Annotated in this window: 79 protein-coding genes (1 of these 79 running past the window's edge); 31 read left to right on the top strand and 48 right to left on the bottom strand. The window is 51.1% G+C overall.

Translation table 11 applies throughout. The features are described 5' to 3' along the window. The 3 genes from HZB62_09450 to HZB62_09460 form a co-directional block, all read right to left on the bottom strand. On the bottom strand, nucleotides 1–78 hold the start of the coding sequence (locus tag HZB62_09450) for an LL-diaminopimelate aminotransferase (GenBank protein ID MBI5075369.1). 1,086 nt of this gene lie to the left of the window's left edge; 78 of the gene's 1,164 nt are visible here — the first part of the coding sequence; its start codon is at nucleotides 76–78; its stop codon lies beyond the left edge, outside the window. A gap of 748 nt (nucleotides 79–826) precedes the next feature. Further along, the gene (locus HZB62_09455) at nucleotides 827–1,048 is read right to left on the bottom strand and encodes an addiction module protein (GenBank protein ID MBI5075370.1); all 222 of its coding nucleotides are present in this window, start codon (nucleotides 1,046–1,048) and stop codon (nucleotides 827–829) included. Between the two features lie 226 nt (nucleotides 1,049–1,274). After that, nucleotides 1,275–4,712, bottom strand: coding sequence for a DEAD/DEAH box helicase (locus HZB62_09460; GenBank protein ID MBI5075371.1), 3,438 nt, complete (start codon nucleotides 4,710–4,712; stop codon nucleotides 1,275–1,277). A gap of 132 nt (nucleotides 4,713–4,844) precedes the next feature. On the opposite strand from HZB62_09460, the gene HZB62_09465 reads away from it, so the two are divergent. From HZB62_09465 to HZB62_09510, 10 genes are all read left to right on the top strand, one after another. Continuing rightward, nucleotides 4,845–6,161, top strand: a complete 1,317-nt coding sequence (locus HZB62_09465) for a cyclic nucleotide-binding domain-containing protein (protein MBI5075372.1) — start codon at nucleotides 4,845–4,847, stop codon at nucleotides 6,159–6,161. A 67-nt stretch (nucleotides 6,162–6,228) separates the two neighbouring features. Continuing rightward, nucleotides 6,229–7,131 carry a branched-chain amino acid ABC transporter permease gene (locus HZB62_09470; GenBank protein ID MBI5075373.1) on the top strand — a complete coding sequence of 301 codons (903 nt, stop codon included), beginning with the start codon at nucleotides 6,229–6,231 and terminating at the stop codon, nucleotides 7,129–7,131. Further along, nucleotides 7,128–8,258, top strand: a complete 1,131-nt coding sequence (locus tag HZB62_09475) for a branched-chain amino acid ABC transporter permease (protein MBI5075374.1) — start codon at nucleotides 7,128–7,130, stop codon at nucleotides 8,256–8,258. Before HZB62_09470 ends, HZB62_09475 begins: the two co-directional genes overlap by 4 nt. Beyond that, nucleotides 8,242–9,003, top strand: coding sequence for an ABC transporter ATP-binding protein (locus HZB62_09480; protein MBI5075375.1), 762 nt, complete (start codon nucleotides 8,242–8,244; stop codon nucleotides 9,001–9,003). Before HZB62_09475 ends, HZB62_09480 begins: the two co-directional genes overlap by 17 nt. A 5-nt stretch (nucleotides 9,004–9,008) precedes the next feature. Next, on the top strand, nucleotides 9,009–9,707 hold the full coding sequence (locus HZB62_09485) for an ABC transporter ATP-binding protein (protein MBI5075376.1): 699 nt from the start codon (nucleotides 9,009–9,011) through the stop codon (nucleotides 9,705–9,707). 131 nt (nucleotides 9,708–9,838) lie between these two features. Beyond that, nucleotides 9,839–10,111, top strand: a complete 273-nt coding sequence (locus tag HZB62_09490; GenBank protein ID MBI5075377.1) for an acylphosphatase — start codon at nucleotides 9,839–9,841, stop codon at nucleotides 10,109–10,111. A 15-nt stretch (nucleotides 10,112–10,126) separates the two neighbouring features. After that, on the top strand, nucleotides 10,127–10,807 hold the full coding sequence (locus HZB62_09495; protein ID MBI5075378.1) for a hypothetical protein: 681 nt from the start codon (nucleotides 10,127–10,129) through the stop codon (nucleotides 10,805–10,807). Between the two features lie 37 nt (nucleotides 10,808–10,844). Further along, the gene (bioB, locus tag HZB62_09500; GenBank protein ID MBI5075379.1) at nucleotides 10,845–11,819 is read left to right on the top strand and encodes a biotin synthase BioB; all 975 of its coding nucleotides are present in this window, start codon (nucleotides 10,845–10,847) and stop codon (nucleotides 11,817–11,819) included. Further along, complete coding sequence (locus HZB62_09505) at nucleotides 11,770–12,714, top strand: 6-carboxyhexanoate--CoA ligase (GenBank protein MBI5075380.1); 945 nt, start codon at nucleotides 11,770–11,772, stop codon at nucleotides 12,712–12,714. Before bioB ends, HZB62_09505 begins: the two co-directional genes overlap by 50 nt. Then, a complete protein-coding gene (locus HZB62_09510; protein MBI5075381.1) occupies nucleotides 12,686–13,570 on the top strand; it encodes a diacylglycerol kinase family lipid kinase in 885 nt (294 codons plus the stop codon). The genes HZB62_09505 and HZB62_09510 overlap by 29 nt, the downstream gene beginning before the upstream one ends. 46 nt (nucleotides 13,571–13,616) lie before the next feature. Here HZB62_09510 and mnmA read toward each other — a convergent pair whose 3' ends face one another. Continuing rightward, nucleotides 13,617–14,723, bottom strand: a complete 1,107-nt coding sequence (gene mnmA, locus HZB62_09515) for a tRNA 2-thiouridine(34) synthase MnmA (GenBank protein ID MBI5075382.1) — start codon at nucleotides 14,721–14,723, stop codon at nucleotides 13,617–13,619. A gap of 141 nt (nucleotides 14,724–14,864) precedes the next feature. Here mnmA and argJ point away from each other — a divergent pair, with 141 nt between their 5' ends. Continuing rightward, nucleotides 14,865–16,040, top strand: a complete 1,176-nt coding sequence (gene argJ, locus HZB62_09520; protein MBI5075383.1) for a bifunctional glutamate N-acetyltransferase/amino-acid acetyltransferase ArgJ — start codon at nucleotides 14,865–14,867, stop codon at nucleotides 16,038–16,040. Between the two features lie 64 nt (nucleotides 16,041–16,104). Here the strand turns inward: argJ and HZB62_09525 are convergent, their stop codons facing one another. The 3 genes from HZB62_09525 to HZB62_09535 all read right to left on the bottom strand — a co-directional run bounded on the left by HZB62_09525 (nucleotide 16,105) and on the right by HZB62_09535 (nucleotide 18,701). Beyond that, a complete protein-coding gene (locus HZB62_09525) occupies nucleotides 16,105–17,115 on the bottom strand; it encodes a serine hydrolase (GenBank protein ID MBI5075384.1) in 1,011 nt (336 codons plus the stop codon). An 8-nt stretch (nucleotides 17,116–17,123) separates the two neighbouring features. Next, nucleotides 17,124–17,891, bottom strand: coding sequence for an AAA family ATPase (locus tag HZB62_09530; protein ID MBI5075385.1), 768 nt, complete (start codon nucleotides 17,889–17,891; stop codon nucleotides 17,124–17,126). 81 nt (nucleotides 17,892–17,972) lie between these two features. Further along, nucleotides 17,973–18,701: an FAD-dependent thymidylate synthase gene (locus HZB62_09535; GenBank protein ID MBI5075386.1), complete on the bottom strand. Its 729-nt coding sequence runs from the start codon at nucleotides 18,699–18,701 to the stop codon at nucleotides 17,973–17,975. A 248-nt stretch (nucleotides 18,702–18,949) separates the two neighbouring features. Between HZB62_09535 and HZB62_09540 the strand changes: the two genes are divergently transcribed. Then, nucleotides 18,950–20,275 (top strand): HlyC/CorC family transporter, encoded by a 1,326-nt coding sequence (locus tag HZB62_09540; GenBank protein MBI5075387.1) that lies wholly within the window; start codon nucleotides 18,950–18,952, stop codon nucleotides 20,273–20,275. On the opposite strand, the gene HZB62_09545 is transcribed toward HZB62_09540, so the two are convergent. The 5 genes from HZB62_09545 to aroF form a co-directional block, all read right to left on the bottom strand. Further along, nucleotides 20,263–21,870 (bottom strand): response regulator, encoded by a 1,608-nt coding sequence (locus HZB62_09545; GenBank protein MBI5075388.1) that lies wholly within the window; start codon nucleotides 21,868–21,870, stop codon nucleotides 20,263–20,265. The two genes, HZB62_09540 and HZB62_09545, sit on opposite strands and share 13 nt — an antisense overlap. Further along, nucleotides 21,870–22,310 (bottom strand): response regulator, encoded by a 441-nt coding sequence (locus HZB62_09550; protein MBI5075389.1) that lies wholly within the window; start codon nucleotides 22,308–22,310, stop codon nucleotides 21,870–21,872. The genes HZB62_09545 and HZB62_09550 overlap by 1 nt, the downstream gene beginning before the upstream one ends. Nucleotides 22,311–22,320: 10 nt before the next feature. Then, nucleotides 22,321–23,829, bottom strand: a complete 1,509-nt coding sequence (locus tag HZB62_09555; protein MBI5075390.1) for a GHKL domain-containing protein — start codon at nucleotides 23,827–23,829, stop codon at nucleotides 22,321–22,323. A 60-nt stretch (nucleotides 23,830–23,889) separates the two neighbouring features. Next, complete coding sequence (panB, locus tag HZB62_09560; GenBank protein MBI5075391.1) at nucleotides 23,890–24,690, bottom strand: 3-methyl-2-oxobutanoate hydroxymethyltransferase; 801 nt, start codon at nucleotides 24,688–24,690, stop codon at nucleotides 23,890–23,892. A gap of 82 nt (nucleotides 24,691–24,772) precedes the next feature. Next, nucleotides 24,773–25,798 carry a 3-deoxy-7-phosphoheptulonate synthase gene (aroF, locus tag HZB62_09565; protein ID MBI5075392.1) on the bottom strand — a complete coding sequence of 342 codons (1,026 nt, stop codon included), beginning with the start codon at nucleotides 25,796–25,798 and terminating at the stop codon, nucleotides 24,773–24,775. A 96-nt stretch (nucleotides 25,799–25,894) separates the two neighbouring features. Between aroF and HZB62_09570 the strand changes: the two genes are divergently transcribed. Further along, nucleotides 25,895–27,925, top strand: a complete 2,031-nt coding sequence (locus tag HZB62_09570; protein MBI5075393.1) for a tetratricopeptide repeat protein — start codon at nucleotides 25,895–25,897, stop codon at nucleotides 27,923–27,925. Between the two features lie 76 nt (nucleotides 27,926–28,001). On the opposite strand, the gene HZB62_09575 is transcribed toward HZB62_09570, so the two are convergent. Further along, nucleotides 28,002–28,439, bottom strand: a complete 438-nt coding sequence (locus HZB62_09575) for a hypothetical protein (protein ID MBI5075394.1) — start codon at nucleotides 28,437–28,439, stop codon at nucleotides 28,002–28,004. Nucleotides 28,440–28,475: 36 nt separating this feature from the next. Further along, nucleotides 28,476–28,928 (bottom strand): hypothetical protein, encoded by a 453-nt coding sequence (locus HZB62_09580; protein MBI5075395.1) that lies wholly within the window; start codon nucleotides 28,926–28,928, stop codon nucleotides 28,476–28,478. Between the two features lie 105 nt (nucleotides 28,929–29,033). On the opposite strand from HZB62_09580, the gene HZB62_09585 reads away from it, so the two are divergent. Then, nucleotides 29,034–29,819 (top strand): DUF3786 domain-containing protein, encoded by a 786-nt coding sequence (locus HZB62_09585; protein MBI5075396.1) that lies wholly within the window; start codon nucleotides 29,034–29,036, stop codon nucleotides 29,817–29,819. A gap of 40 nt (nucleotides 29,820–29,859) precedes the next feature. Further along, the gene (locus HZB62_09590) at nucleotides 29,860–30,672 is read left to right on the top strand and encodes a DUF1189 family protein (GenBank protein ID MBI5075397.1); all 813 of its coding nucleotides are present in this window, start codon (nucleotides 29,860–29,862) and stop codon (nucleotides 30,670–30,672) included. Between the two features lie 8 nt (nucleotides 30,673–30,680). On the opposite strand, the gene HZB62_09595 is transcribed toward HZB62_09590, so the two are convergent. From HZB62_09595 to HZB62_09620, 6 genes are all read right to left on the bottom strand, one after another. Further along, nucleotides 30,681–30,893, bottom strand: a complete 213-nt coding sequence (locus HZB62_09595; GenBank protein ID MBI5075398.1) for an RND transporter — start codon at nucleotides 30,891–30,893, stop codon at nucleotides 30,681–30,683. A 14-nt stretch (nucleotides 30,894–30,907) separates the two neighbouring features. Then, on the bottom strand, nucleotides 30,908–31,312 hold the full coding sequence (locus tag HZB62_09600; GenBank protein MBI5075399.1) for a DoxX family protein: 405 nt from the start codon (nucleotides 31,310–31,312) through the stop codon (nucleotides 30,908–30,910). Nucleotides 31,313–31,393: 81 nt separating this feature from the next. Further along, nucleotides 31,394–32,536, bottom strand: a complete 1,143-nt coding sequence (locus HZB62_09605) for an MFS transporter (GenBank protein ID MBI5075400.1) — start codon at nucleotides 32,534–32,536, stop codon at nucleotides 31,394–31,396. Then, on the bottom strand, nucleotides 32,537–33,073 hold the full coding sequence (locus HZB62_09610; GenBank protein ID MBI5075401.1) for a class I SAM-dependent methyltransferase: 537 nt from the start codon (nucleotides 33,071–33,073) through the stop codon (nucleotides 32,537–32,539). It abuts the gene before it with no gap. A 219-nt stretch (nucleotides 33,074–33,292) separates the two neighbouring features. After that, the gene (locus tag HZB62_09615) at nucleotides 33,293–33,910 is read right to left on the bottom strand and encodes a hypothetical protein (GenBank protein MBI5075402.1); all 618 of its coding nucleotides are present in this window, start codon (nucleotides 33,908–33,910) and stop codon (nucleotides 33,293–33,295) included. 259 nt (nucleotides 33,911–34,169) lie between these two features. Continuing rightward, nucleotides 34,170–36,902, bottom strand: coding sequence for a pyruvate, phosphate dikinase (locus HZB62_09620; GenBank protein ID MBI5075403.1), 2,733 nt, complete (start codon nucleotides 36,900–36,902; stop codon nucleotides 34,170–34,172). Between the two features lie 207 nt (nucleotides 36,903–37,109). On the opposite strand from HZB62_09620, the gene HZB62_09625 reads away from it, so the two are divergent. After that, on the top strand, nucleotides 37,110–37,670 hold the full coding sequence (locus tag HZB62_09625) for a Slp family lipoprotein (GenBank protein ID MBI5075404.1): 561 nt from the start codon (nucleotides 37,110–37,112) through the stop codon (nucleotides 37,668–37,670). Between the two features lie 87 nt (nucleotides 37,671–37,757). Here HZB62_09625 and HZB62_09630 read toward each other — a convergent pair whose 3' ends face one another. The 3 genes from HZB62_09630 to HZB62_09640 are packed head-to-tail and all read right to left on the bottom strand — an operon-like array spanning nucleotide 37,758 to nucleotide 40,016. After that, nucleotides 37,758–38,144 (bottom strand): polymer-forming cytoskeletal protein, encoded by a 387-nt coding sequence (locus HZB62_09630; protein ID MBI5075405.1) that lies wholly within the window; start codon nucleotides 38,142–38,144, stop codon nucleotides 37,758–37,760. Further along, on the bottom strand, nucleotides 38,144–38,983 hold the full coding sequence (locus HZB62_09635; protein ID MBI5075406.1) for a M23 family metallopeptidase: 840 nt from the start codon (nucleotides 38,981–38,983) through the stop codon (nucleotides 38,144–38,146). Before HZB62_09635 ends, HZB62_09630 begins: the two co-directional genes overlap by 1 nt. Then, complete coding sequence (locus HZB62_09640) at nucleotides 38,976–40,016, bottom strand: phosphoribosylformylglycinamidine cyclo-ligase (protein ID MBI5075407.1); 1,041 nt, start codon at nucleotides 40,014–40,016, stop codon at nucleotides 38,976–38,978. The genes HZB62_09635 and HZB62_09640 overlap by 8 nt, the downstream gene beginning before the upstream one ends. 288 nt (nucleotides 40,017–40,304) lie before the next feature. Here HZB62_09640 and nifU point away from each other — a divergent pair, with 288 nt between their 5' ends. Beyond that, entirely contained in the window at nucleotides 40,305–40,880 is a 576-nt protein-coding gene (nifU, locus tag HZB62_09645) for a Fe-S cluster assembly protein NifU (GenBank protein MBI5075408.1), read from the top strand. Next, nucleotides 40,877–42,067: a cysteine desulfurase NifS gene (nifS, locus tag HZB62_09650; GenBank protein ID MBI5075409.1), complete on the top strand. Its 1,191-nt coding sequence runs from the start codon at nucleotides 40,877–40,879 to the stop codon at nucleotides 42,065–42,067. The genes nifU and nifS overlap by 4 nt, the downstream gene beginning before the upstream one ends. Here the strand turns inward: nifS and HZB62_09655 are convergent. From HZB62_09655 to HZB62_09680, 6 genes are read right to left on the bottom strand one after another with little or no spacing between them, the layout of a single operon-like run. Continuing rightward, nucleotides 42,052–43,569, bottom strand: a complete 1,518-nt coding sequence (locus tag HZB62_09655; protein ID MBI5075410.1) for a sensor domain-containing diguanylate cyclase — start codon at nucleotides 43,567–43,569, stop codon at nucleotides 42,052–42,054. The two genes, nifS and HZB62_09655, sit on opposite strands and share 16 nt — an antisense overlap. Nucleotides 43,570–43,621: 52 nt before the next feature. Further along, the gene (mtgA, locus tag HZB62_09660) at nucleotides 43,622–44,428 is read right to left on the bottom strand and encodes a monofunctional biosynthetic peptidoglycan transglycosylase (GenBank protein MBI5075411.1); all 807 of its coding nucleotides are present in this window, start codon (nucleotides 44,426–44,428) and stop codon (nucleotides 43,622–43,624) included. 19 nt (nucleotides 44,429–44,447) lie between these two features. Beyond that, nucleotides 44,448–45,767, bottom strand: coding sequence for a DNA recombination protein RmuC (rmuC, locus tag HZB62_09665; protein MBI5075412.1), 1,320 nt, complete (start codon nucleotides 45,765–45,767; stop codon nucleotides 44,448–44,450). Then, nucleotides 45,764–46,132, bottom strand: a complete 369-nt coding sequence (locus HZB62_09670) for a co-chaperone GroES (protein ID MBI5075413.1) — start codon at nucleotides 46,130–46,132, stop codon at nucleotides 45,764–45,766. Before HZB62_09670 ends, rmuC begins: the two co-directional genes overlap by 4 nt. 23 nt (nucleotides 46,133–46,155) lie before the next feature. Further along, nucleotides 46,156–47,040, bottom strand: coding sequence for an acetylglutamate kinase (argB, locus tag HZB62_09675; protein ID MBI5075414.1), 885 nt, complete (start codon nucleotides 47,038–47,040; stop codon nucleotides 46,156–46,158). Beyond that, a complete protein-coding gene (locus HZB62_09680) occupies nucleotides 47,037–47,609 on the bottom strand; it encodes a TraR/DksA C4-type zinc finger protein (protein MBI5075415.1) in 573 nt (190 codons plus the stop codon). The genes argB and HZB62_09680 overlap by 4 nt, the downstream gene beginning before the upstream one ends. 322 nt (nucleotides 47,610–47,931) lie before the next feature. On the opposite strand from HZB62_09680, the gene HZB62_09685 reads away from it, so the two are divergent. Both HZB62_09685 and nspC read left to right on the top strand, forming a co-directional pair. Then, nucleotides 47,932–49,170, top strand: coding sequence for a saccharopine dehydrogenase family protein (locus HZB62_09685; protein ID MBI5075416.1), 1,239 nt, complete (start codon nucleotides 47,932–47,934; stop codon nucleotides 49,168–49,170). An 8-nt stretch (nucleotides 49,171–49,178) separates the two neighbouring features. Next, entirely contained in the window at nucleotides 49,179–50,345 is a 1,167-nt protein-coding gene (gene nspC, locus HZB62_09690; protein ID MBI5075417.1) for a carboxynorspermidine decarboxylase, read from the top strand. Nucleotides 50,346–50,513: 168 nt separating this feature from the next. Here the strand turns inward: nspC and HZB62_09695 are convergent, their stop codons facing one another. From HZB62_09695 to HZB62_09720, 6 genes are all read right to left on the bottom strand, one after another. Beyond that, entirely contained in the window at nucleotides 50,514–50,795 is a 282-nt protein-coding gene (locus HZB62_09695; protein MBI5075418.1) for a helix-turn-helix domain-containing protein, read from the bottom strand. Nucleotides 50,796–50,887: 92 nt separating this feature from the next. Continuing rightward, nucleotides 50,888–51,445, bottom strand: coding sequence for a membrane integrity-associated transporter subunit PqiC (locus tag HZB62_09700; GenBank protein ID MBI5075419.1), 558 nt, complete (start codon nucleotides 51,443–51,445; stop codon nucleotides 50,888–50,890). A gap of 1 nt (nucleotide 51,446) precedes the next feature. Beyond that, entirely contained in the window at nucleotides 51,447–52,322 is an 876-nt protein-coding gene (locus HZB62_09705) for an MCE family protein (protein MBI5075420.1), read from the bottom strand. 95 nt (nucleotides 52,323–52,417) lie between these two features. Then, the gene (locus HZB62_09710; GenBank protein MBI5075421.1) at nucleotides 52,418–53,206 is read right to left on the bottom strand and encodes an ABC transporter ATP-binding protein; all 789 of its coding nucleotides are present in this window, start codon (nucleotides 53,204–53,206) and stop codon (nucleotides 52,418–52,420) included. 94 nt (nucleotides 53,207–53,300) lie between these two features. Next, nucleotides 53,301–54,368: a PilT/PilU family type 4a pilus ATPase gene (locus HZB62_09715; GenBank protein MBI5075422.1), complete on the bottom strand. Its 1,068-nt coding sequence runs from the start codon at nucleotides 54,366–54,368 to the stop codon at nucleotides 53,301–53,303. A gap of 43 nt (nucleotides 54,369–54,411) precedes the next feature. Further along, nucleotides 54,412–56,223, bottom strand: coding sequence for a DUF4388 domain-containing protein (locus tag HZB62_09720; protein ID MBI5075423.1), 1,812 nt, complete (start codon nucleotides 56,221–56,223; stop codon nucleotides 54,412–54,414). A 248-nt stretch (nucleotides 56,224–56,471) separates the two neighbouring features. On the opposite strand from HZB62_09720, the gene HZB62_09725 reads away from it, so the two are divergent. Then, entirely contained in the window at nucleotides 56,472–59,831 is a 3,360-nt protein-coding gene (locus HZB62_09725) for a CxxxxCH/CxxCH domain-containing protein (GenBank protein ID MBI5075424.1), read from the top strand. 113 nt (nucleotides 59,832–59,944) lie between these two features. Here HZB62_09725 and HZB62_09730 read toward each other — a convergent pair whose 3' ends face one another. The 4 genes from HZB62_09730 to HZB62_09745 are packed head-to-tail and all read right to left on the bottom strand — an operon-like array spanning nucleotide 59,945 to nucleotide 62,771. Then, nucleotides 59,945–60,709, bottom strand: a complete 765-nt coding sequence (locus tag HZB62_09730) for an ABC transporter permease (GenBank protein ID MBI5075425.1) — start codon at nucleotides 60,707–60,709, stop codon at nucleotides 59,945–59,947. A 19-nt stretch (nucleotides 60,710–60,728) separates the two neighbouring features. Continuing rightward, nucleotides 60,729–61,058 carry an STAS domain-containing protein gene (locus tag HZB62_09735; GenBank protein MBI5075426.1) on the bottom strand — a complete coding sequence of 110 codons (330 nt, stop codon included), beginning with the start codon at nucleotides 61,056–61,058 and terminating at the stop codon, nucleotides 60,729–60,731. Beyond that, on the bottom strand, nucleotides 61,048–61,470 hold the full coding sequence (locus HZB62_09740; protein ID MBI5075427.1) for an ATP-binding protein: 423 nt from the start codon (nucleotides 61,468–61,470) through the stop codon (nucleotides 61,048–61,050). The genes HZB62_09735 and HZB62_09740 overlap by 11 nt, the downstream gene beginning before the upstream one ends. Continuing rightward, nucleotides 61,467–62,771, bottom strand: a complete 1,305-nt coding sequence (locus HZB62_09745; GenBank protein ID MBI5075428.1) for a SpoIIE family protein phosphatase — start codon at nucleotides 62,769–62,771, stop codon at nucleotides 61,467–61,469. The genes HZB62_09740 and HZB62_09745 overlap by 4 nt, the downstream gene beginning before the upstream one ends. 104 nt (nucleotides 62,772–62,875) lie before the next feature. Here HZB62_09745 and HZB62_09750 point away from each other — a divergent pair, with 104 nt between their 5' ends. The 6 genes from HZB62_09750 to HZB62_09775 all read left to right on the top strand — a co-directional run bounded on the left by HZB62_09750 (nucleotide 62,876) and on the right by HZB62_09775 (nucleotide 67,874). Then, nucleotides 62,876–63,352 (top strand): cyclic nucleotide-binding domain-containing protein, encoded by a 477-nt coding sequence (locus HZB62_09750; GenBank protein MBI5075429.1) that lies wholly within the window; start codon nucleotides 62,876–62,878, stop codon nucleotides 63,350–63,352. After that, nucleotides 63,336–64,442, top strand: coding sequence for an AI-2E family transporter (locus tag HZB62_09755; GenBank protein ID MBI5075430.1), 1,107 nt, complete (start codon nucleotides 63,336–63,338; stop codon nucleotides 64,440–64,442). The genes HZB62_09750 and HZB62_09755 overlap by 17 nt, the downstream gene beginning before the upstream one ends. Before the next feature lie 9 nt (nucleotides 64,443–64,451). Next, entirely contained in the window at nucleotides 64,452–65,474 is a 1,023-nt protein-coding gene (locus tag HZB62_09760; protein ID MBI5075431.1) for a potassium channel protein, read from the top strand. A gap of 29 nt (nucleotides 65,475–65,503) precedes the next feature. Next, nucleotides 65,504–66,094, top strand: coding sequence for a LemA family protein (locus HZB62_09765; GenBank protein MBI5075432.1), 591 nt, complete (start codon nucleotides 65,504–65,506; stop codon nucleotides 66,092–66,094). 239 nt (nucleotides 66,095–66,333) lie between these two features. Continuing rightward, a complete protein-coding gene (locus HZB62_09770) occupies nucleotides 66,334–67,194 on the top strand; it encodes a TPM domain-containing protein (protein ID MBI5075433.1) in 861 nt (286 codons plus the stop codon). A 47-nt stretch (nucleotides 67,195–67,241) separates the two neighbouring features. Then, on the top strand, nucleotides 67,242–67,874 hold the full coding sequence (locus HZB62_09775; GenBank protein MBI5075434.1) for a hypothetical protein: 633 nt from the start codon (nucleotides 67,242–67,244) through the stop codon (nucleotides 67,872–67,874). Nucleotides 67,875–67,925: 51 nt separating this feature from the next. Here HZB62_09775 and HZB62_09780 read toward each other — a convergent pair whose 3' ends face one another. Together HZB62_09780 and HZB62_09785 are read right to left on the bottom strand one after the other, a co-directional pair. Continuing rightward, on the bottom strand, nucleotides 67,926–68,813 hold the full coding sequence (locus HZB62_09780) for a hypothetical protein (protein MBI5075435.1): 888 nt from the start codon (nucleotides 68,811–68,813) through the stop codon (nucleotides 67,926–67,928). 53 nt (nucleotides 68,814–68,866) lie between these two features. Continuing rightward, entirely contained in the window at nucleotides 68,867–69,127 is a 261-nt protein-coding gene (locus HZB62_09785; GenBank protein ID MBI5075436.1) for a hypothetical protein, read from the bottom strand. A 107-nt stretch (nucleotides 69,128–69,234) separates the two neighbouring features. Here HZB62_09785 and HZB62_09790 point away from each other — a divergent pair, with 107 nt between their 5' ends. From HZB62_09790 to HZB62_09805, 4 genes are all read left to right on the top strand, one after another. Then, nucleotides 69,235–70,140 carry a pirin family protein gene (locus HZB62_09790; GenBank protein MBI5075437.1) on the top strand — a complete coding sequence of 302 codons (906 nt, stop codon included), beginning with the start codon at nucleotides 69,235–69,237 and terminating at the stop codon, nucleotides 70,138–70,140. 63 nt (nucleotides 70,141–70,203) lie between these two features. Further along, nucleotides 70,204–70,701, top strand: a complete 498-nt coding sequence (locus tag HZB62_09795) for a hypothetical protein (GenBank protein MBI5075438.1) — start codon at nucleotides 70,204–70,206, stop codon at nucleotides 70,699–70,701. Then, on the top strand, nucleotides 70,698–70,874 hold the full coding sequence (locus HZB62_09800; protein ID MBI5075439.1) for a hypothetical protein: 177 nt from the start codon (nucleotides 70,698–70,700) through the stop codon (nucleotides 70,872–70,874). Before HZB62_09795 ends, HZB62_09800 begins: the two co-directional genes overlap by 4 nt. Before the next feature lie 256 nt (nucleotides 70,875–71,130). Continuing rightward, on the top strand, nucleotides 71,131–71,802 hold the full coding sequence (locus HZB62_09805; GenBank protein MBI5075440.1) for a phosphoribosyltransferase: 672 nt from the start codon (nucleotides 71,131–71,133) through the stop codon (nucleotides 71,800–71,802). A gap of 21 nt (nucleotides 71,803–71,823) precedes the next feature. On the opposite strand, the gene HZB62_09810 is transcribed toward HZB62_09805, so the two are convergent. The 7 genes from HZB62_09810 to HZB62_09840 form a co-directional block, all read right to left on the bottom strand. Then, the gene (locus HZB62_09810) at nucleotides 71,824–73,035 is read right to left on the bottom strand and encodes an efflux RND transporter periplasmic adaptor subunit (GenBank protein MBI5075441.1); all 1,212 of its coding nucleotides are present in this window, start codon (nucleotides 73,033–73,035) and stop codon (nucleotides 71,824–71,826) included. 2 nt (nucleotides 73,036–73,037) lie between these two features. Further along, on the bottom strand, nucleotides 73,038–75,401 hold the full coding sequence (locus HZB62_09815) for an ABC transporter permease (GenBank protein ID MBI5075442.1): 2,364 nt from the start codon (nucleotides 75,399–75,401) through the stop codon (nucleotides 73,038–73,040). Nucleotides 75,402–75,467: 66 nt separating this feature from the next. Continuing rightward, the gene (locus HZB62_09820) at nucleotides 75,468–76,196 is read right to left on the bottom strand and encodes an ABC transporter ATP-binding protein (GenBank protein ID MBI5075443.1); all 729 of its coding nucleotides are present in this window, start codon (nucleotides 76,194–76,196) and stop codon (nucleotides 75,468–75,470) included. Between the two features lie 523 nt (nucleotides 76,197–76,719). After that, nucleotides 76,720–77,925: an ABC transporter permease gene (locus HZB62_09825; GenBank protein MBI5075444.1), complete on the bottom strand. Its 1,206-nt coding sequence runs from the start codon at nucleotides 77,923–77,925 to the stop codon at nucleotides 76,720–76,722. Next, nucleotides 77,925–78,662, bottom strand: coding sequence for an ABC transporter ATP-binding protein (locus HZB62_09830; GenBank protein MBI5075445.1), 738 nt, complete (start codon nucleotides 78,660–78,662; stop codon nucleotides 77,925–77,927). Before HZB62_09830 ends, HZB62_09825 begins: the two co-directional genes overlap by 1 nt. Further along, on the bottom strand, nucleotides 78,659–79,945 hold the full coding sequence (locus tag HZB62_09835) for an efflux RND transporter periplasmic adaptor subunit (protein MBI5075446.1): 1,287 nt from the start codon (nucleotides 79,943–79,945) through the stop codon (nucleotides 78,659–78,661). The genes HZB62_09830 and HZB62_09835 overlap by 4 nt, the downstream gene beginning before the upstream one ends. 33 nt (nucleotides 79,946–79,978) lie before the next feature. Then, nucleotides 79,979–81,442, bottom strand: coding sequence for an efflux transporter outer membrane subunit (locus tag HZB62_09840; protein MBI5075447.1), 1,464 nt, complete (start codon nucleotides 81,440–81,442; stop codon nucleotides 79,979–79,981). Nucleotides 81,443–81,613: the final 171 nt, after the last annotated feature.

The following is an 81,613-nucleotide window of genomic DNA, read 5'->3' on the forward strand; positions in this document are numbered from 1 at the left end:
CTCCTGCTTCATCTTGTCTATGGTCGCAAAAAGATAGGGGGGGAGATTTTTCACTCGTGATGCAAGCTCAACAGTAATGCTCGGTTTCAAGGGTCCCTCCGGTATATATAAAGTCTGATTTTTCGGTATAAGATTATAGCAGAAACCGGCGTACAAGTGATGTATAGTGGCCTTGGCCAACTATCTTGGGGAAACAAGCGCTAAGCATGAAATATACGACATGTAAATAAGCAGGTCTATTCCGACAGTCCCTAATATATCAAAGAAACCACCTAACATTTCTTTAAATCCACCACAAGTTGAGGCTCAATCAATGCCTGCACGAGCAACTTTTTGATAGCCTTGATGAGAAAATATCATACATGAAAGCATCTATGGTCAATACAATGTCAGTAATGTTAGATGCAAATTGCAAATTATTGCCTCGTATTTACTTTTCATTGTTCTACGTTAGCGTTAGTATCCCCTTAAAAAAGCTGGGGGCTACCTATCCTCGACCACCCGATTACCGGGTTTCTATTTTTCTCTATTTTCGAGTTCTGCATCTATAGTTTGCGGGTTGCGCGCGCAATGAAAGAGCCCGAATACAATAATCTGCTCGTTTTCTATCGAAAAGTAGATAGCAAAGGGAAATCTTCTAAGCAGACGACGCCGAAAGTCTTGATACACTTTTGGATAAAGCAGGGGATTCAATGGAATTTCATTAACATAGGCATAGAACATACGAAGGAAATCTTCACCGAGACCTCTATAGATTTTGTTTCATACCACATATAACCGTTGATTAGATCCTCTTCAATTTCAGGAAGAAACCGCAGGGTATATGTCATTTCCTTGATTCTATTCTTATCCTAAGTTCATCCAAAGATAAAAGGGCTCCCGGATAAGATTTGTACCTTGCAAACCTTCTATTCAGTTCTTTTATATGACTCTGGGGGGCAGGGATGGCAGATTCTTCAGCAGATATACTATCCCATAGATCCTCGATCAGAAGAATTTTTTCTGCTACACCCAATTTTTCAATTTGTGGAATGTCTATTACTCGCATAGCTTTCCTCCTTATTGATAAGAGATTTAATAATAACATTTTTGCCCTCATTTCTCCCCTTAGCAATAATCCCCCATCCGTAGATAGATGAGTGGAGCAGATTACCTGCTCCTGCGCTGAAACTGCATCGAAGCTCTGCCTGTCATAAATTTTTGGAGGAGCTCCAGAAAAAACGACTTTAAAGAAGCAGAATTTTGAATGAAGCATCTGAAGGTCGCGACACATATTAGCCAAGCAGAAAATTAAAATCAGCCCTTGTCACGAAGAAGCCTTTCTTCCCTGACCCTGATTCATCCATCACCGCCTTGTAGAGTTCGAGCTTCTTTTTTTTGAGCGCCATCATCTTTTCCTCTATGGTATGACGCATCAGGATACGGGTGATGGTGACATTCTTCTTCTGGCCTATGCGGTGAGCCCTGTCAGATGCCTGGTTTTCCACAGCAGGGTTCCACCACGGATCGAGATGAAATACATACGAAGCCCTGGTAAGGTTCAGCCCCTGTCCCCCTGCCTTCAGGCTCAGGAGGAAGACTGACGGGCCGTCTCCATTTTGGAAAGATTCGATCAGCTTTTTTCTTTTCTTCACCTGCGTCGAGCCGTCGAGCCTCAAAAAATCTATCTTATGTTTCACAAGATCCTGCTCAAGAACATCCAGAAAGGACGTGAACTGCGAAAAGACCAGTGCGCTGTGATTCTCTTCCACAAGTTCTCTGAGACTTTCGATCAAAAATACGATCTTCGGGGATGGCTCCTTTATCTCAGGGGAGAGGAGTTGCGGTGACACGCAGAGCTGCCTGAGCTTCAGTATGGCGGTCAGGGCAATGATCTGGGCCTGCTGTCCGGTCTTTGTGCGGTAAGCCTCATCAATGGTCTGTCTGACCTGTGCGACGGTCCTCTTATAGAGCGCCTTCTGTTTTTCGGTGAGATCGAGATAGATATCGGTCTCTGTCTTGGGCGGCAGCTCTTTCAGTATCTTCTCCTTGGTCCTTCTAAGCACAAACGGCCTCGTCCGCATTATGATCCTGTTGAGCGAAGGAGAAACCTCCTGCCTGATCAGCGGTCTGAATTCCTCATATTCGCCAAGCAGTCCGGGGACGGCAAGGTCAACGATCGAAAAGTATTCTCCTATATGATTTTCAACCGGTGTTCCGGTCATGGCGAGCTTGAAATTCCCCTTTAACTGTCTCACCGCTCCGGTAACATCGGCATATATATTCTTGATCGCCTGGGCCTCGTCAAAGATAATGACATCGAATTTGATCTCCTTGAGCTTTTCGATATCCCTCCTCACAAGGCCATAGGTGGTAAGCACAACATCAAAGCCCTCAAAGGAGGTGTTCCGTTCCTTGCCTGTGTAAAAGACAATCTTGAGGCCGGGGTAGAACCTTGATATTTCATTCTCCCAGTTAAAGAGAAGGCTTGGCGGCAATACAACGAGATGAGGATATTGCTCATCTCGTCCCCTGCAGCTGATACGCCCTTCCCTGATGCCTCCAAGCAGGCTTATGGCCTGAACCGTCTTTCCGAGCCCCATGTCGTCTGCCAGGCAGGCACCGAACCTGTTTTCATAAAGGAAGGCAAGCCATGTATATCCGGTCTTCTGATAGGCCCTCAGTTTTGCCTTCAGCCCTGACGGCAGGGGACGGGCATCAATCTTATCGAAAGTGGTGAGGCGGTTGATGATCTCTTCATCTTCCTGGGGAAGCCTGATCCTTACACCGTTGTTCCTGAGCATGATCCAGTCCAGGATACGGAGACGCGGCACCTGCACCACTTCCCTGCGGCCTCCTTTCTTTTTCCCGTCTGTCTTACAGAAGTCGGAGATCATGGACAGCACCCTCTGGGAATTTGCATCAAGGATCCGGATGCAGCCGTCCTGTTCACTCATCCCCCGGCCTGCAAGTATCTTCTGCCACGTTTTCTCGTCGATCAATTTTCCGTCGCACCGTATCTCAGGCCTGATCTCGAACCAGTCAAGGTTTGAGGGTCTTGCAGCATCGAAGGCAAAATCCCATGAGGTTGTCTTTACCGGCTTCTGTTCATAATAAAGCTCAATCTCCTGCTCTTTTAACCGCTCATACAGGAGGGGCAGGTTCCTGCTCATTTCTTCCGCCGAAACGATCATAAGGTCGTGCTGCTGCATATCCTTGAAGATCTCCCAGCCAAATATCTCATAGGCGATTCTGTAAAGGGAGAGCTCTCTCTTTTTATTCAGATCAACGGACAGCCATCTATTGTTCTGAAGAAGCAGCTGCCGCTCGTCATGGCTGAAGATGGCGAGATGCGCCTTCAGGACTTCTCGTGCCTCCCTTTTTATACGGTAACGTCGAAAGTCCCCATTGGCCAAAGCCTTCTTAATGACACTATCGGCGCCTGTTTTTGCCTCTTCCATGAGCATGTCGAAGAATGCCTGGCAGAGCACCTTTCTCCTCTTATGAATGCGCAGTTTAGAAGAAAAGCCGCTTCTTGTGGAGGTCAGCATCCTGAAGAGCTTAAAGGTAGGGGATGCCGGCATACTCTCAATGATACATTCGGCCCGCAAGGTGAATAAATCTGCTTCCGGAACCTGGCTGATCATCATCCGGTATGAGGGAACAGACTTCAAAACCTTGGCAGGTCTGCCTTCTGTCTTCAGAATGAGGCCAAGGGGTACATCTCCTTCAGAAGAGGAAAATATGAGTTGAGACATCCGGAACATCCCGACCGGGAGGGGAAAAGAGGTATTGTCATAATCCGGTGCTCCCTCGTATGCGTCAGAGGTATGCAAAATGTCGTTTGCTTCATTCCAGAACTGCCAGCCGCGCCTGTCATTGATAAGACTGAATGTTCCGGCATCAAGGTCAAAAATATAATCACCGGAAATACCTGTCGCTCCGATCTCTCTGTCCTCATGCATGCTGAGCTTGCTGATTTCCACGTGTTCGGGGTACGCGTCAAACAAGGTGCATGTCCTGTACTGCTTGACGTCCTCGAACTGTATACCTGTTTCTCCGCTTTCAGTTTTAAGGATGATCGAATGTTTATTGCCGTATCGACGAAGAAACTGCTCAAAATCAAGCAGCCTGCCCCTATACAGGTACGACGGCAGGGGATGCACAAACTGTCTCAGTTCATGGGGACAGGTATGGTGGTATTGCCGTAATCTCCTGTCATCAAGCCTGATATATATCTCGTTTATCTGTTTCCCTTTGTTGATGATAAGGGAATACCCTCTGACTTTAGGGGCAGGCTCTTCAGTCTTGTCGTTGTTCATGACAGTATCATCAGCAGGTAATTGGTCATCGAAGAGTTCCCTGAGAAGGCCTTGCCTGCGAAATTCATCTCTATTGATGATTTTGAATGCAGTAGGATCGAGCAGGTTCTTGATCGTGAGCAAACTGCATATGACATGTTTACAGTTGGAATGAAAGGACCATGCCGGGCAGCCACAGCCAAAGGAAAGATGACTGCCTGAGGCCTTAAGCGCGACCTGATAGGTCTTTGTCCCTTTTACGGTTGCTATAATCGCGGATTGGTCGGGTGTCCATTCAACTTCGAGCAGCTTGCCCTGCCTGTAATAGTCAAAGCCCCTTACCACATATTGCTTGGGGGCAACCGAGTAGATATCTCCCGGGGAGAAGGCCTGCAGAAGCCCTAAGAGTTCAGCCTTTGTCGAATCAGACATCAGGTATTGTAGCAGATGAAATTTACTGACGGGAAATTCAGAAATTAATGCTGGAGCCCTAGGATTGACAAAACAGCTGGTTTGTATTTTAATGAGAGCAGACAACCAGGGGGAATTTCAGAGATACCACACATGGCAAAAGAACAATGGGAAACATACTTCGACGCGGTCAAAAAAGAAGACTGGAAAACCGCAAAAAATATCCTTCAGCTCATCTCGAAGCAGGAAAAGCACAACCCGCAAACATTCGTAAAGATCGGTGACGTCTGCCAGCGGACAGGCGATAAAACTGAGGCGATAGCCGCATACACCCATGCAGCACAGCTCCTCCGCATGCAGGGCTTTGCCCAGAAAGCACTTGCAACGTATAAGATAGCCCTGAGGCTCGACCCCCACAATCCCGAGATCATCCAGCGTGCCGAGATGCTGATGGACGAGTTCGAGGCCGCCAAGACAGCGCCTCACATACCGATCCAGACCTCCTCATCCATAGAAGCGTCGGGGGCAGTTGAAGAATTGCCTCTCATTTCCGAGGAAACAGTACCTGCAGTCGTTGAAGTTCCCGAGACCTCCGACTGGCTCGAAAGGACTGCTGTTTCGCCGGATACGGCAGAAGACAAAATAATTACTTCTGACATACTTCCCCCGGACATGACAGACATGTTGGAAAGCACCTCACTGACAACAGAACCTCCCCGGCCACAGGAAGACCTTCCCCCGCAGGTTCAGGAGCCTGCGACCCCTGAACCGGGCCCATCTGTTGAGGCAATACCGTTTCATACGCTCGGCTCGCAGCAGGCAGAGTCGCCTGCTCCGGAGCAGACCGAAGTTCCTGACGAAAGCGGGGATTGGCTTGAGTCTGCATACGAAGCGCTGGATACAAAAATGTTCAGACCTGGGGCCGGAAAACCCTCGGGGGAACAGACTTCCCGTGATGATGAGGCCATTAATCTCATCTACGGCCAGAAGCCTGCCGTATCGAATGAGGATATCACCGAGGCCATGAAAGAGCTGCTCACGCCCCTCTCAGAACGCCGGGAGAGATGCATACCGGAGATTTTTCGGGACCTGCCTGAAGAAAAAGTCATCAGCTTCATGAATGACCTGACCGTCAGGAAATATCAGGACAAGCAGCATGTTATAGAAGAAGGCGATTCCGGTGACTCCATGTTCATTATCCGGTCCGGCAGAACACGGGTCGTCGCGCATATGCTCGGCAGGGAACTGGAGCTTGCCGTGCTCGGCGAGGGCGATATCTTCGGTGAGGTCGGCTTTCTGACCGGCAGACCACGGACCGCTGCGGTGATCGCGGACGGAGCGGTCGAGGTGCATGAGATCAGCAGGCTGGACATCGAAAAGCTGATCGAGTCAAATCCTGAGATCATTGCCAAAATCGAAGACTTTTACGAAACGCGCGTCAGGGATACTATCAGAAAAATAAAAAGCTGATCTGTTTTTACGTCACCCCTTCTGCCCTGCCGTTTCCCTCGGTGCGTTCTTTCTGGTAATATTCCCTGTGTTCTTTCAGCAGATCATTAATGGCCTGACGCTTGGCAGTGTTTATGCCCTCATTGCCCTTGGATATACCATGGTCTATGGCATCCTTGAACTGATCAATTTTGCGCATGGCGAGATCTATATGCTCGGCGCCTACCTCGGCATCATCATCCTCGGCTTTTTTACCGCGATCGGCTTGACCGCATACAGCATGCCCTTGACACTCGTGCTCACCTTCATACTCACAGTCTTCTTCTGTGCATCCTACGGTTTTACCATGGAGAAAGTGGCATATAAGCCTCTCAGGCGGGCCCCGAAGCTCAGCCCGCTGATCAGCGCAATCGGCGTTTCGATCTTCCTTCAGAACTACGTAATGATCACCCAGGGCGCCACAGATAAGGTATTCCCTTCAGTCCTGGGTAATGCAGGCTTCACCGTTGCAGCGACTCAGGTCAGTTATATGCAGGCTGCCATAATCAGTATCTCCGGTCTGATCATGCTGCTCCTTCACGCCTTTATCAGCAGGACAAAGACCGGCAAGGCAATGCGTGCTGTTGCCCAGGACAAGAACATGGCAGCTCTCGTCGGTATCAATACAGACAACATCATATCGATCACGTTCATCATCGGTTCAGGTCTGGCAGCCGTGGCAGGCATGATGGTTTCCGTTTACTACGGACTGGTGAACTATTCGATCGGTTATTCTGCCGGCATCAAGGCCTTCACTGCAGCTGTTTTAGGCGGTATCGGCAATATTCCGGGCGCCATGTTCGGCGGGATCCTTCTTGGCCTGATCGAGAGTCTCGGCGCAGCCTATATTTCGAGCGAGTACAAAGATGCCTATGCCTTCATCATCCTGATCATTATCCTTCTGGTCAAGCCTGCAGGGCTTCTCGGAAAGGCATCTGAAGAGAAGATATGAACAATGCCTTCATAAAGACACTGCTCAGGGCAGGCGGCATAAGCCTCTGGTCAGCCCTGCTTTTCCTGCCTTTCAAGGGTCTTCAGGCCGCAGGCGTACTATGCATCCTTATGTTTCTTGCCCTCCTGGTCGTGACCATGGCATCCAGGCTGTCAGACCCTTTTTCCCGGGCAGCAGAAATTGTCCGGAAGAATGTTGCGGGGCTCATGCCCGGAGATCCACGCTATCTTCTGCTTCTGATCCTTCCGGCACTGACCGTGCCGTTCTTCTCCCGGAACTACGTCCTTGATGTTGCGGTCCTCGCGGGCATTTATATGATCCTTGCCTTGGCACTCAATGTCGTCGTCGGCTTCACCGGCCTTCTGAATCTCGGGTTCGTGGCATACTATGCGATCGGCGCATACAGTTTCGCGCTGCTGAATACCAGGCTCGGCCTCGGCTTCTGGTCAGCACTGCCCCTGTCCGTGGTGATCACTACGGCAGCCGGTTTTTTATTTGCCGCGCCTGCGCTCAGACTGAAGGGGGACTACCTTGCGCTGGTTACACTCGGCTTTGGTGAGATCGTGCGGATAACGCTCAACAACTGGGACAGCTTCACCAAAGGGCCGAACGGTATCAGCGGCATTGCAGCACCTTTTTTCTTCGGTACGTCCCTTGCGCCGCTTTCATCCTTTTACTATCTTGTCCTCTTCTTTGTTGTCCTTTCGGTCATTGTCATCAGAAGAGTCCACGCCTCAAAAATAGGCAGGGCCTGGATCGCCTTGCGCGAGGATGAGATCGCAGCATCTGCCATGGGCATCAGGATTACACGGTATAAGCTTTATTCTGTTTCCTTCGGTGCGTTCTGGGCAGGTCTTGCAGGCTGTCTTTTTGCAGCAAAGATGCAGTTCATCTCACCTGAAAGCTTCACTTTCATGGAGTCAGTGCTGATCCTGAGCATGGTCATTCTCGGCGGGCTTGGGAGCATTGCAGGCGTCATCGTCGGCGCAGTCATCCTTGTTGCTCTTCCCGAGGCGCTGAGAGATATCCAGATGTACCGCATGCTCGCTCTCGGTGCCGGTGTTGTGCTCCTGATGATCTTCAGACCTCAGGGGCTTTTCGGAGGACACAGTGCTCCTCGAAGTTAGGGCAGTCTCGAAACGCTTCGGCGGCATCAGGGCCGTTGAAGATGTCACTTTTTCCGTTAAACAGGGCATGATCCTGAGTATTATCGGCCCGAACGGCGCGGGCAAGACCACACTTTTCAACTGTCTGACCGGGTTCATGAGGCCGACCAAAGGGAGCATCATCTTTTCGGACAATACTATTTCAAACCTTTCAGCGGACAGGATCAGCCGTCTCGGCATCTCCCGCACGTTTCAGAACATCAGGCTTTTTAAGGCCATGTCCGTGATCGAGAACGTCATGGTGGCGCAGCATGCAAAGATAAGATCAGGCCTGCTGCCGATCATTGCGCATGCGCCGTCGTTTCTTCATGAAGAAGCATCCGTTCGCCAGACAGCCTTTGAATATCTTGCGTTTCTCGGCCTTGAAGCATTCGCTGATCAGGCAGCAGGAAACCTTCCTTACGGGGCGCAGCGCCGGCTGGAGATAGCCCGGGCAATGGCGTCAGAACCTCAGCTCATTCTTCTGGACGAGCCGACAGCAGGCATGAACCCCCTCGAAACTGATGAGATGATGGCAACGATCAGGAAGATGCAGGAGATGGGCAAAACGATCATTCTCATCGAGCATGATATGAAGTTTGTGATGGGCATATCGGACAGGATCATCGTGCTGGACCACGGGGTAAAGATCGCAGAAGGCAGCCCGCATGAAGTAAAGAATAACCCCCTGGTCATCGAGGCATATCTCGGCAAGGAACTGCACTGACTGCCATGCTGAGACTTGAAAATATCCATGCCGGATATGGGCCGGTCAAAGCGCTCAAGGGTATTGATATGGAAGTCAACCGGGGAGAGATCGTTTCACTTATCGGGAGCAATGGCGCCGGAAAATCCACCTGCCTCATGACCATATCGGGCATTCTCAAATCCAGGTCCGGCACTATCCTGCTGGGAGATACGGACATTGCAGGACTGCCGCCTCACAGGATCGTTCAGATGGGCGTCAGTCAGGTGCCTGAGGGCAGGAGGATATTTCCCCGGCTGACCGTTTTCGAAAATCTCCAGATGGGCGCATTCCTCGGCCGGGGAGATTTCAGAGCATCCCTTGAAAAGATCTGCCGGCTCTTTCCGATCCTCGATGAACGTAAGGATCAGCCCGGCGGCACCCTGAGCGGAGGAGAACAGCAGATGCTTGCTATCGGAAGGGCGCTCATGTCAAATCCTGACATCCTCCTGCTTGACGAGCCCTCGCTCGGTCTCGCACCGATCATGGTGAGCAAGATCTTCAAGACCATACAGGAGATCAGCAGCGAAGGAATAACGATCCTTCTTGTTGAGCAAAATGCCAGGGCAGCGCTCAAGCTCTCGCACAGAGGCTATGTTCTTGAGAACGGCAGCATCACCCTTGCAGGCAAAAGCTCAGACCTGCTCGTCAATGAAAAAGTGCAGCATGCATATCTGGGAGAGTAAAAAGACAGGTCAAGGCCAAGAGAGAATCAGGCTGAGGTTCAGAATAGAGAAATGCAGAGATGCATTTTTCCCGCCTTAGCCTCAACAATGACCTTGGCTGAGATCTGCTTTTTTTCTGTTATAATGTTCGCATGATCTCACGCGCTCATCTTCTCATATTCGGAAGAGTTCAGGGCGTATTCTACCGTGCGTTCGCGCAGGATCAGGCAATTAAACTCGGGCTGAGCGGATGGGTCAGAAACATGCATGACGGCCGCGTTGAAGCAGTGCTTGAGGGAGAGAAAGAGCATATTGAACGGGCGATCCTTGCCTGTAAAAGAGGGCCTTCCGGAGCCCGCGTGACCGATGTTGCTATCACCTGGGAAGATCCCCGGGGAGAACAGGTATTCGAAATACGGTATTAGACGGGAGGAACAAAAATGGCTGTAATTAGAAAAAAACTCGGTGAGCTTCTCATGGAAGCGGGTCTGATAGATGAGATGCAGCTCAAAGCGGCGCTCTCCCACCAGAAAGAATGGGGAGGCAGACTCGGCGGCGTTCTTATCCGGAAAGGCTTTGTAAATGAATCAGCGATGATATCTGTCATCGAAAATCAGATGGGTATGAAATGCATGCCGCTGGAACGATTCGAAAAACCGTCTGAAGAAGTCATGCGCCTTGTAAAAGAAGATACAGCCAGAAAGTTCGGTATACTGCCACAGAAATTCGACGGCAAAACCCTGATAGCCGCGACCTCAGACCCGACGGACCTTAAGATCCTTGACGATCTCGGATTTCTCCTTGGGGTCCGCGTGAAGCCGGTTCTGGCGCTTGAGTCGGATATCCATACGGCACTCGACCATTTCTATGACCCCATGACCGCTTCCACCACGCTTGAAAGAAAAACACATGTTGTGGACATGACCTTTTCTCCTTCCGGATCACAGTATGAGCTCGTGCAGGATATTCACACGCGGCAAGAACCTGCGCAGGATCAGAAGGAACTCATCGCGGGAGATATTGAGCATGCCGTGGTCGCCAGCATAGTTGACCTGCTTGTCGAAAAGGGTATTTTCACGCGCGATGAGCTTGCAGAGAAGATCAATTTCAGAAATGGATAGCCTGTCCCGGTAATCCCGTGCATTCATGACATATCGCATGAACGCTGACAGACTGAGAAGGATTGAGGTCAAAACCCTTTCTCGGAAAAGATTGTCTGCAGCAGACGCGGAATTTCTCGCGGCGACTTCCGGACAGGACCTCTTCGAACTCTTTGCCGCTGCAAACAGGATACGGGATCATTTTCAGGGAAACCACGTTGATCTCTGCTCTATCATAAATGCAAAATCAGGGAAATGCCCTGAGGACTGTTCATACTGTGCCCAGTCAGCAGGAAGCAGGGCTCAGGTAACAGCTTACCCGCTTCTCGACAAAAAACAGGTTCTCGCCAGGGCAGCAGAGGCAAAAAAAGGCGGGGCAAAGAGGTTCTGCATTGTCACCAGCGGCAAGAGGGTCTCCGGCAGAGAGCTCCTGAAGATCGCAGATATGGTGACCGGCGTAAAGAACCTCGGCCTTCTGCCCTGCGCAACGCTCGGACTTCTCACCAGCGATGACCTGAAACTTCTGAAAAAGGCAGGGCTCAAACGCTACCACAACAACCTTGAGACATCCGAGCATTTTTTCCCGAATATATGCACGACCCATTCATACGACGAAAAGAAGGAGACTATCCGCAATGCCCGGGAAGCGGGTCTCTCTGTCTGCTCAGGCGGCATCTTCGGACTTGGCGAGACCTGGAAGGACAGGATAGAAATGGCCTTTGCGCTCCGGGACCTCGGCCCTGATTCCGTGCCGATCAATTTTCTTGCCCCTATCAGGGGGACAGCGCTCAGCAGGCAAAAACCCCTCGAACCGCTGGAAGCCTTGAAGATCATCGGTCTTTATCGCTTTATCCTTCCTGACAAGCAGATACGCGTATGCGGCGGCCGCCTTCAGACCCTCAATGAACTAAACTCCTATATCTTTCTGGCCGGCGCAAGCGGCCTTCTGATCGGCAACTATCTCACAACGCTCGGCAGAGGCTATGAAGATGATCTCAGGTTCATCAGAGATCTCGGGTTCTCGGTCAGATGACTCTTTCCCCCTGCCCGATAATGCGATGACCTCGCCTATGTGGAACATACGTATGAGGGCGTCGAAGCAGGCGGCAAAAAGCAAAGCGCATAGGGCAAAGAGCTGCCTGCCAATCCCGGGCCTCCAGCCCCAAACATCTGAAATCCATATCTCCGGAGCGGAAACGATCTGTTCCAGGGGAGAGATACAAAAGATGGTCCGGGAATATGTTGACCGTGCGATAGCGCATCCGCGCGGAAAGCCGGACAGTATTGTCGTCACCATCGAAAGACTGAATAAGCCCTTGAGGTCCATAACAGCCCTGCCGCTCATGACCGTGAAATGCGGTTCTTCTGCTGGCGCAATAGCCATCATCAACATACTGCTGAGAAGATCAGGCGTTTCAATCGAGGCGATAACCTCAGCACTATCTATCCTGAGGAATAAAGAGTCTATGCGCGGGGCCAGCCTGGTGCGGGCCTCATCAGGCAGACGCGTAGAACCTGACATGCAGCGGGGCGTAAGAGCTTCACGGTTCGGCATTGCAAGGCCAGCAGACAAAGCACTCTCCTCAGGACTTAGTAAACTCAACATCAACACACAGACAGTCAGGGAGGCACTTGTTCTGGCTTCAAAGGTCGCATCGTGCAGGGATATCGTTGCAGAGGTCTGCATATCTGACGACCCTGATTACACAACCGGATATGTTGCATCAGCATCTCTGGGGTATATACGTATTCCCCATATCAAGAAAAAGCGGGACAGAAGGGGCGGCAGGATATTCTTTATCAAGGAAGATGCAGACGTCCAGCCTGTCATGCAGTATCTCGAAAGGACACCTGCCATGATACAACGTATAAAACCATGCTCAGGGGAAAAGACCATCGATGAAATCCTCGATCGTTATCATAAGTAATCCGACAGCGCGCACCTCATCCTTTGAAAAGGTAAAACGGGCAACCGCATATCTGCAGAAAAGAGGTTTTGAAACAAAACTTCTCTTCTCGGAAAGAAGGGGTCACGCCGAGGAGCTTGCCCGCGAGGCTGCAAGAACAGGGCCACGCCTTATTATTGCAGCAGGCGGGGATGGAACCATAAACGAAGTGCTGAACGGCATGGTCATGTCAGATACGCCGCTGGCGATCCTGCCGCTCGGAACGACCAATGTACTGGCCAGGGAACTCTCCATCCCCGACTCTGTCGAAGGGGCCATGGAGCGTGCAATCGACGGACAGGTCAGAACAGCCTGTCTGGGCAGGATCGAGGCTTCTGCTGACCACGCCCCTGTTGTCCGTCATTTCTGCCTCATGGCAGGTGTCGGCTTTGATGCAAAAGCGGTGTATGATGTGAACAGCACACTGAAAAAGGTCTCCGGCGAAGGCGCATACATCTGGAGCGGCATCAGCAATCTCATCCATTATTATCCGACAGAGCTGATCTTCAGCATTGACGGAAAACAGCATACCGGCTACGCAGGGATCATAGGGAAGGCAAGCAGGTATGGCGGCAGCTTTAAAATAACTCCTGACGCCGATATCCTCGATCCGTATTTTTATGTCTGTATCTTCAAAGGCAAGAACCGGGCGGATCTGCTTCGGTATGCAGCAGGTGTCATCAAGGGCTCACATCTGAGACAAAAGGATGTCCTGTATCTCAAGGCCTCATCCATAGCGATCACGGGCAATGCTCATATCCAGATCGACGGGGACCACCTTGGCACAACACCAGCGGCGATCACATCAGTAAAGAATGCTATAACATTGGTCTATTAGCGCTGCCGCACGGCATGGGAATATCTTTACCGGTCAGCCATCGTCTTTATCCGGAAGGTTCTCTCGAAATGATCCCTCCTCCTATCACCACATCGCCATCGTAAAAGACCGCGCTCTGACCGGGAGCAGGCGCCCACTGGGGTTCATCGAACAGGACGGCCGCAGTATTTTCATCTGCCTGAATCGAGGCATTTCTCGCCCCCATCATAGACCTTACCTTCACTGCTGCGGTGAACGAAGATGACTCGGGCCGGAGCAGCCAGTTCAACTCCCTGACACTGATCTGCTGTGCCATGGCCTCCTCGCGCGAACCCGCCTGGATGGTGTTGCTGAGGGGATCGATGCGCGTTACATAATGGGGCTCAAGGGAGGCGATATTGAGCCCTTTTCTCTGGCCGATCGTATAGGAGAAGATGCCTTTGTGCGTTCCGACGATCTTGCCATCCGTTCCTAAAATAGGTCCTGGCTTTATTGTTTCTGGCGCAAGCCTCATGATAAAACCGCTGTAGTCATTATCATCGACAAAACAGATCTCCTGACTTTCAGGTCTGTCTGCCGCCGGAAGATGCAATGATCTGGCTATATTCCTGACCTCTTCCTTGGCGAGGTCACCAAGCGGAAGCAGGAGCCGATCAAGCTGTTCCCTGCTCAACACATAGAGGACATACGATTGATCTTTCTTCAGATCAATCCCCTTCTTTAGGCACTTTGCTGACTGCTGACCGCTGACCGCTGAATAGCTGAGATCTTCCACCCGCGCATAATGTCCTGTTGCGATGAACTCTGCCCCTGCCTCATCCGCAGCCCTGAGAAGATACGGGAACTTTATGTGCTTATTGCAGAGTATGCAGGGATTAGGAGTCATGCCGTTCTTATAAGACTCCACAAAAGGATCGACAACGTTATCAATAAAGGCAGCACGAACGTCTATGGCCCTGTGTTTAATGCCCAATGCTGCTGCTGTGTCTGCAGCACTGTCCCGCGCCTCAAGCGAGCAGCAGACAGCAGGCCCTGAACGTTGTCTCGCCTCGTACAGAACTAAACTGACGCCTTCAACATCATACCCCTGCTGTTTAAGAAGGTATGCAGAAACGCTTGAATCAACGCCTCCGCTCATACCGACAATCACCTTTGCCATGTAGTAGAGTAACACAACAAGGCAGCACATGCTAAAACAGGTGGACCGGCAGATCCGGAAACAATGTGCAAAAAACAGCACCGTTCATTATCACGTCAGTTGAAAACAGGGGCCGAATCCATATATTCTATTCACATGAAAAAATCATCTGACAATATGATCCCGCAAGGATTCTTCTTCTCCGTAACAGAGGCCGCGATCAAGAAACCGGGGCGCAAAGATCTGGCGCTGATCTTCTCCGAGGTTGAATCAGCGATTGCCGGCACCTTTACGACAAACACGGTCAAGGCAGCTCCGGTCCAGCTCTGCATGCAGAAAACAGCATCAGGCAGGGGCCAGGCGATCATGGTCAACAGCGGCAATGCGAATGCCTGCACCGGCAAGCAGGGCATGAAGGATGCCCGTGATATGGCCGCATCAGCCTCAAAGCAGCTTGGCATCAATGTTGACCTGATATATATATGCTCGACCGGCGTCATCGGCACCCCTATGCCGATGCAGAGGATCTTGCCCTCGATCGGTCCGCTGACAGGAGGTCTGGGCAATGCATCTTTTGATGACATTGCAGGGGCGATCATGACGACCGATACCTTCCCCAAGATAACCTCGACACAGATAAAGGTTGAGGGAAAACGGGGGATCATTGCGGGCATCTGCAAGGGTGCGGGCATGATCGCGCCGAATATGGCTACCATGCTCTGCTTCATCCTCACCGATATCGCAGTCGAGAAGAAGACACTTCACGCTGCGTTGAAAAGTGCGGTAGGCAAGTCCTTTAACCGGATCACCATAGACGGCGACACGTCAACCAACGACACAGCTCTGATCATGGCAAATGGGGTGCTCGGCAACAAACCCATTACCAGAAATTCTTCTGAGTTCCCTGCATTCCAGAAAGCGCTCGATGATCTGACCTATGAACTTTCACGGCTTATCGTAAAGGACGGCGAAGGTGCAACTAAACTTGTGGAAGTCGTCGTAAAGAATGCAAAGAAGGAAAAGGATGCACAGCAGGCTGCGATGACAATTGCCAACTCAAGCCTGGTAAAGACCGCCATCTACGGCAATGATGCCAACTGGGGCAGGATCATGGCCGCAGTGGGGTATTCCGGGATCATATTCAATCAGGAAAAGACGGACGTTTATTTCAACAGGGTAAAGGTTGTCAAAAAAGGGATCATGAACAACAAGGACAGGGAAGCGACCGAAGAGATGAAGAAAAAAGAACTGAAGATAACGGTCGATCTCCACGCAGGCAAGGCTTCAGTCAAGATCCTCACCTGCGACCTGACCGAGGACTATATCAGGATCAACGCAGAATACCGGACGTAACCGCAGCAACTCTGAGCGGCCATGAGCACCGATATGATGGCGCTCAGTCCATTTACCATCCGTTTTATTTGACGGCGCCGGCATCTACCTCGGCATAGATCATTCGGGAAATCTCCCTTATGATCCCAGTCTGAATGCCAAAGTCATTTCCCCTTGTCATGATCCCAATAATATATGGGTGCTTCGGATGGTACACAATGCCGAATTCGTGCAGCTGTTTGATCTCTCCCTTCATCCCCTGCACGTTCTCTCCATACTTGGCCGCAATCTCGGTGCCTTGGGGCACCCCTGCAGAAAGACCCTGTGAAAAGTCCTCCATGGTCAGCAGCTGAAGCGCCTTTTCAGACATTTCGCGATTCAAAAATGAAGCATTAAAAAGGATCCGAAAAAATCCCGAGTATCCGTGGACTGACACGGAATTCTCATCATCATTCGGCCTGTTGTCAATATCCATGCCATCCAGCACTGCGCTTAATTCTCTCGGGTTCAAGTCATTATAGAGCACTGCAGTGGCATTGTTATCGGAATAACTTATCATATATCGCAAGAGCTCTTCTATGGTGTAGGGACGGTGCGGTGTAATCGTATGCCGAGGCCTAAAGTTCTGCGTTGTGCTCATGTCTGACTTGCCGTCATATGCAAGTGTTCGCCTGAGAAGATAGGGGTCCCTCTCCGCCCTTTTTAGAATTGCGATCATCACCGGCACCTTCATCATGCTGGCCGGATTAAACTGCATGTCTTCATTAATGCCGAACCATGGGCCATCGTGCAGATCACGATAATAGACCGCAATATCTGTCGCCTGTCTTCTTCTGATCTGATCTCTTACGAAGGACTCGATTTTGTATTTAAACGGGATAGGCTCATTCGAAATATCTACGCCTTCGGGAAGTTCGACGTCGAGGAGAGGATTGGTATAGCGAAAACCCTTCAGAGCAACCCATCGGTGCTTATGGCTGTAATAGCGTTGATTAATGATATGGGAAGCCCACCCCGCGCCGAACATAAGAGCTGCCACGACCAGATAGATTATCGCCTGCCGGTAATTCAAACGTACATTCACTGAACTGGCCAAGCGGGTTCTTACGGTATCTGGAACGTATCAAAGATCGAGAAGGCTGCCTGGACTGCCGGCGAGCTCTCCGGCAGGTCACAGATAGCTTTGCCTGCGAGGTCGTGCTCAAAGACCCCTCTGTCCTGCGGCACAAGGCCGGCAACGGTCAGGCCGAGACTCTCTGCAAAGGCCTTAAGCTCTGCACCTTCTTCACCGGAAACGCGGTTTATAATCAGGGCATACTTCTCAATCTCAAGGTTCAGCTCCTTCACGAGATCAGCTATCCTGCGCGCAGTCTTAATGCCGCGCACCGTGGGGTCGCTCACGATCATAAGCATGTCAACCTTATGGGTCGTCCGTCTGCTCAGATGCTCCATGCCCGCCTCGTTGTCGATCACAACATAGGGATAGGTCTCCGAGAGCTTGTCCGTATATTTCCTGATGATATTGTTCGCAGCGCAGTAGCAGCCAGGCCCCTCAGGCCGTCCCATGACCATCAGGTCAAATCCTTTGGCTTCGATAACTGACTGCTGAACCTGATAGTCGAAAAGCTGTTCCATGGCCATGCCGCCCGGCCGCTCGCCGCCGCTTCTGATCTTTTCAAGTGATTCCTCGCGCAGTGATCCGATCGTCGCATGCACCGGCACACCCAGCGCTTCATTCAGGCAGGCATTGCTGTCGGCATCAACAGCCAGCACCGGCTTTTTTCTTTTCTCGACAATATACCGGACCGTAAGACCGGCAATACTCGTTTTCCCTGTTCCGCCCTTCCCTGCCAATGCTATTACATATGCCATATCAATATCTCCTTCAAGTTCTTTGCAGGGCTTTTTAACGGATTTGCCCGAACCGGCAGCACACGAACAGCAGCGATAACGCTAACGTAACCTCTTAAACCTCTCTCTCACCTCAATCGCTTTGCCGCAGGTATATTCACCCTCCGGACATGGCCCGCTCACACAGCCTGGACCGCTGCCTGAAAAGACCGTCGGGGCAATACTCTTAACCAGCTTCAGCATCTCCACTGCCATTGCCCTGATTTCCCACTGGGCACGGTTGCAGCAGCGCTGCCTGAAAAAGTGCAGAAGCTCACGGGCGTTCATGGTTATCATGATCTTCGTTTCAGCAGCATTCGGCAGCACAAAGCGGGCATCCTGGTTGGCTGCCTCGCCCTTCATGCCTTTTTTATTCAATTTTTTTACGATCTGATTGTACGCCTTCTGGGCCTTAGCCATGCTCTCAATAAAATAGCGTTCAAGATCAGCATCACCCTTAATTGTTGGGGGTATCACATAATCAAATCCGGCCTCTTCGCCCACATACCGCTGCGACTGCTGCGAATAGCTTGCCAGACGATGACGCACAAGCTGATGCGAACATGCACGCGATATACCCTCAACCGCAAAAGTGAATGACGCATGCTCAATAGGACTCATATGACCCATCTTCATGAGCTTCTCAACAAAGCCCTTCTGGTCTTTGGCCGCGGTCTTTTCTTTCAGGGATGCAATGTCCGAGGGACTATAGCAGAGCTTTGCTGCCATGGCAATGGTAGCCTCGGGATTCGGGGTATGACTGAGCAGGATCACCTTTACTGTTATTTCCAAAGCACTCTCCCTGGATACGTTCTCAGTAGCTTCTATTGGGTAGACAGTCTGCAGGTATTTAGGAAGATAGCTTACCTAACAGACTACAGCCTGAACAACCTGCGACGTTACGTTATCTTATGATAGATGTCTTCTTTTATTTAGTCAATTTAAGAATCTTGCAGTATAATGAACTCGTATGTTGAGATCACTAGCAGACAGATTACGGTCTTTTTTTGCAAATCGTGTATAATATTCCTACGTAACGCATGGCAATCGATATATTATTCATCTTCATTTTTCTTATTCTGAACGGTTTTTTTGCTGCATCCGAGATTGCGGTGGTCACATCCCGCAAGTCCTATATAAGGAAACTTGCCGAAAAAGGCAATCGGCGTGCAGCGAAGCTACTCAAACTCCAGGCTGAACCGGACAGGTTTCTTGCAACCGTCCAGATCGGCGTTACCGTTGCCGGCGCACTTGCCTCAACACTCGGCGGTGCTGCTTCAGTCACGACAATTGAACCTCTTATTGCAAGCGTACCGATACCATTCATTGCAAAGGCCGCAGGCGTTATATCGATCGGGTTCGTCGTTATCATTATTTCTTACCTTTCACTCATTTTGGGCGAACTTGTTCCAAAATCGATTGCCCTCAGAAACCCGGAAAAAGTGGGGCTGTTCGTGGCCAGACCCATCGCCTTCATTTCAAAGATCGCGTCGATATTCGTTACAGTCCTGACAACGAGCACCAACATCTTCCTTAGACCTTTCGGCGGAAAGGCTTTTTCCGAGCGTTCGTTCATAAGCGAGGAAGAGATCAAGCTCCTCATTGAAGAGGGCAGGGACCGTGGCATCTTTGAGACTGCAGAGCATGAACTCATCCATAGTGTTTTCAATTTCACGGACATATCGGTCAAAGGCGTTATGGTGCCGGTCGCAAATATGGTCGCATTCAATGTTAATGAACCTCCGGAGAACATTATCAAGACCATCTCTACGGAAAATTTCTCGCGGTATCCGGTCTATGGAAATGATTTTTCAGATATCAAGGGCATTCTCTTCAACAAAGACATTTTTAACGAGATGGCCCAGGGAAGAGAGATCTCCATTGCAAAGATCCTTCACCCTGCAATCTTTGTCCCTGAACCGATGAAGATCAGCGCACTGATGAAAGAGATGCAGAAGAAGCGCCAGCACATGGCAATTGTTGTGGATGAATACGGAGCAGTAACAGGACTGGTCACGATCGAGGATCTCATCGAGGAGATCGTAGGCGAAATTCAGGACGAGTATGATACGGAAACGCCTGTCCTGTCTCTCAGGGACGGGGCAAAACTGATCGATGCGTCCCTCGCCATACGCGACCTGAATGAAGACCACGGTTTTGATATACCGGAGTCAAACGAATACGACACGATCAGCGGCTTTCTTATTTCCCACCTTCAGAGGATCCCTACGGTCGGGGACAGCTATGAGTCAGAGGCCACGAAGTTCACGATCGTGAACATGAAAGGCAGGCGCATTCTGAAGATCAAGGCAGAACAGGTTGCACCACCTGCACAGGCGGAAGACGTTCAACCTCAGGAAGACTGAGCGTCAAAGATATCTCTTATCAAGGTTACCAGCTGCATCGGCGTATAGGGCTTTGTCACAATAGCGGTCATCTGCCCAAGAACGCTCTCATCGACATCGGCAAGACTGTACCCGGTGACCAGAAGGAATTTCACCTGCGGCCGTGCAGCTCTGACCTCCTTGAACAGTTCAATGCCGTTCTTGTTCGGCATCATCATATCGGATATGATGAGATCATATCTTCCGGGCTCGCTTTCAAAGACAGTAAGCGCTTCATCGCCGTCCCGTGCCGTAACCACCACATATCCCAGAGAACGCATGAAGGTTGAAAGAAGATCCCTCAGAACTTCCTCATCTTCAACAATAAGGATCGTCTCCTTGCCGCTTATACGGCTGCCCTCCTGAACAGGCAGTTTTTCGTAAAAAGGTGATTCGTCACCGGATGAGACCTCCTGAGGGACAGGAAGAGAGATGGTAAACGTGGTCCCCTCACCTTTTTTGCTCGAGACCTTCACTGAACCGCCGTGGGCCTGCACAACCGTGTACACGATAGAGAGGCCGAGACCTGTTCCCTTGCCGACCTCTTTGGTCGTAAAGAAGGGATCAAAGATTGTCTGCAGGTGATGCTCATCAATGCCACTACCGGTATCAGTAACTGAAATGCAGACGCACCGGCGCCGACCCATCCGGGATTTTGGCCCGGCCACCGGCTCTTTCATGATGCATGTGCCGGTTTTTATCGTGATCACTCCCCTGCCATGCATCGCATCCCGGGCATTCAAAATGAGGTTCATCATCACCTGGGTGAACTGATTCGTGTCGCAGGGGATCAGAGGAAGATGGTCATGCAGGTCAAGACGGATCTCGATCGATTCTTCCACGATCCTCTTAAAGAAATGTGCCGTCTCGGCAAGAAAGGCGTTCATATTTATTGTTTTGAACTCCATTACCAGCTTATTGCTGAATATCAGCAGCTGCTTGACAAGATCCGCGCCCTTCTGTGACAGGGAGATGATCGATTCGAGTTTGCTGCGGATCTCGGAATCCCGGGGAATGTCGACCAGGCAGATCTCGGAAAAACCCATTACACCGGTCAGGATGTTGTTGAAGTCATGGGCAATGCCTCCCGCAAGTCTCCCGATAGCCTCCATCTTCTGGTTCTCGAACAGGAGCTGCTGCAGCCTCATTTCCTCCGATTCGGCACGCTCCTTTGCCCTGCGGTCCGACCAGATCTCAAGGGATCGCTTAACTCGCGCAGCCAGGCCTGTTATGTTCTTTTTGAGAATATAATCGACCGCTCCCTGCCGGAGACTGTCAACAGCAATCGTCTCATTACCGTCACCGGTTATAAGAATTACGGGAGCATCGACACCCATATCCTTCGCCATCCTGATCGCCTCAATGCCGGTAATATCAGGGAGTGCATAGTCGGCAAGTATTATGTCAGGCGAGAAACCGGCAACCCTTTCCAGGAACTCCTTCCTGTTCCGCGCGACATCATATTCGACATGAAGCCGCGCCTTGCGCATTTCATGGAGCTCGAGTTCGACATCGTCAAGGTTATCTTCAAGGAGAAAGACCCTGATATTCTGCTGGGGCATGCTTCTGTCGCTCATTATTTCGGTGCCTGCTCATTGATCAACAGCCAGTAGAAGCCGATCTGCTTTACCGTGTCGACAAATTGGTCAAAATCAACAGGTTTGCGTATATAACTGTTCACGCCGAGATCATAGCTCTTAAGCACATCGTTGTCCTCCTTCGAAGAGGTAAGCACAACAACAGGAATGAGCTTCAGTTTCCGGTCAGCCTTGATCTTGTTCAGCACCTCAATGCCGTCAACCTTCGGCAGTTTCAGATCTAGCAGTACAAGGTTCGGCAAGACATGATCAGCACCTTCGTATTTTCCCTTATAGAAAAGGTAATCAAGCGCTTCCTGTCCGTCCCGCACCACGGTCACGGGGTTGGCGATGTTATTTTTCTCCAGAGCGAGAAGGGTAAGCTCAACATCATCGGGATTGTCCTCGACCAGCAAAATATTGATGAACCTGTTCAACATCAGTCACCTCCTAAAATGTAGGCAGATCAATAAAGAACGTTGCACCCCTGCCGGGCTCTGACTCTGCCCAGACCCTGCCGTGATGGCGTTCAGCTATTCTCTTTACAATGGAAAGGCCGATCCCTGTGCCTTCATACTCTTCCGGCAGATGAAGGCGCTGAAATATCTGAAATATTTTATCACGGTACTGCATATCAAACCCCAGACCGTTGTCTTTAACAAAAATGAGTTTCCTCTGGCGATCAAAACCGACAATGATCTCTGGATGTTCAATATTCCTCGTGTACTTTAGCGCATTCGAAAGCAGATTTGAAAAAAGGCTCTGCATGAGCACCAGATCGCAGTTGATCTCGGGGAGGTCCTGGATCGTGACAGAGACATTCCGCTTTTCGATTTCGCCGGTAAATTGCTCAATCACACTCTGTATGATCGCTGCAGCAGGCATCTTTCGATAATTGAGTTCGGCCCTGCCTATCTTCGAAAAGGCCAGGATATCGTCTATGAGCATCGACATTCTGTTCGTTCCGTTCCGAACTCTCTTAAGGTAGTGCTTCGCCTTCTCCGGAAGGGAATCAGCGTAATCATCCATCAGGATCTTCGAAAAACCGTCAATATTCCTGAGCGGCGCACGCAGGTCGTGCGAAACGGAATAGGCGAACGACTCAAGCTCCCTGTTGGCATTCGCAAGGTCTGCATTTGATTTATGCAGTGCGTGACTTTTTTCATAGAGATCAATAGCCATATTGTGGAAGGTCTTCTGAAGATCGCCGATCTCGTCATCGCGAGTGATCTCAGCCCTGCCGATAAGGCTGTCGTTCGCTATCCGTTCAGGCAGTTCTGCAATGTCACGGGAAAGGTCACGGATCGGCCTGCTGATCAGCCGCGTGACCAGGATATGGGATATGGCTATGATCGCGAGAACACCGAGGAGGCTGATAACGATATTGCGGTCCCTCAGCTCAGCGATGGCAGAATATTTCGTGTCTATCGGTTTTCTCAGAATGATCGCACCGAGGATCTTCTTTGCAGAGCCATGGCAGCGGAAACACTGCTGGTGATTCTGCATCAGATGGGCATGCATAAAGAACCTTTTTTCATCATGCGTCTCCTCATACATCCTGTCCGGTATGACCCCGGTCTGAAATCCTATGGTCAGGTCCTGAACGATCTCATTATTGAGAAGTTCGCTCTGGAGCGATCTCTCAAGGCTTTTGGCTTCAGACGAGAAAATGATCTTCTGGTCAGTGTCCAATATGAAGAGTTCGATATTGCTGTTCTCTGCCTTGATGTCGAGCAGCTGCTTCTCGATGAGCCGGCCGTTACCGCTTGCCATCGTCTGCCTCATGCCTGAAGCAATGATCGACATGGTCTCTTTGCTGTCAGCCCCAAACTCTTCAAGGATCTCACGAGTAAGGCGATTGTTGGTGAGATAGATAATGACCGCTGTTACAATTGCTACGCAGAGCGAGAGGACAATGAGTATTTTTCTGTCAAGGCTCTTTACAAAGATATTCGGCAAAGGCGCATCCCCCTCAGGACTTTCACGGATTATACCAATAAGATAATGCCAATACAACGCCTATTTGAAGCTCTGTTCTTCCGAGGGAAACGTGCCGTCTTCCACCTCTCTCTTATAATCACGCATTGCAGCAAGTGCCTCTTCCTTGAGTTTCGCATACCGCTTCACGAACTTTGGCACAAAACGGTCAAACAGGCCGAGCAGGTCATGCAGCACCAGCACCTGACCGTCACAATAGGGACCAGCACCAATGCCGATAGTAGGAATGGAAAGGGACTTTGTGATCTCTCGGGCAAGAGAAAGGGGAATACCTTCAAGGACAACGGAAAACGCACCAGAATCTTCGACAATTTTCGCCTCTTCGATCAGCTTCCTGGCGGCGCTCTTTGTCTTCCCCTGCACCTTATATCCGCCCATCCTGTGGATCGACTGGGGCGTAAGGCCGATATGGGCCATTACCGGGATATCTGACCTGGTCATGGCCCTGATCCTGTCAGCGATCTCGGAGCCGCCTTCGATCTTGATCGCGGCAGCTCCCCCTTCCTTGAGAAACCGGCCGGCATTCCTGATCGCATCTTCAACGCCTGACTGGTATGACATGAAAGGCATATCGCCGATGACAAGGGCGTTCTTTACCGCCCGGGAAACCATTTTAGTATGGTAGATCATCTCATCCATGGTCACCGGCAGGGTGTTTTCGAGTCCCTGAACAACGACGCCAAGCGAGTCGCCGACAAGCACCGCATCAAGGCCCGCCTCGTCCGCGATCTGGGCAAACGGATAGTCATATGCGGTCAGCATCGTGATCTTCGCTCCCTCGGCCTTCTTCTTCAGAAAATCCTGCACTGTTATCTTCGGCATCCGCGCCCCCAAATCGTATGGATTTTGTGCATTATACTTATATGGCAGCCTGCAGCCATACTGTCAAGCACCGAACCTTGCCCTACTCAGGCAACTTTGTCTTCATAAACTCGATCAAGGCATCCATTTTCTGCTTCAGCTTTTCGAACCCTTTGAACGTCAGCGACTGGGGGCCGTCAGACAGGGCATGTTCAGGGTCCGGATGGACCTCAACCATAATGCCGTGAGAGCCGACAACTGCAGCGGCAAGCGATAAGGGGCTCACCAGGCTCCTCTTCCCTGTTGCATGGCTTGGATCAAAGATCACCGGCAGATGACAACTCTCAGCCACAAGCGGGATGACCGAAAGATCCGACGTATTTCTCGTGGCAGTCTCAAAGGTCCTGATGCCGCGCTCGCAGAGTATCACATCGGAGTTGCCTTCAAGAAGTATGTATTCGGCAGAGGCAAGCCATTCCTCAACAGTTGCAGACAATCCCCGCTTAAGGATCACCGGCCTTTTGGTTCTTCCAACCTCCCGCAGCAGGTCAAAGTTCTGCATATTGCGGGCACCGATCTGAAGGATATCAGCCTTTGAGGCCGTGTTCTCGACCTGTTCAGGGCTCATTACCTCTGTCGCGATGAGAACGCCGACCTCTTTTCGTACTTCGTCAAGGATCTCTATGCCCACTTCACGCAGTCCCTGGAAGCTGTGCGGGCTTGTACGGGGCTTGTACGCACCGGCACGCAACACGGGAACTCCTACTTTTTTGAGATATCTGGCAGTCTTGAATATCTGCTCCCTGCTTTCTATGGCGCACGGACCTGCGATGAAAAGAAACGGCGATCTCCCGCCGATCTTCACAGCCCTGGAAAGTTTGATGACCGAGTCTGCAGGATGAAAATCCCTGCTCACCAGCTTATACGGCTTGGTCACGTGAATGATCTCCAGAATGCCTTTAAGCGCCCTGATCGGACCATCATCGATCCACGACTGATTGCCGATGATACCGATGGCCGTGCGCTCGGCACCGGGTATGGCAACGGGCTTAAACCCCATATTCCTGATAGTGCTCTTGACCCTCTCGATGTCCTTGTCTGCAGCAGAGTGATGCATTACGATAAGCATGATTGAATCTCCTTCTTATGATGATCTATTCTATGGAAAGGCAGTTCTAAATATCAATGATGCTTATTATTCCTATGGTATAATTGCTGAATGTTTATGAAGCGATTTCCTCTTTTTTTCATGCTTATTGCCGGTCTCGCCATCCTCTCCTGCCCGGTGACTGCAATTGCATCTGCCTCGGAGCAGGAGACCGAGCTTTTCAACAAGGGTTACGAATACCTGTTTTCCTACAAGCCTGATAAGGCAGCCGAAACATTCAGAATGTTCCTTAAAGAATATCCGGAAAGCTCAGCGCGCGATGCTGCCATGTTCTGGCTCGGCAAGACCCTCATCAGCATGAAATCATATAGTGAGGCCGAGCAGACCTTCCAGACCATACAAAAAGAATTTCCTGACAGCCCTTTTCTGGTCTTTATTGGTATCGAAATGGAAGAGATCGTAAGGCTCCGATCGGCCGCACTTAATAAGGACAACAGAGAGGCGTCGTTGCAGCAGAAAGATGGCAATCCCAAAGAAGTAAAGGATGGAAAGAGATCAGGAGAGGCAGACAGAAAGCTGACTCAGCTTCAGACAGATAAAGAAAAGGCTGAAGCGCTCCTTGAAGAGGAACGCAGGGTTAACCGTGAGCGCATGCTCAGGATCACGGACCTGGAATCCGGAGAAGCCCTTTTGAAGAAGCAGAATACTGACCTTGAAGTTCAGGTGCTCCGCCTGGCGGATCTGGAAAAAAACCTGAAAGAAGCAAGGAGCGAAAGAGACCGCCTCAACAGACAGATAGCACGACTCTCCGCGGAGAAAAGTTCCTCAGAAAAAGACACGGTCATTACGACAATGCCGCAGCCCCAGGAGCAGAAGGCTGCTGTCGAGGGAGGAGAGCCCTTGCGCTTCAGACTCGCGCAGCTGGAGCTGCTCAGCGAAGAACAAGGGAAAGAACTTGCCAGGGCCAGAAAAGAGCAGGAGAGACTTGAAAGACTGGTAATGGAGGAAAAGAAACTTGTATCAGAGCTCAAGACCGATCTTGCCCGCTCAAAAGAACGAGAAAAGGGTGATAATACTGCATCATCAGGAAGGGACGCCGAGAAACTGGTCGCAGAGGTCAATACATTCAAAGGTCAGGTGAGCGGGCTGCAGGCTGAAAATAAGAACCTTGGGAACAGGATCGAGGAGATGGAGCTTCAGGCTGAACAGCGGATCCGGGATATGAGGATCCTGAACGCCTATCTTTCCAGGCTGATGTTCCAGAAAAAAGATGCTCCGAAACCGCAGACAGACCCGAAGGCCGGAGAAGAACGGGACAGGCTCAAATCAACACTTGAAGAGGAAAAAAAGCGTTCTGCAGATCTAAGCAATCAGCTTGCGAAACTTAAAGAGCGGCCGGCTCATGCGGAAACAGTACAGGAGAGACCTTCTTCACTGCAGCTTGCTTCTGACGCCCTTGTCAGGATCGGCAGCAGAGACTATCCCCTTGCACAGATCATTGATTATCAGATCACTGCTTCACTCATGCTGAAGAGCATCGGGGCAAGGGATATTGCCTGGAGAACCGGAAATCCGCTCAACGATTTTATATCTGAAGAACTTCTCCTTATGGAGGCAAGAAAGATCAATCTGTCGTCTGACACGAAAAAACAGAAGGAGATGATCGAAAAATACAGGCTCGGCACCGCAGAAGCTGCCTACCTCGAAAAGGTCATGACCATTGCCCGATACCTGGACACACAATATACTGACAGCTCACCAGACAAATGGCTGGAGCTCATATCGGTTGACTACAAGCCCGGGGATGCCGCATCAAAAACGGTCCTGGCAACCGATATTCAGAAGGCCGCCCGGGGAGGAACGTCATTTGAAGAAATTGCAAAGATGTATCCCGAAGGCGTCAGATTCATTCGCCTGAGCATCAAGGAGTTCAGCACAAAGTATAAGGACAAAAGCCAGATCATTCAGAAGCTCAATTTTCTCAATGAAGAAACGGTGGTTATGTGGTCTGAGCTCGGCTATATGCTGATCAAGCCGGTCTCGACCCGAACCCCCTTCAATCCCTTTGAGGAACTTGCATCAGAGAAAAAAGAAAGGCTCACTGCGTTCCTTAAGCAATGGTTTTCTGAGCACACGAAACAGCCTTGATCATCCTTCTTCAACTCAGCGGCGGTATCGCTCCGCTGAGCTGAAGAAAAAATATCTATCGCAGCCTGTCTGCCAACTATTTCAGGCCTGAAATCTCGATCTTTCCAAGGTCAATCCGTGCCTTGGCCAGTCTGCCGAAATACTTCTTCACTTTCAGGAGATTGCCTGCCTTGACCGCCTTGAAGAGGTCGCCCTCAAGTTCGGCGACTTCGAGCCGCTCATAATAGTCCAACATCTCTTTCAGATGTGCCAGAACGATCTTGCCCGTCAGAAGTGGATGGTTGTTGGTAACATTGGCATCCTTGAACCGCACGCCATGCTCAAGCTCCACTTCAAGGCCGCGCCGGAACTCCTGAAGCGGTATGGCCATCTTCTCTGTGTTTACCCGGGACAGTATGATCCTGGCATCTTTTGCAGTGACCTTATCGTCCTTTTTCCGGGTCCAGTCCTCAAGTTTCAGTTCTTTGCATACCCTTTTTACTTCCTCGATCGTAATGTATTGCGGCAGTTTCATGGTTATCCTCCTCCTGTCTGCTGGTATTACCGTTGGTTAATCCTTGAATTTTGCAGCCGTGCGATTATAGGAATGCTCCAGGTCCTTAAGCAGCGAATCAAGCTCTCCGCGCGCCTTCTCCCACTTTTCCTCACCCGACTCTTTCATGGCGTTCAACTTGTTCTTTGCAGATTCGCTCTTTTTTTTGAGGTCATCACCTGCATGGGAGATCTTCTCTTTCGCCTTCAGGCCCCTCTTTTCGACCCTGACATAAAGCCGCTTCAGTTTATCCTCAAAACGGAGCAGTTTCTCCTCAGCCTTTTTCTGATACCGCTCCTTCTTCTGATGAAAAGAGGAATCGGTTGTCTTTGCAGCCTCTCCTGAATCCGTCTTTACCTCTGACGGGGATACGGACTTCTTCTTTTCCGCAGACTGGTCCTGGCCAATACCGGGCGCATGCATAAGACCCAGTGCCATGACAACCGCAATGATCAGCTTCAATTGTCTCACATCCATCTCCTTATCGCTGCTCTTTCTGCTATTTTACCAGTTCATCCCTGATTGTGCGATTTCTATTTTCTGCGGGCCTTGAAAAGTCTGTTATAATTATCCGGCATGACCATGAACGCAATAGAACTGTATAAAAGGCTCCCGAAAAAGAACTGCGGCAGATGCAGCCAGAAGACCTGTATGCCGTTTGCCCTGTCCGTGATCAAGGGTGATGCTGACCTGTCGGAATGTCCCCTGCTGATTGAAAATGAGATCAGGGATTTGAAGGGTTCCATCACTCGCGCAGACTGGCAGGAGGAACTGATCCAGTCACTTCGGCTCAAGATAAAGGATGTTGACCTCTCCGCCATAACCGGTGACCTTGGCGGTGATTATCGTGATGGCAGGCTTTTTATGCATTGCCTTGGCAGGGAATTCGAGATATTCCCCGGGGGCGACATACATGCCCAGAGCCCTATTACACCATGGATCAGGATCCTCCTGCTCCACTACATCAACACCCATGGAAAGGCCGGGCTTTCCGGGAAATGGGTCTCTTTCAGCGAACTTAGAAGCGGGATGGTAAAGGCGTCGTCTTTTTTGCGTGAGGTCGAGGACCCTATAAAGGAACTCTTCGAAAGCAGTCCTGAGCGGGTATCTGCAGCACTTATAAGACTCGGTGCAAAACAGACGGATGATTTCCCGACCCCGAATGCATGGAGCCTTTTTCTTCTGCCGAAAGTGCCGGTCGTGATCCTGTACTGGCCCGGGGAGGATGAGTTCCCTGCAACGGCAAAGATACTCTTCGATCAGACTGCGGACAAATTCCTCGACGTCGAATCTCTTATGTTTCTGCTCGAAGGCTTCGTGAAAAATATAGAACGGGTCCTTTCCCTTGACAACACGCTATGACTGACATAAAATTCTTTCTTTAGAAGCACCGGCCAAAACCATGACAGAGAAAAAGACGACAGGAATCTATTCAACTATTCAGGCGATCTACCTATCTTTTTACTCGAGAGAGCTGTATCAGGACATTGCGAGAAACTGGAAAGGGCTCTGCCTTCCCTATCTCCTGTTTATCCTTATGCTCTTCTGGATACCGGAGAGCATGAACATCCACCGCACCATAGCCGACTTCATCGCCGACGAGGGGCCAGGCTATGTTGAGCAGGTCCCTGAGATAACTATTGCAAAGGGTGAGCTATCGATCAAAGAGGAGATGCCATATACGATCTACGACAAAAAAAATAAGACCCCGTTCGCGATCATTGATACGACGGGAAAGACTGCGTCATTGGACAATTCACCCGCGCATCTGCTCGTAACCAGAAACACGCTCATGATACGGAAGGATGATAAAGAGGTCCGCTCCCTGCCCCTGACCGATATTGGCGACGTGATCGTAACAAGAAAGCTTATCTATACCTGGCTTGAGGTATTCAACAATCTCGTTATTGCTGTGCTTTTCCCCCTTTTGCTGATCATGTCGTATGGATTTCATATCGTGCAGGTGATCCTTCTGTCGTTCCTGGGCGGGAATTTTGCGAAATATTTCAATGTCAACCTTGACTTCAGGGCATTGATGCGGCTCTCTGCCGTTGCCTTCACTCCGCCGCTGCTCCTTGAGGCAGTGCATGCGATTCTCGATATATCATACCCCTACAGTTCAATGATCTCCTTCATCATCGCAGCGGGATATCTTTACTATGCCGTAGGGTCGAACTCAGAAAAGATGCTCAATCCGATCAGCAAAAAATCCTGACACTGCCCTCAGTCACGCGAATACAGAGCCTTCAGGATCAGCACCAGCCAGGGCAGACTGTGCAGCAGAAGGTCAAACCAGTCAAGCGGCCGGACGAGCCTGCCGCGGAAAAGCATGCCCAGCTTTTCAACAAGGTGAGGAGGCCAGTACGGCGCAAGGCCGAGCGTGAGACAGAGAAAAACGACAGCTGTCCAGGGAAGCTTATCAAGCAGGTAATCCATCTGCTGTCCCCCGATCACTTCTTGTCCAGGCTGTATCTTCCCGGGCCGATAAAAAAGAGACCGGCGAACAGGATCCCGTTCTCAATGGCATGAGACGCAACCTGAAGGCCGTCGCCCTTGCCAAGATGCATCGAAACAGCCACTGCCATGGTGATCACAAGAAAAAAACAGGCAGGCCTGAAAAAGAGACCGATGATTAACAGGAGTGCCCCGCCAAACTCTGCGGCTGCTGCCATAAATCCCCAAAAAACCGGTATGGCGCTCACACCGACGTACTGCATGGCGCTGCCGAGCTTTATCCACTTCTCAGGACCGCCCATGATCTTCGGAAACCCGTGATACAGATACATGATACCGATGCCGACCCGAAGAAGCAGGAGTCCGAAGTCAGTGTACTTTGCCAGAAATATCAGTTTCATAAAGACGCCTCCGCAGTGTGCTATTTTATTTCAGTGTAGCACACTGATCATGGCGAAAGAACAGAGGTACTTGCCTGCCGATCAGCGGGACGAGGGAAGCGGGATAAAGCGCGTGAGAAGAGCTGCAGCGATCAGCGCCATGACAAGCGCATTGAGCGCCGCGAAAAGACCGAAGCGGTCAGCCATGAGACCGGTGATCATCACCCCAATGCCGCCGATACCGAGGGCAAAGCCGATCATGATGCCTGAGGCCATGCCGATATGCCTGTGCATGATCTCATGCATCATCACCATCGTAACAGAGAACGAGGCCATGACCGAAAAACCGAAGCAGAAAAGAAATGTCATGGCAACAGGGCCGGTCGTATGGAGAAAGGCATACAATAACGGCGCTGCCAGCAAAAGAGAGATGAGGGTGACCTGCTTTCTGCCGAAGCGGTCAGAAAGGGTTCCGCCGATATACTGCCCTGCAACCCCGGCAAGAAGCATGATCGAAAGCAGAGAGTTCGATTTCAGCACCGAGCTTCCTGCCTGAACGAAATAGCTCGGCAGATAACTCAGGACAGAGAAATAGACCCAGGACCTCAGGACAGCGACCGCGATCAGTATGACCGCAGGCCTGAGATCACTGAGATGGAAAGGATACATCTGCCGAATGCTGCCCATGCCCAGAGACGGAGAGAGCTTCCAGATAAGAGACCCCATTAGGATACCGGGAATAGCCATATAGAACATGCCGCCCTGTCCCAACGATGTGGTGAGTGCACCGATCAGCACAGGACTGATCGCAAATCCGATGTTCCCGCCTATGATAAAAACAGACATGATCCTGCCCCTGGCCCCGGCGGAGAGGCAGGAAACAGCAGATAAGGCATGCGGATGGAACATGGCAGGACCGATGCCGGCAAGGGTTGCAAGGATCAGCAGCATTTCGTAGGTTTTCGCCATACCCATCAATCCGACAAAGACACCTGCCCAGATCAGGCCCAGCGCACTGACCCAGCGTGCCTGGTATCTGTCGATCGCATATCCGAGGAACGGCTGGGAAACAGACGATGTGAGCGTAAAAAAAGTCACGAGCAATCCGGCTGAGGCATACGACAGGCCGGAACTTGCAATAAGCACCGGCAGGAAAGGCGGCAGTGCATTCATGTATATATCATCAACTACATGTCCGGCTGTATACGTAGCAAGGATGCTTCGGTCTGAGAGCTGCGCGTTCATTTACTGTTTTCTCAGGAGCGCAGACCGCGTGAACATATTGGCATGTGTTCCTTCGACACTAAATCCGAGTGATTGGAAGAGTGAGACGGTCGCCCCCATATCCCTGCTGCTCACCTCAACGGAAGGCTCATAAATGGATAGAACTCCGTTGCGCTTTACTGTCCGTGCAATGATCGCAGCCGCCTCTTCCCGGCGTGCTATTTCATGGAAACTGTAATAGAGGAGACAGACATCTGCCAGCTCATGCGCCAGGTCAGCTGAGGCAATATCCTTCAGCACGATCTCGACTGTATCCCCAAACCTCTGCACCCTTTTTCTGAGCTTTCTCACCATGCCCTGCTGCAGTTCAACAGCGATCACTTTTTTCGCCCGCTCTGCAATGGCCTCGGTGAAAAAACCGTTTCCTGCGCCGATTTCAAGCACAACCGATTCGCTGGTTATGCATGACTGATCAAGCACCCTGCTCCTGTCGGTGAATGCCTTTCGCACCGGGTTATAGAGGATAAAGGAAAACCATGAAGGACAGACAAAGGCCATCAGATCAACTCCTTCTGTATGTATGAACGGATGACCGGGTTCGTCATGCAGCCCTGTTCGCTATCGATAAAAACGATATGCGGCTGCAGATAGGTTACGATCAGATATGCCACGGAGCGGTCCGGATACGTTGCATTTGCATGGTCTGTTAAGAATAAAAGCTTTTTATCACAAATGCAATATTACTGCAGAGAAAAAAGGAAACTGCACTGGGCAGCACTACTTCGTGCAGAGCAGATCCCTGGTCATCATGACCATCTCATCGTCTGAACTTTCGATGGCATCACAGACCCTTGCCATATTAATGATAAGATCGCTCTTTTTGACCGGAAGTTTCTTGTCGGCGACTACGCATACCAGTTTCATCAGGCCTATGCTGATAGCCTTGCCATCGCTCTTCTTGAACGACAGGGTCTCCTGCTTCTTCATGTCATCCTTGGAGTAATAGTCTGCAATACGCTTTCTGAAAAGGGTTGAAGCCTGTTCCATCAGCCTGGGCATGTCACGGCAGTCGCATATGACCATAAAATCATGAGTACTCAGCGTGCCCGCAAAGCCGTTCTTGCGCGAGTCAGCAGAGGTTTTCAGAATGGCCGCTGCCCACTGGATAATATCCGCATGTCTGTTCGGGCCGTATTTGATCAGGTATGACTGGATATTCGAGATCCTGACGTAGGCAACAGAGTATTGCGCTATTTTGGGATAGATCTCTTCCAGTTTCCGGAGAATCGCGGATTTATCAGGCAGGCCGGTCAGATAATCAGGCCAGAGATAAGGATTGTTCTGCCGCTTGCGAAGGTCTGCTATATATTTTCTTGCGTCTGAAAGCCCCATCATTCACCCCCGGTATTTCTTTTAAACTTCAGTAGTTAAATACCGCATTTTCAAGCAGCTTGTCAACTTGAAGTTTTATTTATCAGGTAAGAGAGTTATTGAGCACAGACCCAGATTGCACTTGTTGCCCGTTATTTTTCCGTGTCATCCTGAACATCCTTTTCCTGATCCCGCATAAATTCGCTATTCCCCTATTGTTCGTGGATAACAAAAAGGGGCCTTTCGGCCCCTCTGCAAAAAAAAACAATTATGGTTAACTCTGCTATTTCTTCTTTTTCTTATCCTTTATCGCAGCCTGTGCTGCTGCAAACCGCGCGATCGGAACCCTGAAGGGCGAGCAGCTCACATAGTTCAGGCCGATGTTGTGGCAGAACTCTACAGACTTGGGCTCGCCTCCATGCTCGCCGCAGATACCGAGCTTAAGGTCTTTCTTCACCTTTCTCCCCTTTTCCACTGCGATCTTCATAAAGGCACCTACACCGATCTGATCAATAGTGATGAAGGGATCATCCTTAAGTATGCCGTTTTCAACATAGAACGGGAGGAATCTGCCGGCATCGTCACGGGAAAGACCATACACGGTCTGGGTAAGGTCATTGGTGCCGAAGGAATAGAAGTCTGCAACCTCGGCTATCTGATCAGAGGTGACGCATGCTCTCGGCAGCTCGATCATGGTGCCGACCGTGTAAGCGACCTTCACCTTTTTCTCCTTCTTCACCCTTTCCGCGGTATCAACAACAACCTTCTTCATAGCGATAAGCTCGTTCACATGGCCGACAAGCGGGATCATGATCTCAGGAGCAACCTTCACCTTCTGCTTTGCAAGCTCGCATGCAGCCTCCATGATCGCCTGTGCCTGCATCTCATAGATCTCAGGGAAGGTTACACCAAGCCTGCAGCCGCGGTGGCCTAACATCGGATTGAACTCATGAAGCGACTTGTTCTTTGCACTCAGCCTGTCAAACGAGACGCCCATATCATCTGCAAGGTCATGCAGTTCCTTGTCCGTATGGGGAAGGAACTCATGAAGCGGCGGATCAAGAAGTCTGACCGTGACAGGCAACCCTGCCATTGCCTTGAAGATGCCGAGGAAATCGCTCTTCTGGAATGGCAGGAGCTTTGCCAGCGCCTTCTTTCTGCCCTCGATGGCATCAGAGAGGATCATCTCACGGACCGCCTTGATCCTTTCAGCGCCGAAGAACATATGCTCTGTTCTGCAGAGACCAATGCCCTCTGCGCCGAAGCTCAGCGCAGTTAAAGAATCCTCAGGCGTATCCGCGTTTGTCCTGACCTTGAGCGTCCTGTACAGGTCAGCCCATTTCATGAGCTGTTTGTACCACGGATTATGGTCAGGGTCAGCAGGCAGGAGGTCGAGTTTTCCCTCATATACACGGCCCTTCGAGCCGTTCAGGGTGATCCAGTCGCCCTCTTTCAGGACCTTGCCATTAACGTTGATCTCTTTTCTTGCAACATTGATATCAAGGGCTGAACATCCTACGATGCAGCATTTGCCCCAGCCTCTGGCAACAAGTGCTGCGTGGCTGGTCATGCCGCCCTTTGCCGTGAGAATAGCTTCTGCAGCATGCATGCCGTGAACATCCTCAGGAGAGGTTTCGGTCCTGACAAGGATCACATGCTCGCCCTTCTTTGCCCATGCCTCTGCATCGTCAGCAGTCAGAACGATCCTGCCGATCGCACCGCCGGGGCCTGCAGGAAGTCCCTTTGCAAGCTCTGTAGCCTTCTTCTCTGCCACCGGTGCAACACTCGGATGAAGCAGTTCGTCAAGCTGTTCCGGCTTAACCCGCATGATCGCTGTCTCTTTTGATATCTGCTTTTCATTCGCCATCTCGACCGCCATGCGGATCGCTGCCTGGCCATTACGTTTGCCGATGCGGGTCTGGAGCATCCAGAGCCGTCCATCCTCTATCGTAAACTCGATATCCTGCATGTCGCTGTAATGCTTCTCAAGCTTTCTCTGTATCCCGTAGAGCTCCTTATAGAGCTTGGGCATGCTCTCCTCAAGGGAGGAAAGATGTTTGGTGTCTGCTGTCTTGCCGGCCTTGTTGACCGGGTTAGGGGTTCTGATGCCGGCTACGACATCCTCGCCCTGCGCATTCGGCAGCCACTCTCCGAAAAACATATTTTCTCCGGTTGCCGGGTTCCGGGTAAAGGCGACGCCTGTTGCCGAGGTATCACCGGTATTGCCAAAGACCATGGACTGCACATTTACTGCTGTTCCCCAGTCTTCAGGGATCTTCTCGATCTTTCTGTATGAGATAGCTCTCTTGCCCATCCACGACTGGAAGACCGCACCGATGCCGCCCCAGAGCTGGTCCTTCGGGTCATCGGGGAATGGTTTCTTAAGGGTATGCTTTATGATCACCTTGAACTCCTCGCAGAGAAGCTTCAGGTCATCAACGGTGAGGTCCGTATCATTCTTGTAGCCCTTTGACCGTTTCACCGCATCCAGCGCGCTTTCGAGCTTGTGGCGAATGTTATGGCCCTCTTCAGGCTCTATGCCTGCGGCCTTCTCCATCACAACATCGGAATACATCATCATCAGTCTGCGGTATGCGTCATACACAAAGCGGGGATTGTTCGTCTTCTTGATAAGACCGGGAATGGTCTTTGTGGTGAGACCGACATTCAGGACCGTTTCCATCATACCCGGCATCGAACTTCTTGCGCCTGAGCGGACAGAGAGAAGAAGCGGGTTGACCGGATCGCCGAACTTCTTGCCCATGATCTTCTCGACCTTTGCAATTGCGGCATTGGCCTGGCCTTCGAGCTCCTTCGGATATTTACGGTTATTCTTATAATACAAGGTGCAGACCTCGGTCGTGATCGTGAAGCCTGCAGGAACCGGAATACCGAGGTTCACCATCTCTGCAAGGTTAGCACCCTTACCTCCGAGAAGGTTTTTCATCTCAGACTTTCCATCGGCCTTGCCCGCACCGAAAAAATAGACATACTTTTTTGCCGATCTGCTCGCCATGAATACCCTCCAGAGTAATGATTTTAATAGGCTTTATAGACTACATCAGTGCCCGGAAAATTTCAAGATTCATGAGGAGCATTGCAACCAGAGATTCAGGCACTGCAATCATGGCCTTTACTGCCTCTGCCGGCCAAAAATAAATAGAGGTGTCATATCGCTTGTGTCAGAGCACGAAACATGATATAAAGTAGTCAGGAGGCAGTCATGAAAAAGTTACTTCTTTTTTGCTTGCTCCTTTCCGGTCTTTCTTCCTGTGCTCATGTCATTTCTGCTGAAAATCGTGAACATGCCCTCAGTGCCGTTTCACTTAACGAGGTCCGCGCCCATGCTGACCAGTATGCAGAAAAGACCTTCATCTTTGGCGGCATTATCGCTGATGCGTTCAATGCAGAGGACGGCACCGAAATAGAGGTTGTCCAGCTGCCTCTCGACGAGTGGGGATATGTGATATCACACGACAGGTCAGAGGGCAGGTTCATTGTCACAGCAAAGAACCACCTTGACCCGGTCATCTTCAGTAAAGGCAGGGAGATTACCATCTCCGGAGTGCTTACAGGCACAAGAACAGAGAAACTACGCAACAAAGATTATGATTACCCCGTATTCAGGGCAAAGGAGATACACCTGTTGCCCAGGAAAATGCACTATTACTACCCGTATACTGATCATGGATATGAGCCGTTTTACTACCCCTCATATTATCCCGGTTACTGGGGTAGCTATCCCTTCTTCATCCACCCATCACTCCACTTTCGTATTCGCTAGCAGCCCGGAGAAAAAAACAACCAGTACAGAATGCAAAAGGCAGGGCCATGGCCCTGCCTTTTGCATTCTCTTATAGAAATATTCTAGTCAGCCCTGCTTTGCCTTCTCTATGGACTGAAACTCAATGATCTTATGAGACTCCTCATGATGCATCCGCGACCTGCCGTCAAAAACACCGCCCTCGGCAACAACCAGCTTGCCCGTGAAGATCTCTCCAAAAAGCTGGCCCTTATTCTTGATCTCGACGATCTCTTTTGCCTTGATGTTGCCGTCAACCCTGCCGCCGACAACAATACCCCTGGCTGTGATGTCGCCCTTTACATGACACTTTTCGCCAAGCACTACCCAATCAGCCGAAATATTACCTTCGACAATGCCATCGACCCTGAGCGTGCCTTTGGTATCAACATCACCCTTAAAAGTCGAATTGCCGCCGATAAATGACTCAAGCTTCTCAACATTCTTATTGAACACTATGATGTCCTCCCCTCAAGATAGTTCGATGGATTCATCGGCTTGCCTTCTCTCCAGACTTCGTAATGCACATGCGGACCCGTTGAATTGCCGGTTGAACCGATATACCCAATGATATCTCCTCTCTTCACCTTCTGGCCAACTTTAGCGCTGAGCATCTTGTTATGAGCGTAATAGGTAGAGAACCCGAAGCCGTGTTCAAGCGCCACGAGATTACCGCTTCCCCCTGACCAGTCCGCAAAGCTCACTATGCCGTCAGCAGTTGCCCTGACCGGCCTGCCAGGGTCAGCCGCAATGTCAACCCCGGTATGAAACTGGGGTTCACCGCTCCTGGGGTGTTCACGATTACCGAAGCTGGATGTAATGCGTCCCTCAACAGGCCAGCCCCTTGGGGTCGAGACATAAAGGTCACGCTGCTGACTCATATAATCCTTTATTTCTCCAACAGTTGACATTGTTATCTTAATCTGCTGCTTTAACTGTTCCATATCAATTGAGCCGGTATCTGAAGTATCAATATGCTCAAGCACCTTCTCCCTGGATTTAAGCGAGAAGAGCTTCTGAAACTCACCTTCTGCCTTTTTCAGACCGGCCATGGTCGTCTTTATCTCCATGAACTGGGAGGAGTAATAGTTCAGCTTATCCTTCATTCTTTTGTACTCAAATGCATCAATTGCTACGGAGAAGACATAAACAGTGCCGATAAACCAGAGAATGATCGAAACCAGGATGCCGATGGAAGGAACTTTGATGCTGAATGACTTGCGGTCCGTATGCGGGATGAGCATGATCGTTATCGGCGTGAACGCCCTTTTCAGGAAGCTTCTGACCTTATACATAGCGTACCCCCTCTGCTCCTTTTTTCATACTGCCTATGCGATAAGCCATATATCCCGCCTTTTTCAGAAGGGCGATGGTCTTATCTGCCTCCCCCTTGTCAACTACCATGGCAAATCCTATACCCATATTGAACGTGCGCTTCATATCATCATCAGGAACATTGCCGAGCCGCTGCATTACGGAAAAAATAGGCGGCTGAGGCCAGGACTTCTCTTCGACGACTGCGCCGAATCCCTTTGGGAAGACCCTCGGCAGATTGCCCGGGATGCCTCCGCCCGTGATATGGGCCATGCCCTTCACCTTTATCCTGCCCTTAACTGCATGATACGCCTTCACATAGATCCTTGTAGGAGTGAGCAGTTCTTCTCCCAGGGTCCTGCTGCATTCAGGGATGAATTTCTTCACGTTCATCTTTTTATGTTCAAAGAAGATCTTCCGCACCAGCGAATATCCGTTGCTGTGAATGCCGCTCGAAGCGAGGCCTATCACAGCATCTCCGCTCCTTATCTTTGAACCATTAATGATCTTATCCTGATCCACAACCCCGACAGCAAAGCCTGACAGGTCGTACTCGCCCTTGTCATAGAAACCGGGCATCTCTGCTGTCTCTCCGCCGACAAGTGCACAGCCGGACTGCAGACAACCGGCAGTTATGCCCTTGATCACATCTGCGGCCTTCTCAGGCTTCAGCCTGCCGGTTGCGAAGTAATCCAGGAAGAACAGGGGCTCAGCGCCGCTGGTAAGGATATCGTTGACACACATGGCAACAAGGTCAATGCCGACCGTGTCATGCGTGTCAGTCATGAACGCGATCTTGAGCTTCGTGCCGACGCCGTCAGTCCCGCTCACCAGCACCGGCTTCTTGTATTTTTTTATGTCAACCTTGACGAGAGCACCGAAGAGGCCAATGCCGGTCAGGACCTCTGGCCGATAGGTCTTTTTCACCATGGGGCCGATCAGATCGACAAACCTGTCGCCCTCGTCGATATCAACGCCTGCCTTTTTATACGTAATAGTCTGTTTCTTTTTCATAATTGAGCTGCTTCTGTCGGAAGGAAAGATATATGTCTTTAAGTGGTTAATATTTTGCACAAAGGCAGTTCAAAGGGCAAGCTAATTTTCTGTTTTTATATGGTTTTATTTATTTAAAAACTTTTGTTTGTCAAGCAGCAGAATGAAACATAAGATCCGACGTTCTGTGACAACAGAAAAACCTTTTTCAGCCGCAAAACAACCCTCTTGCGTTCAGAAAAATATTAGAAGGCCACAGAAAAATTATCATTAATTGACATCGCCCTGTTGCTATGCAACCATGTACCTATGTGGGATTATACAGACAAGGTCAAAGAGGCTTTTCTCAGGCCGAAGAATGTCGGCGAAATCAAGAACGCTGACGCCATTGGTGAAGTGGGCAGTATTGTCTGCGGGGATGCGCTCAAGCTCTATCTCAGAATAGACAGAGAAACGGAAACGATCCTGGATGCCCGGTTTCAGACCTTTGGCTGTGCAAGCGCCATCGCAAGCTCATCAGCCCTTACCGAACTTATCAAGGGAAAGACCCTCGATGAGGCGCTCTCTGTTACCAATCAGGATATTGCAGATTTTCTCGGCGGCCTGCCTGCCCAGAAGATGCACTGCTCGGTCATGGGACGGGAAGCCCTTGAGGCAGCCATCGCAAACTATCGCGGCGCGCCGTTATTAAAAACCGGCACTGAAAGAGTTGTCTGCAAATGCTTTGATGTTACAGAAGATAAGATCAGGCGCGTAGCAATGGAGAACCATCTCAAAACCGTTGACGAGATCACGAACTTCACCAAGGCGGGAGGCGGTTGCGGCGAGTGCAAGTCTGAAATAGAGAAGATCCTCCTCAGTATCGTCATTCAGGAAAGCAGATGACCACGATATATCTCGACAACAATGCCACAACCAGAACAGCTCCTGAAGTCGTTGAAGCGATGACGCCCTATCTGACCGAGCTCTACGGTAATCCGTCGAGCATGCATACCTTTGGCGGGCAGGTCCGGAAGAAGATCGAGGATGCCCTGGAACAGATCGCGGCGCTCATTAACGCCGAACCTGAAGAGATCCTCTTCACCAGCTGCGGCACTGAAAGCGACAACACTGCCCTCATGAGCGCTGTTGAGACATTCCCTCAGAAAAAACACCTCATTACCACGCGCGTTGAGCATCCTGCTGTGCTTAACTTCTGCCATTATCTCGGGAGAAAAGGATTCAGGACCACCTATCTGCCGGTCAATGCCCTGGGGCAGATCGACCCTGTTGTGCTTGATAATGAGGCCGATGCTGATACGGTCATTGTTTCGATCATGTCTGCCAACAATGAAACCGGCGTCATCTTCCCGGTCGGGACAGTAGCGCCTCGTCTTCATGAGCGGGGAATCCTGTTTCATACCGATGCAGTGCAGGCAGCCGGCAAGATACCTCTTGATGTCAGGAAGATACCGATAGACATGCTCTCTATCTCGGGTCACAAGCTCCACGCACCCAAGGGAGTCGGCGCGCTCTATGTAAGAAAAGGCACGCGCTTTCATCCCTACATGATCGGCGGGCATCAGGAGCACAGCAGGCGGGCAGGTACAGAGAACGTTGCATCCATTATCGGTCTTGGAAAGGCAGCTGAGCTTGCCCGGGCAAATCTTACGGAAGAGATCGCGTATCTCGGCAGACTCCGGGACCGGCTTGAGCAGGGGCTGCTGAGTTCCTGCCCCCATGCACGGGTGAACGGCGATACTGCCAACCGGCTGCCGAATACAACAAATATCAGCTTTGAGTATATCGAAGGCGAGGCCATTCTGCTGAGGCTCAATGAATATGGTATCTGCGCCTCTTCCGGATCTGCCTGCACGTCAGGCTCCCTTGAGCCGTCGCACGTCCTCAGGGCAATGGGCGTGCCTTATACCGCGGTCCATGGCTCGATACGGTTCTCTTTAAGCCGCTACAATTCAGACAGGGATATTGATACCGTTCTTGAGGTGATGCCGAGTATCATCCGGGATCTGCGGGAACTCTCACCCTTTGGCCGGGATAAACGGGTAAGCAGCGGGGGTCAGACTAATGAATAGACCTGGTTCTTCCCTGACCGTTTTGAGACATACAGCGCCGTATCAATACGGCTGATCAATGCATCAACATCGGTCTCTGTGCCATCATAAAAAGCAACACCGATGCTCATCGTGGTTCCGACACTTTTTCCGTCGGGCATTTCGAACTTCGTGTCCTGAACCGAGATGCGGATCCGCTCCGCCAGCTCCTGCGCACCTTTCAGCGATGTCTGGGGAAGGACCAGGAGAAACTCATCACCGCCGTATCTGCCGACCACATCCGATGTCCTGACCGAACCTCTCAGGACATCGGCAATAGTCTTAAGAACCACATCGCCAGCCTTATGTCCATAGGTGTCGTTTATCTCCTTAAAATAATCCAGATCACAGAAAATGAGTGACAGCTCCGCCTTGTATCTCCGCACCCGCTCGATCTCATGCCGGATCCGCTCAAAGATCATTCTCCTGTTCTGCAGTCCGGTCAGGCTGTCTTCTGAAGAAAGCGTCTCGAGTTCCTTTATGAATCGATGACTCTCCTGCTCAGCCCTCTTCCGGGCAGTGATGTTTCTGACATATTCGACCACATGAGTAACGATCCCCTCCCTGCTGACGATCGGATAGGTGTAAATTTCGACCCATTCCTCTGTGCCAAACAATGTCAGGACCTTCTTCTCTTTTGCGGCCGGGTCTCCTGACCTGAATGTCTTGGCAACAATGCAGTCATCGCAGATCGAGTCCCGTTTCCTCGTCACTGCATAGCATTTTTCTTCGATGAGCTCATCCAGCACGATGCCCTTCAGCTCAGAGTAGGCCTGATTTGCCTTGATGATCTTATAGTCCCTGTCCAGGATTATGAAGGGGTCTCTGATGCTGTCAAAGATCGTGCTCAGGAACCGTGCATTCTGTTCGAGCTTTTCTTTTGTCTTCTTCTCCTCTGATATGTCATGAACGATGCAGGTATGTCCCTGATAATTGCCTGCTTCATCCCAGAATGATTTGGCACGGATCTCGATCGGCAGTGTACTGCCATCTTTGCGCATGGCAACGATCTCACTGTTGAATATGCCGGAATCAGGGTTACGGAGCACATTATTCAACACTTCCTGAGACTGCTGCACCATCCCGGGAGGGATGAGATCAAGGCAGGTCTTGCCTATGAGTTCCTGCGGAGCGTAACCATGAAGGTCTGCATAGGCCTCATTTACAAACACATATTGATCATTCTCATCAGTAAGGGCAATACCGTTGTTCGAGTTGGCGACAGCCATTATGAAGTTTTCCTTTTCATGTTCGACCCTCTTGAGGCGGCCAACTAATCGGGACACAAGCAGCCCAAAGACAATGAACGCTATAAAGAAAAAGATCCTGCTATAAAGCTCATGTGGGTTGATATCAGTCAAAAATATTTTGGAAAAAGACTCGCCGGGGGAAAAGATGTAGTCAAGAATAGAGTCTACAAACCAGAGGGATATCCCGCCCATCAGAGACAATAGAATTACCTTATGCTCTACCCTGATCTTCATGAGCTTTATTTTACTTGAAAGGACAGCGTTTTTATAGATAAATCGATAAAAACTACTGAGGGGAAGGCTTTGTCTCTTCGATAGGCGTAACCAGTGGCGGTCCATTTTGATCCGGTCCTGCAGGACTATTTTTCTCAACTTCCTCTAACTCGGGCACCACAATGCCTCGCCTGACCATGATGTTGTATATCAGTCCGGACCGGTTTACCACATAGCGCGAACTGCCCAGCGGATTGAATTTTCTGGGGTTCGGCAGAACAGCAGCCAGCCGGCTCGCCTCTTCGGGGCCAAGCGCAGAGGCGGACTTTCCATAATAGTGACGGGAGGCAGCCTCGATCCCGAATATACCGGCCTCGCTCCACTCTGCCACATTGAGATACAGCTCAAGCAGTCTCTTCTTCGGCAGCGCCCGTTCCATGCGCCATGTGATGATCGCTTCCCTGAACTTTCTCAGAGGGTTTTTAGAGGGCGAGAGATAGAGATTCTTTGCAAGCTGCTGACTTATGGTACTGCCGCCGAGTTTGAACTTCTTCGCCTTGATATCTTTCTCAATAGCCTTCTGCATGGCCTCATAATCAAAGCCCTCATGCTGCCAGAACTTGTCGTCCTCGCCGATCAGCACGGCCTTGATCAGATAGGGGGATATGGCGCCATAGGGCACCCAGACCTGCCTGATCTTATATTTCTTTCCTGCCCGCGCCCATTCCGCCTCCCGGTATTCCATGAAGGCACTTTTTTTCGGGTTCTCTTTACGCAGTCTCGTTACATCCGGATAGACGAAATGGAAGGCAATAAAGGCTGCAAGCAGAAGAACGGAAACGCTGATGACTCTTTTCAGGGCTGATCTCTTCTTTGCCATCGGTCTCCGCCGCTGCCCGCTACTGCTCGTCAGCGTTTGAGAGAAGGTCCGGCGTATCTGCCACGGTCAGGACCTGGACGTTCTTCAGTTTCTTCTCTATGGTCCGGGATTTCTTTGCCGCATCTTCAATCGTATTACTTGCCTCCTGCAGCTTTTTCTGCGTCTTCTCGAGGATATCGCCGAACTTGCCAAATTCCGTCTTTACTGCGCTCAAGAGCGTCCAGACCTCGCTTGAACGTTTTTCTATGGCAAGGGTCCTGAAACCCATCTGAAGACTGTTCAGAATGGCGGCAAGTGTTGTAGGGCCGGTAATAATGACTTTAAATTCCCGCTGGAGTATTTCGATCAGTCCGGTCCTTTTCACCACCTCGGCATACAGTCCTTCAAACGGAAGGAACATGATGCCAAAGTCTGTGGTGCCGGGAGGGTCAAGATACTTGTCCCTGATGTCCCGTGCACATTTCTTTATCGTGGCTTCGAGCTGTTTGGACGCCTCCTCCAAAGTAGCATGATCACCATGATCGTAGGCTTCCAGGAGACTATGATAATTTTCTACCGGAAACTTTGAATCGAGCGGCAGATAGACAACCCCGCCATTGTCATCCTTGCCCGGCAATATGATCGCAAATTCGACATTCTCCCTGCTCCCCTTCTTTGTCGCCACATTCTTTGCATATTGCTCAGGAGCAAGTATCTGCTCCAGGATGCTGCCGAGCTGGAATTCACCAAGGATTCCCCGCGTCTTTACATTCGAAAGGACTTTCTTGAGATCGCCAACGCCAATAGCAAGGCTCTGCATCTCACCAAGCCCCTTATGCACCAGTTCGAGCCGTTCGCTCACCAGCTTGAAGGACTCGCCAAGCCTTTTCTCGAGTGTTGCGTGGAGCTTTTCGTCGACTGTCTGACGCATCTTCTCAAGCTTCTGGGAGTTGTCTTCCTGAAGCGATTTCAGCTTCTCTTCAACCGTCAGACGCATCTTTTCGAGGCGCTGCTCATTTGACTGTGTCAGGGTATTGAGTTGCTGGGTAAAGGTGCCGAACTGTTCATTCTGGAGGCTGGATATCTTCTGCATCTGGTTCAGAAGCGAATCATTAAAACTCTTGAGGGAGTTAATCATCTCCTCCCTCAGGCTGCGCGAAGAGCTGCCTGCCTCTTCCCTGTTCCGGCTAATCTCTTCCTTGACCGTGCGTTCGAGCCTCTCCTGATTCCTTTCAAGGCCATCAATCTTTGTCTTTGCCTGATCCCAGAGCGGTGCTGCGTCCCGCTTCAAAAGCTGAAAGCTCATGACGGCAACTGCAATGATCCCCATGATCGAAACGACAAGGAGGATCTCAATCATTCGTTGACCAGTTCCGTGCGAACCAGGGCAAGGATAGAAGAATGAGGTACAATAACGTATTTCTTGCCCTCAAACTCTATCTCCACTGCAGACTCCCTGAGGAAAATGGCATAATCGCCTTCTGTCGCCTGGAGAGGGATGTATTTGAGATCCTGGCGCTTCTTCGCTACCCAGGGCTCATCAGAAGTATTAGGGTCATGAACAGGGTACCCGGGACCTGCCTTAACGACGTACCCGCCATGCACCTTCTCTTTCTCCTTTACCGTTGCAGGAAGGTAGAGTCCGGCCGATGTCCTTTCCATCTTGTCGTCAAGGTCGATCAGAACCCGGTCGCCGACGAGCACGATATTCTTCCTGGTCTTCATCATCCCTGCTTCAGCCTTTGACATTACGCGCCGAGGATTTCCGTGCCGATACCCTCTTTGGTGAAGATCTCAAGCAGAAGACAGTGCGGGACTCTTCCATCAACAATATGGGTCTTGCCCGCCCCCCCCTGTAGCGCATTGATGCATGCCTGCACCTTCGGCAGCATGCCGCCGGTTATGGTCCCGTCTTTTATCAGTCCCGGGATCTTACTCTTGTTCAGGGTAGATATGACCTTCCCTTTCTTATCGAGCAGCCCTGCAACATCGGTCAGAAGGATCAGTTTCTCTGCCTTAAGGGCCGAAGCGACAGCAGAGGCGACATAATCGGCATTGATATTCAGCGTCTGTCCCTTTGAGCCCACGCCTATGGGAGCGATGACAGGGATAAAGCCGCTCTTTTCGAGTCCGTCGAGGATCGAAGGGTCAATCCTGGTGACCTCACCCACCAGGCCGAGGTCTACGATCTCGCTCACGCCGGTCTCGGGTGTCACTTTCTTGATGATCTTCTTCTGCGCCGTGATCAGACCTCCGTCCTTGCCGCTCAGACCGACCGCCCTGCCGCCATGCCTGTTTATAAGAGAAACGATCTCCTTGTTCACCAAACCGCCGAGGACCATTTCGACAATATCCATGGTCTCCTGATCAGTGACCCGCTGGCCGTGAACAAATGCAGGTTTCTTCCCCATCTTCTCCATGGTAGCCGATATCTTGGGGCCGCCACCGTGAACGATCACGATCCTGATACCGATGAAATTGAGCATGGCAACATCTTTGGCAAAAGATTCCTTCAGTTCGTCTTTTGTCTGTGCAGCGCCGCCGTATTTGATAACAAAGGTCTTGCCGTAAAAATTCCTGATATAGGGCAGCGCATCGATCAGCACTTCTGCCTTCTCTATGATCTCTTTCATCTTTTCTTTCCTTTCTGTTCAGCACAGGGAACGCAGAGCGAAATTTCGTCCCGCTGTATTGCCTTTGGCGCTGCAACCTTTTCGCCGCAGGCTGAGCACCTGATGCTCTCGTAGATCTCCGCCTCAGGCGGCAGCATACTCTTCCCTTTTGTTACAACGAAAAGCTCGTCGTCGCCGGCATCGAGGATCTGGTTTGTTCTCGCCGCTTTGCGTGAATGCACGAAATCAAGCACCTTCTTTGACCTGTCACCTTTTGCATAGAGGTCCCAATGCTTTTTTTCCTCTTTCGTCTCGGCCGGCTTCTCCCAGATGACCGCTATTCTGATGCTCCTGCCTGAAGGCCTCCGGACAAAGGTATAGATATGTTTGCCATAGTCCCTGAAAATAAGATTGCCCTTTCCGAAGGTGCAGCCGGTCATCACCTGAACTGCATCGACGGCACAGGAATTATTCTCAACAATGGCAACGATCTCCTCGTCTTCTGAACGGCTTTTCAGTTCCTTAAGCGCCCTCTGTGATACCCGATAGCCCAGGGCAAGGCCAGGGCAGGAATGTCCGTGAAAATCGATCACATCGTCATAACGTTTCATAGAACGATTTTACACAAAAGAGGGATTGTTTGAACAGGGTTTAACGGTAGAGCTGACAAGCTTCAAAAATCTCCCCTCACCCCTCTTTGTCAACCAACAGTAGGTGCTTTAAGCAAGAGGGGAATCATACCTCCCTTTCGCAACCAGAAGTAGGTGCCTTACGCAAGGGAGGACAGGAGGGATTTTTCAGCTAATGCCTTTATACTTTTAAACTCCGATAAGAGATCAGGTATTGATTGGATCGATAATCTGCAAATTCTTGGGTATAATAACGGATAACGTAAAAAACAGGAGAGCGTTCATGAATAATACCACCAACCGTGGCAGGATAATGATTATAGGGGCAGGAGGTGTGGCGACCGTTGCAGCGCACAAGTGCGCACAGATACCCGACGTATTCAGGGAAATAATGGTTGCAAGCAGGACAGTCTCGAAATGTGAGGCGATCAGAAAAGACATTAAGCAGAGATACGGCAGAGACATTAAAACAGCGCAGGTGGATGCAGACAATGTACCGGAACTGGCTGCTTTGATAGAGATCTATCAGCCTGACCTTGTCCTTAATCTTGCGCTTCCGTATCAGGATCTTCATATTATGGATGCCTGCCTTGAGACGGGTGTGCACTACATAGATACTGCCAATTATGAACCGCTGGATGTGGCCCACTTTGAATACAGCTGGCAATGGGCATATCAGGAGAGATTCAGACAGAAAGGCTTAATGGCAGTGCTCGGCTCCGGGTTTGACCCGGGTGTAACGAATGTCTTTACTGCGTATGCCCAGAAGCATCTCTTTGATGAGATCAATTATCTGGATATATTAGATTGCAATGCAGGAAGCCACGGTCATGCCTTTGCAACGAACTTCAATCCGGAGATAAATATCCGTGAAGTGACGCAGGTTGTTCGTCACTGGGATAACGGGAAATGGATCGAAACGCCTGCGATAATAGAAAAAGAGAGCGTGCATTTCAGCTTTGATTATCCCGTTGCCGGTCCCCAGGACAGCTATCTTCTGTATCATGAGGAACTTGAGTCTCTTGCTCTGAACATACGGGGACTGAAAAAGGCCAGATTCTGGATGACCTTCTCGGAAAATTACCTCAACCATCTCAGGGTGCTCCAGAACGTGGGCATGACCAGGATAGACGAGGTTGAGTATGACGGACGAAAGATCGTGCCGATAAAATTCCTTAAGGCCTTGCTGCCTGAACCCTCATCTCTCGGAACAAAATATACCGGTAAAACCGTCATCGGCAACATCATGACCGGGAAAAGGGATGGGAAGGCCCTTACCCGCTATATCTACAATATCTGCGACCATGAAGAGGCCTTTAAGGAAACCGGAACACAGGCAATCGCTTACACTACCGGCGTCCCTGCAATGATCGGGGCAATGATGGTCCTCACAGGGGTCTGGCAGGGAGCCGGCGTCTACAACGTAGAACAACTGGATCCGGACAAGTTCATGGAGGCATTGAATACCTACGGCCTCCCCTGGCAGATCGTTGAACATGCTGCCATGCCTGATAAGATCTGAAGCTGCCGATGAACACACAAGATGAAGACAGGTTCATCAGGATTGCAAGGGGGCCAATCGAAACCCCGGTGTATCTGTTAGACGAAACTCTCATCGAAAGAAATATGAAGGTCTTGCGCTCTGTGAAAGAGCGCACGGGTTGCAAGGTCTTCCATGCACTAAAAGCATATGCCTCTTTTGCCACCTTCCCGATGATGTCCGGTTATCTTGACGGCGTCTGTGCAAGCGGCCTGCATGAAGCGAGGCTTGGCCATGAAGAATTCAAAAAGGAAGTGCATACATTCAGCGCGGCGTATCGGGATACCGAGTTCAGGACTATCCTGAAGTATTCAGACTCAGTCATATTCAACTCATTCTATCAGCTTCAGAAATTCGGAAAGACTGCAAGGAAGAGCGGCGTCGAAATCGGCCTCAGGATAAATCCGGGTTATTCCGAGGTTGAAACGGAAATATATAACCCCTGCGCTCCCTATTCGAGATTGGGGATAGTGCACTCCCTGTTCAGACAGGAATTCCCCAGGCACAGAGGCATTGTCAACGGCCTGCACTTTCATGCCATGTGCCAGCAGAATGCTGACGTGCTCGAAAGGATCTTGAAATCGTTTGAAAAGCTTTACGGGAAATACATCAGCGGTCTAAGATGGGTGAATTTTGGAGGCGGCCATCACATAACGCGGGATGATTACGACAGAGAACTTCTGATCAGGCTCATAAACGATTTCAAGAATAAGTACGGGGTTCAGGTATATCTCGAACCGGGCGAGGCCAGCGTTCACAATGCAGGCGTGCTGATCTCATCGGTTCTGGATATTGTAAAAAACAGGAAGGATGTCGCGATCATGGATACCTCAGCAGAAACGCATATGCCGGATGTGCTGCTTATGCCTTACAGACCTCTCATACTTGGATCAGGCGATAAGAATGAAAAGGAATACCGATACCGGCTTGCGGGCCCGAGCTGTCTTGCGGGAGATGTTATCGGCGATTACTCCTTTGACAAGCCGCTGCAGCGGGGCGATAAGCTGGTCTTTTCTGACATGGCCCTGTACAGCATCGTGAAGAACACCACGTTTAATGGCATTAACCTGCCTGATATAGCGGTGCTCAGAAAGGGAGGGAGAATAGAAGTGGTCAGAAAGTTTGGATACAGGGATTACCGCAACAGGCAGTCATAATTGCATCCCAGCAAATAAGGCTTGAGACTGGCTATCTTGCCAATAAAGTCGAGTTCCGACAAAGTCAAAATCATTTTCCTTGACCCGAGCTTACTTCTCACAGGAACATCTGATTAACGGCGCCTGTAACGCAATGTCAATAGACAAGGCCAGCACGTAAAGTCTATCTTATACCAGGGCTCCAATTCCCTTGCGGTCAAGAATATTAAGCAGTTTCAACGACGGCCCGCCCGGATGTTTGTCGCCGATCTCCCATTTCTGAACCGTAGAGAGGCTGGTGTTGAGTATGGCTGCCAGCACCGCCTGGCTAATTTTATAACGTTGCCTCATCTTGCGTATCTGCTTAGGGTCGTAGTTGGGCACCGGTTCAAGACAGAGCGCTTCATATGTTTGTAACGCCCTCTTGTCTATAAATCCAAGGTCGTGAAGGTCCTTTGCCGTTTCATGCACTTCTTCAAACAGTCTGTTTTTATGAGTCTTTTGTTTCACGGGTACCCAAACGTCGGGCACAGCCAGGCCGAAATGACACGCTTAACGCTTCGCTAAATTTTACTCCCCAGTCCTGCCACTACTTCATTGACCGACTCATTCAGCGCAGCGCTCAAACCTTTTGCAAGTCCTGCAGAATCCTGCGTATCGAGCTGCACCTTTTTCCGCTGTTCAAAGCGCTGTATTTCTTTGCCCTCAGCAGATAAAAGCACTGCATCGAATGCCAGTTCAGCATACGCGTCATCAACCCTTTCGAATCTCTTAAGGTTGATGGCAAGCACAAATGAGCCTTCAGCGGCAAAATTCGACGCCCTCACGTCCTGATACGCGACTGACAGTGAATCCCTGAAGATCTCTCTGACCATTTCAACAGGAGCGGAATCCCATTTCGCATACCGGGATATATCAAGCTGATAGGGGGAAAGCCTGTGCGCGATATAAGGCTGCGCCAGATACCGGGGCGACTGGACCCTGAGCGTGATCATCGCCTGCTTTCTGGCCAGAGCCCTGTTCGTATCTGCAGGTATATGCAGACTGTATATCCTCGTCTCAGGCATGGAACATGCAGCCAATAAGATAATACCGAGCAGAACAATACCTCTCCGCAGCATATTACTCACCCTTCCCTTCTTTATAGATGATACTCCAGGGTTTGCTCTTTATCTCGTGGATAAGATCCTGAAGCTCGTCAGTCGTCCGTGTCATGGAATTGAGCAGCGCATCAAGATTCTGTGACTGATGCTCAACTGCCCTGTCAACGGTCTTTGAAGACTTCTCGATGCTCGAAAGCATGCCTTCGGCCTTGTCAAGGGCTTCACGGGCCTTCTTCAGCACCTGTGTAAACTCACCCTTATTGTTCTTCACAAGACCTTCGAGCTCATCAAGCACTCTTGAAAGCCTGTCCGCTGTGGTCCTGATGTCAGCGGTCATTTTATCGATATTGGCCGTTGCCGAAACGATCGCCTTATCGGTATTTTTAAGCAGGGATTCAACCTGCTTTACGTTCTGGGGGCTGAAAACCTTGTTCACGTCTTGGATAAGATTATCGAGTGATTTTGATAGACCTTCGACCTTTGCCATGATGATACCGAAATCAACAACCTCTTCTGACGGTATCACATCGCCGACCTTGATCCGTTCATTGACCGTATCATTGACAGAAAGCAGCAGATAAATATCGCCGACAAATCCGACCTGCGTTACAGACGCCTTGGTGCCCTTGTAGATCGGCTTGCCCTGTTTGATGCCGATCTCGACAACAACGGACTCCCCGGCTCCCTGCGGCTCTTTGACACTGACCACCCTGCCGACCCGCACACCGCCCAACTTGACCTGCGCACCCGGCTCAAGACCTGCAGCATTCTTCACCCTGATATAGTAGGTGTCGAACTTGTCAAGGAACTGTGAGCCGCCGATAAGGATTATCAACGCGGTAAGCAGGAACATGGATACGACGATGATCAGTCCGGCCTTAATCTCTTCTCTCAAAACGCCCCCCTCTTCCATAATTGCCATGCAGTAAAATCATATCGCTTTGCAGGGCTTTGCCGACCGGTGCCCCGGTCATGCATATCCCGCAACTTTCAATCCCCGGCGATCATCCTGAAATAATCTTCCGGCGAGTATTCTTCCTCTTCCCACCTTCTCTCAAGGAACTGTCTGATACGGGGATTATCCGAAGCCTTCAGCTCCTCAAGCGGGCCAAAGAACAGCACCTGGCCCTTGTCGAGCATGATAACATAATCGGCAATTGCAAAAACACTGGGCAGCTCATGGGTCACCACCACGATCGTCATCCGGAAGGCCTTCTGCAGTTTCAGGATCAGATCATCAAGACCTGCAGCAGTGACCGGATCGAGGCCGGCAGAAGGTTCGTCAAAAAAGAGCATCTCCGGATCGAGCGCCAGTGCCCGTGCAAGCCCTGCCCGCTTCTTCATGCCGCCGGAGAGCTGGGATGGATAAAAATGGTCGAAGCCTGAAAGTCCGACCAGATCAAGCTTCATGCGCACCATGATCTGGATCGTGGCATCGTTTATTTTGGTATGCTCACTGATCGGCAGGGCAACGTTTTCAGCAATGGTCATGGAGTTCAGAAGCGCAGCCCCCTGAAACAGCACGCCCATCTTCCTCCTCACCTCATCCATCTCCGGATCGGTCAGGGCAGTAATCTCCCTGCCGCCGATGCTGATGCTGCCCTCAGAAGGCTTGAGCAGACCGATGAGATGTTTCAGAAGCGTGCTCTTGCCGCAGCCGCTGCCGCCGAGGATGACCGTGGTCTTTCCCTTCGGGATGGCAAAGGTGAGGCCTTTCAGCACCTCCCGATCGCCGTACCGTGTTCTGAGCCCTGTCACCTCTATGGCAGATTCAAGCATTGGCAAAATTATACCTTATTACGAATTTGCGAAGATAGTTGGTCTGACTGCCGCACTCGCAGCAGAAACGGTATTATCTGCAACCCGCGGCTGCTTAGGAATACATCAGTTTTCGTTCCAGATCAGTGGACCGGGATATGCGCTTTGCCTCTTCAAGCGAGATCACATCGTCTCTGCAGAGCTGAACAAGATGCTGGTCCAGGCTCTGCATGTGATACTCGTCACGTCCCTTTTCGATGTGATGCTCGATCTCGTCAAGATGGTTGTCCCGAATGCAGGCCTTGATGGTATTGGTGGCTGACATGATCTCAAGCACCGGGATGAGACCTTCATCAGTCTTGTTCCTGACAAGACGAATTGAGATGGTCGCAACGATGATATCGGCAAGCCGGTGCCGCACATTTTCCTGCATATCAGGCGGAAAATAACCGACGATCCGGTTGATGGTTGAGGCTGCATTAAGGGTATGGAGCGTAGAGAAAACAAGGTGACCGGTCTCTGCCGCCTTGATGCAGGAGTCGATGGTGTCCAGATCGCGCATCTCGCCGACCATGATGACATCGGGATTCATACGCATTGCAGCCCTGACCGCACCGCTGAAATTGTCGGTATCGATGCCGACCTCCCGCTGAATAATACAGCTCTTGCTTGACGTAAAGAGAAACTCGATCGGGTCTTCTATGGTGATGATATTGTACTGAAAATTGTCATTGATAAATTTGATCATCGAAGCCAGCGTGGTTGATTTGCCGTTGCCCGTAGGCCCGGTCACCAGCACCAGCCCGTTGGGGGACTGGGAGATCTTTCCGAGCACCGGTGGGAGCTTCAGCTCTTCAAACGATGCGATACTGTGCGGAATGGTCCTCATGACCACGCCGATATTGCCCCGCTGGCGGAAGATGCTGACCCTGAATCTGCCGACGTTTTCGAGTGTATAGGAGGTATCGAATTCTTTCATGTCCTCGGGAAGCTTCCGGTTATGCTGCTCCATAACCGTAGAGGCCACAAACTCGGTGTCCCTGTTCGTCAGACTGCTGAGCTTTGACCGTATGAGATGGCCGCGGGCCCTGAACATCGGCGGGTCCCCCACCTCGAAATGGATATCCGAGACCTTCTTGTCAAAAGCGATCTGCAGTATCTGCGCTAATGTTGAACTGTCCATTTTTCATTCCTCTCCGGATTCTGCCGTGATCAGACGGGCAGATCTATTTTTTTGTTGTCTTCAATATCTGCTGACGATAACTTGTATTTTCCAGGATCAAACCGGCCTCCACGGCAAGGACTTCGAAGGCCTCAGTAAAGGCAGACGCTACCTCTTTCTGTCCAAAATCAGCATAGATCAGGACCTTGACCTGACCGCTTACCTTCAACGGCAGGACAAAGACCTTCCGGTTACGGGGCTCTCCGATCTTCTGGAAGATTTGGCCATGCAGCACCTCATCATCGCTTTCGCCATAATAGGCCTGTCCGGACTCGACGACATCGTCAAAAACAGAGTATTTCCCCAAAGGAACTGCAAGCTGCGGATTCAGATCCTCTGTTGACGAACTTTCATGTGCAGGGATCAACGTCTTCTTTACCGCAAGACCAGGACCTTCCACAAAAAAAAGGACAGAGCGCTCAAAGGCTGAAGAGACCGTCTCAAAAAGAAGAGAGGAGACCTCATCCAGGTCTTCCAACAGACGAAGAGCAGCGGTCTTCTCTTTCAGTGCGCTCAGCATCTCTGTTGCTGAAGAGGCATTGGGATCGATAAGAATGCACCTCGCCGCATTCCGGAATGCCTCAAGGAACATGATCATGTCGGCAATAAAGGTCTCCCTGGCAACCATGCGGTCGGGTTTAGGAAATATCGTCCTTACACCTTCACCGAGGCAATGCAGGGCATATTGGTAAGAGCCGGGAGGCAAGAGCTGAACAAATGATATATGCGGATGGATGCTTCGTATAAGAAGCCTGCCTGCGGTCATATCTGTTTCAGACAAGCCGGCGGCTGCCTCATCAGGTGCGTCAAAAACCAGGACCGGCTGAATGCTCATCTTGTAACACTGCTCGATAACACGTTCAATGTCAGTCTCCTGACTTACCCCGAATATGCTGATGCCGTCATTTTTGCATACGGTCATCAGCGAATGGGTAAGCAGTTCATCTCCGCTGAAGAGGATTACGGCCATGGCATGACGATTCTGCCGGCCGGTCCCTTCATAATAGGATCCGCTGTCCGTGGCATCTTTCAGAAAAACAACCAGCTTCTCCTGCTCTTCAGCCGGAAAATCGTTCAGGATCCTGCGGATTATCCTGCGATGAATAGTTACCGGATCGAACTCCTCGGAAACAACGACCTTGACCGGGATCCTGTTTTCCAGCTGATCAAGGTCAGCAAGACCGAGGATATCGGCAGTGATTACCGGCTTATTCGAAGCAGGATCAGAAGAAGATGAAGAAGGAAGGACCTCGGCGTACAGGTCCTCATCGGTCGGCACTGCGGCACCGGACATGCGGTCCCGCTCCCGTTCATCAAAAACACGCAGGGCATCCATCAATACCATCTGGGCGTCAAAACTCTGCTCCTGCTCCATCTCTCCGGGATGATATCTGCAGTCAGCCGAAACAGCAATGGCATCTGCATCAAAGGTAAAGGTTCCTTCTTTCCAGCTGATCAGTTCTACCACGGTGATCTCGATCAGTTTCTTGAGCGCCTTGAAGGCAGCATCGTCCTTGAGTCTGCCGAGCTGCTTCAATGTACTGACCAGAGGGCTGCGATTGACGCCTGCTTTCTTCTGCGTATCAAGGGCGAATTGCAGATCTTCAGAAGTTATGGCCTTCATGCCGACAAGGACCGAGCCGATCCGGACACGGCTGCTCAGATGATTCGCACCGACAATGTATCCGTTGCTGAAAATGATCCGGCTTTCACCCTTGCTTCCTGCAACGGATAAATTGCCGGACTGTCTTGTGGTATGAATCAGCTGAATAATATCTGTGATATGTAACTGTGCCAGGTCTCCGGTCAATGCCATACAAGTCTCTCTGTTACCAGGTTTTCAGATTTACACGTATCTAAGAATAGCACAAGAGAGAGTCAACGGCCAATGCCTCACGCGCAGGAGAGGTCAAGCTATTGGCATATAGCCTGAGCCGCAGTTTGGCAATAAAAAAATCGTTTGCAAATAGGCCACCGTTTCCTTAGAATAAGCACGGCTCAGGCAGTATATCATATTGTTTTTTATAGATTTATTAAGAATCTTAATATCGGGGGACAAATGCCATGAAATCCGGGGACAGCTGTTTTTCCGCCTTAACTGAATTAATCAAGTATTCCTGTCACACTGCTGCAGCGCTATTCTTTTTTATTGTCACCGTCTCGTTTACGACAGCAGCATACGGCGCAAATACGACAAGTGTCGGCACAGTAACCGCAGAGGCAGTGGGGACCACAGCCATCAGGGTATTCATGCCCTATACCGGAGATGACAATGCCAACAATACCTATACCGTTGATTACAAGACATGCGCAGCCTCGACATGGACAAACTGGGTGACAAACGCAGCACACAGTGCATCGCCCTATACGACTGCCATAAGCGGACTGATCAATAATCAGTGTTACACGGTAAGGACAACGTACACGGATAGTGACGGCATAAACGGAAGCAATCCCCAGACGATCCAGATCTCGGCCGGCTGGGACCTCACACTGCTGCATAACAGCAACCGTTTCCCCGGGACAACAAAATGGTCAGGCGACTGGGGTACGCCGACAGGCCAGTACGGCCAGATAGACTGTGAAACCTGTCATACCAGGACAACTGCCAACATAAAACGGGTAAAGGACGCGGTAATTACAGCTCCGAATGCCCCTGCGCAGCGTTTCTCTGCAGAAACAGCGGGGCAGGCCCCGGTATTTCAGAGCACTACAACGCCAAACGGTTTTGGTGATGATACCGCAGGCCATGCAACATCACAGAAGATATGCGAAGTCTGCCACAGCGCAACCAGCTATCACCGCTATAACACATCAGGCCAGACGAATCTTGACCATAATAATAATACGGACTGCATCACCTGCCATCCCCATAGCCTCGGCTTTAAGGATGCTTCAGCCTGCAACAGCTGCCATGGAGCTCCTCCCGGCAGCGGCACCGATACAAACGCACCTGCTGTATATGCTGCATCGCACGCCAGGCACTATAATGCCGTTTCAGGGGGCCTGCCTTCCAGCTACACATCTGTGGCAAACCGTTCGACAGCAGCCGGTTATGTCTTTGACTGCGGTATCTGTCACAGCAACAATAATTCTGACCATCTTGCAAACCAGGATGGAACTGTTGACCTGAAACTGCCAACGGGAGGAACGTATGCACCGGGGTCTTATACAGGCGGGGATAACCCCTTGCCTCCGGGTTCGGTCACTTTTAAGAACTCAAACGGCACCTGCTCGAACGTGTACTGTCACGGAAATTATCCCGGCAGCGGCAAAAACGCAACGCCTACCTGGGGAAGTGCTGCCAGCAGCGCCTGCGGAACGTGCCACAACGGATCGAACTCTGTTTCTCCCACCAGTGGTTCTCATTTCGTTCACGCAGGCAGCGGGGAGCATGACTACGCATGTACCATGTGCCACAAGGGGATCATTGGCGGCACGGGACCATCTGGCTACACGGTCAATGACAAAGCAAAACATGCCAACGGCTCTATCGAATGGAGCTTTGACCCGGCTGATATGAGGGTTAACAACGGCTCAGCCGCCTATAGCATTGCAAGCGGGACAGTATCTCCTTCAGACGGGACAATACGCACATACGGCACCTGTAACAATCTCTATTGCCACAGTATCGTGCAGACATCTACCGGCGGGGCGCTCACGCCGAATTCTGCCGACTACAAACCTCCGGTATGGGGCAGCACCTCTGTCTGCAACAGCTGCCATGACACAGGCCCAGGGGTTCATTACTATAACAACCCTGCTCCTGCGGGTGCGCCATGGATCAGCAGCGGTTCACATTCAAAGCATCTTTCCTACATATTCACCGTTACCACGACGATCGCACCTGGCGACTGGATCGATAAATGTGCCGTCTGTCACAGCACCGGAAACGGAAGTCTTGATCCGAATTATTGTACAAAGTGTCATAACGGCTATCCTGACCCATCGCACGCAAACGGTGTCATCAATGTCCGTTTTGCCGATCTCTTCGGAGGCGTGGCTGCTACATACAATGATCCGACAGGGGCACCGGCAAACGGTTTTACCAACTGCTCAAACACCTATTGCCACAGTGACGGCACATCAATTTCGACCGGCACTATCCCGGTAAATATCTCGCCAACCTGGGGAGCAGGAGCTCAGGCCTGCGACAGCTGCCATAGCGGAGGCACCGTGACCGGTCCTTCATATGCTAACGGGACCCCGAAAAAGAACAGCCATAATAAACATGTAGTTGAAAGCGGCTACGCATGTGTTGATTGTCATGACCTGACCGTGGACGCTTCCAACAATATCCCGAGTTTTGGATTGGTATATCATCTGAACAAGGCATACAATGTACGAGGCGCTAAAATAGCCGGCTATACCTTTGCTGCTAACGGCGGCACCTGCTCGACTCAGTGCCATAGTGATGGCAAGGGCAATTACACTGCCCCCGCCTGGGGCGGTCTTCCTATGGGCTGCAATAGCTGCCACGGCTTTGCGCCTAACAGCGGGGCCCACGCTTCACACATACAGAATGCCGGTCTGCTTTCGCAGATCTATGGAAGCACTGAAGTGGTATCAAATGCAGCGAGCTATGCGTTTGGCTGCGGCAACTGCCACCCCACTAATGTTGCAAATCACGGCAACGGCATCGTTGATCTGAGCCTGAACCCTGCTGATGGCGGTACTCTGAAGAGCAGAAATTCCGGGCCTTCGGTCAGCGGCGCAGGTGCTGCCCTTCAATGCAACGGGATCTACTGCCACAGCAACGGCATGGCGTCTCCGACCTTTGTTCAGACGCCGCAGTGGGGCAGCACGTTCACGGCAGGGGCCTGCAGCGGCTGTCATGGCAACTCACCCAATAGCGCAGGGCAGCCTGCCGGATCTCCGGCGCACGGCCTGCATGTGGTCGGCATACATTTCGACAATATCTATAACGGCACAAGCGGGCTGGCTGCTGCCGGCACACCAGTTTCAGCCAGCCATGGCAGTGCAGCCTCATCAACAACGATCAACTGCAATATATGTCACTATAATACGGTCACAACTGCTTCAAATGACCTCAATACCGTCTGTTTGAATTGTCATAATGGAATCCAGGCAACAGAGCGGGGCATTGCTGTTATTGCAGACAAATCATTCCATGTCAACGGTACACCGGATATTGCACTGCAGACAATTCAGGTTAAGTCAAAGAGCCAGCTCAGAGATGACATAACGACTGTCAATGAACTGAACAACAACTGGTCCCGTTCTGCCCTCAGCTACAAGGCGGGTGCAACACCGAACGATACTGCCATCAGCGCGCTGAACACGGGAACGATGTGGACGGCCGGGACCAGGACCTGTTCAAACGTTTCGTGTCATAACGGCAAAAATGTTGCATGGACAGAAAGCGTGAACTGCAGATCATGCCATACTCAACTGCCGCAGTAGAATTGCGCAGGGAGCAGGAACTTACACGAACGTATTTGCGGCGGCTCAAGCCGGGTCAGGGCGCCCTGCCATCTGCCAAAGAAAACATGATTCGCTGAAGGTCCTGTTGTTGTTCAGGTGAAGTAGTAGAAGAGTGTCGTGAAGAAGAGATCGAAAATGATCACCAGGAAGATTGAGATGACGACCGAAGAGGTTGTTCTTCTTCCAACCTCTTCTGCCCCGCCCTCGACCTTGAACCCCTGGTAAGCGCCTACGATGGTTATCACAATGCCGAATGCCCATGCCTTGATCAGGCCGGTAAAGACATCCTTCACCAGAAGGGCATTCAGGGTCTGCTGGTAGTAGTTGTAGGCATTGATCTCCAAAACAGAGGTCGAGAGAAGAAAACCGCCCAGGATGCCGATAACATCTGAGAGAATGGTGAGCGCAGGGACCATGACCATAAGCGCCAGAAGCTTCGGGCTTACCAGGAACCGCACAGGGTTTATGCCCATCGTGATGAGCGCATCCACCTCTTCGGCAGCCTTCATCGAGCCGATCTCGGCAGCAAAGGCAGAACCGCTCCTTCCCGAAACAATGATCGCGGTCAGGATCGGGCTCAGTTCCCTGGTGAGCGAAACGCCTACAAGATTGGCAACATAGATCAGCGCACCAACCCGCTTCAGCTGGTACGCGGCCTGGAGGGCAAGGATGATGCCGACAAAAAAAGAGATGACCGCAACGATCGGTACAGAGTTGTATCCGGCCTTGACCATCTCGGAGATCGTGGCTTTGATGCGCACCGGCTTGCCCCTCAGCGGTGAGACGAATGTCCAGTAGAAGGAATTATTGATGATGCGCGAGGCATCGGTGATATCTTTCAGGATCGAGAAGGCCATTCAGGCTGCCATCACGATGTCAGCGGCTGATCGCATCGTCCAGATTTCCGCAGATCTCAAAGACCTTGTCAAGCCTCGAAAAACTGAATATGTCCATGATGGACTGGGGAAGTTCGGAGAACTGCAGTCTGCCCTTGTACGCCTTCACATGCTTGAGGCCCTCGACAAAGGTCGCTATGCCGGAACTGTCAATATAGGATACGTCCTTAAAGTTGACGATGAGCCGCTGAGGCTTGCTATTAATGACATTGAGCAGTTTTTCCCGCAGCACGGGCGATGAATGCATATCGATCTCACCGCTCAGCGAGATGACTGTATTACCCTTATAGTCACCGATCTCACAATTCATTGTTTCCCCCTGTCTGTTTCATGAGGAGCAGCCTGTTGCCCTTCGCTTTTTTGGGATCGAACTCAACCAGATCAAAGACCCTTCTGATGAAATGCATGCCAAGACCGCCGGGTCTCACATCATCAAGATCCCGTCCCCGGATCTTTTCGGTATCGGCCTTCTCCCCGCTGTCCTCGATGATAATAGATATCTTTTTTCGCGAGAAGGCATATTTTACAACAATTCCCCTGGACGTGTCTCCACGGTACGCGTATTTGATCACATTGGAGCAGGCCTCATCTACCGCAAGCTTTATCCTGCCGGTCAGGTCCTCGTCAAGACCGCAGGTCATGCAAAACCGTGTTGTCACATCGCGAATAAGGCTGAGATAGCGCGGATGCGACTGGACCTTTATGGTCACGGCTGTCTTCATCCCACGCGCCTCAGTTCAACGATCGTAAGGTCATCTGCCCTATCTGCTTCGCCGGTAAACCTGCTCACAAAATCGACAATAAGGTCGGTCAGGCGGTCCTCCTGCCTGTTGCCGGCAGCAAAGGCAACAACATCTTCAAAGCCGAGCCTTTTGCCTTCACTGTTCTTCGCATCAAAAACACCGTCAGTCACCATAATCAGCCTGTCTCCCTGAGCAAGCATCAGTTCATGGACCGGATAGTCGATATCCATAATACCGACAGGAGGCCCTCCCTCAAGGTCCATCACCTTCACCTCATTCGCTGTTACCCAAAGAAAAGGCGGATGACCTGCAACAGAGATTTTCACGCTGCCGGTCTGCATATCGGCAACAGCATACATGGCGGTCAGGAACATGCCTCTTGGCGTATTGGACATCTGCTGGTTCAGCCGGTTCATTACCAGTCCTGGGTCGTCATTGCCGTGCATCTGATACCTGAAATCGCTGATCGCCTTTGCCATGAAGAGCGCAGCAGAGACGCCCTTTCCGGAGATGTCGCCGATCAGCACCCCAAGCTTGCCCTGAACAGGCTCTTCAAAGTCATAAAGGTCGCCGCCCACATGCTTTGCAGGAAGCGTAAATCCTGAAACTCTCAGAATGCCTTTTTCATATACCGGCAGCGGAGGCAAAAAGCTCCTCTGGATCGTTGCCGCAAGTTCAAGCTCCTGTTTGAGCCGCTCTTTTTCGAGCGACTCGCGGTGAAAGACCGCATTTTCCATGGCAACCGCTATCTGCCTGCAGAGGGCCTGGAATATCTCAAGATCATAGTCAGAGAAGGTATCCCTGCCAAGAGGATTCAGAATCTCGGCAACGCCGATCAAACCGGATCTGCCTACCAGAGGCACAGCGATCATGCCCCTCGTTATAAAACCTGTTTTGGTGTCAGCCTCGCTCGAATGGCGGTGATCATCCGCTGCCTTCCCGACGACAACCGGCTCAAGGTTCCGGGCAACCCAGCCGGCAATGCCTTCTCCAAGCCCGAGGGTTACATGCTTTTTGAGGATCTCCCCGCTCTCTCCATCGCTGCTGAGCGCAACCTCGAACTCAAGCCTTTCGGTCTTTTTGTTGTACACAAGGATCGAGCAGGCGTCAGCATGCATAACTTCCTTCGCCTTTTCCATGACCAGACCGATCAGTTCATTAAAGTCGAGCGTGGACGAGATGATGGAGGAAACATCCATGAGCAGCCGCAGGTCTTCAACCTTCTGCTCCATGCTTTTCAGATACTCTTCTGCCGTGGTCAACGAGCGCTTCTCTTTCATCGTTCTTATGGAATACCAGATTTCCAGAACGTTTTCAAGGAAAATGCGCCATTTACTGTTGTCAATGGCTGTGCAGGAGTAGTAAAATCCCTGTGATTGGAGGGATGATGATAAAACTGTTCAACTGGGCATTAGACAAAGAAAAAGAGCGGCGGGTCTCTGTCCTTCAGAAGGTCCACCTCTTCAAGGGACTGCGCCGCAACCTCCTCATGAAACTTCTTGTGGATCTCGTTGAAAAGGAATATGAACCAGGCGAGGTCATCTTCTCAGAAGGAGAGATCGGCAAGGCCTTATACATTATTCTGAGCGGTTCTGTTTCAATAACGAAGAAGTGCGGGGAAACCCATTCGGTCCTTGCCGAACTGCCCGCAGGATCATATTTTGGAGAGCTTGCACTGATCGATCAGATGCCGCGTTTTGCGACTGCGGCGGCAGTGGAAAGGACAACACTTCTTATCATGTATAAATCGTATTTCGATGACCTCATCAAGGGGAGCCCGGCTATCTCGTCGCGGGTGCTGCTGAATCTTGTCGGACTTCTCTCTGCGTATGTACGAAAGAACCATGAAGAAAGAAACTGACAACGAGCTGCTGAAGGAGATAGCAAAGGTCCACCACCGGATGCCGCACTGGGTGATCGGCCTGCTACTGACAGGGCTGCTTGCCGTCACAGCGTACTATACGGCAAGTCTTCTGGTTTTGCTTCTCATATCCGGCATCCTCGCCTATCTGCTCAGCAATGTCATCAAGCGGATCGAATACCTCGGCATAAAAAGGACTGTTGCCGTTGCAGCAGTATATTTCAGCGCAGGCATTCTGCTCATAGCCGCTGACCTTATTCTTATCCCCTGCCTTCAGCAGGAGACAAAGAACCTCACCGAAAGACTGCCTGAGATCACGCAGCAGGCAGAAAGCACCTTTGTAGACCTGCGCGGCTATCCCTTTGCCGGGGATATGATCGACAAGATCCTGAGCGGTCTTGCGCAGCCGGGCCACCTGCTCTCAAAAATGCTGAACATGTCTGATCTGTTCAGTCAGGCGGCATCTGTTGCCTTTGCCATGATCCTCATCCCGTTCTTTGTTTTTTTTATCCTCAAGGACTGGCCTGACATGCTCAGAAAGATCATGCGCTTGATCCCATCTGCGTTTGTGGAGACATCGGTCGCAGCCTTTTCAGAGATCAACATACTTGCCGGCAGTTATCTGAGGGGACTTGCTATAGAATGTTCTTCAGTAGGGGCCATGGCCGCCATCGGCCTCGGCCTGTTGGGCGTCAACTACCCGGTAACATTAGGCATCGTAACTGCAGCCGCAAACGTGATCCCGTACATCGGTCCGATCATCTCCTGCCTGATCGCCTGTCTTATAGCCTTTATCCAGTTCAAGAGCGCAGGTGCGGTCCTGAACGTGGTTCTCCTCTATACCGGCGTCAAGCTCCTTGATGACTTTCTGGTCCAGCCGCTGACCATAGGCAGGAGCGTCAAGCTGCACCCCATGCTCCTGATCATCACTATACTTGCGGGTCAGAAGCTCTTCGGCATTATCGGCATGGTACTGGCAGTTCCGGCTGTCACGATCGCCCAGAAGGTCGTGGTCATTTTTCTCGAAGACAGACGGAACAGCACGGCGCAGCCCGAGGCATTAGCGCATTCTCACGAAATAATCATTTAATATAGACGCATGCATCTTTTCAAGGAAAGACAGAGCACATTCAGCGAACTGCGAAAGAAGTTTATCTTTGCCGTGGTACTCGTCGCTCTTGTCGCATCCTTCGGCACTGCAGGGTACATGCTGATCGAAGGCTGGAATTTCATTGATGCATTGTACATGACAGTCATCACCCTTGCCAGCGTCGGCTTCAAAGAGATCCATGACCTTTCCGTTTTCGGCAGGATCTTTACGATCATCATCATCATCGGCGGTGTTGCTACGGTCGCCTATGCGCTCAGCGCAGGGGCCAAGATCATCCTCGAAGGAGAATTACAGGAAGTTTACGGGAGGCGCAGATTGGAAAAGAAGATCAGGGAACTGAAGAACCATTACATTGTCTGCGGATACGGCAGGATGGGCAAGATCATCTGCAGGGAGCTTCGCGAAAAGAATATCAAATTCGTGATCGTCGAAAAGATCCCTGATGTTCACCGGGAGGACGAAGATCTCCTGATCTTTCCCGGCGATGCGACCAAAGATGAGGTATTGAAGGAACTCGGCATAGAAAAGGCAAAAGGCCTCGTCACTGTTCTTCCCACCGATGCCGAGAACCTTTTCGTCGTGTTAAGCGCCCGGGGCCTGAACCCGGACCTTTTCATTGTGGCACGCGCCGGCGAGGAAGGCTCAGAGAAAAAACTGGTCCGCGCAGGCGCAGATAAGGTCGTCTCGCCATATCACATCGGCGGTCTCAGGATCGCCCATACCGTGCTCAAACCTGCTGTGGTGGACTTTATCGAATTCGCCACCAAAAGCGGCAACATAGACCTCCAGATGGAGGAGGTGCTTATAAAGGAGTCTTCAGATCTTGTCGGAAAGTCGCTCGACGAATGCGGCATCGGAAGAGAACTGGGCATTATTATCGTTGCCATCAAAAAGCCGAACGGCGAGATGAAGTTCAACCCCACATTTAAAAGCGCAATAAAGACCGGCGACACGCTCATCGCCCTTGGCGAGAGCTCCAAACTCAAGAATCTTGAAGTGATGGCATCATAAGTTCATCACACCATAAAACGGAGGATACAATGAAAAAGACTTTATTTATTACGTTCTTGCTGGTAATGCTCTCTGGACTCTCGGGCTGCGGGTATAACACCATGCAGGCAAACGAAGAGGCTGTGAAGGCTGCCTGGGGAGATGTGGAAGCATCGTATCAGAGAAGGAACGATCTTATCCCCAATCTTGTAGAGGTCGTAAAAGGTTATGCCAAGCATGAGAAAGATACACTTCAGGCAGTGACCGAAGCACGCGCAAAAGTGGGAACCATCCAGGCATCCAAGGATATTCTCAATGACCCCAAGGCATTGACCCAGTTCCAGGAGGCTCAGGGCGCCATGTCCAGCGCTCTTTCCCGTTTGATGGTCGTTGTCGAGAAATACCCTGAACTGAAGGCAAACCAGAACTTTCTGGACCTGCAGCACCAGCTTGAGGGGACTGAAAACCGGATCAATGTTGCCCGCACCCGCTTCAACAAGTCTGTCGAGACCTTCAATGTTTCGATCAGGATATTCCCGAACAGCCTTACGAACTCCCTGCTGTTGCACCTGAAACAGCGGGAGGCTTTCAAGGCTGAGGCAGGCGCGGAGAAGGCTCCGAAGGTTGAGTTCAATAAATAGACACATGAAGACCAATAGAAGAGCTTCTCGTTCGATTTCAGAATAACAACTGACGAATGACAACAGAGAGGATAGCAGTGCTGTCGGCGGACAAATCCTCCCCTTTCCAAGGGGAGGCTAGGTGGGGTATTGGTAAATTATCACAATACCTCCCCCAACCCTGCCTAAGGCACCTACTTTTGGTCCGTGGAAAGGAGGGGCTATTGCATGCATCTCTCGTATCGATATTCCTGCTATTGATGGCAGTATTGTTCGCCGTTCCGGCCCATGCCCTTGAGGTCCCTAAACTGACCGGCTATGTGAATGACTACGGCAGCATGCTCTCGCCCCAGGCAAAGGCAACGCTTGAACAGGAACTGCGGGCCTTCGAGCAGTCTGATTCTACTCAGCTCGTTATCGTCACAATCCCCTCTTTACAGGGGGAAGTGCTTGAAGAGTTCAGCATCAAGATTGCACAGGCATGGAAGATCGGGCAGAAGGGAAAAGACAATGGCATCATCTTCCTTGTTTCAAAGGAAGACAGAAAATTGCGCGTTGAGGTTGGCCGTGGGCTTGAAGGCAGGCTCACCGACCTCATGGCAGGCAGGATCATAGATCTCGTGGTAAAACCCCGGTTCAAAAGAGGCGACTTTGATGGCGGCTTCATTACCGGCGTCCATTCCCTAATCGATGCAACACGGGGCGAGTTCAAGGCAGATCAGCAGACAGGCAAACGGCAGGGAGCTAAGGGTTCACAGGGTATTTCCCGTCTCTTCACATTTATCATATTCTTTGGCATTGCCCTGCTGATGCTCGGAAGCGTTTCAAAGTATCTTGCAGGAGCCGCAGGAGCTATAGGTCTTCCTGCGATTGTCTCTTTGCTCCTCTCACCTGTCGGTCTTGTTGCAGCTATTATTCTCGCCGTTATCGGTCTCGTTGCCGGACTGATCCTGCCGGCCCTCTTTTCAGCGGGGGGCAGAGGGGGTGGATTTGGTGGCGGATATTATGGAGGAGGCTTTGGCGGAGGTGGCGGCGGCTTCGGTGGAAGCAGCGGCGGCGGTAGTGATTTTGGCGGAGGAGGAGGAGACTTTGGCGGCGGCGGGAGTTCGGGGGATTGGTAGCATACCAGCTTGCAGGTCTTATTGGCTAAAGCAGAAAAGGACAGAAAATGAATAACGCAAAGACATTCTTTACAGAAGCGGAAAAGGACCGGATCGCAGAAACAACGCGGTCGGTCGAATGCTGCACGATCGGTGAAGTGGCTGTCATGGTCGTTAACAGCAGCGATGAATACCGTGAAGCATCCGTGCTCGGGAGCGTGCTTCTTGGCTCAGGTATCAGCCTGCTTGTATCAGAAGCCTTCCTCAATGCATCGTTAAACTATTTCATCCTCCTCAGCTTTTTCTTCTTTCCGCTTATGTGGGCAATGTTCAAGTATATGCCCGCATTAAAGACATCTTTTGTCGGCAGACACAGGCTGGAGAAGGCCGTTCAAGAGCGGGCATTGAGGGCCTTTTACGAAAAAGGTCTGTATAAAACAAAGGCGAACACAGGCGTGCTCTTCTTTATTTCCCTTCTGGAACACAAGGTATGGGTGCTGGCAGACAAAGGTATCTATGAAAAGATCGACCAGCAGACACTCGATACCTATGCGCTTACCGTTTCCCGAGGCATAAAAGAAGGCCGTGCATGCGATATGCTCTGTCAGGCCATTAAAGCCTCAGGATCTGTCCTTGCAGAGCATTTCCCGATGACGCCCGGAGATACCAATGAACTGTCGAACCAGGTGATGACCGAGTAAACAGCTTACCTCATTGCACTTCTGAGAAAACTGAATCTATTGTCTGGACGGCTATTTCCCGCCGGCAACAAGTTTCAGTTTCTCCTCGATGGCTGACGGGGCTCCCGAGATCTTCATAAATGTCCCCATCGTAAGGTCAGGGAAATCAAGGGCGATCCGGAATTTGCCGTGCAGCATGTACACCTTTCCACCGGAGACCACCAGTTCATACGGAAGATGCGCGGTATGCTTCGGCTCGTTGATATCGATGACCGGCATGATCGTCTTGTCTGCGCCCTCGCCTTCTGTAATAGCTACGCCGAAGACCGACTCTTTCTTGTCCGGCAGATCCACCCGATAGACCTTTGAAGAGCCGCCCTTGCGCGCTGCAAGGTTCGCCTCAACAGCCTTAAGAGCCTCCTCTTGGGCGCTGTGCGTACCAAGCAGCACCTGGTCATCGAAATATGGCATCATCACCATGTAATGGTATGAGCGAAGTTTGGCAGCACTCAGTCCTTTCTTCGAGCCAAAGACTGACTTCTTGCCGAGCGCCTTCTCAAGAGAGGCAGCAACATCAGCAAGTGAGTCTTTCATCTGGTATGCCTGTGCATAATAGAGCGGATTCGTATAAGAGACCTCAATCTCACCGCCCTTCTCGGTCAGGGCGATACGGGCGATCGCACCATAGGCGCCGAAGTCCGATTTAGCCGCGTTCTTGCGCAGGACATCGCTGGTCACCACAACGACATGAGCGCCTTTATACGGGGCGTATTCACCGACTGTCTGAAAGCCCTGCTGCACAAGGCTGGCCTTCACCTCATCCGTCTTCTTCTCGATAGTCCCCGGCCCTGATGAAGCAAGCATATAGGGCTTCATCATATCATCCGCAGCAACTGCCATACCCAGAAACATGAACAATCCGGCAACAACCGACAGCATCACAGCAACAGTCTTTTTCATGATTAGCTTCCTTCTTTGCCATTCTCAGGCAAATAATGTAAATTTTTCGCCTTTCAGCTGAAATACTTCTTTATCTCTCCTTCTATTACGCTAAAGGGCACAATAAATGGCTTGTCCTTGATGGTAATGCGCATCTCGTTCCCGGAAACAGAGCAATACTCTCCCTTGATCGGTCCCATAACCGAGTTTCCCTGAAAAACACCTTTTGAGCTGTCGCCAAGAAATGTGCCGCCGCTTTCGGTTATCGCAGATTCGACACCGGCCAGAACCGAAGAAATGTCCTTATTCAGCGCTACCGTAAATGTATGTGCCATGTTCGACCTCCATTGTATAAGTATACCATGGAGCTATGGATTGAACTATTTCGGAAAGCTGATAGACTGTAAGCACAGATACCGGAATTCTCCTCAGGAGGTCAGCCATGACGCGCAAGATAACAAAGATATGGAAGAGCAAACCGACAATCGAAGGCGCAGGGGTTCATCTGAAGCGTGCCTTCGGTTACTATCAGATCCCTCAGCTTGACCCTTTTCTGCTTCTCGACGACTTTCATTCCAACATTCCGGGCCAGTATCTTGCAGGATTTCCCTGGCATCCCCACCGGGGGATCGAAACGATCACTTATGTGCTTCACGGCACGGTCGAGCATGGCGACAGCATGAAGAACAGAGGCATCATTGCTCCGGGCGACGTCCAATGGATGACAGCAGGAAGCGGCATCATCCATCAGGAAATGCCGAAGGGCGGCAAGGATGATCTGCTCTGGGGCTTTCAGCTCTGGGCGAACCTCCCGGCTAAAGAGAAGATGATGGATCCGCGGTACCGGGAAGTGAAAAGCAGCCAGATCCCTGAAAAGAAGCTGGCCTCAGGCGCTGTGGTGAAAGTGATCTGCGGGGCAGTGGACGGAGTCAGCGGGCCGGTGCAGGATATTGTGACTGATCCGGAATATCTGGATGTTTCAGTCCCTGCTCACACAACCTTCACGCACGGGGTGCCCTCAGGCCATACTGCCTTTGTCTATGTGGTCGAAGGAAACGCCTATTTTGATGAGGAGCGCAATGCCTTTTCCCGTGAAGTGATCGGCAGCAACTATTTCGATTATAAGAGGGACTGCAAAGGCAGTCCTGAGACCCTGATCCATTATGAGAATAAGGGAGATACGGTTAAGGTCACAACAGAAGACTCAGCAGTCCGTTTTCTTCTGATCTCAGGCAGGCCGATCGGAGAACCGATCGCATGGTATGGCCCGATCGTGATGAATACCCAGGAGGAACTGCAGCTCGCCTTTGAAGAATACGAAAAAGGCACCTTTATTAAGCACCGATGAGGCGAAAAAGGTTCGCCGAAGGACAGCTTCCCCATTGCGAATAGCAGTGTGATAATATAATGCATGATTTACGCCGATATCTTTGGCAGATTTGCAGAAGAGCGGATAAGATATGCAGTCACTGGAGGTATCGCCCTGGTGCTCCACGGTGTTGTCAGATTTACTGCAGACCTTGATCTGATCGTTGACCTGTCAGAGGATAATCTGAAGAGTTTCGTAAGGGCCATGGGAGAACTTGGGTACAAGCCTAAGCAGCCTGTTCCTGCTGATGATCTCTGCAGTCCCGAAACACGCATGCGATGGGCTGATGAAAAGCATATGGTGGTTTTTTCGTTTTATCATCCAGGGAAGCCTATACATCTTGTAGATGTATTCATTATTGAACCACTTCCTTTTTCCATAATCGAAAAAAACCTGGTGTGGTTTGAGGCAAAGGGTGTAAGAATTCCTGTTGTATCAATTCCGCACTTAATACAGCTGAAAAAAATAGCAGGCCGCCCTCAGGATATCGCTGATATTGAGATGATTGAGGCGCTCACAAAAGAGAAGGGAAAACCATGATCAAAAAACCCTATGCCTTCAGGCCGTCCATCGAGCAGTTGCGGGAGTTGCAGGACCTGAGCCCCAAGGAAAAGCTTGACTGGCTTGAAGAAGCGAATCAGTTCGTTGCCGCTTTTGTTCCGCCCGAGAAGCTGGAGATATGGAGAAAGATCACCTCTGCGCAGCAGGATTAGCAGAGGGTCATATTACCACATTATACGAACTGACAATAACCTTACTCATTGTTTTTAAAGACTTTTTTCTTTGCAGAATCAATGGCCTGTGATATAGTGATACCCTGTTTCAGATAAACCGGAAGTTCGTATCGTCCGGCGGATCAGTCAAACCGTTCTGAGACTTTCTCATGATAATCCATACAACACACTTCGCAAAGACCTGCCCACCCTTCATAAATTTTCAAGCGGCGTTCCAATGAGATACAATGAACGTATGGAATCATTGATCGAAGACCGCGGGCTCAGGGACAGGCAGTTCGTATTTGAAGACCGCGACGATGCAGGTGAGCGTCTTGCGTCAGCGCTTGAGTCTTACCGGGGTACAAATGCCCTTGTGCTGGCGATCCCTTCAGGCGGTGTACCGATCGGCGCAAAGATAGCGCAGCAGCTCGCTCTCCCCTTTGACCTGCTGATCGTGAGAAAACTTCAGATCCCTTTTAATACCGAGGCAGGGTTTGGCGCCATGACCCTTGACGGAGAGGTCATACTGAATAAAGAACTGGTTGGCTCGCTGGGCCTCGGCAAGGACGCGATCAACGCAACGATACATGCTACAAAGGAAATCCTTGAGCGGAGGAATAAGCTGTTCCGCAAGAGCAGACCGATGCCGGACTGCAGGGGCAAGACCGTGATCATCACAGATGACGGGCTTGCCTCCGGGTATACGATGAGAGCTGCGGTGCAGACCGTAAGGGGCATGAGACCGCTAAAGATTGTCGTGGCTGTGCCGACCAGTTCAGAATGGACAGTAGCGGCTATCCGGCGGGAGATTGATGAACTCGTCTGCCTTAATATCCGGGGCGGCCAGCGCTTTGCAGTTGCCGAGGCTTACCGGAACTGGTATGACTTAAGCGATGAAGAGGTCCTCAGGACCGTTGCAGAGTGATTGAGAAATAAGACCCTTCTCTTATCGTCCGCTATTCCTCAGCTGCACCCGCACGCCATCCTTGACCGCATCGTCAGGATGGGTGATCACCTGCTCCTTCTCTGCCAGTCCGGAGACGATCTCTGCCACAAGACCGTTTCTGTTGCCGACCGTAACCTCTTTCAAACGAGCTCTGTTCCTGTCGACCACAAAGACCGCCCATCCTTCTCCCTTTCTGAAAAGTGAGCTCGAAGGCACCTGCAGCACGTCCCTGCCCTCCCATATCACAAAACTCGCCTCGACACGGTATCCGTCCCCGAGCCTTTTCCAGGCCTCAGGCACTGAGGTGATATCAGCTATGACCAGCACCCTCTGCTCCTCCACGCCAAGGCTTGATATCTTGGTGAACGCCGCAGGTTCGATGAGCCGCACCAGGCCGGAAAGCGGCTCGCTTCCTCCCCAACGCTCAAACAGGACCTGTGCGCCAGGCTTTATCTTCACGGCATCAGCAGAAAGGACCTCTGCCTTCACCTCGATCGTCTCAGGATCTCCGATATCGATGATCGGCTCCCCGCCTGCGATCACGCCCTCGCTTTCGTGATGGATCTTCAGGAGCCTGCCAGCAGCGGGCGCTTTGATCAGCACTACCCTCTCCCGGTCAACAGTCCCTTCAGCAGCAGAATGGCCCAACAGGCTTCTTGCGCGCTCCAGCTCTGCCCGCGCAGCCCTTACCCTCGCCTCTGCCGAAAGGCGGCCTGCCTCGGTCCTCTTTGCATCTGCATCAGCCTGGTCCAGGGTGTCCTTCGCAACATAGCCCGATTCGAAAAGCTTTTTCTGACGCTCAATGTTCTTCCTTGCATAATCGGCAGATGCCTCTGCAGAACGTTCTTCCTCCCTGACCGCATTGAGCGTTGCCTGGGCCGCCGAAACAGCAGCAAGGGCCTCTGCCCTGCTCCTCGGATCAAGGACTGAAGAACGGAGCGGTTCAAGCTCGGCCACAACCTGCCCCTTCTTTATTGCATCCCCTACTTCAAGCTCAACGCGGCGCAGGAAACCTGCAACAGGAGCTGACACGACAAAGCGGTCCTTTACCCGCGTCTTTCCTTCTTCGTCTATGGTCACCCTCATGGCCGCCTTCTTTACCTGCGCGAGATCAACCCGCGCGGGCTTCGGCATGAAGCCATATACAAGAGCGAGAATGACCGCAAGCGAGACGGTGATGATCAATATTCTTCTGCGTACTTCTGGCCGCATATTCACTCCTTTGTTTTGAGGACCGCTACAAGGTCCAGATGATCGAGTCTGTGGCGCACGATCAGTCCTGACAGGCAGGCAGAGAAGATCACCACTGATGCTGCAAGTGCATACGTGCCCCGCTCAATGATAATCGGCACCCGGAACAGGTCTGATTCCAATGCCTTTGCAACATAAGCGCAGATACCACTTCCGATGACCGCACCGAGCGGAAGCGATAAGAGCGTCAGCAGGGCCAGTTCTCCCAGGAAGATGTAGGAGATCTCTGCACGCGTGTATCCGAGTACTCTGAGACTGGCCAGTTCATGGCTCCGCTCTGCAAGGCTGATCCGTGCACTGTTATAGACCACACCAAAAGCGATCGTGCCGGCAAGAAGGCTTGAGATAAACGTGAAGAAGAGTAAGGCCTCTGCCTGAGTCTCATAAAAATTCCGTATCTCGTCCGTCCTCACCGTAGTGCCGGCCACACGAGGCATCTGTACAAGCGTCCGGTAGATATCAGCGAGATAGTGCGAATCAGCCGAGATATAAGCGCCGGAGACCGCACTGCCTTCGCGCATGAGGCGGTTCAGCGCCCCAATTTCCATATATCCCATAAGACCGATGTACTGCTTGACCAGACCAGCTATCGGCACCTGCCTGATCGACCGGTCGCCTTCAAGGATCTCGACCGTAAGCATATCTCCCGGTTTGACCCCGAGGACAGCGCCCATATAATCGGTCAGCACAATGCCGTCCGGAGGGAGCTGCACCGGTTTGAGTGACGTGTCAAGAAGATGCTGAAGACTGCCGCCGATCTCCATGCCGCGCAGGACAGTGCGGTAGCTCCGGTGACCGAATCGGAAACGTGCAGGCACTGACCGGAAGACCTCTACATGCTCAACGCCTCTGAGGCCCTTCAGTTCGTACAGTGCCCTGTGCGAGGTCGGCTCACTGAACGTCACGGCCATATCTTCCTTCTGGGACTGTCTGAACTGGACATCTACCATGAAGTCGATCGCATCTTTTGAAAACGTACCGGCTATCATGATAGCACAGGCCAGTGATATGCCTGTAATGGTGAGCAGCGATTTAACAGGCTTCCGTTCCATGTTACGGAAGATAATACGCGTCGGCTGGGAAAGAACTGCACCGAGGCCTATATACTCGACGATCGTCCTGCGATATTTTGCCGGAGGTTCTGGCCTCATCGCCTCTGCCGGGGGCAGGAGCACCGCCTTTCTGAGAGCAAACAGCGTGCCTCCAAATGCAGACAGGGCTGTTATGCCTGCGGCAGTCAGCGCAACCGACAATTTCAGTTCGTATATAAGAAAGGGGAAACGGTAGAATTCCATGTATATGTTGGCAAGGCCCTGTCCGAGCCTGATGCCTGCGACAAGGCCGGCCGCAATGCCGATCAGCACGATCAGCATCACGAATTTCAGGTAATGGACACCCACTGCCATATTGTCGTATCCAAAGGCCTTGAGCGCCGCGATCTGCTCGCGCTGAGTGCTGATCGTCCTGCTGATCACCACGTTCAGAAGAAATGCCGAGACAGCGATAAAGACGGTTGGGAATATCTCTGCAGACCGCTGGAGCTGCTTGAACTCCTCGGTAAGAAACCTGTTCGAGAGCTGGTCCTTGCGGTCGTATGAGCCAAGCCCGCCGTACGGCGCGAGGATGTCGTCCAGCCTTGCAATGACATCCTCAGCGCGTGCCCCCGGGGTCAGCGTCAGGACCGCGTCGTTAAATGCGCCCTTCATGTTGTACGCGGTCCCCAGAGGAGACCGTGCCATCCAGAGTATTGCATACCGTTTGTAGTCAGGGCTGATCGCGCCGGGTCGTGTCTGCAATACGAATTCCGGTGAGAGGGCAAGACCGGTAATGACAAGGGTCTTCCACCTGCCGTTGATGACTGCGCCGATCCTGTCACCGGGCGAAAAACCGTGCGCCTCTGCAAAGGCCTCGCTTACGATCACCTCGTTGTCCCTCGAAGGATCGACCATCCTGCCTCTCCGGATATACAGCCTGTTCAGGAGCGGCGTGCCGCTGTCCGGTATCGAGACGAGCCGGGCCGTGACCGGCTCAGGGAAGCCCTTGATATCGAGCTTCACGTCAGCGACCACCCGCGTCTCCACGCGGTCAACGCCAGGTATGTCGCTGATGCGCTGCTTCACATTTTCCGGCGCCCGCTTCAGGGAAGCAAAAACCCCGGCAAAACCATAGTCCCGATAGAACATGTCCCGCGTTATGTTCAGCGAGTGCATGGTGCCGATCAGCATCACAAAGGTGGCAACGCCGCTGCCGATAACCAGGGCAATGGCAAGGGCCTGGCCCTTCATCTTCCAAAGATCGCGCCTGAGCTTATGGTCGAGCGCCTTCATGCCATGCACCGTAGTCGGCAGAACTGCATTTCGCCCCGCAAACTATTTATTGTTGGATTCATGGCATCACCAGTGCAGGTCCCGGGGAGATCTTTTCGTGACGTTCTTCTTGATCTCGCTGATCAGACCGTTGCTGAGATGGATCACCCGGTCAGCCATGTCCGCTATGTCAACATTGTGGGTAATGATCACGGTCGTAGTCCCCAGTTCACGGTTTACCCGCTCAAGCGCCTCGAGCACGACCACCCCGGTCTCAGAGTCCAGTGCACCTGTCGGTTCGTCGCAGAGCAGCACCTCAGGATTTTTTGATATGGCCCTTGCTATGGCGATGCGCTGCTGCTCGCCGCCCGAGAGCTGGGAGGGGAAGTGGTCGAGCCTGTCGCTGAGATTGACCACGGCGAGTGCGTCGTCAGGCTTCATGGGATCTTTTGCGATCTCGGTAACAACAGCCACATTCTCACGGGCAGTAAGGCTCGGGATGAGGTTATAGAACTGGAAGACAAACCCGACATGGAACCTGCGGTATTCGGTCAGTTCCTTCTCGGTTGCCCGTGTAATGTCCCTGCCGCGATATACAACCTGCCCGGCTGTCGCGGTATCGAGACCGCCTAAGATGTTCAGAAGCGTGGACTTGCCGCTGCCTGAAGGCCCGAGAAGCACGACCAGCTCTCCGGCATAAAGGTCGAGATCAACACCACGCAGCGCATGGACCTGAACTGTTCCCATCTCATAGACCTTTGTGAGGGCCCTGGTCGTGAATACGGCAACCTGCGGATCGTCCGCATTTCCCGGCATCTTTTGCTGCAATATGTCCATCTGTCTCTTCTCCGCTACCAGTATACCGCAGAAAACCGGCCTTCACCATGGGGAAAGTTCAGGACAGATTTTACGGAAAAACGGAAAGCAGATTCAGGTGGCCAAGGAGAAACGGATCAAGGACAGCGTATTTCCCGACGGTCAGTGACGATAATGATCGCCTTCTTATCGTGATGGTTTATGGGAACTGATTTAATCATCTGCTTTTTGTGCTTACGCGATGACAAAACAAAATCCTGTGTTTGAGAAAAAAGGCATACATCGTTCAGAGCAAACAATACAATAGGTGGCATGAAGACAGAAGAATCTCAGCTACTTCCTGTAGCCCACAATAGTTTCGATTATTGAGAACTGCTCTATACTGTTCGTAATCAAATATCTGAGCAACAATGATTCACGTGTTCTCCCTAAAGTCGCTTACCCGCCCTTTTCTAAATAATGCAGATTTCATCTGCAAATATTCAACGCTGCGGCAGAGAATAGCTTCTCCGGTCAGTATCAGCTACTCATGTCGTAGCGCATCAATGGGGTCGAGCCTGGCTGCACGTCTTGCCGGAAAGAATCCGAATATCACTCCAATTGCAGCAGAAAAGATGAAAGAAAGCAGGTTGATGCCGGGATTGAAGATGTATGGAACCTGCATAAGTCGAGCTACGACAATCGAAGCTGCTGTCGCCAGAGCGATGCCGACCAAACCACCCAGCGATGAGAGCACCACAGCTTCCACGAGGAATTGTGTGAGCACATCATTCTCAAGAGCGCCGATGGCGAGTCGAACGCCGATCTCACGGGTTCGCTCTGTGACCGACACAAGCATAATATTCATGATGCCGATGCCGCCGACAAGGAGACTGACTGCAGCAACCGCTCCCAACAATGCCGTAAGCAATTGAGTGGTGCCGGTGAGCATTTTTGTGATCTCCTTCATGTCCATCACGTTGAAGTTATCATCATCGCTAGCTGAAAGATGTCGCCTCTCCCGCATTAATCTTCCAATATCACTCTGGGCTTTTTCAGTTGATGAGCCTTGCTGTACAGAAATCTGAATGAGACCGACGTCCTGATTGCCTGAGATACGACGATGAAAGGTACTCAAGGGAATCACTACAAGATCGTCCTGATCCATACCCATAGTACTCTGGCCTTTTCCTTCCAACACCCCTATCACATCACACGAAAGTTTTTGCAGACGAATCTTTTCCCCTAAAGCCCCTTGCCCGCCGAACAGTTTTTTGCGGACTGTCTCCCCAATAATACATACCGCCGCGCCGCTGCGTAACTCGCTGTCACTGAATTCCCTGCCCGCCCCGATAGACCTGTTTGTTACCTTTAAATATTGATTGTCGGTTCCGGTCACCAGAGTTGTCCAATTTTGGTTGCCGAATATGGCCATAATTGACTGCGACGATACCGGCGCCACAGCAGCGATTGAGCTGATTTCCTTTGTAATAGCATCAGCATCGTTTTCTTTGAATGGAATATTGCCGGTAGACTGACCGGGCCCCAACCTCTTTCCGGGACTTATCATCAGCATGTTGCTGCCCATGCTTGCGATCTGTTGCTGGATCTGGGCCGTGGCTCCTCCGCCGATGGTAACCATTGTAATTACTGCTGCCACGCCGATGACAATACCAAGTACAGTAAGAAATGATCGCAGGATATTGCGTCTAATTTCCCGTAAAGCCAGCAATATTGTGTTCCACAACATTATTTGGACCTCCCGTTTTGCTCGTCCGACGCGACCAGACCGTCCAGAAAATGAATGATGTGCTTTGCGTAGGCTGCCATATCCAGCTCGTGAGTAATCATGATAATGGTAATCCCCTGGTTGATGTTCAACGAATTCAACAATTCCATGATCTCCCGGCTGCGGGCAGTATCCAGGTTGCCCGTGGGCTCGTCCGCCATGAGCACGGCCGGTTCTGTGACGATAGCACGCGCGATAGCGACCCTCTGTTGCTGTCCCCCCGAAAGCTCACCTGGCGTATGAGACTCCCATCCCTTGAGTCCCACAGTATCCAGAGCTTTAAGTGCTTGCTCGCGCCGCTCGTTTGCGGGTGTACCCCGATAGATTAAAGGGAGCTCTACGTTCTCAAGCGCAGAGGTACGGTTCAGGAGGTTGTAGCCCTGAAATACGAACCCTTGGTAATAACGTCGCAGCAGGGCCCGCTGATTGCGGGACAGTTGTCCGACATCGACATCCCTGAACATATAAGTCCCGGCGGTTGGCGTGTCGAGGCACCCGAGGATGTTCATACAGGTAGATTTCCCCGATCCGCTTGGACCCATTATAGCCACAAACTCCCCCTCATCGATGTGAAGATCAATACCTCGAAGGGCCTGCATTGATGCATACCCTTTACCATAGACTTTGGTTACTCCTCTGAATTCGATGAGGTGTTGTTCCGATTTACTATCTTTTTGTTGCGCACCACCGGTTTTCATTTAGCACCCGTAATAATATCAACCACAACCTCCATACCAGATTGAATATCTCCGGTCAGTATTTCCGTCATGAGCCCGCTTGTTGAGCCCGTCGTGACAGAGACGGGGGAAAGTTGGCCATTCTTTAATGTCCAGACCCTTTGCTGCTTTCCGTTGGTTGTTGTGTCAATGCGCTGTTGGGTTCCGCTGGGCGGACGTGGGAGAAGGGAGCCGACCAAACCAGTGGAGGACTTTTCTTCCTGCTGTACGGGTGGGGTAAAACGAAGTGCTGCGCTAGGTACCAAGATCGCATTTTCGACTTTTTTTACAGTTATGTCCGCAGTAGCCGTCATTCCCGGCCGAAGGTACAAATCCGTGTTACTGACTTTCAGCACGGTCTCGTAGGTCACGACCCCTGACGTCGTTGTTGAAGCGTAGCGTGCCTGAGTAATCCGCGCTTCGAAAGTACGATTAGGATAGGCAGAAACGCTGAAAGTTGCTTTCTGGCCCTCCTGAACTTTGCCCACATCAGCTTCATCCACATTCACGTGCAGTTCCATTTGCTTCAGGTCTTCGGCAAGAGTGAATAGCACAGGGGCTTGAAAGGATGCAGCCACGGTTTGCCCCGGCTCTATGTTGCGTGTGAGAACAATGCCATTGATAGGCGACCGGAATATCGCTTTGAAGAGATCTGTCTCATTTGCCTGAAGTATGGCTTGGGCCTCGGTGACAGTAGCTATGGCGCTGGCTGCATCAGCCTTTGCACGTTCAAAGGCCGCTTCTGCAGCATCTATCTCTGACTGTGAAGGGACTTTACCGTTGCTCAGTTCCCTTACTTTTTGAAGCTGGCTGAGCTTGGCCCTGGTTTCCGCAACAGTCGCCTGAGCTTGCAAGACCTTTGCCTTTGCTGACTCCAATGCAGCTTTGGATTGGGTTAATTGTGCTTCGAGTTTTAGCGTATCCAGCCTGGCCAGGACCTGGCCGATTTTTACTCTGTCGTTGTAGTTGACTTCGACGCTTTTAATTATACCGGATAATTCGCTGCCTACACTGACCGTGTTTGTAGGCTGCAAGGTGCCGGTTGCGGTGACAATGACCGTAAGTTCTCCGCGTCGGACTTGCTCGGTTTTGTATTGTGGTACGGTTGTCTTTCCTGCCGTTTTCCACATGATTACGGCTGCCACTGCTAAAATTGCCACTAAGGCAATGATGAGATATTTCATCAGCCGCCGACTAAGCAAATGGGATCGGTTCATTTTCAGGATATCTTGAATATCCGGTTTTGGCTCAATCTTTGGTTTCATTTCAATCCTCCATTCTCTCTTACTTTTCAGAGCCTATTTCTTTTTATCAGAAGCTATTGATGTCCATCCGCCGCCAAGGGCCTTGTACAGGCGGACTATGTTAGAGGTTACAGTTCCGTTGCTCTGTGCTAATTGATCCTGAAATGTAAGTAAAGAACGCTCCGCCTCCAGCACATTATTAAAATCAGTCAGCCCGCTCTGGTACTTGTATTTTGCAAGCTCAACAGCTTTTTGGGCCGCCTGTGCTGCCTCTTGAAGATTATCCCTTTTGTTTTGCTCTTCCGCGTAGGCGACGAGAGCGTTTTCCACATTTTCCAGTGCACTGAGAATGGCAGCTTCATACTTATTCAATACCTGCTCATGAAGCGCTGACTGCACTTCTATGTTTTGTCGGATAGACCCGCCCTTGAAGATCGCCCATGTGATTCCGGGTCCAAAGCTTGATGACCACGTTTGTGAGGTAGGCAAGGTGCTCACTTTCAGTGTTTCGATCCCGATGGATCCACGTAAGGTTAACTTGGGGTAGAGGTCTGCGGTGGCCACGCCGATCCTCGCTGATTGAGCAGCCAATTCGCGCTCGGCCCTTCGCACATCCGGCCGGTTTCTAAGAACATCGGCCGGTACGCCTATCGCGAGCTTAAGGGGAATGACAGGAATTGACACTTGCTGCTCCAGTAGACTATGTACCTTTCCAGGTTGTTCTCCCAGTAAAACAGCAATGCGGTTCAATGCCTCTTCTTTCCCGGTGCGCAGGGTTGGCAGCTGGGCTCGGGTGTTCTCGAGGTTATAGCGTGCCTGCTGTACTGATAGTTCATCACTTAACCCTGCCTCATCTCGCCATAAGGTCAACTGGTAGGTCTCGTTTTGTGCTTCCAGATTACCTTCCGCAATAGCCAATCGTGACTGAAACGTTCTCAGATCGATGTAGTTTACAGCTACTTCAGCGAGGAGGGAGACGAGCACGTCGCGCAAATCCTCCTGACTGGCTCCGATATCTGCCTCAGCAGCCTCTACGGAGCGGCGAACACCGCCAAAGATGTCAATTTCCCAACCTGCGTCAAAGCTTGCTGTATAAAGGTCACTTGTTTCGCTGGTCCTGTTAGTCCCAGTATCTTTACTGCTTTCAGTCCAAGTTGCAGAGCCTACGGCATCGAAGGTCGGGAATAGACCGGCCTTGGCTATGCCCCGGCGAGCGCGAGATTCACGAACCCGTGCCCGCGCCTTCTTCAGGTCGAGGTTGCCCGACGCAGCACGATCGATCAGACTGGAGAGTGCAGGATCGTTGAGCGTAGACCACCACGCAGCCAGCGTCTTGGGATCCATCTCATCGGCAATTAGACCGCCTTTTAGTTCGCTGTGCCATGTCGTGGCTAATGATGTGTCAGGCCTGACATAATCTGGCCCAACAGTTACGCAACCAGTCATTATCAGTACTACTGGTATCCATGAAAGACGTGAAAGATAACTAATATAAGTCGTTTTGTATAAAAAACTCATAGTTTTCCTTTTAAAGGTCTTGCCACCTTGTTTCGTCTTAAAAATGTTTTCTTCCCGGACTCAGCCTGTACTTTGTGTATCCCGGCCAGCGAAAATTGCACAACATGGTCTGCATATTTCTCAATATCTGTGATTTCCGAAGGACCGATCAGCTCCTTTTGGTTACTGCGA

The organism is Nitrospirota bacterium (assembly GCA_016214855.1).
Taxonomy (GTDB): Bacteria; Nitrospirota; Thermodesulfovibrionia; order Thermodesulfovibrionales; family UBA6898; genus UBA6898.

Bases quoted from the DNA above. Each gene is read 5' to 3' on its own strand.
- HZB62_09455 (MBI5075370.1), bottom strand. From the start codon at position 1,048: ATGCGAGTAATAGACATTCCACAAATTGAAAAATTGGGTGTAGCAGAA.
- HZB62_09460 (MBI5075371.1), bottom strand. From the start codon at position 4,712: ATGTCTGATTCGACAAAGGCTGAACTCTTAGGGCTTCTGCAGGCCTTC.
- HZB62_09465 (MBI5075372.1), top strand. From the start codon at position 4,845: ATGGCAAAAGAACAATGGGAAACATACTTCGACGCGGTCAAAAAAGAA.
- HZB62_09475 (MBI5075374.1), top strand. From the start codon at position 7,128: ATGAACAATGCCTTCATAAAGACACTGCTCAGGGCAGGCGGCATAAGC.
- HZB62_09485 (MBI5075376.1), top strand. From the start codon at position 9,009: ATGCTGAGACTTGAAAATATCCATGCCGGATATGGGCCGGTCAAAGCG.
- HZB62_09490 (MBI5075377.1), top strand. From the start codon at position 9,839: ATGATCTCACGCGCTCATCTTCTCATATTCGGAAGAGTTCAGGGCGTA.
- HZB62_09495 (MBI5075378.1), top strand. From the start codon at position 10,127: ATGGCTGTAATTAGAAAAAAACTCGGTGAGCTTCTCATGGAAGCGGGT.
- bioB (MBI5075379.1), top strand. From the start codon at position 10,845: ATGAACGCTGACAGACTGAGAAGGATTGAGGTCAAAACCCTTTCTCGG.
- HZB62_09505 (MBI5075380.1), top strand. From the start codon at position 11,770: ATGAAGATGATCTCAGGTTCATCAGAGATCTCGGGTTCTCGGTCAGAT.
- HZB62_09510 (MBI5075381.1), top strand. From the start codon at position 12,686: ATGAAATCCTCGATCGTTATCATAAGTAATCCGACAGCGCGCACCTCA.
- argJ (MBI5075383.1), top strand. From the start codon at position 14,865: ATGATCCCGCAAGGATTCTTCTTCTCCGTAACAGAGGCCGCGATCAAG.
- HZB62_09530 (MBI5075385.1), bottom strand. From the start codon at position 17,891: ATGGCATATGTAATAGCATTGGCAGGGAAGGGCGGAACAGGGAAAACG.
- HZB62_09540 (MBI5075387.1), top strand. From the start codon at position 18,950: ATGGCAATCGATATATTATTCATCTTCATTTTTCTTATTCTGAACGGT.
- HZB62_09545 (MBI5075388.1), bottom strand. From the start codon at position 21,870: ATGAGCGACAGAAGCATGCCCCAGCAGAATATCAGGGTCTTTCTCCTT.
- HZB62_09550 (MBI5075389.1), bottom strand. From the start codon at position 22,310: ATGTTGAACAGGTTCATCAATATTTTGCTGGTCGAGGACAATCCCGAT.
- panB (MBI5075391.1), bottom strand. From the start codon at position 24,690: ATGCCGAAGATAACAGTGCAGGATTTTCTGAAGAAGAAGGCCGAGGGA.
- aroF (MBI5075392.1), bottom strand. From the start codon at position 25,798: ATGCTTATCGTAATGCATCACTCTGCTGCAGACAAGGACATCGAGAGG.
- HZB62_09570 (MBI5075393.1), top strand. From the start codon at position 25,895: ATGAAGCGATTTCCTCTTTTTTTCATGCTTATTGCCGGTCTCGCCATC.
- HZB62_09575 (MBI5075394.1), bottom strand. From the start codon at position 28,439: ATGAAACTGCCGCAATACATTACGATCGAGGAAGTAAAAAGGGTATGC.
- HZB62_09585 (MBI5075396.1), top strand. From the start codon at position 29,034: ATGACCATGAACGCAATAGAACTGTATAAAAGGCTCCCGAAAAAGAAC.
- HZB62_09590 (MBI5075397.1), top strand. From the start codon at position 29,860: ATGACAGAGAAAAAGACGACAGGAATCTATTCAACTATTCAGGCGATC.
- HZB62_09595 (MBI5075398.1), bottom strand. From the start codon at position 30,893: ATGGATTACCTGCTTGATAAGCTTCCCTGGACAGCTGTCGTTTTTCTC.
- HZB62_09600 (MBI5075399.1), bottom strand. From the start codon at position 31,312: ATGAAACTGATATTTCTGGCAAAGTACACTGACTTCGGACTCCTGCTT.
- HZB62_09605 (MBI5075400.1), bottom strand. From the start codon at position 32,536: ATGAACGCGCAGCTCTCAGACCGAAGCATCCTTGCTACGTATACAGCC.
- HZB62_09610 (MBI5075401.1), bottom strand. From the start codon at position 33,073: ATGGCCTTTGTCTGTCCTTCATGGTTTTCCTTTATCCTCTATAACCCG.
- HZB62_09615 (MBI5075402.1), bottom strand. From the start codon at position 33,910: ATGATGGGGCTTTCAGACGCAAGAAAATATATAGCAGACCTTCGCAAG.
- HZB62_09620 (MBI5075403.1), bottom strand. From the start codon at position 36,902: ATGGCGAGCAGATCGGCAAAAAAGTATGTCTATTTTTTCGGTGCGGGC.
- HZB62_09625 (MBI5075404.1), top strand. From the start codon at position 37,110: ATGAAAAAGTTACTTCTTTTTTGCTTGCTCCTTTCCGGTCTTTCTTCC.
- HZB62_09635 (MBI5075406.1), bottom strand. From the start codon at position 38,983: ATGTATAAGGTCAGAAGCTTCCTGAAAAGGGCGTTCACGCCGATAACG.
- HZB62_09640 (MBI5075407.1), bottom strand. From the start codon at position 40,016: ATGAAAAAGAAACAGACTATTACGTATAAAAAGGCAGGCGTTGATATC.
- nifU (MBI5075408.1), top strand. From the start codon at position 40,305: ATGTGGGATTATACAGACAAGGTCAAAGAGGCTTTTCTCAGGCCGAAG.
- nifS (MBI5075409.1), top strand. From the start codon at position 40,877: ATGACCACGATATATCTCGACAACAATGCCACAACCAGAACAGCTCCT.
- HZB62_09655 (MBI5075410.1), bottom strand. From the start codon at position 43,569: ATGAAGATCAGGGTAGAGCATAAGGTAATTCTATTGTCTCTGATGGGC.
- mtgA (MBI5075411.1), bottom strand. From the start codon at position 44,428: ATGGCAAAGAAGAGATCAGCCCTGAAAAGAGTCATCAGCGTTTCCGTT.
- rmuC (MBI5075412.1), bottom strand. From the start codon at position 45,767: ATGATTGAGATCCTCCTTGTCGTTTCGATCATGGGGATCATTGCAGTT.
- HZB62_09670 (MBI5075413.1), bottom strand. From the start codon at position 46,132: ATGAAGACCAGGAAGAATATCGTGCTCGTCGGCGACCGGGTTCTGATC.
- argB (MBI5075414.1), bottom strand. From the start codon at position 47,040: ATGAAAGAGATCATAGAGAAGGCAGAAGTGCTGATCGATGCGCTGCCC.
- HZB62_09685 (MBI5075416.1), top strand. From the start codon at position 47,932: ATGAATAATACCACCAACCGTGGCAGGATAATGATTATAGGGGCAGGA.
- nspC (MBI5075417.1), top strand. From the start codon at position 49,179: ATGAACACACAAGATGAAGACAGGTTCATCAGGATTGCAAGGGGGCCA.
- HZB62_09700 (MBI5075419.1), bottom strand. From the start codon at position 51,445: ATGCTGCGGAGAGGTATTGTTCTGCTCGGTATTATCTTATTGGCTGCA.
- HZB62_09710 (MBI5075421.1), bottom strand. From the start codon at position 53,206: ATGCTTGAATCTGCCATAGAGGTGACAGGGCTCAGAACACGGTACGGC.
- HZB62_09715 (MBI5075422.1), bottom strand. From the start codon at position 54,368: ATGGACAGTTCAACATTAGCGCAGATACTGCAGATCGCTTTTGACAAG.
- HZB62_09720 (MBI5075423.1), bottom strand. From the start codon at position 56,223: ATGGCATTGACCGGAGACCTGGCACAGTTACATATCACAGATATTATT.
- HZB62_09725 (MBI5075424.1), top strand. From the start codon at position 56,472: ATGAAATCCGGGGACAGCTGTTTTTCCGCCTTAACTGAATTAATCAAG.
- HZB62_09730 (MBI5075425.1), bottom strand. From the start codon at position 60,709: ATGGCCTTCTCGATCCTGAAAGATATCACCGATGCCTCGCGCATCATC.
- HZB62_09735 (MBI5075426.1), bottom strand. From the start codon at position 61,058: ATGAATTGTGAGATCGGTGACTATAAGGGTAATACAGTCATCTCGCTG.
- HZB62_09740 (MBI5075427.1), bottom strand. From the start codon at position 61,470: ATGAAGACAGCCGTGACCATAAAGGTCCAGTCGCATCCGCGCTATCTC.
- HZB62_09745 (MBI5075428.1), bottom strand. From the start codon at position 62,771: ATGAAAGAGAAGCGCTCGTTGACCACGGCAGAAGAGTATCTGAAAAGC.
- HZB62_09750 (MBI5075429.1), top strand. From the start codon at position 62,876: ATGATGATAAAACTGTTCAACTGGGCATTAGACAAAGAAAAAGAGCGG.
- HZB62_09755 (MBI5075430.1), top strand. From the start codon at position 63,336: ATGAAGAAAGAAACTGACAACGAGCTGCTGAAGGAGATAGCAAAGGTC.
- HZB62_09760 (MBI5075431.1), top strand. From the start codon at position 64,452: ATGCATCTTTTCAAGGAAAGACAGAGCACATTCAGCGAACTGCGAAAG.
- HZB62_09765 (MBI5075432.1), top strand. From the start codon at position 65,504: ATGAAAAAGACTTTATTTATTACGTTCTTGCTGGTAATGCTCTCTGGA.
- HZB62_09770 (MBI5075433.1), top strand. From the start codon at position 66,334: ATGGCAGTATTGTTCGCCGTTCCGGCCCATGCCCTTGAGGTCCCTAAA.
- HZB62_09775 (MBI5075434.1), top strand. From the start codon at position 67,242: ATGAATAACGCAAAGACATTCTTTACAGAAGCGGAAAAGGACCGGATC.
- HZB62_09780 (MBI5075435.1), bottom strand. From the start codon at position 68,813: ATGAAAAAGACTGTTGCTGTGATGCTGTCGGTTGTTGCCGGATTGTTC.
- HZB62_09785 (MBI5075436.1), bottom strand. From the start codon at position 69,127: ATGGCACATACATTTACGGTAGCGCTGAATAAGGACATTTCTTCGGTT.
- HZB62_09790 (MBI5075437.1), top strand. From the start codon at position 69,235: ATGACGCGCAAGATAACAAAGATATGGAAGAGCAAACCGACAATCGAA.
- HZB62_09795 (MBI5075438.1), top strand. From the start codon at position 70,204: ATGATTTACGCCGATATCTTTGGCAGATTTGCAGAAGAGCGGATAAGA.
- HZB62_09800 (MBI5075439.1), top strand. From the start codon at position 70,698: ATGATCAAAAAACCCTATGCCTTCAGGCCGTCCATCGAGCAGTTGCGG.
- HZB62_09805 (MBI5075440.1), top strand. From the start codon at position 71,131: ATGGAATCATTGATCGAAGACCGCGGGCTCAGGGACAGGCAGTTCGTA.
- HZB62_09810 (MBI5075441.1), bottom strand. From the start codon at position 73,035: ATGCGGCCAGAAGTACGCAGAAGAATATTGATCATCACCGTCTCGCTT.
- HZB62_09815 (MBI5075442.1), bottom strand. From the start codon at position 75,401: ATGAAGGCGCTCGACCATAAGCTCAGGCGCGATCTTTGGAAGATGAAG.
- HZB62_09820 (MBI5075443.1), bottom strand. From the start codon at position 76,196: ATGCCGGGAAATGCGGACGATCCGCAGGTTGCCGTATTCACGACCAGG.
- HZB62_09825 (MBI5075444.1), bottom strand. From the start codon at position 77,925: ATGTTGTGGAACACAATATTGCTGGCTTTACGGGAAATTAGACGCAAT.
- HZB62_09830 (MBI5075445.1), bottom strand. From the start codon at position 78,662: ATGAAAACCGGTGGTGCGCAACAAAAAGATAGTAAATCGGAACAACAC.
- HZB62_09835 (MBI5075446.1), bottom strand. From the start codon at position 79,945: ATGAAACCAAAGATTGAGCCAAAACCGGATATTCAAGATATCCTGAAA.
- HZB62_09840 (MBI5075447.1), bottom strand. From the start codon at position 81,442: ATGAGTTTTTTATACAAAACGACTTATATTAGTTATCTTTCACGTCTT.